The following is a 111,352-nucleotide window of genomic DNA, read 5'->3' as shown; positions in this document are numbered from 1 at the left end:
GGCCGCTCGCACCCGCCCCAGATCCTCGCCTCGGAGGAGTGGACGTTCGGCGAGCAAGTCCTTGCGGAACCTTACATTGCTGGCCGCGAACTCACCTGCGGCGTGATGGGCGACAAGGCCCTCGGGGTGATCGAGGTGAAGGCCGCCACGGGGGATTGGTACGATTACGACGCCAAGTACGCCCCCGGGGGCTCGGTTCACGTGCTCCCGGCCGAACTTAAACCAAATGTTTACCAGCGTGTCCAAGAACTGTCGTTAACGGCGCATCAAGCACTGGGCTGTCGGGGCGTCAGCCGTGCCGACCTTCGCTACGACGACACACCGGGTGGAACCGGTCTGCTCGTGGTGCTGGAGGTCAACACGCAACCCGGCATGACCCAGACGAGCCTTGTGCCGGAGATGGCGGCCCACGCGGGCCTGAGTTTCGGTGAGCTCGTCCGATGGATGGTGGAGGACGCTTCCCTGAATCGCTGAGCGGCGACGCCGCCGGCCGGAGCGGTCCCGCGCGCCTCGTCGGCGCGGTCCTGGGCCGGCTCGCCGGCCGCGCCACGTCCCGGTCGCTCTCGGTTCGTCGGGCCCGCCCGAGTCAGCGCCTGAGCGAGCGCCTGCCCCGCGGCGCCGGAATCGTGGCGGTCTCCGTCTCGGCCGCCGCCGTGGCGCTCGCCGGTTTCGTGGCGAGCGGCCGCTACGACGCCTTCGTGGCCGAGCAGGGCCGCCCCCTCGACATCGCCGCGCGCGTCGCCGGCTTCGGCGTCGAGCGCGTCACGATCTCGGGCATCTCCCGCATGTACGAACGCGAGGTCCTGGCGGCCGCCGGGATCGACTGGCGCTCCTCGGTTCCCTTCCTCGACGTCAACGACGTGCGCGAGCGGCTGCTCCGCGTGCCGCTCATCGCGCAGGCCTCGGTCCGGAAGATCTATCCCAACGAGATCGCCATCACCCAGGTGGAGCGCGAGCCCGCGGCCCTCTGGCAGAAGAACGGCGAGATCAGCGTGATCGCCGCCGACGGCACCGTCATCGACGCGATGCGCGACGACCGTTACGCCAGCCTGCCCCTGGTGGTCGGCGAGGACGCCAACACCAAGCTTCCGGAATACCTCGCGCTCATCGCCGCCGCCGGGCCCCTCGCCGAGCGGATCAAGGCCGGCACCTACGTGTCCGGCCGGCGCTGGACCCTCAAGTTCGACGGCATCGACGTGCGCCTGCCCGAGCTCGATCCGGCCGCGGCGCTCGCCCGCCTCGTGCGGTTCGAGCGCGAGGCCGGCCTGCTCGAGAAGGACATCATCGCGGTGGACCTGCGCATGCCGGACCGCCTGGTGGTGCGCCTGACCGAGGAGGCGGCCGCCGCCCGCGCGGAAGCCCAGAAGGCGAAGAAGAAGGGCGCGGCCAGCTGATGACCTCGACCACGATCTCCGCCCGTCCCGCATCCCGCGCCCGGTAGCGTCAATGCACAGCCAACACGGCCTCACGCCGCGCTTGAAGCCGCTCTCCGCCCGGCGCTCGACCACCCTCTCGGTGCTCGACATCGGCACGAGCAAGGTGGTCTGCCTCATCGCCGAGCTGCAGCCCGCCGAGGCGCTCACGACGCTCCGCGGCCGCACGCACCTCGCGCGCATCATCGGCATCGGCCACCAGCGCTCCCTGGGCCTCAAGGGCGGCGCCATCGTCGATCTCGCCGCGGCCGAGAGCGCGATCCGGCAGGCGGTGCACGCCGCCGAGCGGATGGCCAAGGTCGAGGTCCAGTCGGTCATCGTCAACATGTCGGGCGGTCGGCTCGCCTCGCAGCATTTCCAGGCGCGGGTGAATGTCCGCTCGGGCACCGTCACGGGCAGCGATGTCGAGCGGGTGCTCGAGACCGCCAGCGCCCACGGCGTCAGCCCCGGCCGGGCCGTGCTGCACGCGCTGCCCACCGGCTACGCCCTGGACGGGCAGGGCGCCGTCATCGACCCGTCGGGCATGATCGGCGAGGCGCTCAGCGTCGACCTGCACGTCGTCACCAGCGAGCTCGCGGCCGCCCGCAACGTCATGCTGGCGGTCGAGCACTGCCACCTCGGCGTCGAGGCGGTGATCGCCACGCCCTACGCGGCCGGCCTCTCGGCGCTGGTCGACGACGAGGCCGAGATGGGGGTCTGCGTCGTCGACATGGGCGGCGGCACGACCAGCGTCGGCGTGTTCTCCGGCGGCCACCTCGTCCACGTGGACGCCCTGGCGGTCGGTGGCCACCACGTCACCATGGACATCGCCCGCGGCCTCTCGACCCGCATGGCGGCGGCCGAGCGGCTGAAGACCCTCTACGGCTCGGCCCTCTCCACCCCCTCCGACGACCGCGACATGATCGCCGTCCACGGCGTCGGCGAGGACGAGGGCGAGGCGCCGGCCCACATCCCGCGCTCCCAGCTCGTGCGGATCATCAAGCCGCGCGTCGAGGAGGTGGTCGAGCTGGTCCGCGACCGCCTGCGGGACGCGGGCTTCGCCGCCCAGGCCGGGCGCCGCGTCGTCCTCACCGGCGGCGCCAGCCAGCTCGTCGGTCTGCCCGAGGTCGCCCGCCGCGTCCTCCAGGGTCAGGTGCGGATCGGTCGGCCCCTCGGCATCCGGGGCCTGCCGGAAGCCGCCAAGGGGCCGGCCTTCTCGGCGGCGGTCGGCCTGCTCGTCTATCCGCAGGTGGCCCATGCCGAGCATTTCGAGCCGCGCGGACACGGCGCCTTCGCGGCGACCGGGACCGACAACTACCTGAACCGGGTCGGCCGCTGGCTCCGGGACAGCTTCTAGGTTTCACGCCCGCCCGCTCGGGGGGGATCGAAGGGAATCCGGCGCCCAGGCGTCGCACGGACAGCACAGTTAGCGAGAGGCTCGACACCATGGCCATCACCCTCCAGGCGCCGGACATCCGGGAACTCAAGCCCCGCATCACCGTCTTCGGCGTCGGTGGCGCCGGCGGCAACGCCGTCAACAACATGATCGAGTCGGGCCTGCTGGGCTGCGAGTTCGTCGTCGCCAACACCGACGCGCAGGCGCTCACCTCGTCGAAGGCCGAGCGGGTGATCCAGATGGGCCTGGGCGTCACCCAGGGCCTCGGCGCCGGCTCGCACCCGGAGGTCGGCTCGGCCGCCGCCGACGAGGTGATCGACGAGATCCGCGATCAGCTCTCCGGCGCCCACATGTGCTTCATCACCGCCGGCATGGGCGGCGGCACCGGCACCGGCGCCGCGCCGGTCATCGCCCGCGCGGCCCGCGACATGGGCATCCTGACGGTCGGCGTCGTGACCAAGCCGTTCCAGTTCGAGGGCATGCGCCGCATGCGGACCGCCGAGTCCGGCATCCAGGAGCTGCAGGCCGCGGTCGACACCCTGATCGTGATCCCGAACCAGAACCTGTTCCGGGTCGCCAACGAGAAGACCACCTTCGCGGACGCCTTCGCGATGGCCGACCAGGTGCTCTACTCGGGCGTCGCCTGCATCACCGACCTGATGGTGAAGGAGGGCCTCATCAACCTCGACTTCGCCGACGTCCGGGCGATCATGCGCGGCATGGGCAAAGCCATGATGGGCACCGGCGAGGCGTCCGGCGAGAAGCGCGCCAACCGCGCCGCCGAGGCCGCCATCGCCAACCCGCTCCTCGACGACGTCTCGATGAAGGGCGCCCGCGGCCTGCTGATCTCGATCACGGGCGGCTCCGACCTGACCCTGTACGAGCTCGACGAGGCCGCCACCCGCATCCGCGAGGAGGTCGATCAGGACGCCAACATCATTCTGGGCGCCACCTTCGACGAGAGCCTGGACGGCATCATCCGCGTGTCGGTGGTCGCCACCGGCATCGAGCCGGCCCTGATCTCGGCGAACTCGCCCAACAACCCGGCCATCGCCGAGACCGAGCAGCGCATCGCCGAGGTTGCCGAGCGCCTGCGCGCCGAGGCCCGCTCGCGCGCCGCCTCCCCGGTGCCGAGCATCCGCACCGAGTCGGTCGCCCCGGCGCCGATCCCGGCCCCGACCCCCGCGCCGCTCGCGGCCCCCGAGATGCGCCCCGAGTCGCGGATCGAGAGCCGCATCGAGGCCGCCGCGCCGGTGAACCGCGACGACGTCGTGCTCGCCCCGGTGCAGGCGCGCGCCGCGGCGCCGTTCGTCCCGGCCCCCGCACCGCAGCGCGTCGAGGCGGCGCCCGCCGTCGAGGCCGGTCCGTTCGTGCCGCCGCGTCCGGCCGCCCCGACGGGCACGCCGCTCGCCCGCGCCCCGCGCATGCCGCAGATCCACGAGCTGCCGCCGATCGCCCAGACGCAGATCATGGCGAACCGCGCTGCCGAGGAGGCCGCTCCGGAATCCAAGCGGACCTCGCTGCTGCGCCGGCTCGCGACGGTGGGCTTCGGCGGACGCCGCGAGGACATGGACGGCGCCCCGGCAGCTCGGCCGGCCTCGCCCGCGGCCCCGCAGCCGCACATGGCCCAGCCGCATATGGCCCAGCACCACATGGCGCAGCCCCACGTGCCGCCGGCCCCGCGCGCTCCGGCCGCGCCCGCGGTCCCGCAGTACCGCCCGGCCCAGGGCAACCTCGACGGGCAGGGCCGGGTCGCCCCGCAGTCGCGGATGATGGACGACGATCAGCTCGAGATCCCGGCCTTCCTCCGCCGTCAGGCAAACTGACCGGTTCAGGTCTCCGACACGGCCCGGGGCTGGCGGGAAACCGCCGGCCCCTTCGCGCTGCAGCAAAGCAACTCATGGTTGTTGCGGCCGGGAATAAGGCTCGCCGAGACGGTGCGCCGACGCGCGCGAGCCTGTGCGCATGGTGCATCCGCGCCACAGAACGGCCGCGGGTTAGTCACGTATTAACCAACCTTTAAGCCTTTGGTGGAGCAGCGCTTTGCGGTGACGAAGCGCTAAGCGTGTCTGTAACAGACCGTAAGAATCCGTGATTTGGCTGCCCTGTGCGGCGCAGCTATAGAAACCATGTGATCGAGACGACACGCAGCAGGACACAACCTGATCGCGTGGGCTAGGGCATCAAGCAGCGGACGGATCAGTCAGTTTCTCCTCACTCCCGTCGGGGTGTCGGGATCTGGTCGCGCCCGGGGGCTAAGGAATGCGAACGCATAAACAGACGACCCTCAAAGGGCCGGCGACTCTCTCGGGGATCGGAGTTCACTCCGGCAACCCCGCCGAGATCACGATCCGACCCGCTCCGGCCAATCACGGCATCGCCTTCCTCCGCACCGGTACCACCCACGGCAACGACCGCCTGATCAAGGCGCATCACGCCCTCGTCTCCGCCACCGAACTCTGCACTGTCCTGGGCGACGTCGAGACCGGCGCCGTCGCCACCGTCGAGCACCTGATGTCCGCCCTGTACGGCCTGGGCGTCGACAACGCTCTGGTCGAGATCGACGGCCCGGAGATGCCGATCCTCGACGGGTCCGCGCTCCCCTTCGTCCAGGCGATCGACCAGATCGGGATCGCCGCCTGCGACACGCCGCGCCGCTGGCTCAAGATCCTCCGCCACGTCCGCATCGAGGCCGGGACATCCTTCGCGGAGCTGCGCCCGATCGACCGCGGTTTCCGCCTCGACGTCGAGATCGATTTCGAGAGCCCGGTGATCGGCCGCTCCCGCAGAGCGATGGACCTGTCGCCCGCCACCTACCGCCGCGAGATCGCCGGCGCCCGCACCTTCGGGATGATGCGGGACGTCGAGCGCTACTGGAAGGCCGGCTTCGCCCTGGGCGCTTCCCTGGAGAACACCGTGGCGGTCGGCGAGACCGCGGTGGTCAATCCCGAGGGCCTGCGCTTCCAGGACGAGTTCGTCCGCCACAAGATCCTCGACGCCATCGGCGACCTCGCCCTGGCCGGTCTGCCGATCCAGGGTGCCTACCGCTCCTATTGCGGCGGCCACCGGATGAATGTCGGCGTGCTGTCCGCCCTCTTCGCCGACCGGGCGAACTACGCCATCGTGGAGGCGCAGGGCTCGCGCCGCGAGACCGTGCTGTCCGAACTCGGCGTCGGCCTCGGCATCGCCGCCTTCGCGGGCGACCTCTAGCCCCCCTGTGACTGGCGGGACACAGCCCGCAACCGATCCTGGCCGCCGCAGCCTTGCCGCTTTCGTGCCCGAATCGAACGGCAGGGTTTAACGGTCCGTGAACGGCGGGCACGGCCCGGGGCGGGCCGGATCCACCCACGCGATGGCATGACGGCGCGAGACGGCGCCGGTTCCGGGAAAGAGCGCCAGATGCCTGTCACCATTCGTCATCGCCGGGCAGCGGCCTTCGCGATGCCCTTCGTGGCCGTCCTCGGCCTGGGCCTCGGCGGCTGCGATTTCGACCCGACCAGCATCTTCGCCGAGAAGTACAAGCCCGAGGTCGTGCCGGACGTTCCGGCCGACAAGCTGTACAGCGACGGTCTGGCGAAGCTCGAGGACAGCGACTACGAGGGCGCGGTCAAGAAATTCGACAGTCTGGACAAGCAGTACCAGTATTCCGAATGGTCCCGGAAGGCGCTGCTGATGACGGCCTACGCCAATTACGAGGGCCAGAAGTACGACGACGCGATCAGCGCCTCGAAGCGCTACTTGCAGCGCCACCCGGCCAGCAAGGACGCCGCCTACGCGCAGTACCTGATGGCGATGTCGAACTATAAGCAGATCCCGGACGTCACCCGCGATCAGGAACGCTCCGAGAAGGCGCTCGTCGCCCTGCAGGAACTGGTCCAGAAGTACCCGACGTCGGAATACGCCGCGGACGCGAAGGCCAAGATCCAGATCACCCGCGATCAGCTCGCCGGCAAGGAGATGGAGATCGGCCGCTTCTACCTCGAGAAGCGCAATTTTCCGGCGGCGATCAACCGCTTCCGCGACGTGGTCGCCAAGTATCAGACCACCCGGCACGCCGAGGAGGCCCTCGAGCGCCTGACCGAGGCCTACTGGGCGCTCGGCATCACCCAGGAGGCGCAGAACGCCGCCGCGGTGCTCGGCCACAACTTCCCGGAAAGCCCGTGGTACAAGGACGCCCACGCCCTGCTGGCGCAGGGTGGCCTCGAGCCCCGCGAGGAGAAGACCTCGTTCCTCTCGAAGATCTACCGCACGGTGACAGGCAAGACCGCCTCGGCGGAGTAGACGTCGAGGCCCGCTTCGGGCCGTCCCGAGAATCGTCGAGGCCCGGAGCCGCCGCTTCGGGCCTTTCCCGTTGCGGCGCCCGTTGCGGCACACCGCCTGAGCGGTGCGACGCATTTTTGGGGTGAATCCGCGCCGCAGCGGCCTTATGTCTGCGGTCCCATCCTGAGGAATCCCCGTCGCCGCATGCTGGCGCAGCTCGCGATCCGCGACATCGTCCTGATCGACAGGCTCGAACTGAATTTCCGATCGGGACTCAGCGTCCTGACCGGCGAGACGGGCGCGGGCAAATCGATCCTTCTCGACGCCTTCGCCCTGGCGCTCGGCGGCCGCGGCGACGGCCGTCTGGTCCGCCACGGCGAGGCGCAGGGTGCGGTCACGGCCGTGTTCGATCTGCCCCCCGATCATCCGGCGCGCCGGATCGCGGCCGAGGCCGAGATCGACACCGAGGGCGACCTGATCCTGCGCCGGACCCAGATGGCGGACGGCCGGACGCGGGCCTTCGTCAACGACCAGCCGGTGGGCGTGCAGGTCCTGCGGGCGATCGGCGCGGCCCTCGTGGAGATCCACGGCCAGCACGACGACCGGGCCCTGGCCGATCCCGCCTCGCACCGGGCGATCCTCGACGCCTTCGGGGGGCTCCAGACCCAGCTCGCCAAGGTCGCCGCCGCGTCGCGGACCGTGCGGACGGCCCGCACCGCGCTCGCCGAGCACCGCGCTCGCGTGGAGGCGGCCCGCAAGGAGTCCGACTTCCTCCGCCACGCCGTGGAGGAGCTCGCGGCCCTGGCGCCGCTGCCGGGCGAGGAGGCCCAGCTCGCCGAGCGCCGCACGATCATGCAGCAATCCGAGAAGGTCGCGCGCGAGCTCAACGAGGCGCTCGAGGCCGTCGGCGGTCCCCATTCCGGCGTGCCGCACCTGTCGGCCGCCCTGCGCAAGCTGGAGCGGCGCGCCGCGCAGCTGCCGGCCCTGGTGGACCCGTGCGTGAACGCCCTCGACGCCGCGATGGTCGCCCTCGACGAAGCCCGCGCAGTCCTCGAGGCGGCCGTGGCCGAGACCGAGTTCGACCCCCGCGACCTGGAGCGCGTCGAGGAGCGGCTCTTCGCGCTGCGCGCCGCGTCCCGCAAGTACGACGTTCCGGCCGACGATCTCGCGGCCCTGGCGGAGCGCTACGCGGGCGATGTCGCGGCGATCGATGCCGGCGAGGCGGCTCTGGCCGGGCTGGAGCAGGCGCTCGCGACGGCCGAGGCCGCCTACGCGGAGGCGGCCGAGAAGCTCAGCGCCGGGCGGCGCCGGGCGGCCAAGCAGCTCGACGCCGCCGTCAAGGCCGAGCTGCCGCCGCTCAAGCTGGAGCGGGCGCGCTTCATCACCGAGATCGCCACCGATCCGGAATCCCGCGATCCCGCCGGCACCGACCGGGTCGAGTTCTGGGCCCAGACCAATCCCGGGACGAAGCCCGGCCCGATGATGAAGGTCGCCTCCGGCGGCGAGCTGTCGCGCTTCATGCTGGCGCTGAAGGTGGTGCTGGCCGACAAGGGCTCGGCCCCGACGCTCATCTTCGACGAGATCGACACCGGCGTGGGCGGCGCGGTGGCGGACGCCATCGGGATGCGCCTCGCCCGGCTCGCCGCGACCGTGCAGGTGGTCGCGGTGACGCACGCGCCCCAGGTCGCCGCCCGGGCCGAGACGCATTTCCTGATCGCCAAGGCGCCCGTGAAGGGGGCCGGCCGCGTCGCCACGCGGGTGGCGAGCCTGCCGGTCGCCGAGCGACGGGAGGAGATCGCCCGGATGCTGGCGGGCGCCACCGTCACCGACGAGGCCCGGGCGGCCGCGGCGCGGCTCCTCCAGGGCGCCGACGCGTGAGCGGGCGACAACCTTAACCGTTGGTTGAAGGTAACGATCTGTTAACCATTCCTCGCGAGAGTGCTTCCATCCCGGTACCGCGGCAGGCTTGGGCGGTCGAAGGGCGGGAGGAGCCATGAAGCCGTCAGTCGTCGAGTCCGATGGGTCTCTGCCTGCGGGACAGCCCCTGAAGCGGGCGGTCGACACCCGCCAGCTCGGCCTCACGCTCCGCACGGTCTACGAGGGCAGCGTCGACACGCAGCCGATCACCGACACGCATGTCGAGCTGCTCCTGCGCCTGCGCCAGAAGGAGCGGGAGCTGCGCCGGGCGGTCTGACCCGGCAGCGCCGCCGCTACCAGCGGCGCGCGCCCGGCCGCCGGCGATACTCGGCCGCGCGAATCAGCGTCAGCACGCGGTCGAGGCTCACCAGCAGCTCCGCCTCCTCGACGCGGGCCGCCGCGGCCGCGTCCGGGTCGGGGCTGAATTTCTGCCGGGCCTGCGCCAGCGCGAGCGCCCGCTCCACGGCTTCCCGCTCGGCGTGCAGGGCCAGCCAGGCCGGATCGGATTCCGTCGCCGCATCCACCTCGTCGCCGCCCACGATCCGCGCGTCCTTCTGCTACGCACTGCTGCTCCTGGCGGAGAGGAACGCGCGAGAGCCCGGAACCGTGCCGCGCCCGGGCCGGCCGCGCTGTCGTGCGACGTGTCATCCCGGTGTCATCTACTTGTCGTAACCGCCCGGCCATCGGGCGGCCGGCGCTGGGTCTCTTCGGAAGATCGGCCGCAGAGCTCTGCCGCGGGCACGGGCTCGCCGGCGGAGCAGCGCAGGCTCTAGCCCGACGGCAACGGAGATTCCTTTGAGACCCTTCGCTTACGCGCTCGCCGTCGGCCTCGCGACGGTTCAGCTGGCGTCCGCGGCGCTCGCCGCCGATATCACCGGCGCCGGAGCCACCTTCCCCTTCCCGGTCTACTCCAAGTGGGCCGAGGCCTACCGCAAGGAGACCGGCTCGGGCCTCAACTACCAGTCGATCGGCTCCGGCGGCGGCATCAAGCAGATCCAGGCCAAGACGGTCGATTTCGGTGCCACCGACGCGCCCCTGAAGCCCGAGCAGCTGACGAAGGACGGCCTCGTCCAGTTCCCGACCGTGATGGGCGGCGTCGTGCCGGTGGTGAACATCCCGGGGATCGAGCCGGGCAAGCTCAAGCTCACCGGCGACGTGCTGGCCGACATCTACGCCGGCAAGATCGCGAAGTGGAGCGACCCGCGCATCGCCAAGCTCAATGACGGGCTGAAGCTCCCCGACGCCAACATCACCCCGGTCTACCGCTCCGACGCGTCGGGCACGACCAACATCTTCACCACCTACCTGTCGCAGGTCTCCGAGCCCTGGAAGAAGGAGTACGGCGCGGCCACGACGATCTCCTGGCCGGTCGGTCAGGGCGGCAAGGGCAACGAGGGCGTGACCGCCACCGTGAAGCAGGTTCCGAACGCGATCGGCTACGTCGAGTCGGCCTACGCCAAGCAGAACAAGCTCTCCTACGCCCTGCTGCAGAACAAGGCCGGCAAGTACCCGCAGCCCGACGACAAGGCGTTCCAGGCCGCGGCGGCGAGCGCCGACTGGAAGGCGACCCCGGGCTTCGGCATCTCGCTGACCAACCAGCCGGGCGAGGAGGCGTGGCCGATCACGGCGGCGACCTTCATCCTGGTCCACAAGGACGCCGCCGACCCGGCCAAGTCCGCCGCGGTGCTCAAGTTCTTCGACTGGGCCTACAAGAACGGCGACACGCTCGCCACCGCCCTCGACTACGTCCCCCTGCCGGACAACGTCGTCGAGCTGATCCACCAGGAGTGGAAAGACGTGAAGGGCAAGGACGGCAAGCCTGTCCTCAACATGTGAGCGTGGCCGGGAGGAGGTGAGAACCTCCTCCCTCGCTTCCGGGAACGCACCGCGCTACCACGCCCCCCTTCGCAGAGAACCGCGGATGCCCGCTTTGACCGAATCGATCGCCCTCGGCCGAACCCGTTCCGCGACCGCGCGGAAGGCGCCGAGCCGGAGCCTCGACACGCTGTTCCGGACCTGCTCGTACGCCGCGGCCCTGCTGGTGCTGCTCGTACTCGCCGGCATCCTCGGCTCGATCCTGTACGGCGGCTGGCCCGCCTTCCGCGAGTTCGGCTTCGGCTTCCTGACCTCCAGCGCCTGGAACGTCGGGACCGAGCAGTACGGCGCCCTGGTCGCGGTGATCGGGACCGTCGCCTCCGCCTTCCTGGCCCTGCTGATCGGCGTGCCCGTCTCGCTGGGCATCGCGGTGTACCTCACCCAGCTCTGCCCGGGCTGGGCCCGCAAGCCGGTCGCCATGACGATCGAGCTGCTCGCCGCCGTGCCGAGCATCATCTACGGCATGTGGGGCCTGTTCGTGTTCGCGCCGCTCCTCGCGCGCTACATCCAGATCCCGGTCTCGAACCTCGTGGAGGGCATGCCGATCGTCGGCACGCTGTTCTACGCCCGGGTGCCGTCGGGCGTCGGCGTGTTCACGGCCGGGATCATCCTGGCGATCATGATCGTGCCGTTCATCGCCTCGATCGCCCGGGACATGCTCGACCAGATCCCGACCGTGCTGCGCGAGAGCGCCTACGGCATCGGCTGCACCACCTGGGAGGTCGTGCGCCACGTCCTCGTTCCGCAGGCGGCGGTCTCGATCATCGGCGCGATCATGCTCGGCCTCGGCCGGGCGCTCGGCGAGACGATGGCGGTGACCTTCGTGGTCGGCAACGCCAACCGCCTCTCGGCCTCGATCTTCGACCCGAGCTCGACCATCGCGTCGCGGATCGCCAACGAGTTCAACGAGGCGGACGGCCTCCAGCTGAACGCGCTGATGGCGCTCGGCTGCATCCTGTTCGTGATCACCTTCGTGGTGCTCATCATCGCCCGGCTGCTGACGCGCCGCGTCCAGGCCGCCTGAGGAGCACGCGCGATGGTTTCCTCCAGCACGATCGCCGCGCCCGCCCAGCGCCGCCCCGGCCGCGTCCGACAGGGACGCCGCGTCGCCGACCGGACCCTGCGCGTCGCCTGCACCGCCGCGACGGTGGTGGGCGCCCTGGTCCTCGGTTCGATCCTGGTGATGCTGATCGTCCAGGGCGTGCGCGGCTTCACGCCGACCCTGTTCACCAACCCGACCCCGGGCCCCGGCTCCGAGGGCGGCGGCATCGCCAACGCCATCCTGGGCAGCCTCATTCTGACCGGGATCGGCATCCTGATCGCGACGCCGGTCGGCGTCATGGCCGGGACCTTCCTGGCCGAGTACGGGCGCGGCTCGAAGCTGGCCGCCCTGATCCGCTTCCTCAACGACGTCCTGCTCTCGGCGCCGTCGATCCTCATCGGCCTGTTCGTCTACACGCTGATGGTGCGGCCGATGGGCACCTACTCGGGCTGGGCCGGCGGCGTGGCGCTGGCGATCATCGCCGTGCCGGTGATCGTGCGCACCACCGAGGACATGCTGCGCCTCGTGCCCGGCACCCTGCGGGAGGCCGGCGCGGCGCTCGGCGCGCCCCCCTCGACGGTGATCATGAGCGTGACTTGGCGGGCGGCCTCGGCCGGCATCGTCACCGGCATCATCCTGGCGCTCGCCCGCATCGCCGGCGAGACCGCGCCGCTGCTGTTCACCGCGCTCAACAACAATTCGTGGTTCTCGGCCGACCTGATGGGCGGCGTCGCGAACCTGCCGGTGATGATCTACCAGTTCGCCCTCTCGCCCTACCCGAACTGGCAGGGCCTCGCCTGGGCGGGCGCGCTCCTGATCACCACCACCATCCTGGCGCTGTCGATCATCGCGCGCCTCGTGATCAAGCCGCAGGCCTCGCGCTGAGCCCCCTTTCGAGGACACGACGATGAACGCCGCCTCCGCGATCCCCACGGTCGAGCTGAACCGCAACCGCGCCGAAGAGGGCGGCCCCGTGCGGATCGCCGTCAAGGACCTGAACTTCTACTACGGCAGCTTCCACGGTCTGAAGGACGTCAACCTCAACTTCCACGACCGGCAGGTGACGGCGCTGATCGGGCCGTCCGGCTGCGGCAAGTCCACCCTGCTGCGCTGCTTCAACCGGATCTACAGCCTCTATCCGGAGCAGCGCGCGGAGGGCGAAATCCTGCTCGACGGCGAGAACATCCTCAGCCCGTCCGTCGACCTGAACGAGCTGCGCTCGCGCATCGGCATGGTGTTCCAGAAGCCGACGCCGTTCCCGATGTCGATCTACGACAACGTGGCCTTCGGCCTGCGCCTCTACGAGAAGCTGCCGAAATCCGAGCTCGACGGCCGGATCGAGGAATCCCTGCGCAAGGCCGCCCTCTGGGACGAGGTGAAGGACAAGCTCCGGCAGCCGGGGACCGGCCTGTCGGGCGGCCAGCAGCAGCGCCTGTGCATCGCCCGGACGGTGGCGCAGCGCCCGGAGGTGATCCTGTTCGACGAGCCGACCTCGGCCCTCGACCCGATCTCCACGGGCCGGATCGAGGAGCTGATCGAGCAGCTGCGCGACGAGTTCACCATCGTGATCGTCACCCACAACATGCAGCAGGCGGCGCGCATCTCGCAGTTCACCGCCTTCATGTATCTGGGGCAGCTCGTCGAGTTCGGTCCGACCAACCGGATGTTCATGAACCCGACGGAACGCCGCACGCAGGACTACATCACCGGCCGCTTCGGCTAGTCTGCCGGGCCGCTCCGGTGCCGGGGCCGCCGCGCGCGTCTCCGGCGCGCCGGCGGGTCCCGCAAGCCGCCCGGAGGGCCGTCCCCGGGACCCCATCGAAGGATCCGCCATGCCCGGCCATATCGTCACCTCCTACGACACCGACCTGGAGAACCTGCGTCGCTCGATCTCGGAGATGGGCGGCGTCGCCGAGAAGATGACCGCGGAGGCGACCGACGCCCTCGTCCGCCGGGACGACACGCTCGCCCAGGCGGTGATCCTCGCCGACAAGCGCCTCGACGCGCTGCAGCGGGACATCGAGGAGCGCGCCGTGCTGCTGATCGCCCGGCGCCAGCCCCTGGCGATCGACCTGCGCGAGACCATCTCGGCGATCCGCGTCTCCGGCGACCTCGAGCGGATCGGCGACCTCGCCAAGAACGTCGCCAAGCGCGTGGTGGCGATCTCCGACCAGGCGCCGGCCCAGAAGATCGTGCTCGGCGTGCGCCACATGAGCGACCTCGCCGAGGGCCAGCTCAAGGACGTGCTCGACGCCTACGCGAGCCGCGACGTCCAGGCGGCCCACGACGTCTGGGAGCGCGACGGCGAGATCGACGCCCTGTACAATTCCCTGTTCCGCGAGCTCCTGACCTACATGATGGAGGATCCGCGCAACATCTCGTTCTGCACGCATCTGCTGTTCTGCGCCAAGAACGTCGAGCGCATCGGCGACCACACCACCAACATCGCCGAGACGATCCACTACCTCGCCACGGGCGAGACCCTGGCGGGCGACCGGCCGAAGAACGACGCGTCGAACTACGCGACGGTGGACGGCGTCCAGGCGCCCTGAGTCCCCCGATCCCGGCTCCCGCGCCTCCCTGTGGGCGCGGCCGGGGCCGGTATCCGTGCAGGTTGAGGCCGGGCGGCGCCTCCTGCACCATCCGCGGGACCGCCGGTAGAACGAGTCGTCGAACGTGAGCATGCAAGTCCTGATCGTCGAGGACGAGGAGGCGCTGACCACGCTGCTGCGCTATAACCTGGAGGCCGAGGGCTTCCTGGTGGATTCCGCGGCGCGCGGCGACGACGCCGAGCTGCTCCTGGCGGAGCGGATCCCGGACCTCGTCCTGCTCGACTGGATGCTGCCGGGCCTCTCGGGGATCGAGCTGTGCCGCCGGATCCGGGCGCGCCGGGAGACCGAGCGGCTGCCGGTGATCATGCTCACCGCCCGGGGCGAGGAGGGCGACCGCGTCCGCGGTCTCGGCACGGGGGCCGACGACTACATCGTCAAGCCGTTCTCGGTCCCGGAGCTGCTCGCCCGGATCCGCGCGCTGCTGCGCCGGGCCAAGCCCGCCCACGTCTCGGACCGGCTGGCGGCGGGCGACCTGGAGCTCGACCGCACCGGCCACCGCGTCCGCCGCGGCGGCGAGGAGCTGCATCTCGGCCCCACGGAGTTCCGGCTCCTCGAGTTCCTGATGCTGGCGCCGGGCCGGGTCTTCTCCCGCGAGCAGCTGCTGGACGGGGTCTGGGGCCACGACGTCTACATCGACGAGCGCACCGTCGACGTCCATGTCGGGCGGCTGCGCAAGGCGCTGAACGGCCCGCGCCAAGCCGACCCGATCCGCACGGTCCGGGGCTCGGGCTACGCCTTCGACGAGACCTTCTCGCTCGAGGCCTGAGGCGGCCTCGCGGGCTGTCGGAGCGCCTCACCGCTCCGGCGTGCCGTCATCGCGGGCGGAGCGAAGCGACCCAGGGCGGCGGGACGCCGGCGCGCGTGGCGCTGCCGGATCGCTTCGCTGCGCTCGCGACGACGGTGTGACGGGCGCGCCGCTATTTAGCGTCCCCCCCTCAGGGACTCAGCGCGCCAGCGCCGCGCTCCGGCCCGAGGCCGCCGGCACCGCCTCCAGCACCGCCAGGACCGTCCCCTCGGTCAGGATCTGCGGCAGCACCCGGGGCTCCCCCGTCCCGGTGTAGAGCAGGTAGAGCGGGACGCCGCTGCGGCCGTGCTTCTCCAGGAGGCGGGTGATCTCGGGGTTCTGGTTGGTCCAGTCGCCCTTCATGTAGGTCACGCCGCGCTCGGCCATCGCGGCCCGCACGGCCTTGGTGTTGAGCGAGGTCGCCTCGTTGACCGCGCAGGTGATGCACCACGCGGCGGTCATGTCGACGAAGACGGGGCGGTGCGCGTCGACCAGGGCGTCGAGCCGCGCCTGCGTGAACGGCTCGACGCCGTCAACGGCGGCCTGCGCGGCCGGCGCGGCGCGGTCCCGGGGCAGGGTGACGGCGAGGGCCCCGACGGCGAGCAGCGCCAGCACCGCGGCGGCCCGCGCGACCCGGCCGGCCCGCGGCGCGGCCGCGCGGCCGTGCTCCCAGGCCCAGGCGGCGAAGCCCACGAGGACGAGGCCGATCAGCGCCGCCAGCAGCCCGCGCGGGTCGACCTGCTGCGCCAGCACCCAGATCAGCCACGCCGCGGTGGCGTAGACCGGGAAGGCCAGGACCTGCTTGAGGGTCTCCATCCAGGCGCCCGGACGCGGCAGCGCCCGCAGGGCCGGCGGCCAGAGGGTCAGGAGCAGGAAGGGCAGGGCGAGGCCGAGCCCGAGGCTCGCGAAGACGGCGAGCGCCACGCCGGCGCTCTGGGTCAGCGCGAAGCCCACCGCCGAGCCCATGAACGGCGCCGTGCAGGGCGTCGCCACCAGGGTCGCGAGCACGCCGGTGAAGAACGAGCCGCTCAGGCCGCCGCGCCGGGTGAGGCCGTCGCCGAGGCCGGCGAGCCGGCCGCCGACATGGACCGCGCCCGAGAGGCTCAGGCCCATCGCGAACAGCAGGTAGGCGAGCCCCGCCACGATGGCGGGCGACTGGAGCTGGAACCCCCAGCCGATCGCCGCCCCGCCGCTCTTCAGGCCGATCAGCGCGGCGGCGAGCGCCAGGAAGCTCGCCAGGACGCCGGCCGTGTAGGCGAGGCCGTGCAGCCGCAGCCGGGCCGGCCCCTCGCCCGCGTGCCGCACGAGGCTCAGCACCTTGATCGACAGCACCGGGAAGACGCAGGGCATCAGGTTGAGGATCAGGCCGCCGAGGAACGCGAAGGCCGCGGCGGTCGCCAGCGTCAGCGCGTCGAGATCGGCGGCGGCCGGCGCGGTCGCGGCGGGATTGGGCGCGGTCGCGGCCGGCGCCGCGGCGGCCGGGAGCACCGGCTCGTCGCCGTACGCGAAGGCGAGCCGGCGGGTCCCGGCGGCGTCGACCGCCTCGACCGTCAGGACGCCGGGCAGGGTGGCGGGGACCGGGTCGGTCGGGCTGCTCCGGGCGAGGGTCAGGTGCAGGCCGGTCTCGTCGACCGCCATCACCTGCGCGGCGGCGTTGTCGATCGCCGTCTCGGCGTAGGGGAAATAGGCGGCGTTCCGGACCGCCTCGGGCTTCAGGCCGGTCGCGGCGAAATCGAGGCGCAGGGTGTCGCCCTGGCTCGACAGGCGCAGGGGCCAGAGCGCCGGCACGGGCAGGGCGGCGCGGGCGCGCGCGAACAGCGCGGCGTTGGCCGGGTCCGGCGCGGCCTCGCCGACCGGCAGGGTCAGGGCGAGATCGGCCGAGCCGGGGACGCACTCGGTCTCGCAGACGAGGTAGGTCAGCTTGGCCTGGACCTGCACCGGGTCGGCCGGGTCGAGGCTCGGCGGCGGCGTCACCGGGACGAGGAGCGTCACCTCGCCCTCGTAGCCGTAGTTCATGAGCGTCGCGATCGGGATGCGCTCCGGCGCCGGCCACCGGATCGCGCCGGCGTTGAAGCCGGCCGGCAGGGTCCAGGTCACCTCCGGCGGCAGGCCGGAATCGCCCGGGTTGCGCCAGTAGACGTGCCAGCCGGGCTTGATCTGCATCCGCACCGCCAGCGTGAAGGGCTGCGCGCCGGCGACCGCGGCGGGCTCGGCCACGAGGCTCGCCCGCACGAGGTCCGCGGGCGTGCGGAAACCCTGCGGGAACCCCTGCGCCGCGGCGGCCGACAGGCTCGCGGCGAGGGCCAGGATCAGGATGGCGAGGCGGCGGATCATGCTGTCCCTTCGCGCGCGGGGCTGCCGCGGTTTCACGCGCGGCGTCTCGGGCCCGGCGCGGGCGTTCCCGTGGCGCCGGGTCTTACCACGGACCGCGCACGGGGTCGCGTCCGCGGTCCCGTGCGGGCGGGTCACCCCGGGAGCGGCGCCGTCGCCCGCTCCAGCCAGTCGCGCGTCGCGGGGTCGAGACCGGGCGCCAGGGTCTCGCGCACCCGGGCATGATAGGCGTCGATCCAGGCCCGCTCACCGGGTTCGAGCAGGTCCGGCTCGATCAGCCGCCGGTCGTAGGGGGCGAGCGTCAGCGTCTCGAAGCCGAGGATCGGGCGCTCACCGCCCGCGATCGCGCGGGACTCGACCAGGACGAGGTTCTCGATCCGGATGCCGTAGGCGCCGCGGGCGTAGTAGCCCGGCTCGTTCGACAGGATCATGCCGGGCTCCAGCGCGACCGTGCCGGTCTTGGCGATCCGCTGCGGCCCCTCGTGCACCGACAGGAAGGCGCCGACGCCGTGCCCGGTGCCGTGGTCGAAGTCGAGCCCCGCCTGCCAGAGCGGCGCCCGCGCGAAGGCGTCGATCTGGGCGCCGGTCGTGCCGACCGGGAACACCGCCCGGGCGATGGCGACGTGCCCCTTCAGCACCCGCGTGAAGCGGTCGCGCATCGCCGGGCTCGGCGCACCGACCGCGACCGTGCGGGTGATGTCGGTGGTGCCGTCCGGGTACTGCGCGCCGGAATCGATCAGGAACAGCTCGCCCGACCGGACCGTCCGGTCGGTGGCGCGGCTCACCCGGTAGTGGACGATCGCGCCGTTCGGTCCGGATCCCGAGATCGTGGGGAACGAGACCTCGCGCAGGTCGCCGCCGGCGGCCCGGAAATCCTCCAGGGCCTCGACGGCGGCGATCTCGGTGAGGCCGCCGGCCGCGGCCGCACCGTCGAGCCAGGCGAGGAAGCGCACGACGCTCGCCCCGTCCCGGACATGGGCCGCGCGGGCGCCCGCGATCTCGGCGGCGTTCTTGACCGCCTTCATCCCGGTGATCGGGTCCTTGCCGACATCGGCCGTGCCGCCGGCGGCCTCGATCTTCTCCTTCAGGGCGACGGCGCCGGTCGCCGCGTCGAGGCGGACGCGCGCCCCGGCCAGGGACGCCAATCCGTCGTCCAGGTCCGCCCGCGGCAGGATCTCGGCGACCGGCGCGAGCGCCGCCCGCAGGGCCGGATCGACGTTCGGCGAGACGAGAAACAGCCGGGCCAGCCCCTCGCGCGGCAGGATCGCGTAGCCCAGCGCCAGGGGCGTATGGGCGACGTCGGACCCGCGCAGGTTGAAGGCCCAGGCGAGATTGTGCGGGTCGGAGATCACCAGGGCGTCGCAGCCGCCCTCGGCGAGCGCCGCCCGGATCCGGCCGAGCTTGTCGGCGGGCGCCTCGCCGCACAGCGCGTCCGGGTGGACCACCACCGGCCCGGCCGGCGGCCGCGGCCGCCCGGCCCAGACCGCGTCGACGAGGTTCGGCACCGCCCGCACGGTGCCGCCGGCGCGGGTCACGGCCCGCTCCAGGCGTGCCAGACCGTCCGGCGTGTGCAGCCAGGGATCGTAGCCGAGCACCTGGTCCCGCCGCAGGTTGGCGCCGACCCAGGCCTCCGGCGTCGTTTCGGCGAGCGGCACCACCGTGACGAGGCCGGTATCGACCTGCTCGGGCGCCTGCAGGGTGTAGCGCCCGTCGACGACCAGCGCCGCGGACTCCATCAGGATGACGGCCGTCCCGGCCGAGCCGGTGAAGCCGGTGAGCCAGGCCAGCCGCTCGGCGTCGGCGGGAACGTATTCCGACTGGTGCTCGTCGGCCCGCGGCACGACGAAGCCGTCGAGGCCGGTCTCGCGCAGGGCCGCCCGCAGCGCCTCGATCCGCTCGGTGCCCCTCCGGTGGCTCGGATCGTCGAAGCTCTGGAAGCGCTGACGCGGTCGGGACGGACGGGTCTCGGTCATGCGGCGAGCCTAGCGCCCGCCGCTCCCGCGTCGCAACACCCTGTGCGCCCGACAAAGAGGTTGGTCGGATGATCGTTGCGGTGCTTAAAGATCGTTAGCAATCTTATCACACCGCCGATTTTCGCCTATTACTCAGACATGCCACGCCGCGTTTACTACCGGATCAGCGACAGACCCGACGGCCGCTTCGACGCCGTCGTGACGATCGAGCCCGACACGGTGGTCCGCCGCGACGGTTTCGATTCGCTCGCCGAACTCGAGGACTGGATCGACGGCCTGCGCGTGCTGATGGCGGCGCTCGGCGCGCCGGTGTCGCAGGCGGACGCGCCGGGGTCGCCGGCCGAGACCAAGGGCGAGCCGGACCGGCCGGGCCGCCTGCGCACCGCGCGCTGATCAGCCGTTCGTCGCCGGCAGGTCCGGCGCGCGGTCCGCGGGCGCCCCGTCGTAGCCCTCGATCCAGGCGCGGCGAGCGGGCGAATCGGCCGGATAGGGGCAGGCATCCTTGGGCCGTCCCTGCGCCCGGGCGCGGGCGCCCTCGGCGATGGGGTCCGCCGGCGGATCGTGGAGCGGCGTCTGGCTCATGGCCGGACAACACGCCGGCACGCGGGGAGTTTCGGGGCGGTTCCGCGCGGGTCAGCGCCGCGGACGCGGCGCCGCGCCGCCGCGCATCAGGACCAGGGCGACCCACCCCTCGATCACGCCGCGCCGCACCAGGGAGAAGCCCTGGAGGCGGTAGGCCGAGAGCACGCCCGGCACGTCGCGCTCAATCAGGCCGGACAGGACCAGCACGCCCCCGGTGGCGACGACCCGCGCCAGGGTCGGCGCGAGGAGCCTGAGCGGCCGGGCCAGGATGTTGGCGAAGACGAGATCGAAGTGGCGCGACCGGTCGGCGAGGCGGTGGCGCACGCCGGATCCCTCGTAGAGCTTGAGATAGGGGCCGAGCCCGTTCGCGCGGGCGTTCTCGCGGGCCGTGCGCACGGCCTCCGCGTCGAGGTCGCCGGCCACCACCGGCTGCCGCAGGGCCTTGGCGGCCGCGAAGGCGAGGATCCCGGTTCCGGTGCCGACATCGAGGACGTGGACCGGGCGCCGGCGCTTGAGTTCAGAGACCAGGGCGCGGAGGCAGCCGAGCGTCGTGCCGTGATGCCCGGTGCCGAAGGCGAGGGCGGCCTCGATCTCGATGGCCAGATCGTTGCCCCGCACGGAGTCGCGGTCGTGCGAGCCGTGCACGAGGAAGCGGCCGGCCCGGACCGGCTTCAGGCCTTCCAGCGAGGCGCGCACCCAGTCCTGCTCGGCGATCGTGCGGAATTCCGCCGCGTCGGCCGCGTCGCCGATGACCGGGCGGATGAGTTCGCGGACGTAGTCCTCGTCGGGCGCGTCCGCGAAGTAGGCCTCCAGCCGCCACGTGCGCCCGTCCTCGTCCTCGAAGGCCGCCACCGCGGTCTCCGTGGGATCGAACATCTCGCCCAGGAGGTCGGTCATCGCGCGGGCCGAGCGTTCGTCGGTCAGCAGGCGCAGGACGTGGGACGGGCGATGGGGCGGCAGGCCTTCGAGCATGGTGCCGGGCTGTAACGCCGGGGCGCGCCGCAGCCCAGGGGCTGGCGCGAAAAAATCCGCGCCCGGCGGCGGCGGATGGGCCGCGCGGGGCCGCGCGGGGCCGCTGTCGAACCCTTGTTGCCGGACGGTCACAAGCGCCAATACTTATCTTTCACGCGGACCAAACCAGTGTCCACGACCTTCGCGTGTGCTTAAACAATCTCGGCTTCCCCAAGGCCAGACCCTCAACTCGGGCGCGCCGCTCGTTCCGGAGCGGCGCGCCAGTTTTGACAGACGATCGTGCTGCCATGACCGCGCCTCTCCTCATCAGTGTCGCCTTCGCGGCCGTGACCACGGCCGCGGCCACGCTGTGGGCGCTTCTCGTCGCGGACGGCATGGGCGGCCTGCCGGAGTCGCGCCCCGTCGAGCGGCACGACATCCGGACTTGGTGACGTCGCGGCTCCGATTCGCGCGCGCGGGCGCCCAGGAATGCGGCAGGATGGTCGCGCGTTAACCAAATGGTGGATCGCAGCCGCGGAACCCGCCGCCGACGGCGGCGTTTTTGCCGGCTTTTTACGTGAATCACGATTGAGCAGGGTGCGTACAGCGTGACCAAGTCCCGGCGTTCCGGCCCCCGCGGGCCCGTGGTCGTCAACGGCGCGGCCGTGCCTGTCCGACCGCGCGAGCGGATCTTCGGCGGCCCCGCACCGGACGGGCCGCTCCCCGGCCACCTCCTCGTCCTCCTGAGCCGCCTCCATCGCGCGGAGGCGGAGCCCAAGGACCGGCAGGAGGCCAAACTCGGCTGACAGGACCTCGGCTGACAGGACCTCGGCTGACAGGACGGGGCCGTGCTCTCCCCGGGGCCGGCCCTTGGCCGACCGCCCGCGCGCGCCTATGATCCCCGTCGTTCCCCGCCGTATATAGCGGGTCGCGACCGGAGAGATCTGAGTGATGCCCCTGACGCGACGGATCCTGGTCGCCTGCGCCCTCGCGGTGCTGACCCTCGCGCCGGCGACCCGGGCCGCGCGGGCGGACGAGCCGGTCGTGGTGTTCGCGGCCGCGAGCCTCAAGAACGCCCTCGACGATGCCGCCGCCGCCTGGACGAAGGCGACCGGCAAGACCGCGCGGATCTCCTACGCGGGCTCGAACGCCCTCGCGAAGCAGATCGAGGCGGGCGCGCCGGCGGACCTGTTCATCTCGGCCGACCTCGCCTGGATGGACTACGTCGACCGGACCGGGCTGCTGAAGACCGGCTCGCGGATCGACCTGCTGCGCAACGCCCTGGTGCTGATCGCCCCCGGGCCGAAGGACAGCGCCGCGGACGCGCAGGTCGCCCTGGCGCCGAACCTCGGCACCACGCTGACGCGGATTCTCGGCGGCGGGCGGCTGGCGATGGCGACGATCGACGCCGTTCCCGCCGGCAAGTACGGCAAGGCCGCCCTGGAGACGCTCGGCGCCTGGGACGCCGTGAAGGGGCAGGTCGCCCAGGCCGAGAACGTGCGCGCCGCCCTCCTGCTCGTCGCCCGGGGCGAGGCGCCGCTCGGCATCGTCTACGCCACCGACGCGGCCGCGGACCCGAGCGTCCACGTGGTCGCGACCTTCCCGGCCGACAGCCACCCGCCGATCGTCTACCCGGCGGCCGTGACCCGGGATTCGCGCAACCCGGATGCCGGGGCGCTGCTCGGCTACCTGCGCGGCCCGGCCGCCCGGGGCTCCTTCGAGCGCCAGGGCTTCACGGTGGTCGCGCAGCCCGGCGCTAGCCAGTAGCGGCGCGCCGCTCTCTTGCTCGGGCTCACGCCGGACGAGTGGACCGCCGTCGGCCTGAGCCTGCGGGTAGCCACGGTGGCGACGCTCGCGAGCCTCGTGCCGGGCCTCGCGGTGGCGTGGCTGCTGGCGCGGCGCCGCTTCCCGGGCCGCGCCCTGCTGGACGGGCTGGTCCACCTGCCGCTGATCCTGCCCCCGGTCGTGACCGGCTACCTGCTGCTGCTCGCCTTCGGCCGGCGCGGCCCGCTCGGCGCGCCCCTCGCCGAGATCGGCGTGGTCCTCTCCTTCCGCTGGACCGGGGCGGCGCTCGCCTGCGCGGTGATGGGGTTCCCGCTCATGGTGCGGGCGATGCGGCTGTCGATCGAGGCCGTCGACCGGCGCCTGGAGCAGGCGGCCGGCACGCTGGGCGCGAACCCCTTCGCGGTCTTCCTCACGATCACGCTGCCGCTGAGCCTGCCCGGCTGCCTCGCGGGCGCCGTGCTGGCCTTCGCCAAGGCGATGGGCGAGTTCGGCGCGACCATCACGTTCGTGTCGAACATCCCGGGCGAGACCCAGACCCTGCCGTCGGCGATCTACACGCTGACGCAGGTCCCCGGCGGGGAGGGGCCGGCCCTGCGCCTCACCCTGATCTCGATCGCGCTGTCGGTCGCGGCCCTGCTGGTCTCGGAATTCCTGGCCCGGCGGGCCGGACGGCGGCTGGGGGCGGGCTGAATGGCGACCGATCCGGGGCGGGACGCCCGCTCAGGCATACGCGTAGGGTCCGCCCTGCCGCAGGGCCCGCTGGTAGGCCGGGCGGGCGTGGACGCGCGTGAGCCAGTCCGCGACGCGCGGGCCCGCGCCCGTGCCGCGCGCCGCGAAGGCCTCCAGCGGGAAGCTCATCAGGATGTCGGCCGCGGTGAAGTCGGCGCCGCAGAAATACGGGCGGCCGGCGAGTTCCGTCTCCCAGAAGGCCGCGTGCCGGCGCAGGTCCGGATCGACGAAGCCCCGCAGCACCGTGTCGGCGATCCGGCGGACGAGGGGCCGCAGCGGCCAGGGGCTGCCCGGCGCCAGCCGCCCGAAGACCAGCTTCAGCAGCAGTGGCGGCATCGCCGAGCCCTCGGCGTAGTGCGACCAGTAAACGTAGCGCCGCCGCTCCTCGGTCCCGGGCCCGGGCACAAGCCGCGCGCCGGCGAGATCCGTCAGGTAGGCGGCGATCGCGCCGGTCTCGGCGACCACCGTCCCGCCGTCGGTGATCACCGGCGCCTTGCCGAGGGGGTGGACGGCCACGAGTTCGGCGGGCGCGCGCAGGGTCCGCGGATCGCGGGCGTAGCGGATCACGCGGTAGGGCAGCTCCAGCTCCTCCAGCAGCCAGAGCACGCGCTGCGAGCGGCTGTTCTCGAGGTGGTGGACCGTGATCATCGCGGGCAAGTCCGGGCCGGCGCCGGGGCGCGCCGCGGCTCCTGTTACCCGAGTCCCGCCGCGTGAGCATCCAGGTCGACGTCGAGCTCCGGCGCGGCGCCTTCGCGCTGGCGGCCGCCTTCGAGGCCGGGCCCGGGCTCACCGCCCTGTTCGGCCGCTCGGGCTCGGGAAAGACGACGCTGATCGACCTGATCGCCGGCCTCGCGCGGCCGGACCGGGGCCGGATCGCCGTCGGCGGCACCCCGTGGGTCGACACCGCGTCCGGCCTGATCCTGCCGCCGCACCGGCGCCGGGTCGGCGTGGTGTTCCAGGACGCGCGGCTGTTCCCGCACCTGAGCGTCCGGACCAATCTCGGCTACGGCCGGGTGTTCGCGCGGCACCGTGCCGACCCGGCGGCGTTCGCGGCAGTGACCGGGATGCTCGGCATCGACCACCTGCTCGACCGGCGGCCCGCGGGCCTCTCCGGTGGCGAGCGCCAGCGGGTGGCGATCGGGCGGGCGCTGCTGGCCGGGCCGCGCCTCCTCATGATGGACGAGCCCCTCGCGGCCCTGGACGAGGCCCGCAAGGCCGAGATCCTCCCGTATATCGAGCGCCTGCGCGACGAGGCCGGCGTGCCGATCCTCTACGTCAGCCACGCGGTCTCCGAGGTGGCCCGGCTCGCCAACACGGTGATCGTGCTGGAATCCGGGCGGGTGGCCGCCGCCGGCCCCGCGGAGACGATCCTGCGCCGCGCCGACCTCGTGCCGATCCACGAGGCCGAGCCCGGCGCGCTCCTCGACATGGTCGTCGAGACCCTCGACGACGCCACGGGGCTCACGCGCCTGACCGGCGCCGCCGGGAGCCTGCTGGTGCCGGGGCTGTCGCGCCCGGCCGGGACGCGGGTGCGGGTGCGCATCCCGGCCCGCGACGTGCTCGTCGCCACCGAGCGTCCCCGCGGTCTGAGCGCCCGCAACGTCCTGGCCGGCCGGATCTGCGGGCTGACGACCGCGGGCGCCGAGACGGCGGTGGAGATCGACTGCAACGGCGCCCGTCTCGTGGCGCGCGTGACCGGGGCGGCCGTCCGCGAACTCGGCCTCGCGCCGGGACGCGAGGTCCACGCCATCGTCAAGAGCGCGTCCTTCGACCCCGCCGGGTTCGGCCTGCTGCGGCCGCCCCGGGCGATCTGAGACGGCTCCGGGCGATGCCGACCGCGCGCGCCCGGCGCCGCGGTGGCGGACGCGCGCGGTCATCGGGACGCATCCGGGGCATCGTACTCCCGTTTCGGTTGTAAATATTATATCGAAACAACCATTGGTTAGAACATCGCCGCCACGATGGGCCGTGCAGTGGTCGTGCTGCGCGAGTCGCGGAGGTCGATGCGATGGGCATGCGGCGCTTGCGCCGGCGGAGGGCGCCGAGCGGATGGACCTGCCGGCGCGGCAGCTCCGCAGTGGAGTTCGCCCTCGTGGCGCCCGTGCTGTTCCTGCTCTTCGCCGGGATCGCGGTGTTCGGCATCTGTCTCGGCGCGGCCCACAACCTCCGCCAGATCGCCGCCGAGGCGGCCCGCGCGTCCGTGGCCGGGGTCACCGACGCCGAGCGGGCGAACCTCGCCCAGACCATGGTGAACCGGAGCCTGAGCGCCGGCGCGATGTTCCGGCCGGGCAGCATCGTCGTGCAGGTCGGGCCGGATCCCAACGACGCGACGGTGTACACGGTCACCGTCACCCTCGACGCCACCACGCTCGGCATCAACGTCTTCGCGCGCCTGCTGCCGATGCTCCCGACCGTGCTGCGCAGCAGCGTCAGCGTCCGGAAGGGCGGCCTGTGACCGGCCGCGGCACGCGCCTGCGGCGCTTCGGGGCCGCGCGCGGCGGCAACGTCGCGATCCTGGTGGCGCTCGGCAGCGCCATGCTGATGGGGGCGGGCGCGGTCGGGATCGATCTCGGCCTCGTCTTCCAGGCGCGGCGCAAGGCGCAGGGCGCGGTGGACATCGCCGCCATGCTGGCCGCCGTCGATCCGAGCCAGGCCGACACGGTCGCCCGCCAGTCGCTCAGCGACAACGGCTACGGCGCGGCGACCGCCACGGTCGCGCCCGGCAGCTACGACGCGAGCGCGCGAGGCGTCGCTCCGGGTAGCCGGTTCAGCGCCGGCGGCAGCCCGGCGAACGCGGTGCGGGTCGGCCTCTCGACCTCGGTCCCGGTGACCTTCGGCCGGGCGATCGGCCTGCCCGCCGCGGTGCCGCTGCGGGTGACGGGGACCGCCGCGAGCGCGCAATTCGCTGCCTTCACGATCGGATCCGGCACCCTGCAACTCCAGGGCGGCATCGCCAACGCCCTGCTCGGCGCCCTGCTCGGGGCCAAGCTGTCGCTCAGCGTCAGCGACTACGATGCCCTGGCCAGCGCCCGCGTCGACGGGCTGCGCGTCCTCGACGCCCTCGGGGCGAGCCTCAACATGCAGGCCGCGAACTACACCGACATCGTCCAGGCGAATGCCAGCGTCGGTCAGTTGCTGATGGCGCTGCGGGTCGCCGCGGCGGATAACGGCAGCGCGGTGTCGGCCCTGTCGGAGATCCTCAACGCCCTGCCGAATGCCGGAAACCTCGTCGCGATCGGCCAGCTGGACGGCCTCGGCGACGCCGCCGCGCTGGCGCCGCCGCGGGGATTCGCCGGCCCCTCCCTCAACGTGCTGAACCTGCTCGGCGCGGCCGCCTCCCTGGCGAACGGGCAGAACCAAGTGGCGGTCGATCTCGGGGCCACCGTGCCGGGACTGCTCGCGACGCGCCTGACCCTGGCGATCGGTGAGCGCAAGCGCAGTTCGGGCTGGGTCCGGCCGGGCAGCCAGAACGCCACCGTGCAGACGGCTCAGACCCGGCTGCTGATCGAGGCCACCGTCACGGCGCCGCTCGGGCTCGGAACCCTGTCGCTGCCGGTCTACGCGGAGGTGGCACCGGCGCAGGCCACCCTGCGGTCGCTCAGCTGCACGGGGTCCGGAGGACGCAGAGTCACCCTCGACGCGCAGACGGGGCTGGCGACGCTGGCCATCGCTCAGATCCCGCGCACCGCGATCGCGGGCGGCAGCGCGAGCCCCGACCTGTCGCAGCCGGCGACACTGATCGCCCTGCCGCTGGTCAACGTCTCCGGGCGGGCCCTCGCGACGCTCGGCACCGGATCGCAGACCCTCGTCTTCTCGGAGGCGGACATCGCGGATCACACGGTGCGCTCGGTGGCCTCGAGCGGCCTGACCCAGTCGCTCACCGGCAGCCTGCTGCGCAATCTCGTGCTGAACATCAGCGGCCTCGGCGTGCCCCCGCTGCTCCAGTCGGCCCTGACGACGACCCTGGGCACCGTGGCGCCGGGGATCGACCTCGTGCTCGACACCGTCCTGCGCACCCTCGGCCTGCGCCTCGGCTACGCCGATCTCGACGTGGACGGCACCCTCTGCAACCAGGCCGTGCTGGTGCAGTGAGCCGGGCCGGACGGCCCGGCGGGACGGAGCGCCCCCGCCTCAGTGGCGGCCGCGGCTCGCGCCGGTCGTGGAGGCCTTGGCGATGCGCCGGCCCAGGTGCAGCAGCAGCATGTCGACCAGGAGCTGAAGCTCGGAATCCGCCACGCCCTCAAGGGCGTCGCGGCACTCGAGGGCGCGGTCCACGGCCTGCGTCAGCGCGTCCGCGGGCCCGGCCATCGCCCGCGTCGCCGACGGCTCGTCCGTCACGTCGATGATGACGCCGTGCCCGAGGCGCCGGCTCGACGCGCCCGGCGGGATCCGGCCGCGATCGAGGATCCGGCGGACCTGCCCCGACGGCGACAGCGTGCGGTACTCGGCCACGAACAGGCCGCCGCGCTCGCGCACCGCCTTGAACTGCCGGATTACGGCCGGCCGATCCTCCGGATGGACGCAGGCCTTGGCGACCGAGAGCGGGAGGGGACGCCCGGCGAGTCCGGGATCCCCGGCCAGCACGTCCGCGGCGCCGGCATCGAGCACGCACCGCTCGGCGCGCGGCGACCACGACCACGCGCCGATGATCCCGGAGGCGTCGAGGGCGGCTGAGAGGTCGACCGGCCGAGGGCGGGGACCCTGGATTGCGTCGGCCATCATGGGCGAACTCCGGTTTCAGCGCGCACCGTGCCCGCCTTCGGAGACATACAACCGCTGATGGAATTAATGAGCAGTTAACTCAACTCGATCGCCCGTCACGCATCGACGACAATGCCCTGTGCCGGCGGCGAAATCCCGCTTCGCACGGGACCGCCCCCCCGCGACCCGGCCCGCAGCCAACCCGCTCAGGTTGCAATCGCGGCCGTGCCTCAGCCGAGCTGCGTCAGCAGCGTGAAAGCGCCGAACAGCAGGACCGCCCCCACCGAGGCGGCCAGCAGGATGAGCGCCGCGCGCGATTCCCGCATCTCCGGTGACATGGCGCCCTCCCATCGCGACCCGCGTTGGGTCGCGGGCGGGTTTCGTCAGGATTCGCACCGATCGGCCGCGCTGTCGACGGCCGACCGGACTCGCGCGGCGACATCGCCCGCCATCCGGACAGTCCGGGACGGTGGGGACGGCCCGGCGTCAGGCCGCGGTGCGGCGCTCCACCATCCGCGCCAGGAAGGCGCTGCCGATCGGGATGATCGAGTCGTCGAAGTTGTAGCCGGCATTGTGCAGGCCCGGGCCCGGATTGGCGCCGAGCCAGACATAGGCGCCGGGGACCGCCATGGTCATGTCGGCGAAGTCCTCGCTGCCCATCTTGGGCACGACGTTGGACTCGACCTTGTCGGCGCCCAGGAGCTCGGTGGCGACCTCCGTGGCGGCGGCCGCCTGCGCGGGGGCGTTCTCCAGGACGGAGAACACGTCCTGGAGGTCGACCGTGACCTCGGCGCCGTAGGCCGCGCCGAAGCCGGCCGCCAGCTCGCGCATGCGGGTGCCGGCGAGCGCCCGGATCTCCTTGTCGAAGGTGCGGATCGTGCCGGCGAGGTGGGCCGTCTCGGGGATCACGTTGTAGGCGGAGCCCGCCTCGATCCGGGTGATCGACAGGACGATGGACTTCAGCGGGTCGGCGTTGCGCGACACGATCGACTGGAGGGCCTGGGCGAGGCCGGTGGCGATGATGATCGGGTCGGTGCCCCGGTGCGGCTGTGCGGCGTGGATGCCCTTGCCGCGGATGTGGATGTCGAAGAAGTCCGCCGCCGCCATGATCGGCCCGGGCCGCAGCTTAATCATGCCGTGGCCGCCGCCGGGCTGGTTGTGCAGGCCGTAGATCTCGTCGCAGGGGAAGCGCTCGAACAGGCCGTCCTTCAGCATGGCCCGGGCGCCGCCGCGGCCCTCCTCGGCCGGCTGGAACACGAACACCGCGGTCCCGTCGAAATCGCGGGTCTCGGCGAGGTAGCGCGCCGCGCCGACCAGCATCGTGGTGTGCCCGTCATGGCCGCAGGCGTGCATCTTGCCGGCATAGGTCGAGCGGTAGGGGAGGTTGGTCTCCTCCTCGATGGGCAAGGCGTCCATGTCGGCGCGCAGGCCGATCCGCTTGCCGTTGTCGGTGCGTCCCTTGAGCAGGCCGACCACGCCGGTGCCGCCGACGCCGCGATGGACCTCGCAGCCGAACGTCTCGAGGAGGTCGGCGACGATGCCGGCCGTCCGGACCTCCTCGAAGCCGAGTTCCGGATGGGCGTGCAGGTCGCGGCGCAGGGCCGTCAGCTCGTCGGCGTAGGTCTTGATGCGGTCGATCGGGCTCATGACTCGGAACTCTCGGGGGGTGAGGTGTTGGGGGAGGAGGCGTCGGGGGGCGTCGCGCCCGGGCCGTCCGCGTCCGCGCGCCGGAACGGCGTCAGCGTGTCGAGGACGTCGACCGCCTCGGCGACGTGGGCGCGCTCCCGCTGCAAGTAATCGGCCACCGCGCGGCGCAGCGCCGGGTCGGCGATGTCGTGGGCCGAGTGCATCAGGACCGGCCGGTAGCCGCGGGCGAGCTTGTGCTCGCCCTGGGCCCCCGCCTCGACCCGCTTCAGGCCCCGGGCGATCGCGAAGTCGATCGCCTGGTAGTAGCAGACCTCGAAATGCAGGAACGGATGGTCCTCGATGCAGCCCCAGTTCCGGCCGTAGAGCGCGGTATCGCCGATCAGGTTGATCGCGCCGGCGATGTAGGCGTCCCCGCGCTTGGCCATCACGAGGAGCACCCGGTCGGCCATGCGCTCGGACAGGAGCGAGAAGAACCGGCGGTTGAGGTAGGGCCGTCCCCACTTCCGCGAGCCCGTGTCCATGTAGAAGGCGTAGAACGCGTCCCAGTGGGCCTCGGTGATGGCCGCGCCGGTCAGGTGCTCGACGGTGATGCCGGGCGCCAGGGCGTCGCGGCGCTCCTTGCGGATGGTCTTGCGCTTGCGCGAGGCGAGGGCGGCGAGGAAATCGTCGAAGCTCGCGTAGCCGTCGTTCTGCCAGTGGAACTGCTGGTCGGTGCGCTGCAGGAAGCCGGCCGCGCCGGCCCGCTCCCACTCCGCCTCGCGCATGAAGGTGACGTGGATCGAGGAGGCCTTGGTCTCGCCCCGCAGCGCCCGCAGGCCCGCGACGAGGCCGGCCGTGGCCTCGTCGGGATCGGCCCCAGGCGCGATCAGGAAGCGCGGCCCGGTCACCGGCGTGAACGGCACGCTGACCTGGAGCTTGGGGTAGTAGGCGCCGCCGGCCCGCTCGTAGGCGTCGGCCCAGCCGTGGTCGAAGACGTACTCGCCCTGGCTGTGCGATTTCAGGTAGCAGGGCGCCACGCCGAGGCGGACGCCGTCGCGCTCGACCGAGACGTGGAGCGGCAGCCAGCCGGTCCTGCGCGAGACGCAGCCCGAATCCTCCAGCGCCGACAGGAAGGCGTGCGACACGAAAGGGTTGTGGGTCTCGTCGCCCGCCGCCAGGGTCTCGGACGAGAACGCGCAGGCATCCCATTCCGCCGCGCCGATCTCCTTCAGTCCGGGAAGCGCCCGCACGGTCAGTGCGGCGGTCTCCGGCGTCGGCCCGGGTGCTTGCTTCATGGGCCGGACTCTAGCCCCTGACCGGCCGGGGGCAAGCGGGCGGATGCGCGCGGCGACCATGGCAGCGTTGTCAGACGGCCGCCGACGTCACCCGCCGCGCGCTTTCGCGCGGCCTCCTGGACGGCGCGCGGCGACGCGCGCTCTCCGAACCGGACGGCGCCGTCGCGGCGCGCGCTCACTCGGCGAGCCGGCCGACGCAGGACACGTCGTCCGGCTTGCAGTCGAGGTATCCCTTCAGGACCCTGGTCCGCGCGTCGGTCAGCCCCTTCAGGCAGCCGTTGTACGCCATCGCGTAGGCCGAGCCCCCGTCGAGGCCCATGGTCTCGAGGAAGCAGGTCGCGTCCCGGTACGACAGCCAAGCCTTCTGGGCGCCCCGCAGGGCGTCCTTCGTCTTCGGGCCGATCTTCCTCATCAGCTGCCCGTAGACGGCGTTCAGCGCCGTGTCGGCGGCCCGGTAATCGGCCCCCGCGCAGGCGTTGAGATCCGCCTGGGTCGTGCCCTCGCACGGGTCGGCCGCGGAAGCGGGCGCCGGGGCAAGCAGGGTCGCGGCGAGGGCGAGGCCCCCGCAGAGCCGCGCGAAGCGGGCGCGCGCGTCACGCGAAGCGGTCATGGCGATCCAGTTCGGACGGGATCGGACGGGGCGCAGGAACATTCACGGGACGAACCCCTCGAACACCATCTGGTCCGCGTGCGCGGCCGCGCGGGCGCGCTGCTCCGCATTCCGGACCGTCCAGGTCATGACGGGGACCTGACCGAGCAGCCGGCAGAGGTAGGTCGGCGCGCAGGGCAGGTCGTCCACCCGCCAGGACAGGAAGTCGGGCCGCGTCTCGGCGAGGTGCAGCAGGTCGGAGAGGGACCGGCGGAGCGAGGGCGTCAGGGCCGCGTAGACCGGGTCGTCCTGCGTCGTCTCCGCCACGATGCCCCGCGGAACCGTAGCGGGGCAGAGGTCGCGCAGGGCCGCGACCACCTGCGGGTCGAACGATTTCAGCGCCACCGGCCCGGCGCAGGCCGCGGCGATCTCGGCGGTGCGGGTCGCGAGCCGCAGGTCGCCGTCGTAGCGGGACTTCACCTCGATCACCACCGGCACCGCCCCGGACACCGCCGCCAGGAAGGCCGGCAGCGTCGGGATCGTCTCCGCGGACCCGGCGACGGCGAGGGTCGCGAGCTCGGCGGCGGAGCGGTCGGCCAGGGCCGCGCTCGCCCCCGTCAGACGCCCGAGGGCGGCGTCGTGGAAGACCATCGCCTCGCCGTCGGCGCTGAGCTGGACGTCGCACTCGATGGCGAAGCCGCCCGCGACGGCCGCCCGGGCCGCCGCCAGCGTGTTCTCCGGCCGCCCCGCCGCGCGGTCGTGCAGGCCGCGATGGGCGATCGGCCGCGCGGTGAGCCAGTCGGGGGCGGCCACCGTCAGCGGACCTCGAACATCGCCTCGACCTCGACGGCGGCGTCGAGGGGCAGCTCGGCCACCCCGACGGTGGAGCGCGCGTGCCGCCCGCGGTCGCCGAGGAGCTCGACCATCAGGTCGGAGGCGCCGTTCATCACCCCGGCCACCGCCGAGAAGCCCGGCGCCGCGTTGATGAAGCCGCCGAGCCGCACGCACTGGACCACGGCGCGGTCGAGGTCGCCCACCGCGGCCTCGAGCTGGGCGAGGACATTGAGGGCGCACAGGCGGGCGGCGGCCTTGCCGGCCTCGGCCGAGACGGCGCCGCCGACCTTGCCCTTGTGCTCGGCCGCGATGGCACCGTCCGCGCCGAAGCAGACTTGGCCGGAGATCACCACGAGGTTGCCGGTGCGCACGAACGGCACGTAGTTGGCGACCGGCGCCGCCGCCTTCGGCAGGGTCAGGCCCAGCGCCGCCAGGCGTTCCTTGATCGAGCTCATCGGGGTCTCCAGGTTCCTGCGAATCCGCGGGAGCAGGAGCACGGCCGCCCCCCGCGGCGCAAGGGCCGGCGCCGCGAAGGCCGGGATCGCGGCCCCGCGATTCGCCTGCGGCCCGGGTCGGGACCGCCGCAGATTTACCGTCGCAATCGGCTCTCCCGGTGCCGCGCGCAGAGCTGCCCGGCGGGTCCGCCGGGCACTGAAACGTTGACAGGCGGCGGCACTTTCATAGTAATCGCGCGCGTGCCGCCCAGGACTGAGGCGGCACTTTCATTTGGAGCCGGCTCAACGCTCGCTCCGGGATCCTGCGTGAAACGGAGATGGGACCCGTGACGTCAGCCCTTCTGCCGACCTACGTCCGTGCGCCGCTCGCCTTCGAGCGCGGCGAGGGCGCCTGGCTCGTGACGGAGGGCGGGGAGCGATACCTCGACTTCGGCGCCGGCATCGCGGTGAACGGCCTCGGCCACGCGCACCCGCACCTCGTCGGCGCGCTGACCGAGCAGGCCGGCAAGATCTGGCACACCTCGAACCTGTTCCAGATCCCGGGCGGCGAGCGCCTCGGGCAGCGCCTCGTCGACGCGACCTTCGCGGACGTGGTGTTCTTCTGCAACTCGGGCGCCGAGGCGAACGAGGCGGCGATCAAGATCGCCCGCAAGTACCACGCGGCCGGCGGGCAGCCGGAGCGCTACCGGATCGTCACCTTCGCGGGCGCCTTCCACGGGCGGACGCTGGCGACGCTCGCGGCCGGCGGGCAGCAGAAGTACATCGAGGGCTTCGGTCCGAAGGTCGAGGGCTTCGACCAGGTCCCGGCCGGCGACTGGGCGGCGCTGGACGCGGCGATCGGGCCGGAGACGGCGGCGCTGATGATCGAGCCGATCCAGGGCGAGGGCGGCGTGCGGGAGATCCCCCACGCGGACCTGCGCCGGCTGCGCGAGATCTGCGACGCCAACGGCCTCCTGCTGATCATGGACGAGGTCCAGACCGGCGTCGGCCGCACCGGCCGGCTGTTCGCGCACGAATGGTCCGGCATCACCCCGGACATCATGAGCGTCGCCAAGGGCATCGGCGGCGGATTCCCGCTGGGCGCCTGCCTCGCGACCCGCGAGGCCGCCCGTGGCATGACCGCAGGCACGCACGGCACCACCTTCGGTGGCAACCCGCTCGCCATGGCGGTGGGCAACGCCGTGCTGGACGTGGTGCTGGAGGAGGGCTTCCTCGCGCGCGTCGCCCGCTCCGGCCTGCTGCTCAAGCAGAAGCTCGCGGCCCTGCGCGACCGCCACCCGCACGTGATCCAGGAGATCCGCGGCGAGGGTCTGATGCTCGGCCTCAAGCTCGGCGTGCCGAACACCGACTTCGCCGCCGCCGCCCGCGACGCCCATCTGCTGGTGATCCCGGCGGGCGACAACATCGTCCGCCTGCTGCCGCCGCTGACCATCGGCGAGGCCGAGATCGACGAGGCGGTCCGCCGCCTGGACGCGGCGGCGTCCGGCTTCGAGGCCGTGCGCGGCGCGGCCGAGTAGGAGCGATCCGCGCGATTGAGAACACCGCCCTCCGGACCCCGGAGGGCGGCCCGAAGCATTTCCGGGCGCGGTCGATCCCGCCGCGCGTGACGGAGGTGCCCCTGCCAGGAGGTAGAGTGCGGTTCATGATCAGGTGATCGGTGAGCAGACTCTAGTTATTGTGACGCGATGAAAGCCCAGATTGACGGCCGGGCACAGGCCCCGGCCAGGCACCTGAACGGTGCCGGCCCTCGTCATTTCCTCGACCTCAAGGACTTCTCCGGGGCGGAGCTGCGCCGGGTCCTCGATGCCAGCGCCGCCATCAAGGCGCGCCGCCGCAAGGGCGAGCTGGCCGCCGAGCGCCCGCTCACCGGCAAGACCCTCGCCATGGTGTTCGACCGCCCGTCGACCCGCACCCGCGTCTCCTTCGACGTGGCGATGCGCGAGCTCGGCGGCGAGACCCTGATGCTCACCGGCTCCGAGATGCAGCTCGGCCGCGGCGAGACCATCGGCGACACGGCGCAGGTGCTCTCGCGCTTCGTCGACGCGATCATGATCCGCATCCTCGACCACGGTCAGATGCTGGAGCTGGCCGAGTATGCCACCGTCCCGGTGATCAACGCCCTCACCAAGGTCTCCCACCCCTGCCAGATCATGGCCGACGTGCTGACCTTCGAGGAGCATCGCGGGCCGATCCGGGGCCGCAAGGTCGCGTGGTCGGGCGATTCGAACAACGTGCTGGCGAGCTGGGTCCACGCCGCGGCCCGGTTCGACTTCACCTTGAACGTCGCGAGCCCGCCGGAACTCGCGCCGCCGCCGGCGCTGCTCGCCTGGGCGCGGCAGGAGGGCGCCGACGTCCACGTCACCACCGACGCGTTCGCGGCCGTCGACGGCGTCGATGCCGTGGTCACCGATTGCTGGGTGTCGATGGGCGACGACGACGAGGCGCACCGGCACAACCTGCTGAGCCCCTATCAGGTCAACGACAAGCTGATGGCGGCGGCCAATCCGGGCGCGATCTTCATGCACTGCCTCCCGGCCCATCGCGGCGAGGAGGTGACGGCCGAGGTGATGGACGGCCCGCGCTCCGTGGTGTTCGACGAGGCCGAGAACCGCCTGCACGCGCAGAAGGGTATCCTGGCCTGGTGCCTGGGCGCCGAGGGGCTCTGATCCCGGCCTCGTCCTGTCCGGCCTCGCGCTCGCGGGGTCGGCGCACCATATAGCCGTGAGCGGGCGGCTTGCGCCGTCCGTCTCCCCATCACGGCCGCCGGAAGGCGGCATCCCGGCGACGAACGGAGCGCGCTGCGCCGCCGCTCCCGCTCCGGGCCGGTCGGGGTGAGGGATCCGATCACTCCGCCAAGGTCATCGCCTCACGCCGCCCGGCCTCCGGGAGGACGGATCCACGCTTTGCCGGCACGCGCCGCCGGACGCATCGATCGGAGAAGGCATGACCTCAGGAACGCAGTCGCACCCCCAGTCGCCATCCCAGCCGCAGGCCCAGAATGGCGGCAACGGCCATGCCGGCGCCGACGACGCCGTCCTGCCCTTCGCCGTGGAGGCGCTCGACGTGCGCGGCCGCGTCGTCCGGCTCGGCCCCGCCGTCGACACCATCCTGCGCCGCCACGGCTACCCGGACCCGGTGGCGCGCCTGCTCGGCGAGGCCGCGGCGCTGACCGTGCTGCTCGGCTCCTCCCTCAAGTTCGAGGGCCGGTTCCAGCTTCAGACCAAGACCGACGGTCCGGTCGCGATGATCGTGGTCGATTTCGAGGCTCCGGACCGGCTGCGGGCCACCGCCCGGTTCGAGCCGGAGCGGGTCGCGGCCCTCGGCACCGGCCCGCTCAGGGATGCCGAGCTGATCGGCACCGGCCATCTCGCCATGACCATCGACCAGGGCACCGCCGCGAGCCGCTACCAGGGTGTCGTGGCCCTCGAGGGCCAGAGCCTGGAGGAGGCCGCCCACCAGTATTTCCGCCAGTCGGAGCAGATCCCCACGCAGGTGCGGCTCGCCGTGGCCGAGGCCTTGGAGGAGGGCGCCGGGCGCTGGCGGGCCGGCGGCCTGCTCGTGCAGTTCCTGCCCCAGTCGGTGGACCGGGCGCGCCTCGCCGACCTGCCCCCGGGCGATATCCCGGAGGGCCACGCGCATCTCTCGGGAGACGCGCCGGAGGACGATGCCTGGGTCGAGGCCCGCTCGCTGGTCGCGACCATCGAGGACCACGAGCTGGTCGATCCGAACGTCTCCAGCGAGCGGCTGCTCTACCGGCTGTTCCACGAGCGCGGGGTGCGGGTGTTCGACCGTCAGCCGGTTCAGGAGACCTGCCGCTGCTCGCGGGAGCGCGTGATGGGCATGATCCGCTCGTTCACGCCGCAGGAGCGGCACGACATGGTGGCGGATGACGGCCGCATCGTCATCACCTGCGAGTTCTGCTCCCGGCGCTACGACCTCGATCCCCAGGAGATCGAGGCCGAGATCGCCGGCCAGCCGAGCCAGTAGCGCGCAGGACAGCGGGCGCGCGCACCAGCATACCCGCGTCTACGGCCAAGCTTTTCCGCGCGAAACGCACGAAGATCGGTATTCGTTGCGTAAATTTTTGAGCCCTCCAGGCCGAACCGTTCCGCGACCTTTGACGTTGCGTGGCAGATTCAACATTGGAGGGTTCGCCATGCGGAAATTGTCGATCGGATTGGCCGCGCTGCTGATCAGCACCTCGGCCTATGCCCAGCAGGGTGGCGCCGACCGCGGCGCCGGGATGGGCGGTCGCGGCGGTCAGGGCGGCGCCGAGTCCGGCATGAAGGCCGGCGGCGGCGAGCGCGGCGGCATGCAGGGCGGCGCCCAGGGCGGCGCGCAGGGTGGCATGCAGGGCGACATGAAGGCCGGTCGCCAGGCGACGTCCGATCGGTCCGGCGCCGAGGCGGGCCGGTCCGCGCAGGGCCGCGAGGCCGGCGGCGAGGGCCGCACGGGTCAGGACCGCATGGCCCAGGACAAGGATCGGGCCGGCGCCGAGCGGGGCGACCGCCGCGGTGATCGCGCCGAGCGGAACGAGCGCGGGGATCGCGACGGCGCGCGTGCCGATCGCGGTGACCGTCGCGGCGACCGTCGCGCCGACCGCGCCGATTTCCGCGGCCGGACCGACGTCAGCCGGACCGACGTCCGGTCCGAGCGGGTCGAAGGCGGCTTCCGCCGCGAGGGCCGCTACGTGTTCATCGGCGGCCGCCGGGTCGTGTACGGCTCGCCGGAATATCGCCGCCTGATCGTCACCGAGAACCGCGGCCCGCGCGCGCGCTACGTCGTGATCCGCGGCCAGCGGGTGCTGTACGGCTCGCCCGAGTACCGCCGCCTGGTCAGCGTCCGCGAGACCGGCCCGCGCGAGCGCTACGTCGTGATCCGCGGCCAGCGGGTGCTGTACGGCTCCCCCGAGTACCGCCGCCTCGTCTCCGTCCAGGAGGACCGCTTCGTGACGATCCGCGGCCAGCGGGTGCGCTACGGGTCGGCCGAGTACCGGCGCCTCAGCGGCGGCGGCGCGGTCAGCGCGAGCTTCCGCTCCGAGCAGCGCGCCGGCGCGCGCTTCGACAACCGCGGCGGGCGGGACGGCATACACAACGCGTCGCGGACCGAGGGCCGCAACGACGGCCGGACGGACCGCAACGACCGCGGCCAGGACCGCGGGATGGACAAGGCGTCCCGTCAGGAAGGCAAGAACGACGGCATGCGCAACAGCGACATGCGCGGCGGCCAGCAGGACGGCATCCGCAACGCGTCCGATCGCGGCGGCCAGCAGGGCGGCATGAAGTCCGGCGCCGAGGGCGGCCGGACGGGTGGCGCCGAGCGCGGCGGCATGAGCGGCGGCAACGGCGCCATGGGCGGTGCCCAGGGTGCCGGCCGCGCCGGCGGTCAGGCGGGCGGCGCCGGCCGCAACTGAGCGGTGTGAACGTGGGGGGAGGGGCCGATGGGCTCCTCCCCCGTTTCGTTTCGGGTCTCGTCCGCCGCTCGCGGGCGACGGTCGAGACCCGCTTCAGACCTTCAGGACGGGCTCCGCGATGTCGCCGCCCCCGCCGCGGGCCCTCAGGTACTCGGGCTGGAACAGGCACATCCGCACGGCGTCCCGGTAGCGCCCGTTCACGAAGAACTCGTCCTTGAGAACGCCCTCGGGATGGAAGCCGCAGCGCTCGTAGATCCGCACGGCCCGGGCGTTGTCCCGGTCGACGTGCAGGTAGAGCTTGTGGATGTTGAGCACGCTGAAGGCGTAATCCATGGCGATCCGGGTGGCCTGCCACGCGTAGCCGCGGCCCTGGAAGCTCGGATGGATCGCGATCTGGAACTCGCAGCGCCGGTGCAGGTGGTTGATCTCGACGAGCTCGATCAGCCCGGCCGGCTCCCCGCTCGGATCGGCCACGATGAAGCGCCGCTCGGTCTGATTGTGGATGTTGCGCTCGTAGAGCTGCTGAAGTTCGGCGAAGGACTCGTAGGCCTCCTCGAACCAGTAGCGCATGATGCTGTCGTTGTTGTTGAGCTGGTGGACGAAGCGCAGGTCCTCCCGCTCCAGCGGGCGCAGCTTGATGGTGATACCGGTTACCGCATTCATGACGCACTCACCTCGATCAGCTCGCGCAGGAAGTGCTCACCCTGGCCCAGGGCGTCGAGGGTGATGAACTCGTCGGGCTGGTGCGCCTGGGCGATGTCGCCGGGGCCGCAGACCACCGTCGGGAGACCTGCCGCCTGGAAGCGCCCGGCCTCGGTGGCGTAGGGCACCGCGACGGTGTGGTTGCGTCCGGCGAGGCGCAGGCACAGGCGCTCGGCCGCCGAGCCCGGCTCCGGGGCGAGGCCGGGGATGTCGACCTCCTCCAGGGTGTCGATCCGCCCGAACGCGCCGTAGCGGTTGAGGCGCTCGCGGGTGACCCTTTCGACCTCCGCCGCGAACAGCCGCGGGATCTCGGCCGGGTCGAGATCCGGCAGGCCGCGATACTCCCAGAGGAAGCGGCACTCCTTGGCCAGGATGTTCCGGGCGGTGCCGCCCTGGATCGTCCCGACATGGACCGTGGTCGAGGCCGGGTCGAACCGCCCGGACGGGTCGCCGCGCTCGATCATCAGGTCGGCGATCCGGTTGAGGCCGGCGACGAGGTCGCAGGCGGCCGACACGGCGTTCGCGCCGAGGGCGGGGCGGGCGGAGTGGGCCTCGTGGCCGTGGACCGTGGTGAGACAGGTGACGATGCTCTTGTGGGCGTCGGCCACCTCCATCCCGGTGGGCTCGCCGACGATCACCGCGGCCGGCCGGGGCAGGCCGTCGCCGAAGCGCGCGATCCCGTCCATCGAGCCGAGGCAGGTCGTCTCCTCGTCGTAGGAGAGCAGGATGTGGATCGGCCGCTTCAGCCCGGCGGCGATCATGTCGGGCACAAGGGCCAGGGCCAGCGCGTCGAAGCCCTTCATGTCGACCGCGCCCCGTCCGTAGGCCCGGCCGTCGGCGACGCGCAGGGTGAACGGGTCGCCTGTCCAGGCCTGGCCCGTCACCGGCACCACGTCGGTGTGGCCGGACAGGACGGTGCCTCCGTCGGCCATCGGGCCGACCGTGGCGAGGATGGCGGCCTTGTCGCCCGTCGCGTTCGGGAGGCGCAGGTACGGGACGGCCCAGCCGTCGAGATAGGCGCAGACCGCGTCGATCAGGGCGAGGTTGGACTTGTCGCTCTCCGTGTCGAACGACACGAGGCGGGCGAGCATGTCGAGCGGGCTCAGCCGCTCGCCGGTCGCGGACATGGATTCCTCCGGGGCGAGGCCCCGGGCCGGGACCTCAGTGCAGGCTGCGGCGGACGTGCGGGCTGTCGAGGGAGAAGGCTGGGATCTCGGCCTCGAAGCTCTCGCCGGCCACCGTCGCCATGGTGTAGCTGCCGGCCATCAACCCGTCGGGCGTGTTGAGCGGACAGCCGCTGGTGTAGCAGAAGGACTCGCCCGGCTCCAGCACCGGCTGCTTGCCGACCACGCCGGTGCCGCGCACTTCCTGGCACGCCCCGTGGCCGTCGATGATCCGCCAGTGGCGCGAGCGCAGCTGGACCTGCTCGCTCCCGTTGTTCACGATCTCGACCGTGTAGGCGAAGAAGTACCGGCTCTCGGTCGGCGAGGACTCCTCCTCGACGAAACGAGACTGGACCGTCACACTTATTCCCCGCGTCTCGGCCTTGTACATCGCCCTAAATGGCCCTTCTTCGGACGGTACGACTCGCTGAAGCCGAAAGGAACGCGCTTCCCGGCCGGTGGTAGTGGGCGGCGGAATCGCCGTCAATTGCGGCGGACTACCTCGCGCGGCGGGGCGCCCCGCCGCGCGCGGCGCCGGCACGACGGGGCCTCCGGACGCGGTTAAGCCCGCGTTAGCGGGTCCCGGCGGACAACGCTGCTCGGCGTGACGCGGACCGGCCGGCGCGCGCGATGGAGTCAGGGGCGCGATGAACGCGGGCGCAGCCACGGGAGCCGCCGAGTCGAGCGCGGACGGCCGGTCGGGCATCCTGCCGGCCCAGGCGATCGCCGCCCTCGCGCAGGCGGGCGGCATCCGGACCGCGAGCCCCTTCGCGGCCGATCAGATCCAGCCCGCGAGCCTCGACCTGCGCCTCGGCGCCAGGGCCTACCGGGTGCGGACGAGCTTCCTGCCCGGCTCGGGACGGACGGTCCAGGCCTGCGTCGACCGGCTGTCGCTGCACGCCGTGGACCTGCGCCCGGGCGCCGTCCTGGAGACGGGCTGCGTCTACATCGCGGAGATCCAGGAGAGCCTCGCCCTGCCGGCCGACCTCGCGGCGGCCGCGAACCCGAAGAGTTCGACCGGGCGCATCGACGTCTTCACCCGCGTGATCACCGACCGGGGCGAGGCCTTCGATCAGGTCGAGCCCGGCTACGACGGGCCGCTCTACGCGGAGATCTCGCCGCGCACCTTCCCGGTCCTCGTGCGCAGCGGCTCGCGGCTGTCGCAGATCCGCTTCCGCCGCGGGGCGCCGCGGCTGACCGAGGCCGAGCTCGGCCTGCTGCACGCCCGCTCGGCCCTGGTCGACGCCGGCAGCCCGTCCTTCCAGGGCGGCGTGGCGGTGTCGGTGGACCTCGCCGGCTTCGACGGCCTCGTGGGCTACCGGGCGAAGCGCCACACCGGCCTCGTCGACGTCGACGCCCCCGGGCGCCACCGGGCCGCGGATTTCTGGGAGCCGCTGGCCGCCGACGGGTCGGGCAGCCTGATCCTCGATCCCGGCCAGTTCTACATCCTGGCCTCCAAGGAGGCCGTGCAGGTCCCGCCGGACCACGCCGCCGAGATGGTGCCGTTCGATCCCCTGGTCGGCGAGTTCCGCGTCCACTACGCGGGCTTCTTCGACCCGGGCTTCGGCTATGCCGGGGCCGGCGGCGCGGGCGCGCGGGCCGTGCTGGAGGTCCGCTCCCGCGACGTGCCGTTCCTCCTGGAGGACGGACAGATCGTCGGCCGCCTCGTCTACGAGCGGATGCTCGACCTGCCGGAGACGCTCTACGGGGCGGGGGCCGGCTCGAACTACCAGGCCCAGGGGCTCAAGCTCTCGAAGCACTTCGCCCTGTAGTCCGGCCCGGACGCGCCGACGGGAGCATCGATCGCATGGACGCCGTGGACCGGAAGATCCTCGATCTCCTCCAGCAGGACGCGACGCTCCCGGTGGCCGAACTCGCCGAGCAGGTCGGCATCAGCGCGGCGCCGTGCTGGCGGCGGGTGAAGAAGCTGGAGGCGTCCGGGGTGATCCGCCGCCGGGTCGCCCTGGTGGACCGCCGCAAGGTCAACGTCCCCACCACGGTGTTCGTGGCCGTCAAGGCGCCGCGCCACGCGGCCGACTGGTCGGACGCGTTCCGGCGGGTGGTCGCCGGCTTCCCGGAGATCGTCGAGGCGTGGCGCCTGACCGGCGAGATCGACTACCTGCTGCGGATCGTGGTGCCGGACATCGAGGCCTACGACGCGGTCTACCAGCGCCTCATCGCCAAGCTCGACTTCTCGAACCTGTCCTCCTCGATCGCCATGGAGGAGATGAAGTACACGACCGCCGTCCCGACGATCTACGTGGCGTGAGGCGACCGCGCCGCGGCGGGGCTCAGCCCGCCGCCACCGCGTAGGTCCGGTGGATCGACGAGTCCTGCACCCGGTGGTCGTAGCCGTAGACGTGGATCGAGACGGCCGCTTCCGGCCCGTCATTGGCGATCCGGTGCAGGTTCGGCCCCGTGGGCATCATGCAGGCGACGAAGCCGGGCTCGCGGACGGCGTCCATGGTCGCCACGGCGTGGGTCTCGCTGATCGGGCGGTACCACGTCTCCCGGAGGCTGCCGCGCAGCAGGCCGAAGCAGCACGAGCAGTGGTGGTCGTGGACCGGCGTCACCGTGCCGGGCGCCCAGACCATCGCCCAGACGCTGATCGCCTCGGTGCCGAACAGGAGGTTCCGGCTCAGGCCGGGCCCCTGGCCGACCAGCCGCGACGGGTCGAGCAGGTCCGGCTGCGCCAGGATGCGGACCAGGGTGGCGCGGGCCGAGGCCAGATAGGCCTCCGGCGAGCGGCGCGCGGAGCGGGCGAGGTTCGCCAGCATCGCCTCGACATCGGTCGGGGTCGCGGTCTGCGGCATCGGCAGGTCTCCTTCGGGGCCCTTTCACGAGGTTGCACGAAGGATACCCGGAGGTCGGCGACGACGGGTTGCGTTCTCGCGCGTCATCGCGCGCGCGGCGGCAATGTCATTGCCCGGAGACGCTCCCGCAGGAAATGGTGTTGCGCGCGCCCGATCTTTCCCGCGCGGCTGACGCCGGCGCGGCGGGCTCAGCCGGCCGCGGCCTCGTCCAGCAGCCACGCCACGGCGCCCGCGCTCGTCACGCGGCCAGCGGGTAGCGACTCGCCGGCGGCCAGCCGGGCCAGCGGCGCCCGCTTGCCGGCTCCGGTGACGAGGAACAGCACGTGCCGCGAGGACGCGAGCGCCGGCAGCGTCAGGCTGATCCGCGGGACGAACGGCTCCAGGCCGGCCTCCGGCACGGCGTCGACGAGCCGCCGGGTCTCGTCGACGGCGGGCTTGCCGGGAAACAGCGAGGCGGTGTGGCCGTCCTCGCCCAGGCCGAGCAGCACGAGGTCGAAGAGCGGCCGGGCCGGATCGAGGTGCTCGGCGCCGTAGAAGTCGAGGAGCGTCCGCTCGTAGGCGCGGGCACCGGCTTCCGGGCCGGCGTCGGACGGGATGAAGTGGAGATGCGTCGGCGGGATCCGCGACCCGTGGCCGAACGCCTCCCGGACCATCCGGACATTGCTGCGCGGATCGCCCCACGGCACGGCGCGGTCATCGCCGAAGAACCAGTGGATCCGCTCCCACGGCACCCGGGCCGCGTAATCCGGCCCGGCGAGCAGGCCGTACAGCACCTTGGGCGTCGAGCCGCCCGAGAGGCAGACCGCGATCCGGTCGGACCGGCTCTCACCGCAGGCCACGATGATCCGCTCGGCCGCCTCGCGGGCGACCGCCTCCGGATCCTTCAGGACGTGGGTTCCGACGGGAAGGCTCATGGGTTCGGGCCCTCGCGGCTTCGGGGGTCGGACAGGTCGGCCTGCGGGCGCCCCGCTCAGCCCTTCGGCTCCTGGTGGCCGCCAAAGCCCTTGCGCATCGCCGAGAGCAGCTTGTCGGCGTAACTCGCGTGCTCGCGGGAGCGGAAGCGGCGGTAGAGCGCGGCGGAGAGCACCGTCGCCGGGACGCCCTCCTCGACGGCGGCGTTGATGGTCCAGCGGCCCTCGCCCGAATCCTCGACATAGCCGGAGAAGTCGGTGAGCTGCTCGTCGCCCGCGAGCGCCTGGGCGGTCAGGTCGAGGAGCCAGGACGAGACGACGCTGCCGCGACGCCAGACCTCGGCGATGTCGCCCATGTTGAGGTCGAAGCGGCGCTCGGCCGGCAGGTCGGACGCGTTGGCGTGGCGGAGGATGTCGAAGCCCTCCGCGTAGGCCTGCATCAGGCCGTACTCGATGCCGTTATGGACCATCTTGACGAAGTGGCCGGCGCCGGTCGGGCCCGCGTGGATGTAGCCCTGCTCGGCGCGGGGGTCGCGCCCCTCGCGGTTCGGCGTCTTCGGGATGTCGCCGATGCCGGGCGCCAGGGTCTTGAAGATCGGGTCGAGGCGGTCGACCGCCTCCTTGTCCCCGCCGATCATCATGCAGTAGCCGCGCTCCAGGCCCCAGACGCCGCCCGAGGTGCCGACGTCGACGTAGTGCAGGCCCTTCTCCGTCAGGGCGGCCCCGCGGCGGACATCGTCGCCGTAGAAGGAGTTGCCGCCGTCGATGATGCAGTCGTCCGCCTGCATCAGACCCGAGAGCGCCTGGACGGTCTGCTCGGTGATCGCCCCGGCCGGCAGCATCACCCAGGCCGCGCGCGGCACCTCGAGCTTCGAGACCAGATCCTCCAGGCTCGACGCGCCGACAGCCCCGGCCTCGACCAGGGCGGCGACGGCCGCCGGGTTCTGGTCGAACACCACGGCTGTGTGCCCGTCGCGCAGGAGACGCCGGACGATGTTGCCGCCCATCCGGCCGAGGCCGATCATGCCGAGTTGCATTGCTGCCCTTCCTTACCGTTTGCCCCCGCGCGGCGAGGGTCAGGCCCCTACGGCTTCACCGACGTCACAGGCGATCCGCGAGCCGCACCCGCTCGCGGGACGAGGCCTGCCGCGGCGGGCCGGCGGCGGGACGGGAAGCCCCCCGCCGCCGGTCCGGAACGACTAGACGACCGCCATCTTCAGGGCCGCCGCGACCCGGACGAGGCCGGCCTTCGTGTCGCCGCCCTTGAGGTGGACGCGCAGCGCCCGCCGGCCGCGCTCGGCGAGGACGGCGAAGTCGCCCCGCGCCTGCGCCGCGGCGACGGTGCTGAACCCGAGCTTCCGGCCCGGAATCGGCAGGTCCTCGGCAGCGTCCGCGGTGATCTGCAGGAACACGCCGGTATCCGGGCCACCCTTGTAGGCCTGGCCGGTCGAGTGGAGGAAGCGCGGCCCGAACTCCAGGCAGGTCGCCACCTTGCGGGCGTCGCGCACGGCGATCCGCGGCTCCTGCAGGATGGCGGCGGCCTCGGCGTCGCGCGGGACGTAGGCCAGGAGCCCCAGGTAATCGCCGTCCTTCAGGCGGCCGATCTGCGCCTTCATCGCGGCCTCGAGCCCCTCGGCGGCCGGCGTGAGGGCGTCGGCGTTCCGCGGATCGGCGTAGAGCGCGACCCAGTCGTCCTCGTAGAGCGGCGTCTCGGCGGGGAGGGCGCCCTTCGCCTCGGCCTCGGCGAACAGCTTCTTCGTCTCGACCTTGCTGGCCTCGACGTCGGGCTGGTCGAACGGGTTGATCCCGATCACCGCGCCGGCCACCGCGGTCGCCATCTCCAGACGGTAGAATTCCTGCGGCAGCTGCTCGACCGAGTCGAGGGTGATGCGGGCGATCGGGTGGCCGTCCCGCTCCAGGGCGCGAAGGGCCTCGTCCTGCGCGGCCTCGGCGTTGCCGTCGAGGCGCAGGTAGATGAAGAACCGGTCGTGGCCGTAGACGGCGGGAACGCCGACCGGCTCGCCGTCCACCGGCACGAGGCCCTTGCCCTGCTTGCCGGTCGATTCCGCGATCAGCTGCTCGGCCCAGGCGCCGAAGCTCGCGATCGCCGGGGAGGCGACGATCGTCACCTTGTCGCGGCCGGCGAGCGCCGCGGCGCCGATGGCCGTTCCCAGCAGGACGCCCGGGTTCACGGCCGGCGGCACGGCCGGGCCGCAGGAGCGGACCATGATGCGGGCGGTCTCGAGGAGCGCCTTCACGTCGAGGCCCATGGCGGCGGCCGGCACGAGGCCGAAGGCCGAGAGCACCGAGTAGCGCCCGCCGATCTGCTTCACGCCGTAGAAGATCTTCTTGAACTTATCGCTCTGCGCGGCGCGCTCCATGTCGGAGCCCGGATCGGTCACGGCCACGAAGTGGTCGCCGGCCCGGTCGCCGAGCACGTCCTTGGCGCGGGCCAGGAAGTAGTCGCGGAAGACGTTCGGCTCCAGGGTCGAGCCGGACTTGGACGCGACGATGAACAGCGTCTTGGCGAGGTCGATGCTCGCCTCCAGGGCGCGCACCTGATCCGGGTGGGTCGAGTCGAGGATCTGGAGCTTCGGGAAACCCTCGCGCTGACCGTAGGTCAGGCTCAGGACCTCCGGGCCGAGGCTCGACCCGCCCATGCCCAGCACCACGGCGTCAGTGAAGCCTTCCGCCTTCACCCAGTCGGAGAAGGCGGCGTAGTCGGCGGCCTTCTCCAGCTCCTCCTCGACGATGTGCAGCCAGCCGAGCCAGTTCGCCTCGTCGTGGCCGGACCAGACCGAGGCGTCGCCCGCCCAGAGCCGGCGGATCGAGCCGCTGGCGCGCCAGGTTTCGACGGCCTTCTTGGCCTCGGCGGCCAGGGTGTCGTCCATGGCGAGGCTCTGGCCGTCCAGGCGGTGCCCCAGCAGCGCGACGCGCTTGCCCGCGACGGCGCCCAGCAGGTTGTCGGCGGCGTCGATGAAGAGCTGCACGCCCTCCTTCACCAGCTGCTCGGCGACCGCCTCGATGTCGATCCCGGCCCGGGCGAGGCGGTTCATGACCGCCTCGGCGCCCGGCACGTCCTCCTCGATCGTGGCCCGCACCACGCCGTGGTCGCGGAACGCGTCCATGGTGGCGGGCGGCATCGTGTTGACGGTGTTCGGCCCGATCAGCTCCTCGACGTAGAGGACGTCGGAATAGGCCTTGTTCTTCGTGCCGGTGGAGGCCCAGAGCAGGCGCTGCGCCTTGGCGCCCTTCTCGGCCAGCGCGGTCCACTTGGATTCGGCGAAGATCGTCTTGTAGCGCTGGTAGGCGAGCTTCGCGTTGGCGATCGCCACCTTGCCCTTCAGCTGCTCCAGGGCGAACTTCTCGTCCGGGTCGTTGGCCTGCGCGATCTTCTCGTCGAGCAGCTTGTCGACCAGCACGTCGATCCGGCTGATGAAGAAGCTCGCCACGCTGGCGATCCGCGAGACGTCGTGGCCGGCCTTGGCGCGTTCATCGAGCCCGTCGATGAACGCGCGGGCCACGGCCTCGTAGGCCTCCTGCGAGAACAGCAGGGTGACGTTGATCGAGATGCCCTCGCTCGTCAGCTGCCGGATCGCCGGGATGCCCTCCGGGGTGGCCGGCACCTTCACCATCAGGTTGTCGCGGGAGACCGCCTTGTGCAGGCGGCGCGCCTCGGCCAGCGTCGCCTCGGTGTCGAGGGCGAGGTAGGGCGAGACCTCCAGGCTGACGTAGCCGTCGGCCCCGTCGCTCGCCTCGTAGACCGGGCGGAGCACGTCGGCGGCCGCCTGGATGTCGGCGATCGCGAGCCCCTCGTAGAGGTCGATGACGCGGCTGTCGCCGGTCGCCTGCACGGCCTTCAGGCTGTCGTCGTACTCGTCCGAGTGGCCGATCGCCTTCTCGAAGATCGACGGGTTGGAGGTGACGCCCCGCAGGCCGTCGCGCTCCACGAGCTGCTTCAGCTCGCCCTTCTGGATGAATCCGCGGGCCACGAAGTCGAGCCAGACCGCCTGATCCTGTTCGTCGTGCAGGGCCTTGAGCGCGTTCATGTCGATTCCTCGCCTCGCGTACCGCGTACTCGCGCCCGAACGCGCTCTCCCGCCCGGACCGGCCGGGAGAGCGGGCCCCCGGGCTACTTCCTGTGCTTGGCCACCTGCGCCTTCGCGGCGTCCAGGACCTTATCGGGGGTAAAACCGAACTTGGTCTGGAGATCCTTGATCGGCGCCGAGGCGCCGAAGGTGTGCATGCCGATGATCGCGCCCTCGGAGCCGGCGTAGCGGTCCCAGCCGATCACGCTGCCCTGCTCGACGGCGACCCGCGCCTTGACAGCGGGCGGCAGCACCGAGTCGCGGTAGGCCGCGTCCTGCCGCTCGAACAGGTCCCAGGACGGCATCGACACGACCCGGGCCTTGACGCCCTCGGCCTTCAGGGCCTCGTAGGCCCCGACGCAGAGCTGCACCTCGGAGCCCGAGGCGAGGAGGATCACGTCGGGCGTGCCCTCGCTGTCGGCCAGCACGTAGCCGCCCTTGGCCGTGCCGGAGGCAGCCCCGTACTTCGCGCGGTCGAGGGTCGGCAGCGGCTGGCGCGAGAGGGCGAGAACCGCCGGCTGGTTCTTCAGCGTGAAGATCACCCGGTAGGCCTCGGCGACCTCGTTGGCGTCGGCCGGGCGCAGGGTCACGAGGCCCGGGATGCAGCGCAGCGACAGGAGCTGCTCCACCGGCTGGTGGGTCGGCCCGTCCTCGCCCACGCCGATCGAGTCGTGGGTGAAGATGTGGAAGACCGGCAGCTCCATGAGCGAGGCGAGCCGGATCGGCGGGCGCATGTAGTCGGCGAAGACCAGGAAGGTCGCCCCGTAGGCCCGCAGCCCGGAGAGGCCGAGCCCGTTCACGATCGAGCCCATGGCGTGCTCGCGGACGCCGAAATGCAGGTTCCGGCCGCCCGGCGAGAACGGGCCGAACGAGCCCGCGCCCTCGAAGGTCAGGTTCGACTTGTTGGACGGGGCCAGATCGGCCGAGCCGCCGAGCAGGAACGGCACGTGCTGGGCAATGGCGTTCAGCACCTTGCCGGAGGATTCGCGGGTGGCGAGGCCCTTGGCGTCCGGCTCGAAGACCGGGATGTCCTTGTCCCAGCCCTTCGGCAGGCGGCCTTCCAGGAAGGCGTCCAGGTCCTCGGCGTGGGCGGCGTCCGCCTCCTTCGCCTTGGCGAGCAGGCCCTGCCACGAATCGTAGAGGCCGGCGCCGCGCTTGCCGATGCCGTTCCGGAAGTTCTCCTGCACGCCGTCCGGCACGAGGAACTGCGCGTCCTCCGGCCAGCCGTAGGCGCGCTTGGCGCCCTTCACCTCGTCCTCGCCGAGCGCGTCGGAGTGGGCCTTGGACGTGCCCTGCTTCTTCGGGGCGCCGTAGCCGATCACCGACTTGACGATGATGAGCGTCGGCCGGTCGTTGGTGGCGAGGAACGTCTCGATCGAGCCCGCCAGCGCGTGCACGTCGTTGGCGTCGGCGACGCGCAGCACCTGCCAGCCGTAGGCGAGGAACCGCGTCGCGACCTCCTCGCCGAAGGCGAGTTCCGTGTGCCCCTCGATGGTGATCGTGTTGTCGTCGTAGATCCAGCAGAGGTTGGCGAGCCGCAGGTGGCCGGCAAGCGAGGCGGCCTCCGAGGCGACGCCCTCCATCAGGTCGCCGTCCGAGCAGACGGCGTAGACGTTGTAGTCGAACAGCGGCAGGCTCGGCCGGTTCAGGTGCTGGCCGAGGAAGCGGCTGCCCATGGCCATGCCGACCGAGTTGGCGACACCCTGGCCGAGCGGGCCGGTGGTGGTCTCGACGCCGGTGGTGAAGTGGTATTCCGGGTGGCCCGGGGTGCGGCTGTCGAGCTGGCGGAACTTCTTGATGTCCTCCAGCGACACCGCCGGGGCGTTGCCGCCGTCGCTCTCGGCGACGCCCGCGAGGTGCAGCAGCCCGTAGAGCAGCATCGAGGCGTGGCCGCAGGAGAGCACGAACCGGTCGCGGTTCGGCCAGTGCGGGTGCGCCGGGTCGTAGCGCAGGTAGCGGTTCCACAGCGTGTAGGCGACCGGCGCCAGCGCCATGGGTGCGCCGGCATGGCCGGAATTGGCCTTCTGCACCGCGTCGATCGCGAGCGTCCGGATCGTGTTGATGCTGAGCGTATCGATCTCAGCCAGGGCCGCCTTCGCGGGAGTGTCAGCACCGCTCATGATGTCGCGTCTTCCAGTTCGCCTCGCGCGGTCCGCTTCGCGGCTTCGCGCTGCCGCAGGACGGCGGGAGGAGCTCCGTTGGCCTTACCACCCTGCCGATCCGCCGGCCCTTCGCCGCGCGTATAGCTGAGGAGCGTGTTGACGAGGGCGACGTGGGTGAACGCCTGAGGGAAGTTACCCACAAGACGCTTGGCATGCACGTCGTATTCCTCGCTGACGAGGCCGAGATCGGTGCAGATGCCGATCAGGCGCTCGATCAGCGCCCCGGCCTCGTCGCGCCGCCCCAGGCCGATGAGGTTGTCGGCGTACCAGAAGGTGCAGGGGAGGAAAGCCCCCTCGGTGCCGGTCAGCCCGTCGGTGGTCTGCCCCTCGGTCTCGTAGCGGAGGATGAACCCGTCCCGCATCAGCCCCTTGCCGATCGCCTCCACGGTGCCGATCACCCGGGGATCGTGCTGCGGCAGGAAGCCGGTATGGGCGATGAGCAGGAGGCTCGCGTCGAGCGCCTTCGCGCCGTAGGACTGCACGAAGCTGTTGAGATCGGGGTCGAAGCCCTTCTCGCAGACCTCGGCATGGATCTCGTCCTTGATGGCGCGCCAGCGCTCGGCCTGCTCCTGCGTGGCGCCGTTCTCGTGCATCTCGTGCATGCGCAGGGCCCGGTCGAAGGCCACCCAGGCCATGACCTTGGAGTGCGTGAAGTGGCGCCGCCCGCCGCGCACCTCCCAGATCCCCTCGTCGGGCTCGCGCCACGCCGTCTCCAGGTGGTTCAGGATCGCGAGGCCGACCCGCATACCGTCCTTGCTGACCGGCAGGCCGCGGGCATGGGCTTGGTAGAGCGCGTCGAACAGCTCGCCGTAGACGTCAAGCTGGAACTGGCTGGCGGCGGCGTTGCCGATCCGGACAGGCCGCGAGTTCTCGTAGCCCGGCAGCCAGTCCAGCTCGATCTCGGGCAGCAGCCGCTCGCCGCCGATGCCGTAGAGGATGTGCGCCTGCTCGGGATTGCCCGCCACGGCCCGCAGCAGCCAGCCCAGCCAGTCGCGCGCCTCGTCGATGTAGCCCCCGTCCATCAGGGCGATCAGCGTGAGGGTCGAGTCGCGCAGCCAGCAGAAGCGGTAATCCCAGTTGCGGATCCCGCCGAGCCCCTCCGGCAGGGAGGCCGTGGGTGCCGCCACGATGCCGCCGGTGGGCTCGTAGATCAGCGCCTTGAGGGTCAGCAGGGAGCGCTGGAGCATCCGGTCCCATTCCGTGCCGCCGGTGCAGCGCGACGACCATTCGCGCCAGTGCTGGTCGGTGGTCTCGAGGACCTTGCGCGGCTCGATCGGGGGCGGGTCGCCCTCGTGCGAGGGGCCGTAGCTCAGGACGAAGCGGTGCTTGTCGCCGGCATGGACGGTGAACTCGGACACCGTCGTCTGCGCGTCCGATCCCTTGAGATGGACGTCGGTGCGGAGCACGACCTTGTGGGGCCCCGATACGGCGCGCAGGTCGCCCAGCTCGGAGCGGGAGACCCAGGGGACGGCCGAGCCGTAATCGAAGCGGACCGCCATCTCCATCCGCATGGCGACGCGCCCGTGCACGCCCTCGACGAGCCGCACCAGATGGGATCCGTCGCCGACCGGCATGAAGTCCGTGACCAGGACCTCACCCTGCCGCGTGGTGTGGCGGGTCTCCAGCACGAGGCTGCCCGGCCGGTAGGACCAGCGCGTCTCGACGTTCTCGGCCTCGGGGAAGATCTTCCAGAAACCGTGCGCCTCAGTTCCAAGGAGGCTGGTGAAAAGGGCGGCGGCGTCGAAGCGCGGCCAGCATAGCCAGTCGACGCTGCCCTGACGGCTGATCAGCGCGGCGCTGCGGCAATCCCCGACCAGCGCGTAATCCTCGATGCGTGCAGACATCCGGCCCCGGCCCCGGTCCGCGGCCGGCAGTCCGGACCGTCCGCTGCGACGCACCTAGGACGTCCGCTCACGAGATCCAGAGGCTTGAGCGTCCGCGGGCGGACGCGCTCAGCGCAGGCAGTCGGCCACGGCCAGAGCCACCGTGCCCTGGACCGCCTTCGCACCGCTGCGCACGAGATTCGCCGCATCGCCGACCGCCTGCGCGGCCGGGACCAGGGACTGAATTACAGAGGCCGCGAAGGGGAGGGCCTGGGACGGGAGCAGCGCGTCCTCGGCCTGCTCGGCGGCCTCGACGCGCGCGGGCGCCATGGGATCGGGGTTGCCGCGCGGCGCCTCGGGGCAGCGCCGGCCCGGGCAGGCGCGCCGGCCCGCGGCCGCGACGTGCGACGTCGCGCGGGCGGCCACGGCCGGACGGGCGGGAAGGGACCCCGTCCGCGTGACGGCGGCTTCGAGCGGGTAGAGCTCGGAGAACGCGATCACGGCCGGCGGGCGGCCCACCGCGGAGACGGCGGCGACCGGCGCGAAATCCGTGGGCCCGGGGGCAGCGGTCGCGCCCGCCTCGGCCCGGGCGCCGGGCCGAACCGGCTCTGAAGTCGGGCAGTAGAGCGAGGCCACGCCCAGGACCGTCACGACGGCCAGCGTCGGCAGGAAGGGCATGGACACGCGGCCGTGGGCGGCGTCCGTGAGGGCGGGCTGATCTGGCCTGCGCATCCGAATCACCGATCTCCGTGACCGCCTCGAGACCTGCCATGTGCGGCCAGCATTGCGGCGGAAGCTGGACCGTTTGTTTGCGCGGCGGTTACTGATGACGCGGCATGGGATCCCGCGGACATGTCCGCCGGCCGGCCCGCCACGGGCACGGGCCTTGCTTCGCTCACGACGGTCCGAGCCGGGCCGGCCCCCAGAAGAAGACCCGCCCCGTACCGGGCCGAGATGACCGAAACCAATCTCACCGTCGCCGTGATCGACCCGAGCCGCGCCCGCGCGGCCATCCTGGAGGAGGGCCTGCGCGCCGCCGGGATCGGGCGCGTGGTCGTGATTCCCGACACCGCCGACCTGATGGAGCGCGTCGCCGCGCTCAAGCCCGACGTCGTGGTGATCCACCTGGAGAGCCCGAGCCGGGACATCCTCGAGCAGATGTCGGGTGTCACCCGCCAGGTCGAGCGGCCGGTGGCGATGTTCGTCGACCGCTCGGACTCGACCATGATGCAGGCCGCCGTCGATGCCGGAATCTCCGCCTACGTGGTCGACGGGCTGCGGGCGGAGCGGATCAAGTCGATCCTCGACATCGCGATCCTGCGCTTCAACGCCTTCGCGCGCCTCCAGCGCGAGCTCACGGAGGCGCGGGGCGAACTCGCCGATCGCAAGCTGATCGAGCGGGCGAAGGGCATCCTGATGACCATGAAGGGCCTCTCCGAGGACGAGGCGTACAAGCAGCTGCGCCGCAAGGCCATGAACGAGAAGCGCAAGATCGCCGACATCGCCCGGGCGATCGTCACCACCGCGGACCTGCTCGGATGAGGCTCCAGCTCGGATACGTTCCGCTCTGCGACGCGGCGCCCCTGATCGCGGCCCACGAGCTCGGCTTTGCCCGGGCCGAGGGGCTCGACCTCGACCTCACCGCCGAGCCCTCCTGGGCGACGCTCCGCGACCGGCTGGCGCTCGGCCATCTCGACGGCGCGCACATGCTGGCGCCGCTGGCGCTGGCGAGCCGGCTCGCCCTGTCGGGGCCGCCCTCCGACCTGATCGTGCCGCTCCAGCTCAGCACCGACGGCAACGCCGTCACGTTGTCCCGCACCCTCTGGGCGGCGATGGACACGGACAGCGAGGCGTTGGCGGACGTCGCCCGGGCCTTCGCGGGCGTGGCGGAGGCCCGCCACCGTGCCGGAAGCCCCCTGACCCTCGGAACGGTGCACCCCTTCTCGTGCCACAGCTACCAAGTGCGGCTGTTCGCCGAGGCCGGCGGCCTCGACGCGGCGGCGTTCCGCACGGTCGTGGTCCCGCCGCAGCATTGCGTGGAGGCCCTCGGCCGCGGCCTGGTGGACGGGTTCTGTGCCGGTGCGCCCTGGAACGACGTGGCGGCCGCGACCGGCCACGGGCGGATCGCGGTGCACGGCAGCGCCCTCGCGCCGAACGCGACCGAGAAGGTGCTGGCCGTCTCCGCGCGGCTCGACGACGCGATCCTGCCGCTGGTGCGGGCGGTCGCCCGGGCCGGGCGCTGGTGCGCCGAGCCGGAGAACCGGACCGAACTGATCCATCGCCTCGCCCGCCGGGCCTATCTCGACCTCGATCCCGCCCTGGTCGGGCGGGTCTTCGGCGATCCGGACGCGCCCACCGAGCCGGGCCCGCGCATCCGCTTCGGCGCTCCGGTCGAGGAGCCCCGCGCGGCGCAGGCCCGGTGGCTGCTGGAGCAGATGCGGGCGACGCAGCAGATCCCCGCGCAGTTCGATATCGCGGCGGCGATCGCGACAGTCTACAGGCCGGATCTGTACCGCGCGGCGATCGCCGATTCCTGACGGTGACGACACTGCGGGCCGTTCGTCACCGGCCCGCGGAATCGTCGCGAACGGCGGCGGAACGTCGGGCAGGCTCGCCCGTTGTGCTTCCGCCATGCCTGGATGCCGCAAGCTCGAAACTGGATCGTTGATGCCGCATCCGCGCGGGCGGGTCGAGCTTCGACGCTACGTCACCCGGGGTGGCCGGGTGCCCCGCGCCTGCAACGACAATCGTCGGGCGGGCACGCACCACGCCTGGTACTGGGTCCTGGCCGCGGGCGCGATGCCGACGCTGGGTCTCCTGGCGATGCTGTCGACGCTGCTTTAGCGAATCGCCCCGTCGATATCGGGCGGGGCCTGCGTTCCGGGCGGCCGCGGGTCGTTGGCGCCCACTCGCGCGACCCGAGAGCGTGACCCGGCAGCTCGACATGTCGGGCGCCGCCTCGTGATCGGTGTCCCGGCGGTGCGCCTCACTCTGACATCGCCCGACATGCGAGCCTCGTCTCCCGAGGGACCGACCGGCCCGTGATCGCTTTCGCGACGGGTCGCACAGTTTTTGTGCAGCGCCGAAGCCGTCGCTTCGAGCCTCCGCCGTACCCAGCACCGGCTCTCAGTCCTGAGGATCCGCGCGACTCTCGCGGGCCATGCAGCGTCTGGCACGGAACCTGCAATCCTTCCTGCGTCCGTCAACGGCGACGGACAGCGCCGTCAGCGAGGCCGCTGATCCGGTTCTCCCTGAGGCTGAAGCCTGCCGGGAGATGACCGGCAGCGGCTTTTTCGTGGGCGGTCCGCCAACGATCCTGCAATCGAGGTTCCAGACGCGATCGAGCGATGGCGATATCCCCTCAGGACACACGCGGACACGACGCGCGCGCCGGGAACGGTCCGCCGCGCGAGCGGCTGGTCGTCGTCGGCAACGGCATGGCCTCGCTGCGCTTCCTGGAGCGGCTGACCGAGGCCGCACCCGGCCGCTACGACATCACCTGCATCGGGGCCGAGCCCACGGCCGCCTACAACCGGGTCCTGCTCTCCTCGCTGCTCGGCGGCGAGGTCGACGAGGCGGCCTGCGCCTTCCGCGGCCTCGACTGGTACGCGGATCACGGGATCCGCCTGATCACCGGCGCGCCGGCGACGCGGATCGACCGGGAGAACGGGCTCGTCATCGTGGGCGAGACCCACGTCCTGCCCTTCGACAGGCTGGTCCTCGCGGTCGGCTCCCTGCCGATCCGCCTGCCGAAGCCCGGCATGGACCTCCCGGGCGTCATCACGTTCCGCGACCTCGCCGACGTGGCGGCCATCCGCGCGGCGGCCGTCCGGCACGCCCGGGCCATCGTCATCGGCGGCGGCCTCCTGGGCCTCGAGGCGGCGGTCGGGCTCGCGCGGCTCGGGGTCGAGACCACGCTGCTCCACGTCATGGACCGTCTGATGGAGCGCCAGCTCGATCACCACGCCGCCGGGCTGGTGAAGCGCGCCATGGAGTCCCGCGGCGTGCGGGTGATGCTCCAGGCCGATACCGCGCGAGTCGAGGGCGACGGCCGCGTCGAGCGCCTCGTCCTGGCGGATGGTACCGTCTTACCGGCCGACCTCGTGGTGATGTCGGTGGGCGTGCGCCCCTCGGTGGCGCTGGCGCAGGAAGCCGGGCTGGCGACCGGCCGGGGCATCACGGTCGACGACCGGATGACCACCTCGGACCCGCGCATCTTCGCGCTGGGCGAGTGCGCCGAGCACCGCGGCCAGATCTACGGCCTGGTCGAGCCTGCCTACGAGCACGCCGACACGCTCGCCCGCCACCTCTCGGGCGAGCCGGCCGAGTACCGGGGCACGGCCCTGTCCACGAGCCTGAAGGTGTCGGGCCTGCCGGTCTTCTCGGCCGGGATCGTGGACACGCCCGACGACGCGGAGGCGATCGTGCTCTCCGACCCCGGCGCCGGCCTCTACCGCAAGCTGCTGGTGCGCGGCGGCCGGCTGATCGGCGCGGTGTTCGTCGGCGACATCGCCGAGCAGGGCGCCTGCAAGGGGCTGATCCGCTCCGGCGAACCGATCGAGAACGTGGACGACTTGATGTTCGGGCGCCCCGCGCCCGAGCCCCTGGCTGCTTGAGGAGGCGCGGATGTCCGAGACCACCACCCAGACCGCCGCGGGCGCGTTCGAGGCCGAGCAGAAGCGCTACCTCGAGGGCTTCGCCTCCGGCATCGCCGCCGTCCGCCTGACCGGCGGCCTCGCCGCGGGCGGAGCGGGCGCGGCCGCGCCGCCGGCCGAGCCCACGGGCCCGGACGCGATCCACATCAAGGCGCAGGACCGGACCGTGAAGGACGGCGGCAAGCTCTGCGACCAGGAGAAGTGGAAGCGCGCCGAGAACCCGTTCGACGGCCACAACCGCCTCATCCAGGAGGCCGCCGCCGGCAAGCAGCCGAAGCCCGAGGACAATTTCCGCTGGCGGTACCACGGGATGTTCTGGGTCGCGCCGAACCAGGTCTCGTACATGTGCCGGCTGCGGATCCCGAACGGGATCCTGCACCACTGGCAGTTCGCCGGCGTCGCCGACCTCGCCGACGCGCACGGCGGCGGCTACGTGCACGTGACCACGCGGGCGAACCTGCAGGTGCGGGAGATCGGTCCCGAGCACGCCCAGCCCTTCCTCGACGGGCTGACCGATATCGGCCTCACGGCCCGGGGGGCGGGCGCCGACAACATCCGCAACGTCACCGGATCGTCGACCGCCGGCATCGACGCGCAGGAGCTTCTGGACACGCGCCCGCTCGCCAAGTCCTGGCACAACTGGATCCTGAACGACCGCTCGCTCTACGGCCTGCCGCGCAAGTTCAACGTGGCCTTCGACGGCAGCGGCGTGATGCCGACCCTGGAGGAGACCAACGACATCGGCTTCCAGGCGGTGGAGGTGCTGGAGGGCGCTTCGGTGCCTCCCGGGATCTACATGCGCCTCGTGCTCGGCGGCATCTCGGGCCACCGGGACCTCGCCCGCGACACCGGCATCGTCCTGAAGCCCGCGGATTGCAACGCGGTCGCCGACACGATCATCCGGGTGTTCATCGAGAACGGCGACCGGACGAACCGCAACAAGAGCCGGATGAAGTACGTCCTCGACGCCTGGGGCTTCGACAAGTACCTCGCCGCCGTCGAGGACAAGCTCGGCCGCAAGCTCGACCGGGTCGCGCCCGAGCACGTGGCGCCGCGCAAGGCCACCGACCGCTTCGCCCATGTCGGCGTGCACGCCCAGAAGCAGCCCGGCCTCAACTGGATCGGCGTCGTCCTTCCGGTCGGCAAGATGACCAGCGATCAGGTCCGGGCGCTGGCCAAGATCGCGGCCGAGTGCGGCGACGGCCAGATCCGCCTCACCGTCTGGCAGAACTTCATCGTCTCGGGCGTGCCGGACGCGAAGGTCGCCGAGGTCGAGCAGCGGGTGCTCGATCTCGGACTCACCACCAAGGCGGCCGGCATCCGCTCCGGCCTCGTGGCCTGCACGGGCGCGAAGGGCTGCAAGTTCGCGGCCTCCGACACCAAGGGCCACGCCCTGATCATCGCCGACCACATCGAGCAGGCGCTGCCGAACCTCGACGTGCCGGTGAACGTCCACCTCACCGGCTGCCACCACAGCTGCGCCCAGCACTACATCGGCGATGTCGGGCTGATCGGCGCCAAGGTCGTGGTCTCCGAGGAGGGTGACACCGTCGAGGGCTACGACATCGTGGTCGGCGGCGGCTTCGCCGAGAACCCGAAGATCGGCACCGAGATCTGGAAGGCCGTGAAGGCCGAGGACGCGCCCGCCCGCGTCGAGGCGCTGCTGCGCGCCTACCTCGCCCTTCGGCAAGGCCCGGAGGAGAGCTTCCAGGCCTTCACCAGCCGCACCGGCGCGGAGGCGCTCCGCGACGCCGCCGAGGACCAGCCCGCCCTGAAGGCCGCCGCATGACCCAGCACGTCTCGCCCCCCCTCGTCCTGATCCCCGAGACCGCGCCCTTCAACGAGGACCAGCGCGCCTGGCTCTCGGGTTACTTCGCCGCCCTGCTCGGCCCCGCCATCGCGGGCGCGACGGTGCTCGCGCCCGGCGAGGGCCCGGCGGCGGGTCCGAAGCTCGCCGACAACGACGACGCGCCCTGGCACGACCCGTCCGTACCGATCGCCGACCGGATGGAGATGGCCAAGGATCGGCCCGAGCCGCAGAAGCTGATGGCCGCCATGGCCCAGCAGGATTGCGGCCAGTGCGGCTACAACTGCGCCGACTACGCCAACGCGATCTTCCTGAAGAACGAGGCGCGCCTGAACCTTTGCCAGCCCGGCGGCAAAGAGACCCTGCGCATGCTCAAGAAGCTCGACGAGGAGTTCGGCGCCGCCGGCGGCGCCCCCGCCGCGCCGAAGGCGGACGACGACGCCCCGAAGGGCGCGGCCGATCTCGGCCCGCTCGGCTATTGCCGCGAGAACCCGGTCGAGGCGCTGTTCCTGTCCCGCCGCCGTCTCAACGATCCGGGCGGCGAGAAGGAGACGTGGCACATCGAGATCGGGCTGGACGGCACGCCGATCCAGTACGAGGTCGGCGACTCCCTCGGCCTGTTCCCCGCCAACGCCCCGGCGCTGGTGGACGCGGTGATCGCGGAACTCGGCGCCCGCCCCGAGCGCGTGATCGGGGAGAAGACCCTGCGAGAGCACCTGCTGATCAACTACGCCTTGGGCGCGGCGCCCGACAACCTCTACCAGCTCCTGTCGCTGCTCACCTCCGGAGCGGCGCGCAAGAAGGCGCAGGCGCTCGCCTCCGGCGAGGATCCGGACGGCGACGCCGCCTATCTCGACGTGCTCGGCGCGCTCCACAAGTTCCCGGGCGCGCGGCCCGACGCCGAGGTCTTCCTCGAGGCCCTGGACGAGCTCCAGCCGCGGCTCTACTCGATCTCGTCCTCGCCGAAGATGGATGTCGGTCGCGTGTCGCTGACCGTGGACGCGGTGCGCTACAACCACCGCTCGCGGCTGCGCCTCGGCGTGGCCTCGACCCACCTGGGCGAGCGCCTGCCCGAGCAGACCCGGGTGAAGGTCTACCTCCAGAAGGCGCACGGCTTCGGGCTGCCGGCCGACCTGTCGAAGGACGTGATCATGTGCGGCCCCGGCACCGGCATCGCGCCGTTCCGGGCGTTCCTGCGCGAGCGTGCCGCCACGCAGGCACCGGGCCGCAACTGGCTGTTCTACGGTCACCAGCGGCAGGCCAGCGACTTCTTCTACAAGGACGAGCTGACCAGGCTGAAGGACGACAAGGTGCTCACCCGCCTGTCCCTGGCCTGGTCGCGCGACGGCAGCGAGAAGACCTACGTCCAGGACCGGATGCGCGAGAACGGCGCCGAGCTGTGGAAGTGGCTCGAGGGCGGCGCGCATTTCTACGTCTGCGGCGACGCCAAGCGCATGGCCAAGGACGTCGAGCGGGCGATCATCGACGTGGCGGCGCAGTTCGGCGGCAAGAGCCCGGAGGACGCAGTGGCCTACCTCGCGGCGCTCAAGAAGGCCGGGCGGTATCAGGCCGACGTGTACTGAGCACCGATCACCCTCTCCCGCGCGGGGAGGGGGGACGCGGCGCGGGGCTTGCTCCCCCCAGGACGACCCATCGAGGACGCGAGCCATGACCCAGCCAGCGGCGGCGGAGACGGTGCGGACCACCTGCCCCTATTGCGGGGTCGGGTGCGGCGTGCTCGCGACGCCGGACGGGCAGGGCGGTGCGGCGATCGCGGGCGATACCGAGCACCCGGCCAATTTCGGCCGCCTGTGCTCGAAGGGCTCGGCTCTGGGCGAGACCCTGTCGCTGGAGAGCCGCCTGCTCCACCCGCAGGTCGACGGCGCGCAGGTCTCTTGGGACGCGGCCCTCGACACGGTGACGGAGAAGCTCCGCGCGGTGGCGGACGAGCACGGGCCGGACGCGATCGCCTTCTACCTGTCGGGCCAGCTCCTGACCGAGGATTACTACGTCGCCAACAAGCTCGCGAAGGGCTTCATCGGCACGCCGCACGTGGACACCAACTCGCGGCTGTGCATGTCGAGCGCGGTGGCGGCCCACCGGCGGGCCTTCGGCTCCGACACGGTTCCGGGCTGCTACGAGGATCTCGACGAGGCCGACCTGATCGTGCTGGTCGGCTCCAACACCGCGTGGTGCCACCCGGTCCTGTTCCGCCGCATGGCCGACGCCAAGGAGCGCCGCGGCACCAAGTTCGTGGTCATCGACCCTCGCCGGACCCAGACCGCGCAGGAATGCGACCTGTTCCTCGGCCTCCAGCCGGGCACCGACACCGCCCTGTTCTCGGGCCTTCTGGTCTACCTGTCCTACAACGGGTTCCGCGACCGCGCGTTCATCGATCACCATACGGCAGGCCTCGACGGCGCCCTGGAGCGCGCCCGCCAGATCGCGCCGGATCTCGCGGCGGTCGCCGCCGTCACCGGCGTGCCGGAGGCCGACATCGCGGCCTTCTATGCCCTGTTCGCCGGTACCCGCCGGGTGGTCACGGCCTTCTCGCAGGGTGTGAACCAGTCGGCGCAGGGCACCGACAAGGGCAACAGCATCATCAACTGCCACCTCATCACCGGCCGCATCGGCGAGACCGGGATGGGGCCGTTCTCGTTGACCGGCCAGCCGAACGCCATGGGCGGGCGCGAGGTCGGGGGGCTCGCCAACATGCTGGCCGCCCACATGCACTTCACTCCGGAGGAGGTGGACCGGGTGCGCCGCTACTGGGGCGCCCCGCGGATCATCTCCGGCGAGGGCATGAAGGCGGTGGCGCTGTTCGAGGCGGTCAGCCGGGGCAAGATCAAGGCCCTCTGGGTGATGGGGACCAACCCGCTGGTCTCGATGCCGCGGGCCGACGCGATCCGCGACGCGATCGCCGGCCTCGACCTCTACGTGGTGTCCGAGGCGGTGGCGGATTCCGACACGGCCCGGGGATGCGGCAAGACCACCGTGCTCCTCCCGGCGCAGGCGTGGGGCGAGAAGGACGGCACCGTCACCAATTCCGAGCGGCGGATCTCGCGCCAGCGCCGGTTCCTCGCGAGCCCCGGCGAGGCCCGTCCGGACTGGGCGGCGCTGGCGGAGGTCGGCCGCCGCCTCGGCCACGGCCGGGCCTTCGCGTTCGACTCCGCCGCGGCGATCTTCCGCGAGCACGCCGGACTCTCGGCCTACGAGAACAACGGCACCCGCGACTTCGACCTCGGCGCGCTCGCGGACATCAGCGACGCCGCCTACGACGTGACCCTGCCGGTGCAGTGGCCGATCCCGAAGCGCTCCGGCTTCCGGGGCGCCCCGCAGGGCAAGGCGCGGCTGTTCGGCGACGGCCGGTTCTACACCTTCGACCGCCGCGCCCGCTTCGTGGCCGTGCAGCCCCCGGCCCTCGCGCTCGCGGCCTCGACGGCGTTCCCGCTCATGCTCAACACCGGCCGCGTCCGCGATCACTGGCACACGATGACGCGCACCGGGAAGAGCCAGCGCCTGTCGGCGCACCGGGCCGTCCCATTCGTCGAGGTCCACCCGGAGGACGCCGCGGCTCACGGCCTCGCGGAGGGCGACATCGCCCGGCTGACGACCGCGCACGGCGCGGCCGAGCTGGAGGTGACGATCACCGATACGGTGGTGCCGGGCAGCCTGTTCATGCCGATGCACTGGGGCGGCGCCTTCGCGTCGCAGGCCCGGGTCGGCGCGCTGGTGCGGGGCATGACCGACCCGGTCTCGGGTCAGCCCGAACTCAAGGCGACGCCCGCGGCGATCGCGCCCGTCGGCTACCGCGCCCGCGGCTTCCTGCTGACGCGCCGGCAGGTGCCGATGCCCGAGGGCTGGTGGTGGGCGCGGGCCGCGATCACCGGCGGCTGGGGTGCGCAATTCGCTACCGCCGACAGCTCCCGGGCGGTGGCGCTGATGGTGCGCGGGCTGATCCAGAGCGACGCACTGTCGGGCTGCGAGCTGGCGGAATACGCCGACCATGCCCGAGACCGCTATCGCTGCGCGGTCTACGACGGCGACCGCCTCGTCGCCTGCCTCGCCTACGCGCCCGCCGGGGAACGGCCGGACTGGGAGTCCGCCAAGGCCCTGTTCGCCACCGAGACGCCCGACGCCGCCGAGCGGCGGGCCCTGCTCTCGGGCCGCGCGGCGACCGCCTCGGCGGGGCCGGTCGTCTGCGCCTGCCACGGCGTCGGCGCCGACGTCATCGCCACGACCATCGCGGGGGGCGCCGGCTCCGTGGAGGCGGTGGGCGCCGCCTGCAAGGCCGGGACGAATTGCGGCTCCTGCATACCGGAGATCCGCAAGATGCTGGCCGGGCAGACCGCCCGCGCCGCGTGATTATCTGATACACTCTCGGCGAGGATCGATCGGCGTCTCCCGTCAGATCACCTCATCCCGAGGGACCCGCGCGAGCGGGCCTCGGAGGCGGGCTCCAGGGATCGCGCGGCCGACTGGAGCCCTCCTTCGAGGCCTCCGCTACGCTCCGGCACCTCGGGATGAAGGGGCAGACGGGATCGGCCGGATCAGGACGATTCAGGACAGACCCGTGACCGATACCCCCCTGCGCGCCGCCCGCGCGCCCCGCGAGACCAAGGCGGCCGGCCTGGAGCCGCTGGCGGTGCTGCCCGTCTTCGTGCCCCTGCGCGGCAAGCGGGTGGTGCTGGCCGGCTCCTCCGGAGGCGCCCCCTGGAAGGTGAAGCTCCTCGCGGCGGCCGGGGCCCATGTCGACGTCTACGCCCCCGAGCCCGGCGAGGAATTACGCGCCGTGCCGGGCGAGATCGTCGACGGGCAGGTGGTCCTGCACGAACGCGCCTGGAGCCCGGACGACCTCTGGGGCGCGGCCTTCTGCATCGGCGCGATGGAGGACGAGACCGAGTGCGTCGCCTTCGTGGCGGCGGCCCGCGGCGCCGGCGCCATCGTCAACGCGGTCGACCGGCCGCACCTCTGCGACGTCAAATTCGGCGCCATCGTCAACCGCTCGCCGCTCGTGGTCGGCATCTCCACGGAGGGCGCCGCCCCGGTCTTCGGCCAGACCGTGCGCGCCCGGATCGAGGCGATGCTGCCCCGGGGGTTCGCCCGCTGGATGGCCGCGGCCCGCGACTGGCGGGACGGCGTCACCGCGCGCTTCCACGGGTTCGCCGACCGCCGGGCCTTCTGGGAGCGCTTCACCGACCGGGCCTTCGCGGAGCCCGACCGCGCGCCGTCGGACCGGGACCTCGCCGAGCTGCTCGGCGAGACCGAGAGCGCCCCGAAGGGCGGTGCCGTGACGCTGGTCGGGGCCGGCCCCGGCGACGCGGAGCTCCTCACGCTCAAGGCGCTGCGGGCTTTGCGCAACGCCGACGTCATCCTCTACGACGACCTCGTCGCACCCGAGATCCTCGACTACGCTCGCCGCGAGGCCCGTACCATGCTGGTCGGCAAGACCGGCCACGGCCCGTCCTGCCGGCAGGACGACATCAACGCGCTGATGGTCCAGCTCGCCCGCTCCGGCAAGCAGGTGGTGCGGCTGAAATCCGGCGACCCGCTGGTCTTCGGCCGCGCCGGCGAGGAGATCGAGGCCTGCCGGGCCGCCGGCATCCCGGTGACCGTGGTCCCGGGCGTCTCGGCCGCCCAGGGGGCGGCGGCGTCCCTCGGCCTGTCCCTGACCCATCGCGACGCCGCGCGCCGCCTGCAGTTCGTCACCGGCCACGACCGCCGCGGGGCCCTGCCGGACGACCTGAACTGGGGTGCGCTCGCCGATCCGAGCGTCACCACGGTCGTCTACATGCCCAAGCGCACCCTGCGGGCGCTGCTGGCGCGCGCCGTGGCGGAGGGGCTGGCGCCCACGACGCCGGCGCTGCTGGTGTTCAACGCCACCCGCCCGGGCCAGCAGGCCCTACGCGGCACGGCCGCCGACCTCGCCGACCGGGTCGAGGCGGCCGGCCTCGACGGTCCGGCGCTGCTGATGGTGGGCGAGGCCTTCTCGGAGATGCGGGGCGCGCTTCCGGCCGAGGCCGAGCAGGCCCGCGTGGCAGTCTGAGGTCGCTGCCGCGGGCGCGCCGGGGAACGGCAGGTCAGCGGCCCCGGCGCGTCCGGGCCGACGCCGTTCGCCGGGGCGCCGCCGAGCCCGGCTGGTCCGGGTCAGGTCTCGCCGGCCACGAACGCGCGCATCAGGTAGTGGGCGATCGCCATGGGCGGCGGGGCCAGGATCCCGTCCGCATGCGTGCCCGCCAGCATGGCGGCGACGTCGGCCCGGCTGAACCAGCGAGCGTCCTCCAGCTCGCTGGGATCGGTGACGATGGCCGCGTCGAGCGCCTCGGCGGCGCAGCCCATCATCAGCGACGACGGGAACGGCCAGGGCTGCGAGGTCCGGTACGTGACGGCGCCCACCCGGATCCGCGTCTCCTCGAACACCTCGCGTCGGACCGCGTCCTCGATCGTCTCGCCGGGCTCCAGGAACCCCGCGAGGCAGGAATACATGTGGGGCCGGAAATGCGGACCGCGGCCGAGCAGGCAGGTGTCGCCCCGGCGCACCAGCATGATCACCACGGGGTCGACCCGGGGGAAGTGGTGGGCGCTGCAGCTCGGGCATTCGCGCCGGAAGCCGCCGGCCTTGGCCACGGTGGCGGTCCCGCAATTCGCGCAGAAGCCGTGGCGGGCGTGCCAGTCGAGCATCGACTTGGCCACGGCGAGCAGGCCGAGCTCCTCGGCCTCCACGGCGGAGTCGGTGGCGATCGACCGGAGATCGAGGGTGCGGGTCGGCCCCCCGGCGAAGCGCTCCGCGGCCTCGGCCGGCGCGGCGGCGGCGAAGACGGGCCGCCCGTCCCGATGCCCGAGGAAGACGCGCGTCCCGCCCGCGAGGCCCGCCGCCTCCGCGACGGCGATCAGCGCGGTCTCCCCGCGCAGCACGATCCGGTCGCCGCAGATCAGCACGAGGCGGGCCTCGGGCGTGTCGAAGGGGGGCACCGCCTCATCGGGCTGCTCGGCCGAGTGGCGGTCGAGGCGGTTGCGGACGAAGCCGAGGGTGTCGCGGGGATCGGTCATGCCAGGGTTCAGGCCGCGGAGAAGAGGGCACCGGCGCGCTCGAGGAGCTGGGCGCGGGCGTGGAGCGGGTAGGGCTTGCGCGTCTCGAACCCCCAGACCGGCCCCGGCCAGGCGGGATCGGACCGGAACCGGCCGACGACGTGGACGTGGAGCTGCGCGACCACGTTGCCGAGGGCGCCGATGTTCACCTTGTCGGGCTTGGACAGGGCCTGCATCACCCCCGTGGCGAGGCGGACCTCCTGCCAGAGCGCGGCGGCATCGGCCTCGGAGAGATCAGTGATCTCGGCGACGTCGGCGCGGCGCGGCACCAGGATCAGCCACGGGAACCGGGCATCGTCCATGAGCAGCACGCGGCACAGGGCGAGGTCGCCGACTTCGGCGGTGTCGGCCGAGAGGCGCGGATCGAGGGTGAAGGTGGACTCGGTCATCGCCGACCGGTGTAGCGCAGCTTCCGGGTCCGCGCGCGGGTTTGCTGCGCCTTCGGTGACGCAGCGTCCCGGTCGGTCGGGTCAGAGCCCCGGCACGACCCCCTGGCGGCCGACTGCGACCGTCCCCGCCACCAGCCTGCCGTCGTCGCCGGAGCGCGCGAAGATCGTCACGGCCGCGCCCGGCTGGAGCATCGCCTTCTCGCCCGGCGAGAACTGCGTCACCGGCGTGCCGTCGGGGATGGCGAAGGAGGATTGGCCACCGCTGTAGGCGACGGTCACGCGCGTGGGCGCGCCCCGCTGCAGGTCGGCGACCCACCCGGCGGTGAGGCGCGCGCCCTGCCCGGTGTCCCAGGGCTGGCTGCCCGCCTCGAACCCGCGCTCGGAGGGCGAGTACAGGGTCACGGCGCTCACCTGGCGCGGGTCGGACTCGGTTGCCAAGAGGATGCTGACGTAGCTCTCCGGCTTGATCGCCCGGAGGCTGGCGCCGTTGACCGCGTAGATGCGAGTCCGGGGGCCCAGCTGCACCGCCAGGGTGCTGCCGCTGGCGCGTCGGATCTCCAGGCGCTCCGAGTCGGCCCTGACGATGGTGCCGCGGAACCGGACGGTCGTCGGCTCCGCGCGGGCGGCGGGGATGGCCGCGATCGCCAGGAGACCGGCGAGGAAGAGGCGTCTCACGGGGCTCGTCACGGGGCTCCTTTCCCGGGCTTGTGCCGAGGACACATGCCGTGAGGGCGTGTCACGGGGGGCGTGCCGTACGGGTGCGGGACCCGAACGCCGGGACCCGGCCAAGGTTCCCGGCCCCATATTGACGCGAACGGCTGCCCCGCCTCCCGTCATCCGGGCGGGCGCGACCCCCAGCTCAATGCGCCATCAGGACCGGCATGTCGGCATGGGCGAGGACATGGCTGGTGACACCGCCGAAGATCATCTGGCGCAGGCGACTCTGGGTGTAGGCGCCCTTGATCAGCAGGTCGCAGCCGAAGGCCTTCGCCTCCGCCAGGAAGGTCTCGCCGGGGACCCGCCGGCCGGCCGGCAGGGCCCGGTGCGACGCGTCCACGCCCTCGCAGGCCAGCGCCTGGGCGAGATCCTGCGCGGTCGGACCCGGTACCATGCCGCCCTCGACGCTGAGCACGAGCACCCGCTCGGCCCGCCGCAGGAACGGCATCGCGAAGGCCACCGCCCGGGCGGTCTCGGTCGAGCCGTTCCAGGCGATGATGACCGCCTCGCCGAGGCTGGCCGGTGCCGTGGGCGGCGCCAGCAGGATCGGCCGGCCGCTCTCGAACAGGGCCGTCTCGAACGTGGTCATGCGCGGGGCGTTGTCGGTGGTCCCCGGGCGCCCGACGACCGTGGCCGAGAACAGCCGCGCGTACTGCCCGAGGAACGCGTCGCCGGTGGGAACGTCCTGCCGCCAGCGGTAGCGCGGTCCGGCATCCGGTACGCGGTCCGGAATGCAGAGCCCGTCGCGGGCGTGCCGCGGAATGCCGGCGCCGTCCATGAAGGCGATGAACCGACCGCCCGCCTCCTCGGCCTCGGCCCGGTCGGCCTCCTCGTCGCGCAGCCACGTCATGCCGCCGACCATGTCGACCGGCACGTACTCGGCCAGCGCCGGGCGCAGGGACACGCCCTCGATCAGACTGCCGAAGCGCGTCGCCGCCAGCCGGGTCGTCTCGAAGACAGAGGGCAGGGCGTCGTGCATCGCGACGGGTACGAGCAGGGTCTTCATGCTGGCCTCCTCCTCGGGCACGCGAGGCTAATCCGCCCGGCCGCCCGGTGGAACCGGGGCCGGCACGGCGCGCACACGGTTTTGCGGCGCGCCCGGATCGAGCCGCCGCCGCAGCGCCCGGGTCAGGGGCCGCTCGACGAGGCGGTGGATCACGAGCGCGGCCGCGACGCTGCCGGCGAGCATCAGTGCCATGCTGCCCCACGGATGCAGGGCGGGGGCGAGGCCGAGCCGGAGCAGCACCTCGCGCACGAGGCGCAGCGCGAACGGGTGTACGAGGTAGAGCGCGTAGGACGCGTCGCCGAACTCGACGAGCCCGCGCAAGGGGAACGGCAGCCGCGCGACCGCGGCCGCGTCGCGGGGCCTTCCGAGGGCGGCGGCCACCAGCAGGAGGGCCGGCCCGCCGACGAGGAGCGGCCGCAGGAACCCGTCGGCCTCGCCGAGGCCCGCGAGCGCCCGGGCGGCCACGACCAGCCCGAGCGCGCCCAGCGCCGCGAGCCCGACCCGCAGGGGGAGGGCCGGCCGGAACCCCGCGCCCCAGGCGAGGGCGAGACCGGCGCCGGCGGCGAACTCGAGCACGATCGGATCCGACCAGAAGCGGAGCGGTACCGGCAGGTTCGGCACAAGGGCACCGACCGCCACGAGGCCGGCCAGGCTCCCGCACAGCCACGCGACCGCACCGCGCAGGCCGAAGCCCAGACCCGCGGCGAAGAGTACGTAGAAGGCCGCCTCGTAGTTCAGGGTCCAGCCGAGGCCGTAGAGCGGCTGGACCGTGCCGTCCGGGCGGGCCGCCGGCCAGAACAGGAAACTCGCCACGAGGGCGAGCGGGTCACGCACCAGCGCGGCCGCATCCCCGAGGAGGTCCGGCCGCGCCAGCGCCAGGACGAGGTAGAGCAGGCTCACCAGCCAGTAGAGCGGCACCACCCGGGCGACCCGGTGGGCGAGGAATCGGACGCGCCCGCCCGGTCGGCCGGCGAGCCGGCCGCCGGCGTGGACGATGACGAAGCCGGAGATCACGAAGAACAGATCGACCCCGCCCCACCAGGGCAGCAGCGTCGCGGGGTCGAGCGCCGGGCCGGCGCCGCGGTCGGCGAGAAGCGCCACCTCGTGCCGGGCGTGGTGCCACGCCACCATGAGGGCGGCGGCGGCGCGCAGGATCTGGACGGCGACGACGATCACGGGCTGCCCGCGCGCGTCGCGCCGCGCGCTCCGCCCGAAGGCGAGGCCGGAAGGACCCGCCCATCGAGGTCGCCCTCCCGGGGGAGCGCGATCGACACCCGGCAGTATCCCCCGAACGGGCGCGCGCGCGGGATCAGATCCGGCCGGGAACCGTCCCCTCCGAGGCGAAAACGGCAGGAACCATAAGCCGATAACCTCGTTGACCGACCAATTCGCGACCGCGTCGGCTCGGCGCCTTCCAGGACGTCGTCTGCCAAGACGCCCGTGCCGCGCATGCGGCGTCCCTCCGCGGTTCGCGTGCCCATTTCGAACAGAGGTCCCGATGCTGAAGAACTACGCTGCCGCGTCCGCGCTCGTCCTGGCGCTGTCGACCCCGGCCATGGCTCAGAGCGCCAACGACTTCCGCATGCAGTCGATGCAGGCGAACGCCTTCGAAATCCAGTCCTCGCAGATCGCCCTGTCGAAGTCGCGCAACCCGCGCATCCGCTCCTACGCCCAGGAAGTGCTCCGTGACCACCGCGCCGCCAACGTGGCCCTGGCCGGCGGCCAGATGAACGGCGTCGCCGGCGATCCCGGCCTCGGCGGCCTGGTGACCGCCCCGATCGCGGTGGCGGGCAGCGCCGTGGGCGCCGGCGTCGGCGCGGCGACCGGCGTGGTCGGCGGAACCCTGGCGGGCGGGCCGGTCGGCGGCCTCGAGGGCGCGGGCGCCGGCGCGGCGCGCGGTGCCGCCGCAGGCGGACAGATCGGTCGCGGCGACGTGGGAGCCACCGGTGCCTCGACGATCGTCCCGCCAAACCCTGAGCAGCAGGCGATGCTGGCCCAGCTGTCGTCCGCCCCGGCCGGCGCGCGCTTCGACCGTCTGTACGCCTCGCAGCAGATCCAGGCCCATCAGATGACCATCGCGATGACCCAGGCCTACGCCCAGGGCGGCCCGAACCCGGCACTGCGCAACTACGCCCAGCAGGCCCTGCCGGCTCTCCAGATGCACCTGCAGCAGGCGGAGCGCCTCCCGGGCGCGATGTAAGGCGGCATCGTCATCGGCGGCCCGGCCTCGGCCGGGCCGATCCAGAGGCGGCGGGCGCGAGCCCGCCGCCTCTCTCGCGTGGACGGCTCTGTCGGCCTCGGGTGACCGTGAGGCGTCCGCGCAGATCGCGCGCCGGGGCGGACCGTTTCGAGGCGCGCCGTCCCGTCCGGATCCGGGACCGGACACGGCGGCGCCAGACCTCACGGCCGGCGCCGCGCGCTCACTCGCAGGCGATGGCGGCGACGGAGCGGACCGCCTGGCCGGCGGTGTCGATCGGCGGCTTGAACTCGCCGGATTGCGGATCGCGCACCAGCAGGGAGCCGCTGGCCACGCCGAAATGGGCGCCGTGGATCTCGAGGCGGCCGTCGTCGACCCGCTCCTTCACGAACGGGAAGGTCAGCAGGTTCTCCATGCTCTGCACGACCACGGCGTGTTCCAGCTTGGTCAGGTAGTTCGGCGCTCCGGGATCGCCGGCCTTGTCCTCGGCCTGGCCCACGAGCGAGACCCACTTGCCGATGAAGTCACCCGGCGAGAGCGGCTTGGCCTTGTTGGCCCAGGCCTTGATGCCGCCGCAGGTGGCGTGCCCGAGCACGACGATGTGCTTCACCTCCAGCGCCTGGACGGCGAATTCCAGGGCCGCGGACGTGCCGTGATACTGGCCGTCCGGCTGGTAGACCGGCACGAGGTTGGCGACGTTGCGGATCGTGAACAGCTCGCCCGGGCCGGCGTTGAAGATCGCGCTGGGGGAGACCCGGCTGTCGCAGCAGCTGATGACCAGGATCTCCGGATTCTGCGTGGAGGCGAGCTGCGCGAAGCGCCGACGCTCGGTCGGGAAGCGATCGAGGAGGAAGGACCGGTAGCCTTCGGTCAGGTAGACGGGGAACATAAAGTCGTCTCCAGTTAGACAAATCCGCGACAGCGGGAGTGAAATCCAAGTCCTCGCCAAGCAAGAACGCGCGGCTGGGCCGGAATAGTCCCGCGCGCGAGGTCCGACGCCAGATCCGCGAGGCCGGCCGGCTCGACGTGCTCGCCGCTGGCGCGCAGCTCGTCGAGCGGCCACCAGCGCGTCCCGATCAGCGGGTTGTCCTCGGTCTCGGCGAGGCGGCTCGTGTCGACGCGGTCGTCCGGAAGGCGAACGAGGAAGTAGCGCTCCCGGGCGTCCCGCGCCTGCCGGAACAGGTGGAACGGGCCGTCGCAGGCCGCGACCTGCGGGCCGATCGCGGCGTCGCCCCGGCCGATCTCCTCCTCCAGCTCCCGGCGGCAGGCGGTGACGTGGTCCTCGCCGGGCTCCAGGCCGCCACCGGGCATGAACCAGAACCGGAGCGGCGCCCCGTCGGGCCCCGTCGCGTGGACCGACGTGTAGGCGATGAGCAGGATCCGGTCCCGCGGATCGAGGACGATCGCGCGGGCGATGTGACGGACGGGCAGGGGGTTCGCGGCGCTCATGGAACCAGAGCTAGAGCGCGCGCCGGGGACGGACACCGGCCGCGCGCGCGCCAGCGTGCAAAACAGCACGTTGGGGCCGACGGCGCGCCCGGCAGTCGCGCGGGCGACGGCTCAGCACAGCGGGCGCGGCGCCGGTGCCCAGATCACGACGGGGAGCCCGACGGCGTCGCGCCCGGGCGGATCCGGCAGCGGCTCGGCCCGTCCGAGGCTCAGGTCGCGGGCCACCACCAGGGCCGCCAGGGCGTCGAGATGGTCGTCCTCCGGAACGCCCTTCACCCGGGACCCGATCAGCGCGGCGGGGAGGCCGGCGGCGGCGAGGAGCGCCCGCCGGAGATCCAGCCCCTCCCGGGCGCGCTTGCCCTTCTTGGGCAGGCCGAGCGGCCGGCCGCCGTTGAGGGCGTGGAAGGCCACCTCGGGATGCACCTCGTGGAGCCGCGCGCGCGCCTCCGGGCGCTCCCGCAGGAGCGTGTCGACGGCACGGACGTAGCGGAAGATGTTGTAGCCCTGGATCGAGGGCGCGAAGGGCGGATCGCTCGCCGCCCGCGAGGCGGCCTTCGCGGCGGCGTAGTCGGAGGCGTAGACCGCGCCCCGCGGCGGCATCGGGAACACCGACGCCCGCGCCGGCCCGAGCCGGGCGCGGGCGGCCCGGTCGGCGGCGCGGCCGCCGCCGGTGATCCGGTCGGGCAGCCCGATCGGCACGTCGATCCCGACGATGCCGGGCCGCTCCGGCGCGTCGAGCACAGCGGCGACGTCCGGGAACAGCGCGCAGCGGTACCGGTCGGGATCGTCGAGGTCGAGGAGCGCGCCCGCCCAGGCGCCGCGGCAGCCGTCGAGTCCCGCGATCCAGCGCGCCATGCCGTTCCTCCGCCGCTGTCCGCGCCGCCACCGTTACGGCCGGCGTTCTTGCCGGGATGCGCGCGGAAAGCTATCGGCGTCGCCGAGGCCGACGCCGGCTTGGGAGAAGCGTGATGAGCGAGATCCGTCCCCGTCGCAGCGTGCTGGCGATGCCGGGCTCCAACGCCCGGGCGCTGGAGAAGGCGCGGTCGCTGCCCGCCGACGTGATCCTGATCGACCTCGAGGACGGCACCGCCCCAGCCGCGAAGGCGGCGGCGCGCGCGCAGGTGGCCGCGGCGGTCGCCGCGCGGGGCTTCGGCCCGCGCGAGGTCGTGGTCCGCGTCAACCCGCCGGAGACCGAGGACGGCGAGGCCGACCTGGTGGCGCTCGCGCCGGCCGCCCCGGACGCGATCCTGGTGCCGAAGGTCCGGACCTCCGACACGCTGATCGCCGTGGGCTCCCGCCTGCGCCGGCTCGGCGCGCCGCTCGCCACACGGGTCTGGGCGATGATCGAGACACCGATGGCGGTGGTGAACGCCGCCGAGATCGCCGGTGCCGCGCGGGACGTGGACGGGCGGCTCGCCGCCCTGGTGATCGGCCCGAACGACCTCCTGAAGGCGTCGCGGATCCGGCCGCCGGGCCGGGCCGCCCTGCTGCCCTGGCTGATGAACGTCCTGGCCGCCGCCCGGGCCTACGAGATCGAGGCGATCGACGGCGTGTTCACCGACATCGAGGATGCGGCCGGGTTCGAGGCCGAGTGCGCGCAGGGCCGCGACCTCGGCTTCGACGGCAAGATGCTGATCCACCCGAGCCAGATCGGCCCGGCCAACGCCGCCTTCGGGCCGGATGCCGAGGAGATCGCGCAGGCCCGCCGGCTGATGGACGTCTTCGACGGGCCGGAGAACCGCGAGCGCGGGGTCATCGCGGTCGACGGCAAGATGGTCGAGCGCCTCCACGTCGAGGCCGCCCGGCGGACGCTCGCCATGGCCGAGGCGATCGCGCGGATGACCGCGTGAGCGATCTGGCGGAGGTCGGGCTGCGGCTGCTCGACCCGCGCCTGCCGGGCTGGGGCTTCCCGCGCTGGGGCTCGTCGGCCGCGGCCGGCCTCGACCTGCACGCCTGCCTCGACGCCCCCCTGGAGCTGCAGCCTCAAGGGAAGGCGGTCCTGATCCCGGCGGGGTTCAGCGTGCTGATCCGCGATCCCGCGTGGTGCGGGCTGATCTTCCCGCGCTCGGGCCGCGGCCACCGGGACGGTTTGGTGCTCGGCAACGGCACCGGCGTGATCGACGCGGATTACGAGGGCCCGCTGCTGGTCTCCGCCTGGAATCGCGACGCATCCGAGCCCGTGCGGATCGAGCCGGGCGAGCGGATCGCGCAGCTCGTCTTCACGCGGATCGCGCGGCCGGCGCTGACCGTGCTGGAGGGAGTGCCCGGCCCCGGCTCGGAGCGGGGCGTGGGCGGGTTCGGGTCGAGCGGGCGCTAGCGCGCCCTCCGTCATCACGGGCGGAGCGAAGTGACCCAGGGCTGCGCGACGTTGTCGGGCGTGGCGCTGCCTGGATTGCTTCGCTCCGCTCGCAAAGACGGTGGGGCCGACGCGAGCACCGGGAATCGGGTCACGCCAAAGACTTGAAGCCGCCCCTCAGTCCAGCGTCTTGCCGAGCCGCCCGGCCAGGTCCTGGATGAACTGGAACGCGGTCCGGCCCGAGCGCGAGCCGCGGGTGGTGGCCCATTCCAGGGACTCGGCGCGCAGCTGCTCCGGCGCCACGGCGAGGCCGTAGCGGTCGGCGTAGGCGCGGATCATCGCCAAGTACTCGTCCTGGCTGCACTTGTGGAAGCCGAGCCAGAGGCCGAACCGGTCCGAAAGCGAGACCTTCTCCTCCACCGCCTCGCCGGGGTTGATCGCGGTCGAGCGCTCGTTCTCCACCATGTCGCGGGCGAGCAGGTGGCGGCGGTTCGAGGTGGCGTAGAACAGCACGTTCCCCGGACGCCCCTCGATGCCGCCGTCGAGGGCCGTCTTGAGCGACTTGTACGAGGTGTCGTCGGCATCGAAGGAGAGGTCGTCGCAGTAGACCAGCCAGCGGTGCGGGTCCGGCCGCAGCAGGGCCATCAGGTCCGGGAGCGCCTCGATGTCCTCGCGGTGGATCTCGACGAGCTTCATCGGCAGGCTGCCGGAAGGCCGGCGGGCGTTGATCTCGGCGTGGGCCGCCTTGACCAGCGAGGACTTGCCCATGCCGCGGGCGCCCCACAGCAGGGCGTTGTTGGCCGGCAGGCCGCGGGCGAAGCGCTCGGTGTTCTCCACCAGGGTGTCGCGCGCCCGGTCGATGCCGGTGAGCAGGCCCATCTCCACCCGGGCGACCTGCGGCACCGGGGTCAGCCGGCGCTCGGGCCCCCACAGGAACGCGTCGGCGGCGCTCGGGTCGAAGGCCGGCGGGACGGCGGGCGCGGCCCGCTCCAGCGCGGTGGCGATGCGCTCCAGGAGCGGCATCAGGGTGTCGAGGGTCGCGGGGCTCGTCATCGGATCGGGGGGTTCGCGTGCGGGTCGGTCGGGCGGCCGGTTCTACGGGGAAGAACCGGGGAAAGCATCTGGATCCGGACGCATGGCGCGGTCCTCCCGAACACGAACGGGGATCGGACGTTGGTATACCCGGCAGGTCGCGCCGACAGGTTTGCCGGGGAGCATCGATGGAAGCGGAACCGACGATCCGGATCACCCAGGTCGCGGATTACGTCTTCACGGTCGATTTCAGCGCGGCCCTGCCGACCCTGTGCACCGACGAGGCGCCCCCGATCGGCGGCGGGACCGGGCCGTTCCCCGAGCAACTGCTGATCTCCGGGGTCGCGAACTGCCTCTGCGCCAGCCTCGTCTTCGCCCTGGGCAAGTTCCGCCAGGACGCGCGCGGCGTCGCGGCCGAGGCGTCGTGCCGGTTGGAGCGCAACGCCGAGGGACGGCTGCGCGTCACCGGGATCGGCGTCCACATCCAGCTCGGGGCTGCCGCCGCCGACATGCCGCGGATCGACCGGGTGCTGGAGCAGTTCGAGCGGTTCTGCACCGTCTCGGAGAGCGTCAAAGCCGGGATCCCGGTCGCCATCTCGGTGGCCGACCGCCACGGCACGCGCCTGAAATGACGCGCGTCGGGGAAAGATCGGCCGGCCAGCGCATTGCCGCAGCACCGAGCGGCCGCCAGGGCCGGACTGAGGAAATGCCATGACGGACCAGACGCGAGAGCCCGCCCGCGCCCCCGAGGCGCTCGCCGACCTGTTCAACCGCCGCGCCAATGCCGGCGACGTCGAGGGCCTCGTCGCCCTCTACGAGCCCGACGCGGTGCTGGCGGCGGGCCGCGTCGTCGCCACGGGCCACGCCGAGATCCGGACCTTCTACGCCGACCTGCTGGCGCGCAAATCCGACTTCCCGGCGCCGGAGACGCCGCCGCCGCTGCGCAACGGCGGGCTCGCCATGACCTTCGCGCGGCTGCCCAACGGCGCGTTCTCGGTGGAGGTCGCCCGCGAGCAACCGGACGGGACGTGGCTCTGGGCGATCGACCAGCTCAAGCTCGCGCCGCCGAAGGGCTGACGGCCGGCTCGGGCGCGCCCGCGCGCTTGTCCCACCGGACGCGATGCGGCAAAGCGGGGCCCGCGCGCTCGACGCCGCGCAGAAGACCCGAGCCGACTCGATGCACGACATCCGCGCCATCCGGGAGAACCCGGACGCCTTCGACCGCGACCTCGCCCGCCGGGGCCTCGCGCCGCTCTCGGCCGAGCTGATCGCCCTCGACGAGGCGCGGAAATCGTCCGTCTCGGCCGCGCAGGCCAATCAGGAGCGGCGCAACGCGCTGGCCAAGGAGATCGGCGGCGCCAAGAAGGCGAAGGACGAGGACCGCGCCGCCGCCCTGATGGCCGAGGTCGCGGCCCTGAAGGGCGCCGAGCCGGAGCTGAGGGCGGCGCAGGAGGCGGCCGACAAGACCCTGGCAGACCGCCTCGCCGCGATCCCGAACCGGCCGAAGCCCGACGTCCCCGAGGGCGCGGACGAGCACGGCAACGTGCTCTATCGCAGCCACGCCGCGACCCGCGAGCGGCTGACCGAGGGCAGGGAGCATTTCGAGCTCGGCGAGGCCTCGGGCCTGATGGATTTCGAGGCGGCGGCCAAGCTGTCCGGCTCGCGCTTCGTGGTGCTGAAGGGGCAGCTCGCGCGGCTGGAGCGGGCGCTCGGTCAGTTCATGCTCGACCTGCACACGCAGGAGCACGGCTACCTGGAGGTGGCGCCGCCGGTTCTGGTACGCGACGCCGCCATGTTCGGCACCGCGCAGCTGCCGAAGTTCGAGGACGACCAGTTCTCGGTCTTCAAGGGACTCGATTACGTCAGGTCGCTGCAGGGGCAGGCCGGCGCGGATTCCGCGCCGGTCAGCGACGAGCATTTCTGGCTCGTGCCCACCGCAGAGGTGCCGCTGACGAACCTCGTCCGCGAGGCGATCCTCCGCGAGGAGGAGCTGCCCCTGCGCTTCACCGCGCTGACGCCCTGCTTCCGCGCCGAGGCCGGGGCGGCGGGGCGCGACACCCGCGGCATGCTGCGCCAGCACCAGTTCAGCAAGGTCGAGCTGGTCTCGATCACGACGCCGGAGGAATCCGCCAACGAGCACGAGCGGATGCTGACCAGCGCCGAGGCGGTGCTGAAGAAGCTCGATCTGCCCTACCGGGTGATGACGCTCTGCACCGGCGACATGGGCTTCGCCAGCCAGAAGACCTACGACATCGAGGTCTGGGTGCCCGGCCAGCGCACCCACCGCGAGATCTCGTCCTGCTCGGTCTGCGGCGACTTCCAGGCGCGGCGGATGAACGCCCGCTACCGGGGCAAGGACGGCAAGCCGGCCTATGTCCACACGCTCAACGGCTCGGGCGTTGCGGTCGGCCGCGCGCTCATCGCCGTGATGGAGAACTACCAGAACCCGGACGGGAGCATCACGGTCCCGTCGGTGCTCCACCCCTACATGGGCGGGCTCAACCGGATCGAGGGCACCCGCTGATGCGCATCCTGGTCACCAACGACGACGGCATCCACGCGCCGGGGCTCAGCACCCTGGAGGAGATCGCCCGGGACCTCTCGGACGACGTCTGGGTCGTGGCGCCGGAGAGCGACCAGTCCGGTGTGTCGCACTCGCTCTCGCTCAATGACCCGCTGCGGCTGCGGCAGGTCTCGGAGCAGCGCTTCGCCGTGAAGGGCACGCCGTCGGACTGCGTGATCCTGGGCGTGCGCCACATCCTGGGCGATCACGGGCCGGATCTCGTGCTGTCGGGAGTCAACCGCGGCCAGAACGTCGCCGAGGACGTGACCTATTCGGGCACGATCGCGGCCGCCATGGAGGGGACGATCTTGGGCATCCGCTCCATCGCCCTGAGCCAGGCCTACGGGGCCGGCGGGCGCGGTGCGCTCAAGTGGGACTGCGCCCGGACGCACGGCGCGAAGGTCGTCCGCAAGATTATGGAGACCGGGATCGAGCCCGGCATCCTGGTCAACGTGAACTTCCCGGACTGCGAGCCGGCCGACGTGCAGGGCATCGCGGTGGCGGCGCAGGGCTTCCGCAACCAGGCGCTGCTGTCGATCGACGCGCGGGTCGACGGGCGCGGCAACCCGTATTTCTGGCTGGCCTTCGCCAAGGCCCGGTTCGAGCCGGGCCACGGCTCGGACCTCAAGGCCATCGCCGAGAAGCGGATCTCGGTGACGCCGCTGCGCCTCGACCTCACCGACGAGCCGACGCTGACGCGCTTCGCGCAGGCCTTCGCCGAGTGATCGAAAGGACGTCGATCGATCTGGGCAGCCTGGAGGAGGCTGCCGGCAACGCGGCCTTCGTGATGGCGCTCCGGGGCCGCGGGCTGCGGGACACCGCGGTGCTGCGGGCCATGGAGCAGGTCCCGCGGGACACCTTCGCGCCGCCGCCGCATCGGGAGCACGCGCGGCGCGACATCGCGCTGCCGCTGTCCTGCGGCGCCTCGATGACGGCGCCGTCCACGGTGGCGCTGATGCTGGCGCAGCTGCGGCTCGAGCCCGGCCAGCGCGTCCTGGAGATCGGCACGGGCTCGGGCTACGTGACCGCGCTGCTCGCCCAGCTGGGCGCCGGGGCGGTGCTCAGCCTGGAGCGCTACATCTCGCTGGCCGGGGCGGCGACGCGGCGGCTCGCTGCCCTGTCCGAGGTGCATGTCGTCCGGGCCGACGGGCTGGCCCCCGACCTGCCGGACGGCGGCTTCGACCGGATCCTCGTCAACGGCAGCGTCCCGGCGATCCCGCCGCACTGGCGCGCGGCCCTCGAGCCGGGCGGACGGCTGGTGACGGGCCTCAGAGGCGAGAGCGGCTGCCGGGTGGCGGTGCTGGCGACGCCGGAGGCCGAGCCGGAGCTCGGCGCGCCGGCCCGGCTGGCGGCCCTGGTGCCGGGACTGGCGCAGGTGCTCTGACAGCGCTCCATCAGCGCGCGCGCAGCGACGCGACATAAGGCTGCGCAACGTGTCCGCGCGCGTGGCGCCGCTCGCGAAGAGGTCGAAGCGGCGGCTATCCCACCCGCCGCGCCGCCCACCACAGGCGCCACAGCCGGCGCCAGCGCGGCAACTCGACGGGCGTGTTGAGCGGGTCGTAGGAGGCCCGCTCCATGGCGGCGAGGTAGGGCTCGACCAGGGCCGTGGGCAGGAAGGCGGCGCCCGCCGAGGGCGCGATGGTCGGGCGCGCAGCCTCGAAGGCCTTGAGGTGCTGCCGGGCGAGATCGCGCAGATCGGCGCAGGCCCGGCGCAGGCCCGGACCGCCGCGGCCCGTCACGATGTCCTCGCGGGTGACGCCGTAGCGGCCCAGGATATCGGCCGGCAGGTAGACCTGCCCCGCGCGGGCGTGCCACGGCAGCGCCCGCAGGAGCCCGGTGATCCCGTAGGCGACCCCGGCATGGCCGGCCGCGCCCGCGCCGCCCGGCTCGGTGCCGGTGCCGATCACGAGGCTCGCCAGCCGGAACAGCGCCGAGGCGGTCTCGCCGCAATAGCCCTCCAGGTCGTTCACCCGGGGCATCGGGTCCTCGTAGAGATCGAAGACGCGGGCATCGATCAGGTCGACGAAGGGCTGACGGCCGAGGCGGTTCGCCCGGATCGCCTCCTCCAGGGCCGCCGCCACCGGATTGGCGCGCACGTCGCCGCGCGCCTCGCCCTGCAGGGCGTCGCGCCACCATTGGAGGCGGATCTCGCCGGCCATCGGGTTCGAGACGGCCTCGCGCACCCGCGCGATGGTCAACGAGAAGGCGTAGAGGGCGAAGAGGTGCGGGCGGGCGGCGGCCGGGGCGAACAGGGTCGCGTAGTAGCGGTCCGGGTCGCCGGCGCGCGCGAGGCCCTCGCAGTGGGACTGCGCGAAGGCGAGCCCGGTCTCGGCGGTCTGGCCGTCGACCTCCGGCATCAGGCCACCGCGATCAGCGCGGCGGCGACCTTGCGGTTCTCGGCCACCAGGATGTTGTAGGTCCGGGCCGCGGCGCCGGTCTGCATCACGTCGAGGCCGACGCCGAAATCCTTCAGCCAGCCCCGGAGCGCGGGGTCGATCGCCGCGATGTCGAGGCCGGTCCCGACGAGCAGCAGCTCGATGCCGCCGGCCTCGGCCTGGACCGGGCGCAGGGCCGTGCGGTCGATGGCCCGCGGCTCCGTCACGTCCCAGGCGCGGACCCCGGAGGGCAGCAGCAGGATCGAGCCGCGATGGGACATCCCGGCGAAGCGGAAGCCGCCGTTGCCGTAGGTGTCGATGATGTGGCGCCCCGGCACGAAACCGGACTCGAAGCTCTTCGGACTTGGCTGATCGGCCATCTCGGGAAAGGGACTACTCCGCCGGTTGCGGGACGCCGGACCGCTCCGACGCCGCGCGGGCGCCCGAGAGCATCAGGCCCAGATAGATCAACACCGGCGTCGAGATGAAGATCGCCGAGTAGGTGCAGATCAGGACGCCGCAGAGCATCACCACGGCGAAGCCCTTGATGGCCTCGCCCCCGAACAGCACCAGCGCCAGCAGCGACAGCGCGGACGAGATCGACGTCATCACCGTGCGCGACATGGTCGAGTTGATCGACAGGTTGAGCAGGTCGACGGTGGGGATGGTCTTGTAGCGGCGCATCAGCTCGCGGGTCCGGTCGAACACCACCACGGTCTCGTTCAGCGAGTAGCCGACGATCGTGAGGATCGCGGCGATCGAGGTCATGTTGAACTCGATCCGGCTGATGATGAACACGCCGACGGTCAGCACGATGTCGTGGAGGGTGCCCACGATGGCGCCGAGCGCCAGCTCCCGCTCGAAACGGAACCAGAGATAGAGCAGCACCGCCACGACCGACAGCACGACGCCGAGCGTGCCGGACTGAACGAGCTCGCCGGAGACGCGCGGGCCGACGGTCTCGGTCCGGCGGAAATCGTAATCCTTGTCGAAGGCGGCGTGGGCCTTGTTCATCACCGCGGTCTGGCCCTGCTCGCCGGGCTGGAGCGGCAGGCGGACCAGCACGGTGCCCTGGTTGCCGAGTTCCTGCACCTCCGGCTCGCCGAAGCCGAAGCCCGCGGCCGTGTGCCGGATCGACGCCACGTCGGCGGTGCCGGACTTCGCCTGCAGCTCGACCAGGGTGCCGCCCTTGAAGTCGATGCCGAAGTTCAGGCCGATCGTCAGGAACAGCGCCACGGTCGCGAGCGACAGCGCCGCCGAGAGCGGGAAGGTGAGGCGCCGGAATCGCATGAAGTCGAAATGCGATTCATCGGGCCAGAGGCGGAGCAGGCGCATGGTCGATACTCTATTCGCGGACAGTCGCGACGAAGACGGGCGAGGCGCGCGTCCCCTCTCCCGTGTGGGAGAGGGGGTCTTCGCGCCGCCCGCGCAAACTCCGTCGACCCTCCAAAAATCAGAACGGCAGGGCCTTCGGCCGGAACACGTTGTACCACACCGCGATCATCATCCGGGTCAGCGTCACCGCCGTGATGACCGTGGTGAGGATGCCGAGGATGAAGACCACGGCGAAGCCCTTCACCGGGCCAGAGCCGAGGAAGAACAGGATCAGGGCGGCGATCGCCATGGTCGAGTTCGAGTCGATGATGGTGGCGAAGGCCCGGTCGAAGCCCGCCTGCAGCGCCGAGATCAGCGACCGGCCGGCATGGCTCTCCTCGCGCATGCGCTCGTAGATCAGCACGTTGGAATCCACCGCGGTGCCGATCGTGAGCACGATGCCGGCGATGCCGGGCAGCGTCATGGTCGCCTCCAGAACCGACATCAGGCCCAGGATCAGCCCGACATGGACCATCAGGGCGATGTTGGCGATGAAGCCGAAGGTCCCGTAGGTCGCGAACATGAAGGCGACCACGAGGCCCGCCGCCACCAGGGTCGCGAGCTTGCCGGCCTCGATGGAGTCGCGACCGAGGCCCGGGCCGACGACGCGGCGCTCGACCACGGTGAACTTGGCGGGCAGCGCGCCGGCGCGCAGCAGGACCGCGAGATCGTTGGCCTGCTGCACGGTGAAGTTGCCGGTGATCTGGCCGGAGCCGCCGGTGATCGCCGAGCGGATCACCGGGGCCGACACGACCTCGTTGTCGAGGACGATCGCCATGCGCCGGCCGATATTCTCCGAGGTGGCCTGCCCGAAGCGCTGCGCCCCGCGCAGGTTGAACTTGAAGCTCACCATCGGCTCGTGGGACTGCTGGTCGAAGGCCGGCTGCGCGTCGGTCAGCTCGCCGCCATCGGCCATGACCCGGCGCTCCACCGGGACCTTCGCGCCCTTCTCGTCCTTGGAGGGCAGCATGTCGACGTCGCCCGAAGGGCTGTCGGCGAGCATGCGGAACTCCAGCTTGGCGGTGGAACCGAGGAGCTTCTCGAGGCGCTCCGGGTTCTGCTCGCCGGGCACCTGGATCAGGATCCGGTCAGCGCCCTGCTGCTGGATCGACGGCTCGGTGGTGCCGGTCGAGTCGAGGCGGCGCCGGATGACCTCGATGCCCTGGCTCACGGCCCGGCGGGTCCGGTCGGTGATGCCGGCATCGGTGAGCGTCAGGCGGATGACGCCGCCGGGCTGCTCGGACACATCCAGGGTGCGGGCCGCGGTCTGGCCCAGCGAGGTGGTGATCGGCTGCGACAGTTCCTGGAGCTTCGGCAGGACCTTGGCCCGGGCGGCGGCGTCGTCGATCTTCACCTGGACGCCGCGCTGGAGCAGGCCGATGCCGCCGTCGGCGCGGACATTCTCCTGCTGGAGCACGCGGCGCACGTCGTCGCGCAGGGCCTTGGCCTGCGAGGCGATCAGCTCGTTCTGGTCCACCTCGAGCAGGAGCTGCGAGCCGCCCTGCAGGTCGAGGCCGAGCACGATGGCGCGCGTCGGCACGACCCAGCTGGGGAACCAGGAGGGCAGGCTGGCGACGAAGCTCTTGCGCTGCTCGGGCGAGAAGAAGCTCGGCACGGCGAGCATCAGCCCCACCAGGATCAGGCCCAGCGTCGCGATGATCTTCGCACGGGAGAAGCGCAGCATCGGCTGTCTTTTTCTCTCTTGGGCCGGCGCACGGCGCCGGCCGGTTCAACCGGAAATCAGGCGGCCTTCACCGTGCCCTTGGCGCGGACCTCGGAGATCATCGTCCGGACCACCCGCACGCGGACGTTCGGGGCGATCTCGACCTCGATCTCGGGCTGGTCGTCCGAGGCCTTGGTCACGCGGCCGACGAGGCCGCCGTTGGTGACGACCGTGTCGTCCCGGCGCACGGACTTGAGCAGCGCCTGGTGGTCCTTGACCCGCTTCTGCTGCGGTCGCAGGATCAGGAAGTACATGATCACGAAGATCAGGACGAACGGGACCACCTGAAAGGCGATCTCCGCTCCGCCAGCGGCCGCACCGGCCCCTTGCGCGAAGGCGGGGGTGATCAACGAGCGTCTCCTGCGAATGGCGCGCAGGCCTGCCGCCGGATGTGGCGCCCGCAGACCTGTCGAAAAGCGCGCGGACTATAGCCAGGGGCTTCCCGAAAGCAACGCCGAAGCGTCGGGCATCGGCGGCGCGCTCATAGCAGGGCGCGGATGGCCGCCGCGAAGGCGTCCGGCGCCTCCTGGGGAAAGTTGTGGCCGACCCCCGCGACGATCTCACGCCGGTACGGCCCGGTGAAATGGCGGGCGTCGGTATCCGTGGCGGGCGGCGGCCCGACGCCGTCATCGGCGCCGAGCAGCACGATCGATGGCACCGCGATCGCCGGCTGGGCCGCCAGCCGCCCCTCGATCGCCACCAGCGCCGGATCGCTCGAAACGAGGCCGAAGCGGTGGCGGTAGGAATGCACCACCACGTCGACGAAGTCGGGATTGTCGAAGGCGCGGGCGGTCCGCGCGAAGGTCTCCGCGTCGAACGCCCAGGTCGGCGACCAGAGCTGCCAGAGCAGGCGGCAGAAGGCGTCCCGGTTCGCGGCGAGGCCGGCACGACCGCGCGTGCCGTGGAGGTAGTACTGGTACCAGAGCCGGTGCTCGGTCTCCGGCGCGACCGGCTTCCCGGCGACCGGGATGTTCTGGATGTTGTAGCCGACGCCGCAGCTGACGAGTCCCCGGGCCCGCTCCGGCCAGAGCGCCGCCACCACGCAGGCCGCCCGGCCGCCCCAATCGTAGCCGGCGAGGACGGCGTCGCCGATGTGGAGCGCGTCCAGGAAGGCGAGCAGGTCGGCCCCGAGCGCCGCCTGCTCGCCGGAGCGCGGCGTGGCGGGATCGAGGAACCGGGTCGGCCCGTAGCCGCGCAGGTACGGCACGAGGCAACGCGCGCCGTCCGCGGCGAGCCGCGCGGCCGCGGACGCGCAGGCGTGGACGTCGTAGGGGAAGCCGTGGAGCAGAACGACCGGCGGCCCGTCGGCCGGACCGGACTCGAGATAGGCGACCTCCAGGACGCCGGCTCGCACGCGCTTCATCGATGGCTCCCGGGTTCGCGACGCCGGTATCCTAGACGGTTCGCCGCGCAATTGCCGCACGCGCTTGCCGTCGCCGGTCCGCGCCCGACTTCACCCTGCGACGAAGAAGCGCGACGGTGGAGAACCATGGGCCTGCTCGACGGTGCGAAGTCCCTGATCGGCGATGTGGTGGCGGCGGCAGACCGCGCTCTGGAGCAGACCGGCAGCGGCAAGCTCGCCCTGTCCATGGCGAAATTCTATCCCGGCGGCCTCGCCGCTTTCCTCGATCGCCTTCGGGAGACCGGGCACGGGGATGCGGTGGGATCCTGGCTCGGCTCGGGGACGCGGCAGACGGTGCCGGAGAGCGCCATCGCCGCCTGCCTGCCGGAGGGCGTCACCGAGCGCCTCGCCTACGACCTCGGGATCCCGGAGGGGCGCGTCCCCACGGTGCTGGCGGAGTTCCTGCCGGCCGCGGTCGCCGACCAGAGCGAGAACGGCAGCCTGAAGCCGCAGCCGAATTTCAGCACCCAGGTCCGCTGATCGCCCGGAGCCTCACGGGACGACGCACTTCATCTGCGGCGGCGCGGTCGCGCAGCTCAGGTAGCAGCCCTGCTTGGCGAAGCAGAACCACGACAGTTCGCCGCTCTTCAGGCACGAACCCCCGCAATGGCGGTAAGTGCCGTAGAGCGGCCGAACGAAGACCGCATCCGCCAGGGGGCGCTCCGGCATCGGACGCGCCGTTTCCGCGTCCGAACGCGCCGGGGAGACGCACGCGGCCGCGAGCATGCATGACAGCGCCAGGGATCTCATGAGAGCCGACCGCGGACCGACGTTCCGGCCGGCATTCCTGGCCGGAGGACGGCCGCTGTCGACTAAATTGCGGTTCACGCGGGCGCGCCGCGGTCCCCTGGCCACTCCCGCTCGGCGGACACCGCCCTAGACTCGGGGGATCGACCATTCGACGGGGGTCCACATGAGTCTGCTCAACACTCTCGGCGGCTCGCTGGGGCAGATGGCGCTGAAGGCGCTGCCGGGCGTGATCCAGCAGGTGCTGCCCGGCGGCCTCAACGCGCTGCTCGATCAGCTCCGGCGCTCCGGCTACGAGAGCCAGGTCAATTCCTGGCTCGGGCGCGGGCCGAACGAGCCGATCACGGCCGACGACCTGCGCAAGGTCCTCGACAACGAGCAGGTGCGCCAGATGGCGGAGAAGCTCGGCGTTCCGATGGACCAGCTGTTCCCGACCCTGGCGCAGGCCCTGCCCGAGACCGTCGACCGGCACAGCCCCGACGGGACGCTGCAGGCGCCGAAGGCTTAGGACGGCCGGCGCGGGTCGCGAGCCGGAGCGGCCGGACGGCGGACGACGCGAAACGGCGGCCCCGTCCGGGACCGCCGCCACGTCTTGCCGTCTCGTTCGGCGCCGCGCGGGCCGGCCTCGGCCCCGCGCGGTCCGTCTCAGTTGCTGGCGAGCTGGGACATCGGGTCCACCGGGGCGCCGCCCTTGCGGATCTCGAAGTGCAGCTGCGGCGAGGTCACGTTTCCGGAGGCGCCGGACTTCGCGATGGTCTGGCCGCGCTTGACCTTCTCGCCGGGCTTCACGTCGATCTCGCCGTTATGGGCGTAGGCCGAGACGTAGCCGTTGGCGTGGCGTACGAGGACCAGCTTGCCGTAGCCCTTCACGTCGGAGCCGGCATAGGCGACCGTGCCCTCCTCGGCGGCCTTGACCGGAGTACCCTCCGGCACGGCGATGTTGATGCCCTCGTTGCCGGAGGTGCCGTAGCCGGAGATCACCCGGCCCTTGGCGGGCCAGCGGAAGTTCTCCGTCGCCTCGGCCACGGAGCCGGTGGCGGCGGGCTCGGGCTTGGCCGGCGCGGCGGCGACCGGGGCCGCCTTCGGCGCATCCTTGGCGGCCACCTTCTCGACCTTCTCGGCGGCGGCGGCCTCCTTGGCGGCCTTCTGGGCGGCTTCCTTGGCGGCCTTCGCCTCGGCCAGCTTCTGGGCGGCCTCCGCCTTCGCGGCGGCCTTCGCCTCGGCCTTGGCCTCCTGAGCCTTCGCCTCGGCCTTCGCCTTGGCCTCGGCCTTCGGATCCGCCTTCTTCTCGTCGGCCTTCTTCTCGTCCGCCTTGGCGACCTGTCCGGGACGGACGTGCTTGGGCTTCTCGCCCTCCTTCAGGGCGACGTCCTTGCGGGTCTTGGCGTCGGCGACCTTGCGGGCGGCGGCGTCGCGGGCGAGCGCCTCCTTGCGCTCGGCCTCCTTCTCGGCAGCGGCGGCTTTCTGGGCCGCTTCCTTGTCGGCCTTCGCCTCGGCGAGCTTCTGGGCGGCCTCCTTGGCAGCCTCCTTCGCCTCCTCGCGCTTCGTCGCGATCTTGGTCTCGACCTGCTTGGCGTCCTCGCGCTTCTCCTCGGCGGCCCGGGCCGGCCGGGCGGTCATCGGGGCAGCGGCGGGGTTCAGCCCGGAGGCGTTGTAGACCGGGATCACGATCTGGCGGCCGGGCGTGATCTGGTTCGCGTTGCTCAGGCCGTTGGCGGCCAGGATCGCCGAGGCGGGCACGCCGAAGCGGGTCGACATCTGGTTCAGGCTGTCGTTGCGCGACACCGTGATCTGCGTGCCGCCCTCGGCGCTCCAGCCGACCTTGCCGGTCGAGGCGACGCGGGTCGCGGGCGCGGCGGCGCTGGTCTGGGCCGGAGTCGCGGCGGCTGCCGGCCGCGCGGCGCCCGGCGCGCCCAGCGCCTCCGACTGGATGCGACCCGTCCGAACCGGCGGCACGGATTTGAGGCTCCCGTCCGGCAGGCTGCCGGTAGCGGAGGGTTCCGAGTCGAACGGGTTCGAGAACGGGTTGGTCAGACGCGAGGCGTCCGAGGAACAGGCGGCAGCCGCACCGCCGATGATGCCGATGAGCGCCACGCGCGACAGCGTCCGCAACATCTGACCCGTACCGCGCACCCGCATCGACGCACCCGTTTGCCTGACGCAACTTGATGCGCCAATGAAGACGGATTCAGGTTAAGCAACCGTTCCCGTTCGGGCCGTCTACGACCCAGGAGCGAAGGTGGGCGCAAGGTTTTCGCGCGGTGCCGGGGATGATTCCGGCTCGCCGGATCGTCCCTTTTCGTGACCGGCCGGCACCCCACATCCAGCCCATGTTTACCATCCGCGGTGCGCGCGACACCCTGGCCGACCTGCCGGCGATCGAGACGGCGCGCCTCACGATCGCCGCCCTCCGGCCCGCGGACGCGCCGGCCGTCCGCGCGCTCACCGACGATCCGGCGATCACCGCGGCGGTGGATTTCCTGCCGACGCCGTTCACGCTGCAGGACGCCGAGGACCTGATTCGCAGCTGCACCCGGGGCCGCGACTGCTTCCTCGGCGCCTGGGTTCGGGACGGAGCGCCCGATCCGGCCGGGCGCGCGCTCGTCGGCGTCGTCGGCACGCATCTGCGCGGCGCCGGCACGATCGAGATCGGGTACTGGATCGGCGGCGCGGCCCGCGGGCGCGGCTTCGCCCACGAGGCCGTATCGGCGATCCTCGACCTCCTCGGTGCGCGTTTCCCGGCGCGCGTCGTCGTGGCGGAGTGCCGCCCCGCCAACGTCGCCTCCTGGGGCCTGCTGGAGAAGCTCGGCTTCCGCGACACCGGTGAGGAGGGCCACCGGCCGGGTCGGCGCCTGCTCAGGCGGGCCTGACCCCCCGAGGAGCGCGCCGAGCCGGGACCGACGGCGCGCGGCCGCGAAAAAGCCCCCGGACCGGAGGCCGGGGGCTCGAGGACGATCGGTTTCCTGAACCGGACCGGGCGGTCCGATCAGAAGGTGATGCCGGTCTCGACCATGTAGCGGTCCTGCGAGGTGCGGTTGCCGGTGCGGCCGAAGCCGGTGCCGAGCGTGCCCTCCGCGAGGTTGCCGCGGGTGATCCCGCCGAGCTCGACGTGGGCGTACTCCACCCGGAAGAAGTAGCGGTCGAACGTGAAGGTCGGCGTGACGGTGACCGAGAAGGCGTTGCTGCCCGCGCCGAAGCCCAGCAGGTTGGTGCCGCCCGAGCCGCGGACGCCCGTCTGCTCGGTGTACTCGACGCGGCCGGCCAGGGCGAAATTGTCGGTGAACGAGTAGGCCGCCAGGAGCGCGCCGCCGTAGGTCGAGGCCGAGTTGCCGATGCCGACGCGCAGGTCACGCTCGACGTTGGTGAACTGGAAGTACGGCGAGATGATCCACGGACCGTTCGCGTAGGTGTAGTTGATGTTGAAGATGCCGCTGTTCTGCTGGAGGTTCGGCGTCGCGAACTGGTAGCGCGGGCTGCGGTCGAGGGCGTTGGTCCGGCCGACGTTCAGGCCGCCGTTGACGCCGATCGTGTTGTAGTCGTCGAGCTTGTAGGCGACGTTGCCGGTGAACCACGTGATCTCGTTGGAGAAGAAGCCGTCCGTACCGGCGAGCGACACCGAGAGCGGGCCGCTGCTGTAATTGACCTGCACGCCCTGGTTGATGAAGTTCTCCTGCACGAACAGGAGGCCGCGGTTGATGTTCAGGTTCTGGTAGGTGAACAGCAGCTCGGTGCCGATCAGCGTGAACATCCGGCCGCCCTGGACCGACCATTCATCGTTGATCTGGATCTTGCCGTAGGCGACCGGGACCGGGCCGAACAGCAGGTCGGTCTGGGTGAAGGTGCCGAGCGTGGGGAAGCCGAGCTGCGGGATCGAGTAGCCGCCGGCCTGGATGTAGAACTGGAACGCGCCCTCGGGCTTCTGGATGATGCCCTGAACGTTCGAGAAGTCGAACCGGGCCGAGCGGTCGCGGTCGTTGGGGGCCGCCGGCGTCGAGAACGACGCGAACGGGTTCGACTGGGTGTAGCCGTAGCCGGTGATGGCACCGCCGACGTAGAGGTCGCCCAGCGGGCCGGCCGAGAAGCAGCTCGGGTTCGGGTTGGCCTTGATCACGCCGCTGTAGGCCGGGCCGAGCAGCGTGGCCTTGCAGGGCTCGGCCGGGGGCGCGACCGGAACCGGCGCGGGGGCCGCCAGATCGGCCGCGAGGATGCTGGTCGAGGACAGCAGCACGGTGGCCAGGCCGGCCAGGGTGGATCGCTTCAGCATGGTGTCGCAGCTCGTTCGGGTTCGTTCACGGCCAAGCTGACATCGCGGCGCGATTGACACAAAATCAAACATGAAGCAGTTGCATAATTTTTAGGCAGATCCGTATCGCTGACCGTGTTCGATGCGGAAATGTGACTTTGCCGCCACATTTGTGTCGGAGCCCCCACCTTTTCCTTCCGCGCGCGACCTGAGGACTTCCCCGGGACGCCCCAATTCTGCCGAGTCAGGCCGCCGGGCCGATCGGATCGCAGCGAAACCCTCCGAAATCCTGCCGGGCCAGACGCTCGGCGAGCGCCGGCAGGAACAGCATCGCCTCCTCGGCGAGGCGCCAGGGCGGGTTGACCACGATCAGGCCGCTGCCGGTGAGTCGCGTCGGATCGTCCGGCCGGTCGATCAGCAGGTCGAGCCGCATGGCGGGGCGGGGCAGGGCGGTACCGAGGTCGCGGACCATCCGGTCGAGGGCGGCGGCGTCCTTGATCGGGTACCAGGCCAGGAACAGGCCGGTCGGCCACTTCGTGACCGCGCGGGCGAGATGGGCACCGAGGCGCTCGATCTCGCCGGGCACCTCGTAGGGCGGATCGATCAGCACGAGGCCGCGCCGCTCCGGCGGCGGGATCTGCGCGTTGATCGCGGTCCAGCCGTCGAGGTTCATCACCTTGGTGCGGGGATCGCGGGCGTAGCGCTCCTGCAGGGTCGCGGCGTCCGCCGGGTGCAGCTCGACGAACACGCCCTTGTCGCCGGGCCGCAGCGCCTCGCGGATCACGGCCGGCGAGCCGGGATAGGCGGTGGCGCCGTGGCGCGCTTGCACCGCCGCCACCGCCGCCCGGTAGGGCGCCAGCAGCGCCTCCACCTCCGGCACGAAGGGCGCGTCCATCCGGCCCCAGCCGTCCCGCCACTCGCCGGTGCGGGCCGCCTCGTCGGCCTCGAGATCGTAGACGCCGAGACCCGCGAAGGCGTCGAGCGCCCGGAACGGCTTGTCCTTCAGGCGCAGGTGGTCGAGCACCCGCGCCAGGACGAGGTGCTTCAGGACGTCGGCGTGGTTGCCGGCGTGGAAGGCGTGCCGATAGTTCATGGCAGCGCGCTCAAGCCGATCCCGCGCGCCGGGTCCAGGGTCCGGAGCGCGAAAGAGCGAAAAAACTCAGCGGGCGGCGTCGAGACTCACCTCGGGCGCCCGGCAATTGCCGCGGGCGACCTCGGGGCACGGGGTGAAGCCGCGCAGGTCCTTGCCGAAGCAGATCCGGACCTCCTGCAGCTGCCCGCGGGTGCAGGTGACCGCCATCATGTCGGGGCGCAGGCCGCGATTGGCCGCCACGAACTGCCGGGCGATCTCGATCGGCGCGAGGGTCTGCGGCGGGGAGCCGCCCTTGAGGGCGTCGGGGATCGTCACCGCGAGCCGCGCCGCGCGGGCGGCCGCGAAGTAGGCGGCGGGATCGAGGCCCGAGCAGGTGCCGTGCTTGCGCCACTCGTACCGGGCGAGTCCCTCGCTCGGATAGACCTGCCCGGCGACCTCCATGGCCTGCCGGGTCGGCGCGCGGTTCACCGCCGAGCAGTTCTGCGGGTACCCGCTCGCGTATTGCGGCCACAGGCCGTGGACGACGAAGCCGAGGCCGCGGCCGGGAGCGCACTGGACGTCGTCCCGGCGGGCGCCCGGCCCCGCGCAGTAGGTCGGCGACCAGGACAGGGCGAGGACGTAGAAGTCGAAGTCGCCGGGCGCGCCGCGGCGGGCGAAGCCGCCGAAATCCTGGGCGGCGACCGGCGCGGCGGCCGCCCCGGCGAGGAGCAGGCCCGCGAGGCTGGCGGCACGCCCGCGCACGGTCAGGGACGCGCCATCCGGCAGGCGGTGGCGTAGGCGTAGGAGAGGTCGCGGTCGAGGCCGTGGATGCAGAACTCGACGCCCCAGGTCGCCCCGATGATGCCGAGGCTCTCGCGCACCGAGTAGTCGACCTTGCGGCGGACCCCGTCGGAGGTGGTGACGGTCGCGGTGCAGAACCGGCGCGGATAGGTGTCGAGGCCCCAGGGCCGCCACGCGGTGCGCTCGATCGTGTCGAAGGACAGGATCGTCATCGACGAGTTCCAGAACTTCGCCTCCTTCTCGGCGAAGTTGGTCGAGACCCGCTCCAGCACCGACGGGTCCTGGCAGCCGGGGATCTGCGCGTCGAACGGGAAGATCCGCTCCTCGGCGGGCTCGATGTCCTCCCGGGCCGAGCGGGCGAGCGCCGGCTGGGCCAGGGCGAGAAGGGCCAGCCCGAGGGCGAAGCCGTGAAAGACCGGGCGCATGGCGCGTGCCTCGACGGATGTGCGATCCTGCATCCGCGAACGATGGCTCGGCCGCGCCGCCAGTCAAGCTCCGGCTGCCCCGCGCCGGCGCTTTGGCGGCCTGTGCGGCGCGGCCGCTACAGTCGCCCGTCGGTCGGGGCGCGGGATCAGTGTCCGGCCGGATCGGCCCCGTCCCTCCCGGGCCTCGGCGGCGCGCCCGGGATGGTGGCCGTCGGACCGGCGGGCGGCGCGCGGCCGGCGCGCCCGCCTCTCAGTAGATCGGCTCCGCGCTCGGCGGCGCCCCGAGTTGCAGCGGCTCGTCGTCCTGGGCTGGCTCCTCGTGGGCCGCGGCGACCCGGGGCGCCGGCCGCACCGGCGGCGCCGCGGTGTAGGCCGAGGCCGCGGCCGGGCGGTCGAGGGGCCGGGCCGGCGCCCGGGCCACCTGGGTCGCGCCCCCGGCCTTCGACATCGGCGACGCGCCGTCGGGATCGTCCTCCTCCACGTCCACCGGCGCCTGCGGGCCAGCGGGCTGGCGCTGCGGAGGGACCGGACGGCTCAGCGGCCGCTCGGCCCCGGTGCCGAGCTGCGGCGTGAACTTGATCAGCGGCTTGCAGATCCGCCGCAGACCGCGCGGGTCGTGCCGCGCGAGATCGACGTGGATGTGGTCGTAGTGGAACACGTTCGAGCCGGGCGCCAGCACGGTGGTGAAGCGCTGGCAGGCACCCAGGAAGATCTCGCGCAGGAAGCCCTGCTCGGCCTCCGTGCCGCGCCAGCCGCCCTTGACGGTGATCACGTGGCCGTCCGCGAGCTTGATCGACATGACGTCGATCGCGTTCCCGAAGCCGTGCTCGGAGAGCTTGGCGCCGGGCTGGTTGTTGCGGCCGCGGCAGGAATAGGAGCCGGCGTTGATCTCGGCCACCGGCACGCCGAAGTAGAGGTTGGCGGCCGGCTGGATCGTGTCGGCGAGCCATGCCTCGGCCTCGGCCAGCGCCGGGCATCCCAGCGTCATCCGCTGCTTCAGCAGCACGGAGCCGCCGCCGAGCCGCGTCACCCGGAAGGGCTGCTGCATGCCGCAGGGACCGGGGCCGTCCATCGCGGCGATCGGCGTGATGTACTCCGAGGGTTCGACGAGCTTCTTGGCCAGGCAGACCTGCTCCGCCTGATCGCGCCACGGTTCGCGTCGCTCGAAGTGGTTGATCGAGCACGCGGTGAGGCCCGCGCCGAACAGCGCCAGGGCCGAGAACAGGGATACGCCACGCCACATGACCCGGACGATGCGCACGGTCACGTAAAGCGTTCGTCAACGGCGTTTCGGGAATGCCGCGGGCTGTGGCGTCTCGGTTGACAGCGCCGCGGACCGCGGACTGAATGCATTATGCTCTCGCTCCTCGACCTCCGCGCCCGCATCGAAGCCGGCACCCTGACGCCCGCGGGCGCGATCGACCTGTGCCGCGCCGCGATCGCCGCGCGGGAGCCGGACCTGCACGCGCTGGTCACCCTCGACGCGGCGCCGGCGATTCCCGAGACCGGGCCGCTCGCCGGCATCGCGGTCGGCGTGAAGGACATCATCGACAGCGCGGGCCTGCCGACCCAGATGGGCTCGCCGATCTACGCGGGCTGGAAGCCCCGGGGCGACGCCGCGGTCGTGAGCCGGCTGAAGCAGCTCGGCGCCGTCGCCCTCGCCAAGACCACCACCACGGCCTTCGCGAGCAGCGATCCGACCGAGACGGTCAACCCGCACGATCCCGGCCACACGCCGGGGGGCTCCTCGGCGGGCTCGGCCGCCGCCGTCGGCGCCGGGATGCTGCCGCTCGCTCTGGGCACGCAGACGGCGGGCTCGGTGATCCGGCCCGCGAGCTTCTGCGGCTGCGCGGCGGTGAAGCCGTCGTTCCGGCTGATCCCCACGGTCGGCGTGAAGACCTACTCGTGGGCCCTCGACACGGTCGGGCTGTTCGCCGCCGGGGTCGCGGACGTCGCCCACGCCCTCGCGCTCGTCACCGGGCGGCCGGAGATCGAGCGGGCGGAGACGGGCTCGGCGCCGCGCATCGCCGTGGTGCGGCAGGATTTCGCCGGCGCTCCCGAGCCGGAGGCCGAGGCCGCGCTCACCCGCGCCCGGCAGGCGGCCGAGCGGTCCGGGGCGCGGGTGAGCGACCTCGCCCTGCCGCCGGAGCTGGCGCAGGCCTGGGAGCGCCACCGTCTCATCCAGAACTACGAGGGTCGACTGGCACTGGCCTGGGAATACGACACGCAGGCCGACGCGCTCCCGCCCCGCACCCGCGCGCATCTCGATGACGGGGCGACGATCAGCCCGGCCCAGTACGACGACGGGCGCCGCCACGGCCACCACGCCCGGCGGGTGCTGAAGGGCCTCTTCGCCGATTACGACGCGATCCTGACCTTCTCGGCGCCGGGCCCGGCGCCCGCGACGCTGGTCTCGACCGGCGACCCGCGCTTCAACCAGCTTTGGACGCTGATGGGCGTGCCGTGCGTGAACGTGCCGGTGCCCGGCCACCGCCTGCCGGTGGGCGTCCAGGTGATCGGGCGCTTCGGCGACGACGGCCGGGCCCTGGCGGTGGCACGGATGATCGAGGCCGCGCTGCGCGGCTGACCGGGCGCCCGCGCCGCTCGACGGCGCGGGCATTCGCAAGGCTCAGCTGCTCGGCTGCTCGTGGAGCGTGTCCTCCACGTAGAGCTGCTCCAGCAGGACCTTGATCACCGCCATCAGCGGCAGCGCGAGGGCGATGCCCCACAGCCCGAAGATCACGCCGAGGATCAGCTGGCCGGCGAAGATCGTGGCCGGCGGGATGTCGAGCGCCCGCTTCTGGATGAACGGCGTCAGGCCGTAGCTCTCCAGGCACTGGACCGCGAGATAGACGCCGATCGCGCCGATCACCGCCTTCGTGCCCGAGGCCAGCGCGGCCAGGATGATGACGAGGCCCGCCACGAGCGGCCCGACCGTGGGCACGAAGGCGAGCAGGCCGGCCTGCAGGCCGAGGATCAGCGCCCCGCCGAGGCCCAGGAACGCGAGGCCGGCCCAGGTGCACAGGAAGATCACCGCCATGATGATCAGCTGGCCGAACAGCCAGTGGCGGAGGGTCTCGCCGGCCCCGTCGAGGACCTGGCTGGCCCGCCAGCGCTTCGCCGGCGGCACGAACCGGACCACCCCGTCCCGGTAGGCCTTCGGGTCGGCCGCGAAGGCAAGCCCCAGGAAGGCGATCACCAGCACGTTGCCGAGGGCGTCGAACAGGCCCAGGATCACGGCCGCGGCCGGCCCGAGGACGCTGCCGGCATCCGACACGACGGAGCTCCCGCCCTTGAGCAGGCCCGAGGCGAGGCCCGCGAGACCGCCCTCCCGCTGGCCCGAATCCGTCGACCCGTCCTTCGACCCGCCCTGCGGCGCGAGGCTCGGCACGTCGATGCCGCGCTCGGACAGCCAGGCCGACACCGTGGTCGCCTGGTCCTTGATCGTGGTGCCGAGGTCGCGCCCCTGCTGCACGATGGTGGCGCCGCCGTAGCTGCCGAATCCGACCACCGCGATCGCGACCGCGAGGCTGACGACGGACAAGCGCAGGGCCCGCGGCAGGGGCAGGATCCGGCCGAGCCCGCGGGTCAGGCCGTCGAGGAACACGCCGAGGAGCACCCCCGCGAAGATCAGGAGGAGCGTGCCCGCCGACATCCAGGCGAGGGCCATCGCCGCCACGAAGCACACCACGGCGATGCCGGAGGCGGCCAGCGGCGCCGCTCCGCGCCAGGGTCCAACGGGACCGTCCAGTTCCTGAAGGCTGCTGTCCGACATCGTCGCTCCTAAACCGCGGGTTCACGAACGCCGCGGGCCCGCGGGGGTCAAGTGCGGGCGCGCGGGTTCCCGGTGTGAAGCGCCCGTCGGCGGCGGCTCGGGTCCGGCCCTCGGCCGCGGTGGCCTCAGTCCCAGCGGCCGGCCGCGGCCTCGTCCTGGGCCGTCGCGTCGACCCAACCACCGGTCGTACCGTCGGCGAGGTGCTCCCGCTTCCAGAAGGGGGCGCGGGTCTTGAGATAGTCCATCAGGAAGTCCGCGGCCTCGAAGGCCGCGACCCGGTGGCTGGCGGCGGTGACCACCAGCACGATGCCGTCGCCCGGGCGGACCAGGCCGTGCCGGTGGATCACCCGCAGGGCCTGGAGCGGCCAGCGGGCCATCGCCTGGTCGGCGACCCGCCGGATCTCGGCATCGGCCATGCCGGGATAGTGCTCCAGCTCCAGGGCTGTCAGCCGGCCGCCCTCGTCGCGGCACAGGCCGGTGAAGGTCACGATCGCGCCGGCCCGCCCCCCCAGCGCGGCGCTCAGGCCGGCGATCTCGGCCGCGGTGTCGAAGGGCTCGGCCTGGATGCCGACGCTCGGGACGGGGGCGCTCATGGCCCGATCCATAGGAGCCCGCGGCGTCGCGGGCCAGCCCCGTCCCTGTCACACCGGGCCCCGCCTCTATATGAGACGGTCCGTCGCGCCCTGCCGGCCCGGCGCGCGGCCCGCCATCGTCCGGATGTCCCCGCGTGCTCCGGACGGCGCCGGAGAAGGATGCCCGCGTGACCCCCGACCTGATCCTGCCCTACGACGGCGTGCAGCCGGACTTCGCCAGCCGCCCCGTCTGGTGCGGCCGCGGCAGCACGGTGATCGGCGCCGCCCGGATCGGCGCGCAGGCCTGGATCGGCGACGAGGCGGTGATTCGCGCGGACGGGCAGGCGGTCACACTCGGCGACCGCTTCTGGCTCGGTCCCCGCTCGACGGTGCACATCGCCACCGCGACGCACGGCACCCGGTGCGGCGACCGGGTCACCGTCGGGCGCAACAGCGTGGTCCACGCCTGCACGCTCGGCTCCGACGTCGTCGTCGAGGACGACGTGGTGATCCTCGACGGCGCCGACATCGGCGACGGCGCGGTGATCGAGGCCGGCGCGACCGTCTTTCCGCGCTCCACGCTGCCCGGCGGCTTCGCCTACGCGGGCAGCCCGGCCAGGCCCAGCCGCGCGATCGGATCCGACGAGGTCGCCGAGCGCGCCGAGCGGTTGCGCGAGCGGATGGGCGACGGGCCGGCGCTTCCGCCGGGGGACGCGCCGGACGTCGAGGACAGCGTCTTCGTGGCGCGCACCGCCCGCCTGCGCGGGCGGGTGAGCCTCGGCGCCGGCGCGAGCGTGCTGTTCTGCTGCGACCTCAACGCGGAAGTCGGACCGATCGTGGTCGGCGCGGACACCAACATCCAAGACAACACGGTCGTCCGCACCCGGGCAGACGGGGTGGTGATCGGGCGCGATACCACCATCGCCCACAATGTCCGGATCGCCGATTGCCGGATCGGCGCGCGGGCGCTGATCGGCATCGGCGCCGCGATCGCCTCTGGGACCCTCATCGCCGACGATGTCATGCTGGCGGCCGGGGCCACCACCGATCCCGGGCAGATCCTGGAGGCCGGCTACCTCTGGGGCGGCCGTCCCGCCCGCATCCTGGCGCCCCTCGACGCCGAGAAGCGCGCCATGATGATCCGCATCGTCGAGGGCTACTGCCGGCACGGCCGGGAATACCGGGCCGCGCAGGAGTCGCTGGCCTGACGGTCCGCCGTCAGTGCTGCAGGATCTTCGACAGGAAGGTCTGCGCCCGCTCGGAGCGGGGGCTGCCGAAGAACTCGTCCTTCCGGGCGTCCTCGACGATCTCGCCGCGATCCATGAAGATCACCCGGTCGGCGACCTTGCGGGCGAAGCCCATCTCGTGGGTCACGACCATCATGGTCATGCCCTCCTTGGCGAGTTCCACCATCACGTCGAGCACCTCGCCGACCATCTCGGGGTCCAGCGCCGAGGTCGGCTCGTCGAACAGCATCACCACGGGGTTCATGGCGAGCGCCCGCGCGATGGCGACGCGCTGCTGCTGACCGCCCGAGAGCTGGCCCGGGAACTTGTTCGCGTGGGCGCCGAGACCGACGCGGGCGAGCAGGTCGAGGCCGCGCTTCTTCGCGTCCTCACCGCTGCGGCCGAGCACCTTGCGCTGGGCGATGGTGAGGTTGTCGGTGATCGACAGGTGCGGGAACAGCTCGAAATGCTGGAACACCATGCCGACCCGCGAGCGGAGCTTCGGCAGGTTGGTCCCCTTATCGGCGACCTTGGTGCCGGCCACCGTGATCTGGCCCTTCTGGAAGGGCTCCAGGGCATTCACGCACTTGATCAGGGTCGACTTGCCCGAGCCCGAGGGACCGCAGACGACCACGACCTCGCCCTTGGCGACCTGGGTGCTGCAGTTCGTCAGCACCTGGAAGTCGCCGTACCATTTGCTGATGTTGTCGATGGCGATCATCGTCTCGCCGGGCGCCACGACGGGCGCGCCGGAGATCAGGTTGCCGGACTGCAGGCCGGCATCCTTCGGCGCGTGGCTGGCATCGGCGACGGGTTCGGCGGCGGTGGGGGCCGGCATCGGGGACGAGGTCATGACACGGTCTCCAGTGTCGGTCAGCGGATGATGGCCACGCGGCGCTGCAGGCGGCGCACGAGGTACGAGGCCGAGAAGCAGATCGCAAAATAGACCACCGCGGCGAAGACATACATCTCGACCAGACGGCCGTCGCGCTGGGCGATCTTCGAGGCGGCGCCCATGAAGTCGGTGAGCGAGAGCACGTAGACCAGCGACGTGTCCTGGAAGAGGATGATGGTCTGCGTCAGCAGCAGCGGCAGCATGTTGCGGAAGGCCTGGGGCAGGATCACGTTGCCCATGGTCTGCCAGTAGTTCATCCCGAGAGCCTGGGCGGCGGCCGTCTGACCCTTCGGGATCGACTGGATGCCGGCGCGCATGATCTCCGAGAAGTAGGCCGCCTCGAAGGCCATGAAGGTGATCAGGGCAGACGGGAATGCGCCGACCTGGATCGGCGTCGACGAACCGGTCAGGTAGGCGCCGATATACGGCACCAGGAAGTAGAACCAGAAGATCACCAGAACCAGCGGCAGCGAGCGGCAGAGCTCGACGTAGCCCTTGGCCACGTGCCACAGGCCGGGAATGCCCGAGAGCCGCGCCATCGCCAGGAGCGTGCCGATGATCACGCCGCCGACGGCCGCCATGGCGGTGAGCGTCACGGTGAAGACCATGCCCTGACCGAACAGGTAGGGCAGGGACGAGACGATGACGGAGAAGTCGAAATTCGAGAGCATCGGGGCCTGTTACCGGTGGCCGTCGGGCGGGGTGGCGGAGCGGAAGCGGGCGGCCCTCAGCGCTGGCCGGGGATGGCGACCGCCTTCTCCAGGAAGGTCGCCGCCGTGACGACCACGAGGTTGATGATCACGTAGAGGATCGTCGCGGCCGTGAACGCCTCGAACACCTGGAACGAGAATTCCTGCATCGAGCGGGCCCGGGCGGTCAGCTCCAGCAGGCCGATGGTCAGCGCCACCGACGTGTTCTTGAGATTGTTGAGGAATTCCGAGGTCATCGGCGGCAGGATGATCCGGTAGGCGTTGGGCAGCAGCACGTAGCGGTAGGTCTGATAGGTGGTGAAGCCCATGGCGGTGCCGGCCATGCGCTGGCCCCGCGGCAGCGACTGGATGCCGGCGCGGACCTGCTCGGCCACGCGGGACGCGGTGAAGAAGCCCAGGCAGACCACCGCCGTGTAGAACGGCGCGTCCGGCAACTGCTTGATCGCGTCGCCGATCCGGGTCGGCACCACTTCGGGCAGCACGAAGTACCAGAGGAACATCTGGACCAGCAGCGGGACGTTGCGGAACAGCTCGACATAGGCCGTGCCGATCGCGTTCGCGGGCTTCGACGGCAGGGTACGCAGCACGCCGACCAGGGAGCCCAGGAAGAAGGCGATCACCCAGGAGCAGAGCGCGGTCGTGATCGTCCACATGAGCCCCGAGAGCAGCATGTCGAGATACGTGCCGTTGCCCTCCGGCGAGGCGTCGAAGAAGATCCGCCAGTTCCAGTTGTAGTTCATCGCGCCGCTTCTACTGTGAACTTATAGAGACGCACCGCGGGCCGGAGCCCGCGGTGCGCATCTTGGCATGAAACCGTACCGAACGGATCTCAGTAGGCCGCCGGATCGGGGCTCGAGATCGGGGTCGTGAACTGCTTCTTCATTTCCGCGCTCATCGGCAGGTTGAGGTTGATGTTGCGCGGCGGGATCGGCTGGGTGAACCACTTGTCGTAGAGGGCCTTGCCCTCGGGGCTCGTGTAGAGCTTGGCGGTGGCGTCGTCCGCGACCTTCTTGAACTCCGTGTCGTCCTTGCGGAGCATGATGCCGTAGGGCTCGGGCTTCGACAGGGCTTCGGTGGAGATCTCGTAGGCGGACGGATCCTTCGACGAGGCGGCGAGCGAGGCGAGCAGCACGTCGTCCATGACGAAGGCGGCGGCGCGGCCGGTCTCGACCATCAGGAACGCCTCGGCGTGGTCCTTGGCCGGCAGGATCGTCAGGCCGAGCTTGCGCTCCGTGTTGGCCTCGTTGATCTGCTTGATGTTCGTGGTGCCCGAGGTCGACACGACGGTCTTGCCCTTCAGGTCCTCGATCGTGTGCAGGTTGGCCGACTTCTTCGCGACGTAGCGGGTCGCGGTCAGGAAGTGCGAGTTGGTGAACCACACCTGCTTCTCGCGCTCGGCGTTGTTGGTGGTCGAGCCGCACTCGAGGTCGATCGTGCCGTTCGCCATCAGCGGGATGCGGGTGGCGGAGGTGACCGGGTTCAGCTTCACCTCGAGATTCGGGAGGTTGAGCTTGGCCTTCACGGCGTCGGCGATCTTGTAGCAGATGTCCATCGCGTAACCGATCGGCTTCTGATCGGCGCCGAGATACGAGAACGGCACGGAGGCGTCGCGGTAGCCGATGACGATGGCGTTGGCGTCCTTCACCTTCTTGAGGGTGCCGGTCAGCTCCTGCGCCCTGAGGCTCATCGGAGCGAGGGCGAGGGTCAGGCCCAGCGCCGCGGCGACGCCGCGGCGAGCGATATCAGACTGCATCGGTACGGAACTCCTGGATCGGGCCGAATGACATCGGCCGGCGGCGGGGTACGCGGGCCCGCCCGCTCGGGCGACGCCTTTGCAATGATGGTGCCGGGAGAAGGGTCGAAGCGCCGCGCGAGCCTGCGGCTGAGTACGGACAAGTTGCAGCCAAGCTCGTGCGCACGTCCTCAGACGCGGTCCCTGCCGTCCTCATGGCCTCCTCCCGGGCGCTGAGCCGGCCTCACGCTCGCGCCGGCGGCATCATGCACACTTCTTAGGCGTACGCACGCGGTGTGGAGGACGGATCCGCCCGGAAGGCTGACGAATCCACGGCATAGAAAACGACGGCGCCGCCCCCCGCGGTATCGGGAGGCGGCGCCGGACTGGAAACCCGGTCTGTGACCGCGGCTTACTTCGTCAGCTCATTGCCGCTGTAGTCGATCTTGCCGTCCGGCCCCTTCTTCCACTCGTACATGACGTAGTCGGGCCGGGTGATGTCGCCCTTCTTGTCGTAGGCGATCGGGCCGACCACGGTGTCCACCGCCTTGCCCTGGTGCAGCCAGTCCGCGAGCTTCTTGCCGTCGCTGGAGCCGGTCTCCGCCATCGCCTTGGCCAGGACCTGCACGGCCGCGTACGAGTAGAGCGTGTAGCCCTCGGGATCGATGTTCTTGGCCTTGAACGCGGCGAGCGCCGCCTTGGCGTTCGGGTTCTTGCGGGCGTCCGGCGGGAAGGTGGTCAGCGTGCCCTCGGCCGCGGGACCGGCGATCGCCACGAGTTCGCGGTCGACCATGCCGTCACCGCCCATCATCGGCGCCTTCAGGCCCTGATCGCGCATCTGGCGCAGGATCAGCCCGGCCTCGGTGTAGTAGCCACCGAAATAGACGACGTCGACGTTGGCGGACTTCAGCTTGGAGACGAGCGCCGAGTAGTCCTTCTCGCCCGGGTTGATGCCCTCGAACATGACCTCCTTGCCGCCCTTGGCCTTGAAGGCCTTCAGCGTCTCGTCGGCCAGGCCCTTGCCGTAGGGGGTCTTGTCGTGGACGAAGGCGACCTTCTTGCCCTTGAAGTGATCGGCCAGGTAGTTGCCGGCCACCGCGCCCTGCTGGTCGTCGCGACCGCAGGTGCGGAACGTGTTCCACATGCCGCGCTCGGTGAACTTCACGTTCGTGGAGGCCGGCGTGACCTGGATGATGCCGGCGTCGAGGTAGACGTCGGAGGCCGGGATCGACACGCCGGAATTGTAGTCGCCGACAACCATCTTCACGCCGTCGCTGGCGAACTTGTTGGCCACCGAGACGCCCTGCTTCGGGTCGGAGGCGTCGTCGCCGACCGTCACGGTCAGCGTCGTGCCCTTCAGGGTGCCGGCCTTGTTGAGGTCCTCGACCGCCTGGCTCGCGCCGTTCTTGAGCTGCGCGCCGATGGCGGCGCTGTTGCCGGTGATCGGCGCGGCGACGCCGAGCTTGACCTCGGCGGCCTGCGCGGCCGCCACCATGGCGCCGAGGGCGAGCCCGGCCAGCAGAATCGATCTCATCGCGTACTTCCCCTAACTGTCAGGACCGCACGTGCGGATCCGGCCGCACTCATCGGACCTCGCCGGCCGCGGGCGCCCGTGCGCGCCATGTCAGCGGTGAGGTCTTCTCGTAGAGCCAGCGGTACTGGCTCGTCATCTGGCGCGTCCGCGTGTAGCGGAAGCCCGCCGCGCCGATGATCATGACGACGACCGCGTCGACCGCATAGTAGTGCAGCGACAGCAGAGTGCCCGAAAACAGGGCGTAGTGGATGAAGCGCACGGCGGCCGCCACCAGGAGCAGCGCCAGGGCGCAGTGCCAGAACGGCCGCCAGCCCCGGGCGATGCCGCGGGCCGCCATCCAGCCGGCCCAGCCGCCCATCACCACGGTCACGAGCAGGAACAGCCAGGCCGACGGCTCCTCGTACAGGATCCCCTGCAGCATGCTCACGCCCCCACCGGGCCGCTATGGCCCCCTTCCAGATAGGCGGCCTGGACGTTCGGATCGTCGAGCAGCGCCCGACCCGTCCCGCTCATCGTGACCCGACCGTTGACCAGCACGTAGCCGCGATGGGCGAGCTTCAGGGCGTGGTAGGCGTTCTGCTCGACGAGGAAGATCGTCATGCCGTCGGTCCGGTTCAGCTCCCGGATCGCGTCGAAGATGCCCTTCACGACGAGCGGCGCGAGGCCGAGGGACGGCTCGTCGAGGAGCAGCAGGCGCGGGCGGCTCATCAGCGCCCGGGCGATGGCCAGCATCTGCTGCTCGCCCCCCGACATGGTGCCGGCGCGCTGGTTCAGACGCTCCTTCACCCGCGGGAACAGGGTGCAGACCTTCTCCAGATCCTCGGCGAAGAAGCGCCCGTCATGGAGCGCGGCGCCCATCTGGAGGTTCTCGTAGACGGTCATGCGCGGGAAAACCCGGCGGCCCTCCGGCGACTGCGCGATGCCGAGCCGGGCGATGGCGTGGGTCGGCATCCGGGTTATGTCGCGGCCGTCGTAGGTGATCGTCCCCGAGCGCGCCTGGGGGCTGCCGAAGATCGTCATCATCAGGGTCGACTTGCCGGCACCGTTGGCGCCGATCAGCGTGACGATCTCGCCCTCGGCCACGTCGAGATCGACGCCCCGCAGGGCGGCGACGCTGCCGTAATAGGTCGAGACGTCGCGCACCGCGAGGAGCGGCGGCTTCTTCCCCGCCTGGATCGCCCGGGTCTCCTCGACCAGGACATTGATGCCGGCGACGCTCATGCCGGTGCTCCCGTGTGCGCCGCGTCCCCGTGCGGCACGCTGATCCCGACCTCGGCCTCCACGGCCTCCACCTCCTCGTCCTCGACGCCGAGATAGGCGGCGATCACCTTCGGATCGGCCCGCACCTCGGCCGGGGAGCCGTCGGCGATCTTCACGCCGTAATCGAGGACGACCACGTGGTCGGAGATCTCCATCACCACCGACATGTCGTGCTCGATCAGCAGCACCGAGGTGTCGTGCGCGTCGCGAATGTGGCGCAGGAGCCCGTTCAGCTCCGCCGATTCCCGGGGATTGAGGCCGGCCGCCGGCTCGTCGAGGCAGAGCAGGACCGGGTCGGTGCACATCGCCCTGGCGATCTCCAGGCGCCGCTGCGCGCCGTAGGGCAGGGCGCCCGCCGGGTCATCCGCGCGCGCCATGAGGTCGATGCGCTCGAGCCAGGCCTTGGCCCGCTCGATCGCGGCGGCCTGCGCGTCCCGGTAGGTCTTGAGACCGAGAAGCCCGAGGATCGTGTAGCCCGAGGCCCGCATGAGCGGCGCGTGCTGCGCGACCAGCAGGTTCTCCAGGACGGTCATGCCCTGGAACAGGCGGATGTTCTGGAAGGTGCGGGCCACTCGCGCGGTTCGGTTCACCTTGTGGTTCGGAAGCCGCTCCAGCAGGTGCGTCGTGCCGTCGGCGTGCGCCAGCGTCAGCATGCCCTCGGTGGGCTTGTAGAAGCCGGTGATGCAGTTGAACACCGTGGTCTTGCCGGCCCCGTTCGGGCCGATCAAAGCGGTGATGTCGCCGCGGCGCGCCTCGAAGGACAGGTCGGAGACGGCGGTGAGGCCGCCGAACCGCATGGTCAGGTGCTCGACGGCCAGCACCGGCGGGGGGAGGGGTGACGTCGCCATCAGCCGTGCCCCTCGCTGACATGGGCGCCCGAGACCGCGCGCCGCTGGCCCAGCGAGACCGACGGCATGCGCTCCGAGATCAGGCCGCGCGGGCGCCAGACCATCATGGCGACCATGGCCAGCCCGAACAGGAGCAGGCGGTACTCGCTGGGGTCGAAGCCCTCGCCGAACACGGCCTTCAGGAAGCCGAGGTTGCGCAGCATCTCGGGGCCGCCGACCATCGCCACCGCGGCGATGGCGACGCCGACCTGGCTGCCCATGCCGCCGAGGACGACGATCGCCAGGATGATGGCGCTCTCCAGGAAGTTGAAGCTCTCCGGGCTGATGAAGCCCTGGCGCACCGCGAAGAACGAGCCCGCGAAGCCCCCGAAGGCCGCGCCCAACGCGAAGGCCGTGAGCTTCGTGGCGGTCGTGTCGATGCCCAGCGACCGGCAGGCGATCTCGTCCTCGCGCAGGGCCTCCCAGGCCCGCCCGATCGGCAGGCGGCGCAGGCGCAGGGTGACGAAGTTGGTGATCAGGGCGAGCGCCAGGATCAGGTAGTACAGGAACACGAGGCGGTGCATCGAATCGTACGGGATGCCGAAGGTCGCGGCGAACCCGCCCTCGCCCGCCGTGAACGGGATGCCGAAGAAGGTCGCCCGCGGGATCGACGAGATGCCGGCGCCGCCGCCGGTGACGTCGGTCCAGTTGATCAGGACGAGGCGGATGATCTCGCCGAAGGCCAGGGTGACGATGGCGAGGTAGTCGCCGCGCAGGCGCAGCACCGGGAAGCCGAGGATCATCCCCCACAGGCCGGCGAACAGGCCGGCCAGCGGCAGGCAGACCCAGAACGACAGGCCGAAGGTGGTCGAGAGCAGCGCGTAGGAATAGGCCCCGACCGCGTAGAACGCGACGTAGCCGAGGTCGAGCAGGCCGGCGAGGCCGACCACGATGTTCAGGCCCCAGCCGAGCATCACGTAGGTGAGGATCAGGATGCCGAGGTCGATCCAGTAGCGGGCCGAGGACAGGCCACCCGTCGCCAGGGCGGAGATCATCGGCAGGGTCAGCGCGACGAAGATGAACAGCCAGAGACCGACCTTCGAGGTCTTCTGACCGGCGTCGGGCTCGCCGTGCACGGCCTCGGTGGCCTGGGCCGGGGCGGGCGTCAGCGCCCGGCGCGCGTCGCGGCGCAGCAGCACGAGGCGCTGGACGAGGCGGAGCACGAAGATCGCCGCGCAGAGCGCCGCCACCAGCCCCCAGCGCGGCACGAGAACCAGCTCGGTCCCGGGCCCGGGATCGGTCCGGTAGGCGATGATCGGGACGCAGAGGCCGAAGGTGACGAGGGCGTAGAGGGCTGCATCGCGCAGGATGCCGGCCATCGCGGAGCCGGGGAGGGCAGTCTGCGAGGCGGCCATCAGACTTTCTCGACCTCGGGCCGGCCCAGGATGCCCGAGGGCATGAAGATCAGCACGATCGCCAGGATCGAGAAGGCGGCGACGTCCTTGTACTCGATGGAGAAGTAGGCCGACCAGAAGGTCTCGATCAGGCCGATGATCAGGCCGCCGAGCACCGCCCCGGGCAGGGAGCCGATACCGCCGAGGACCGCCGCCGTGAACGCCTTCACGCCGGGCACGAAGCCGTCCGAGAAGGACACCACGCCGTAGTACATGAGGTAGAGGACGCCCGCGACGGCCGCGAGGGCCGCGCCGAGCACGAAGGTCAGCGAGATCGTGCGGTCGACGTCGATCCCGAGCAGCGCCGCCATCTTGCGGTCCTGCTCGCAGGCGCGCTGCGCCCGGCCGAAGGGCGTGCGCTGCACGAGGTACCAGAAGCCGGTGAGCAGCACGGCGGTGACCGCCATGATCAGCACCTGCTTCCAGGCCAGGAACACCGCGTAGCCGTCCCGCTCGAACAGGGTGATGCCGCCCGACAGCATGGGCGGGGTCGGCTTGTTGCGCGCGCCCTGCACGACCTGCACGAAATTCGACAGGAAGATCGAGACGCCGATCGCCGAGATCAGCGGGGCGAGGCGGAACGAGCCGCGCAGCGGCCGGTAGGCCACCCGCTCGATCGCCCAGCCCCACAGGGCGGTCAGCACCATGGCGACCACCAGCACCACCAGGAAGGCCAGCGCGATGGAGCTGACCCCGAGCCAGACCGTCAGCAGCAGGAAGGTGATGAGCGCGATGAAGCAGGAGACCATGAAGACGTCGCCGTGGGCGAAGTTCACCATGCCGATGATGCCGAACACCATCGTGTAGCCGATCGCGATCAGGCCGTAGATCGAGCCGAGCGTCAGCCCGTTGATGAGCTGCTGTACGAAGACGTCCATGAACTCTCGCGCGCAGGTTGCTTGGGCCGCCTACGGAGAGCGCAGGCAGCTTGGCGGGGCAAGTCTCGTACCGCAGCCGTAGCACACCAGCCACAGGTTTCATCGCCGCCCGAGCGTCGCGTGAAAACAGTCGACCACGCCAGTAACGCCCCCTGCCCGGGCTTGCGTGTGGCGCAGTTCCTGCGACACGTTAACGAATTGAAATGCTCGATCATCCCGGGCGAGGCGAGGAGCAGTACCGATGGCAGGGTCGCGACTCACGACGATGATCTTCGTCGGCATGCTCCTCGGCATCGCCGTGGGCTACGCCTGCAGCATCACCTGGCCCGACCCGCAGACCGCCAAGGAGATCGCCGGCTACATCGCGCTGGTCTCCGACGTGTTCCTGCGTCTGATCAAGATGATCATCGCCCCGCTGGTGTTCTCGACGCTGGTGGTCGGGATCGCGCATCTCGGAGACACCGCCGCGGTCGGCCGGGTCGGCGGCAAGGCGCTGCTCTGGTTCGTCGGCGCCTCGTTCTGCTCGCTGATGCTGGGCTTGATCCTGGTCAACATCATGCAGCCCGGCGTGAACCTGAACCTGCCCCTGCCCGATGCCGGCGCCGGCACGGGCCTCAAGGCGGCCTCGCTCTCGCTCAAGGAATTCGTCACCCACCTCGTGCCGAAGAGCGCCGTCGAGGCGATGGCCAACAACGAGATCCTGCAGATCGTGGTCTTCTCGATCTTCTTCGGCGTCGGCCTCGCGGCGCTCGGCGAGAAGGGCCGGCTCCTCGCGCAGGGCATCGAGGGCGTCGCCGACGTGATGCTGAAGGTGACGGGTTACGTGATGATGTTCGCCCCCGTGGCGGTGTTCGCCGCCATCGCGGCGACGATCACCACGCAGGGCATCGGCGTGCTCGTGACCTACGGCAAGTTCCTGGTGGAATTCTACATCGGCCTCGCCGTGCTCTGGGCGCTGCTGATGGGCGTGGGCTTCCTGCTGCTCGGCGGCGGCGGCATCGTGCGGCTGTTCAACCTGATCAAGGAGCCCTTCGTGCTCGCCTTCTCGACGGCGTCGAGCGAGGCCGCCTACCCGAAGATGCTGACGAACCTGGAGAAGTTCGGGGTGCCGAACCGCATCACGTCGTTCGTGCTGCCGATGGGCTACTCGTTCAACCTCGACGGCTCGATGATGTACTGCACCTTCGCGGTGATGTTCATCGCGCAGGCCTACAACATCCCGCTGAGCTGGGGTCAGCAGCTCACGATGCTGCTCCTGTTGATGGTGACGTCGAAGGGCATGGCCGGCGTGCCGCGCGCCTCGCTGGTGGTGATCTCGGCGACGCTGTCGCACTTCAACATCCCGGAAGCGGGGCTGCTGCTGATCATCGGCATCGACCAGTTCCTCGACATGGGGCGCTCGGCCACCAACGTGCTGGGCAACAGCGTCGCCACCGTGGCGGTCGCCAAGTGGGAGGGCCAGCTCTCCACCACCGACCAGCGCCTCGACCATGTCGGCACGGTGGCCTCGCCGGCGGAGTAGGCGCGGGCGGCGGCTGCGCCGCCCGGCAGACTGAGGCGCGGATCGGTCCCGGCAGGAGAGCGCCAGGGATCTCGGTGCCGGCTGGAGGGCTCCTTCGAGGCCTCCGCCGCGCCCCGGCGCCTCGATAGGAGGGTGGGGGTGGGAGCGCCCGGGCGCTCTCGAACGCGGTGTGGCACATGCGGTGCGCCCTGGAGGGCGGGTGATGGCGCGGCTTTCCCTTGCGTTTCTGGTCCTGGCGCTGGCGGCGACGCCCGCCGCGGCCGTCGAGGTGCTCACCGGGACGCTCAGGAGCGTCGCCGAGCGCGGGGAGATCGTGCTCGGCTACCGGGAGAGCTCGGTGCCGTTCTCCTTCGTCGAGGGCAGACGGCCGGACGGCAGCCCCCGGGCGATCGGCTACGCCATCGACCTCTGCAACGAGATCGCCGACGATGTTCAGGCAGCGATCGGCCGGCCGGTGCGGGTCCGCTACGCGCCGGTCACCGCCGAGACGCGCATCGAGGCGGTGACCTCCGGCAAGATCGACCTCGAGTGCGGCTCGACCACCGCCAATGCCGAGCGCCGAAGGCAGGTCGCCTTCTCGCCGGTGGACTACATCAGCGCGACGCAGCTGCTGGTGAAGCGCGGCGCGGGCATTGCCTCCTACCGGGATCTCGGCGGGAAGACCGTGGTGGTGACAGCCGGCACCACCAACGAGAGGGCCGTGCGCGACCTGCTCGCCCGCCTGAAGATCGACGCGCAGGTGGTGACGGCCCCCGACCACGCCGCCTCCTACGCGATAGTCAAGGCCGGCAAGGCCGACGCCTTCGCCACCGACGACGTGCTGCTCTACGGCCTGATCGCCACGGACGCGCAGGACGGGGTGAACTACACGGTGCTGCCCGACAAGCTCTCCTACGAGCCCTACGGCATCATGTTCCGCAAGGACGACCCGGAGCTCGCCGGCATCGTGCAGCAGACCTTCACGCGGCTCGCCGAGTCCCGGGCGCTGCGCTGGACCTACGAGCGCTGGTTCCTCAAGCGCCTGCCCAACGGCGAGCGCCTCGACATCCCGATGTCGAACGACCTGCGGGTGAGCTTCCAGCTGATGGGCCTCGACGGCGGCGAGTGAGCGGCGCGGAGACGGGACGGCGCCTCGCTTTCGCCCAACCGGCACGCGAGGAAGACCCGGCCTGACCGCCTCCCTCCCGTCGCGAGCGTGCCACCGTCCATGCTGATCGCCGCGCCCTGCCCGAAACCGCTCGCCCTGGTACTGGCCGCCGCCCTCGGCTGCGCCGCCTCCGCGGCCTCCGCCCACCCGCACGTCTGGGTGACCGCCAAGGCGCAGCTCGTCTACGCCGACGGCAAGCTCGTCGGCGTCCGCGACACGTGGAGCTTCGATCCCGAGTACACGGCCTTCGTCACGCAGGGCCTCGACACCAACAAGGACGGCAAGCTCAGCCCGGAGGAACTCGCCGGGCTCGCCGCCGAGAACACCGCCAACCTCGCCGAGTTCGGCTACTTCACGAAGCTGAAGGTCGGCGGCAAGGAGCAGGCCTTCGCGGAGCCGAAGGAGCCGGCCGCGCACATGGACGACCGGGCGCTGGTCATGACCTTCCTGCTGCCCCTGAAGACTCCGGTCCAGCAGGGGCGGGGGGTCGCCGCGCTGGAGGTCTACGACCCGACCTACTTCGTCGCCTTCTCGTTCGCCGAGGGCGCCGACGCCGCGACCCTAGCCGGGGCGCCACAGGGCTGCGCCGCCACGGTCACCCGGCCGAAGACCGAGCAGCCGAAGACGGCCGATGCCGGGTCGCCGGGCATGACCGAGGCCTTCTTCGAGGCGCTCACCGCCGCCTCGACCTATGGGGTGCAGTTCGCCAGCCGGGTTCTCGTGGCATGTCCGTAGGCATCGGGATCGTCGCCCCCGCGGGGGCGGGGCGGCTGGGCCTGCGGCTCGGCCTCATGGCCCTGGCCATCGGGCTCGCCGCATTGCTGGCGGCCGCGATCGCGTGGCTCGTCGCGCCCGGCCTCGCGGCGCCGCCCCCGCGCTCGCCCTTCGGTATCGGCTTCCGCGAGGCCGCGCCGGCCGCCACGGGTCTCGGCGGCGTCATCCTGGCGCTGCAGGCGAGCTTCTCCCGCAGCCTCAACGCCGCGGTGAGCGCGCTGCGGGGCGGCGGCAGCTGGACCCCGCTGGTCGGCCTCGCCTTCGCGTACGGCGTGTTCCACGCCGCCGGTCCCGGCCACGGCAAGGCGGTGATCGCCGGCTACATCCTGGCGGGGGAGCGGGCGCTCCGGCGCGGTGCCGCGCTGAGCGTCTGCGCCGCTCTGCTCCAGGCCTGCGTGGCCGGGGCGATCGTCGGCCTCGGCACGCTGGTCCTCAACGCCACCGCGGCGAGCATCACCTGGGCCGGCACCCTGATCGAGACCGTGAGCTTCGCCCTCGTCGCCCTGATCGGGCTGGTCCTGACGTGGCGCAAGGCCGGTCGCCTCGCCAATCTCGGCGCGGGCTGCGGCCCGGGCTGCAACCACCTCCCGGGACCGCAGGCCCTCGACACCCTCGACACGTGGCGCGAGCGGGCCGGGGTGGTGCTGGCGGCGGGCACGCGCCCCTGCGCGGGGGCGGTGCTGGTCCTGGTCTTCGCGGTGTCGCAGGGCGTGCCCGGGGCGGGCGTGCTGGCGGTCCTGGCGATGGCCCTCGGCACCGCGCTGACCACGACCGCGCTGGCCTGCCTCGCGGTCTTCGCCAAGCGGATGGCGCTGCGCCTCGCGGGCGGTCGGGGGCAGGCCGGGCTGCTGGCGCTCGGCGGCCTCGAACTCGTCGCCGCCGCCTTCGTGCTGGTCCTGGGCGCCGCGATGCTCTCCGGCCTCGCGCCGGGCCTCGGCGGCTGAAGGGTCTCGCCTTCCGGGGCGCGGCGTGCCACGCTGCGCCACCGAGACGGAGAGCGCGCCGATGCATCCCGACTTCGCGACGATCCTGAACTGGCGCCTGCTCGCCGGATCGCATCCCTTCCCCGGGCCAGACGGCGGGACCTGCATCAACGAGGCCGCGATCGTCGCCGCGGGCCTGCCCTACCGGGCGATCCGCTCCAGCGCCGACTGCCCGCCCTGCTTCTCGCGGCCGGCCGCCGCCTACGCCCTCGGACTCAACGACGCCATGCCGGACGAGGCGCGGCCCCAGCTGATGGCCTTCGTCCTGCGCCTGTCGGGCAGCGCCGACACGGCGGAGATCGAGGCCGCCCGCACCCGGCAGCTCGCCCTGGAGAGCGTCCGCCGCATCCTGGCGCCGCTCTGCGCCGTCGCCGGCCTGGCGGCGGAAGCGGAGGCCTGCGCGGCCGCGCCGGACTGGCCCGCGGCCCTGGCCGCCGCGAACGCGGCCGCGTGGCGGGCCGGCGCCCGCGCAAGTCG

Annotated in this window: 109 protein-coding genes and 1 pseudogene (1 of these 110 cut by a window edge); 54 read left to right on the top strand and 56 right to left on the bottom strand. The window is 72.1% G+C overall.

Annotation, left to right across the window (positions count from 1 at the left end):
- The 8 genes from ACLBXO_RS12655 to ACLBXO_RS12620 form a co-directional block, all read left to right on the top strand.
- A protein-coding gene (locus ACLBXO_RS12655; protein ID WP_020094130.1) for a D-alanine--D-alanine ligase crosses the window boundary here: on the top strand, positions 1–474 show its 3' portion. Its footprint begins 450 nt before the window's first position; the window shows 474 of its 924 coding nt (coding positions 451–924); its start codon lies off the left edge, out of view; it ends in the stop codon at positions 472–474.
- Complete coding sequence (locus tag ACLBXO_RS12650) at positions 441–1,394, top strand: cell division protein FtsQ/DivIB (RefSeq protein WP_447685580.1); 954 nt, start codon at positions 441–443, stop codon at positions 1,392–1,394. Before ACLBXO_RS12655 ends, ACLBXO_RS12650 begins: the two co-directional genes overlap by 34 nt.
- A 52-nt stretch (positions 1,395–1,446) precedes the next feature.
- Positions 1,447–2,769 (top strand): cell division protein FtsA, encoded by a 1,323-nt coding sequence (gene ftsA / locus ACLBXO_RS12645; RefSeq protein WP_012319319.1) that lies wholly within the window; start codon positions 1,447–1,449, stop codon positions 2,767–2,769.
- Between the two features lie 89 nt (positions 2,770–2,858).
- Positions 2,859–4,634 (top strand): cell division protein FtsZ, encoded by a 1,776-nt coding sequence (ftsZ, locus tag ACLBXO_RS12640; RefSeq protein WP_447685579.1) that lies wholly within the window; start codon positions 2,859–2,861, stop codon positions 4,632–4,634.
- Between the two features lie 436 nt (positions 4,635–5,070).
- Positions 5,071–6,018 (top strand): UDP-3-O-acyl-N-acetylglucosamine deacetylase, encoded by a 948-nt coding sequence (gene lpxC, locus ACLBXO_RS12635; RefSeq protein WP_331318343.1) that lies wholly within the window; start codon positions 5,071–5,073, stop codon positions 6,016–6,018.
- Positions 6,019–6,207: 189 nt separating this feature from the next.
- Positions 6,208–7,089 carry an outer membrane protein assembly factor BamD gene (locus ACLBXO_RS12630; protein WP_331318345.1) on the top strand — a complete coding sequence of 294 codons (882 nt, stop codon included), beginning with the start codon at positions 6,208–6,210 and terminating at the stop codon, positions 7,087–7,089.
- A gap of 183 nt (positions 7,090–7,272) precedes the next feature.
- Complete coding sequence (gene recN, locus ACLBXO_RS12625; RefSeq protein WP_447685578.1) at positions 7,273–8,946, top strand: DNA repair protein RecN; 1,674 nt, start codon at positions 7,273–7,275, stop codon at positions 8,944–8,946.
- Positions 8,947–9,061: 115 nt separating this feature from the next.
- Positions 9,062–9,262 (top strand): hypothetical protein, encoded by a 201-nt coding sequence (locus ACLBXO_RS12620; protein ID WP_024830024.1) that lies wholly within the window; start codon positions 9,062–9,064, stop codon positions 9,260–9,262.
- Positions 9,263–9,278: 16 nt separating this feature from the next.
- Here the strand turns inward: ACLBXO_RS12620 and ACLBXO_RS12615 are convergent, their stop codons facing one another.
- Complete coding sequence (locus ACLBXO_RS12615) at positions 9,279–9,524, bottom strand: hypothetical protein (protein WP_331318349.1); 246 nt, start codon at positions 9,522–9,524, stop codon at positions 9,279–9,281.
- A 256-nt stretch (positions 9,525–9,780) separates the two neighbouring features.
- Here ACLBXO_RS12615 and pstS point away from each other — a divergent pair, with 256 nt between their 5' ends.
- The 6 genes from pstS (at position 9,781) to phoB (ending at position 15,280) form a co-directional block, all read left to right on the top strand.
- Positions 9,781–10,821, top strand: a complete 1,041-nt coding sequence (gene pstS, locus ACLBXO_RS12610) for a phosphate ABC transporter substrate-binding protein PstS (protein WP_331318351.1) — start codon at positions 9,781–9,783, stop codon at positions 10,819–10,821.
- 85 nt (positions 10,822–10,906) lie between these two features.
- Entirely contained in the window at positions 10,907–11,884 is a 978-nt protein-coding gene (gene pstC / locus ACLBXO_RS12605; RefSeq protein ID WP_331318353.1) for a phosphate ABC transporter permease subunit PstC, read from the top strand.
- Positions 11,885–11,896: 12 nt separating this feature from the next.
- Positions 11,897–12,787 (top strand): phosphate ABC transporter permease PstA, encoded by an 891-nt coding sequence (pstA, locus tag ACLBXO_RS12600; RefSeq protein ID WP_447685577.1) that lies wholly within the window; start codon positions 11,897–11,899, stop codon positions 12,785–12,787.
- Between the two features lie 22 nt (positions 12,788–12,809).
- A complete protein-coding gene (pstB, locus tag ACLBXO_RS12595) occupies positions 12,810–13,625 on the top strand; it encodes a phosphate ABC transporter ATP-binding protein PstB (RefSeq protein ID WP_012319309.1) in 816 nt (271 codons plus the stop codon).
- Positions 13,626–13,734: 109 nt separating this feature from the next.
- Positions 13,735–14,454 carry a phosphate signaling complex protein PhoU gene (gene phoU / locus ACLBXO_RS12590; protein WP_192708539.1) on the top strand — a complete coding sequence of 240 codons (720 nt, stop codon included), beginning with the start codon at positions 13,735–13,737 and terminating at the stop codon, positions 14,452–14,454.
- A 130-nt stretch (positions 14,455–14,584) separates the two neighbouring features.
- A complete protein-coding gene (gene phoB / locus ACLBXO_RS12585; protein WP_012319307.1) occupies positions 14,585–15,280 on the top strand; it encodes a phosphate regulon transcriptional regulator PhoB in 696 nt (231 codons plus the stop codon).
- 177 nt (positions 15,281–15,457) lie between these two features.
- Here the strand turns inward: phoB and ACLBXO_RS12580 are convergent, their stop codons facing one another.
- Together ACLBXO_RS12580 and ACLBXO_RS12575 are read right to left on the bottom strand one after the other, a co-directional pair.
- Positions 15,458–17,632, bottom strand: coding sequence for a protein-disulfide reductase DsbD family protein (locus ACLBXO_RS12580; protein ID WP_447685576.1), 2,175 nt, complete (start codon positions 17,630–17,632; stop codon positions 15,458–15,460).
- Positions 17,633–17,763: 131 nt separating this feature from the next.
- On the bottom strand, positions 17,764–19,602 hold the full coding sequence (locus ACLBXO_RS12575; RefSeq protein WP_447685575.1) for an aminopeptidase P family protein: 1,839 nt from the start codon (positions 19,600–19,602) through the stop codon (positions 17,764–17,766).
- Between the two features lie 138 nt (positions 19,603–19,740).
- On the opposite strand from ACLBXO_RS12575, the gene ACLBXO_RS12570 reads away from it, so the two are divergent.
- Positions 19,741–19,995, top strand: a complete 255-nt coding sequence (locus tag ACLBXO_RS12570; RefSeq protein ID WP_447685574.1) for a hypothetical protein — start codon at positions 19,741–19,743, stop codon at positions 19,993–19,995.
- Here ACLBXO_RS12570 and rmf read toward each other — a convergent pair whose 3' ends face one another.
- Positions 19,996–20,184 carry a ribosome modulation factor gene (gene rmf / locus ACLBXO_RS12565; RefSeq protein WP_447685573.1) on the bottom strand — a complete coding sequence of 63 codons (189 nt, stop codon included), beginning with the start codon at positions 20,182–20,184 and terminating at the stop codon, positions 19,996–19,998. It abuts the gene before it with no gap.
- A gap of 51 nt (positions 20,185–20,235) precedes the next feature.
- Positions 20,236–21,156, bottom strand: a complete 921-nt coding sequence (locus tag ACLBXO_RS12560; RefSeq protein ID WP_447685572.1) for a 50S ribosomal protein L11 methyltransferase — start codon at positions 21,154–21,156, stop codon at positions 20,236–20,238.
- 287 nt (positions 21,157–21,443) lie between these two features.
- Between ACLBXO_RS12560 and ACLBXO_RS12555 the strand changes: the two genes are divergently transcribed.
- The 4 genes from ACLBXO_RS12555 (at position 21,444) to modB (ending at position 23,610) form a co-directional block, all read left to right on the top strand.
- The gene (locus ACLBXO_RS12555) at positions 21,444–21,587 is read left to right on the top strand and encodes a hypothetical protein (RefSeq protein ID WP_331318366.1); all 144 of its coding nucleotides are present in this window, start codon (positions 21,444–21,446) and stop codon (positions 21,585–21,587) included.
- Between the two features lie 156 nt (positions 21,588–21,743).
- Positions 21,744–21,941 carry a hypothetical protein gene (locus ACLBXO_RS12550; protein ID WP_331318367.1) on the top strand — a complete coding sequence of 66 codons (198 nt, stop codon included), beginning with the start codon at positions 21,744–21,746 and terminating at the stop codon, positions 21,939–21,941.
- Between the two features lie 145 nt (positions 21,942–22,086).
- Positions 22,087–22,902, top strand: a complete 816-nt coding sequence (gene modA, locus ACLBXO_RS12545) for a molybdate ABC transporter substrate-binding protein (RefSeq protein ID WP_447685571.1) — start codon at positions 22,087–22,089, stop codon at positions 22,900–22,902.
- Positions 22,903–22,917: 15 nt separating this feature from the next.
- Complete coding sequence (gene modB / locus ACLBXO_RS12540; RefSeq protein WP_331318371.1) at positions 22,918–23,610, top strand: molybdate ABC transporter permease subunit; 693 nt, start codon at positions 22,918–22,920, stop codon at positions 23,608–23,610.
- A gap of 30 nt (positions 23,611–23,640) precedes the next feature.
- Here the strand turns inward: modB and ACLBXO_RS12535 are convergent, their stop codons facing one another.
- Positions 23,641–24,297 (bottom strand): glutathione S-transferase, encoded by a 657-nt coding sequence (locus ACLBXO_RS12535; RefSeq protein ID WP_331318373.1) that lies wholly within the window; start codon positions 24,295–24,297, stop codon positions 23,641–23,643.
- A gap of 62 nt (positions 24,298–24,359) precedes the next feature.
- On the opposite strand from ACLBXO_RS12535, the gene modC reads away from it, so the two are divergent.
- The 3 genes from modC (at position 24,360) to ACLBXO_RS12520 (ending at position 27,741) form a co-directional block, all read left to right on the top strand.
- Positions 24,360–25,463 carry a molybdenum ABC transporter ATP-binding protein gene (gene modC / locus ACLBXO_RS12530; protein WP_447685570.1) on the top strand — a complete coding sequence of 368 codons (1,104 nt, stop codon included), beginning with the start codon at positions 24,360–24,362 and terminating at the stop codon, positions 25,461–25,463.
- Between the two features lie 263 nt (positions 25,464–25,726).
- Positions 25,727–26,104, top strand: a complete 378-nt coding sequence (locus tag ACLBXO_RS12525) for a TadE/TadG family type IV pilus assembly protein (protein WP_331318375.1) — start codon at positions 25,727–25,729, stop codon at positions 26,102–26,104.
- A complete protein-coding gene (locus ACLBXO_RS12520; protein WP_447685569.1) occupies positions 26,101–27,741 on the top strand; it encodes a TadG family pilus assembly protein in 1,641 nt (546 codons plus the stop codon). The genes ACLBXO_RS12525 and ACLBXO_RS12520 overlap by 4 nt, the downstream gene beginning before the upstream one ends.
- Positions 27,742–27,780: 39 nt before the next feature.
- On the opposite strand, the gene ACLBXO_RS12515 is transcribed toward ACLBXO_RS12520, so the two are convergent.
- The 6 genes from ACLBXO_RS12515 to ACLBXO_RS12490 all read right to left on the bottom strand — a co-directional run bounded on the left by ACLBXO_RS12515 (position 27,781) and on the right by ACLBXO_RS12490 (position 33,149).
- Complete coding sequence (locus ACLBXO_RS12515; protein WP_447685568.1) at positions 27,781–28,371, bottom strand: PAS domain-containing protein; 591 nt, start codon at positions 28,369–28,371, stop codon at positions 27,781–27,783.
- A gap of 465 nt (positions 28,372–28,836) precedes the next feature.
- A complete protein-coding gene (locus ACLBXO_RS12510) occupies positions 28,837–29,997 on the bottom strand; it encodes a M20 aminoacylase family protein (protein ID WP_447685567.1) in 1,161 nt (386 codons plus the stop codon).
- Positions 29,994–31,271, bottom strand: a complete 1,278-nt coding sequence (locus ACLBXO_RS12505; RefSeq protein ID WP_447685566.1) for a GNAT family N-acetyltransferase — start codon at positions 31,269–31,271, stop codon at positions 29,994–29,996. Before ACLBXO_RS12505 ends, ACLBXO_RS12510 begins: the two co-directional genes overlap by 4 nt.
- A gap of 175 nt (positions 31,272–31,446) precedes the next feature.
- Complete coding sequence (locus ACLBXO_RS12500) at positions 31,447–31,881, bottom strand: lysozyme inhibitor LprI family protein (protein WP_447685565.1); 435 nt, start codon at positions 31,879–31,881, stop codon at positions 31,447–31,449.
- A 42-nt stretch (positions 31,882–31,923) separates the two neighbouring features.
- Complete coding sequence (locus ACLBXO_RS12495; protein WP_447685564.1) at positions 31,924–32,673, bottom strand: glycerophosphodiester phosphodiesterase family protein; 750 nt, start codon at positions 32,671–32,673, stop codon at positions 31,924–31,926.
- A 2-nt stretch (positions 32,674–32,675) separates the two neighbouring features.
- Positions 32,676–33,149, bottom strand: coding sequence for a RidA family protein (locus tag ACLBXO_RS12490; protein WP_331318359.1), 474 nt, complete (start codon positions 33,147–33,149; stop codon positions 32,676–32,678).
- 326 nt (positions 33,150–33,475) lie between these two features.
- On the opposite strand from ACLBXO_RS12490, the gene ACLBXO_RS12485 reads away from it, so the two are divergent.
- The 4 genes from ACLBXO_RS12485 (at position 33,476) to ACLBXO_RS12470 (ending at position 38,562) form a co-directional block, all read left to right on the top strand.
- Positions 33,476–34,666 (top strand): aspartate aminotransferase family protein, encoded by a 1,191-nt coding sequence (locus ACLBXO_RS12485; RefSeq protein WP_331318360.1) that lies wholly within the window; start codon positions 33,476–33,478, stop codon positions 34,664–34,666.
- A gap of 168 nt (positions 34,667–34,834) precedes the next feature.
- A complete protein-coding gene (gene argF, locus ACLBXO_RS12480; RefSeq protein ID WP_447685563.1) occupies positions 34,835–35,815 on the top strand; it encodes an ornithine carbamoyltransferase in 981 nt (326 codons plus the stop codon).
- A 277-nt stretch (positions 35,816–36,092) separates the two neighbouring features.
- Entirely contained in the window at positions 36,093–37,136 is a 1,044-nt protein-coding gene (locus ACLBXO_RS12475) for an Hsp33 family molecular chaperone (RefSeq protein WP_447685562.1), read from the top strand.
- A gap of 169 nt (positions 37,137–37,305) precedes the next feature.
- Positions 37,306–38,562 (top strand): hypothetical protein, encoded by a 1,257-nt coding sequence (locus ACLBXO_RS12470; protein WP_447685561.1) that lies wholly within the window; start codon positions 37,306–37,308, stop codon positions 38,560–38,562.
- Between the two features lie 93 nt (positions 38,563–38,655).
- On the opposite strand, the gene speG is transcribed toward ACLBXO_RS12470, so the two are convergent.
- The 3 genes from speG to apaG are packed head-to-tail and all read right to left on the bottom strand — an operon-like array spanning position 38,656 to position 40,818.
- A complete protein-coding gene (speG, locus tag ACLBXO_RS12465; RefSeq protein ID WP_447685560.1) occupies positions 38,656–39,225 on the bottom strand; it encodes a spermidine N1-acetyltransferase in 570 nt (189 codons plus the stop codon).
- A complete protein-coding gene (gene argE, locus ACLBXO_RS12460) occupies positions 39,222–40,391 on the bottom strand; it encodes an acetylornithine deacetylase (protein WP_447685559.1) in 1,170 nt (389 codons plus the stop codon). The genes speG and argE overlap by 4 nt, the downstream gene beginning before the upstream one ends.
- A gap of 34 nt (positions 40,392–40,425) precedes the next feature.
- Entirely contained in the window at positions 40,426–40,818 is a 393-nt protein-coding gene (gene apaG / locus ACLBXO_RS12455; RefSeq protein WP_012319280.1) for a Co2+/Mg2+ efflux protein ApaG, read from the bottom strand.
- 256 nt (positions 40,819–41,074) lie between these two features.
- On the opposite strand from apaG, the gene ACLBXO_RS12450 reads away from it, so the two are divergent.
- Together ACLBXO_RS12450 and ACLBXO_RS12445 are read left to right on the top strand one after the other, a co-directional pair.
- On the top strand, positions 41,075–42,199 hold the full coding sequence (locus tag ACLBXO_RS12450) for a 2'-deoxycytidine 5'-triphosphate deaminase (protein ID WP_447685558.1): 1,125 nt from the start codon (positions 41,075–41,077) through the stop codon (positions 42,197–42,199).
- Positions 42,200–42,234: 35 nt separating this feature from the next.
- Entirely contained in the window at positions 42,235–42,696 is a 462-nt protein-coding gene (locus ACLBXO_RS12445; RefSeq protein WP_012319278.1) for an Lrp/AsnC family transcriptional regulator, read from the top strand.
- Between the two features lie 22 nt (positions 42,697–42,718).
- On the opposite strand, the gene ACLBXO_RS12440 is transcribed toward ACLBXO_RS12445, so the two are convergent.
- From ACLBXO_RS12440 to ACLBXO_RS12410, 7 genes are all read right to left on the bottom strand, one after another.
- Positions 42,719–43,240 (bottom strand): cysteine dioxygenase, encoded by a 522-nt coding sequence (locus ACLBXO_RS12440; RefSeq protein WP_447685557.1) that lies wholly within the window; start codon positions 43,238–43,240, stop codon positions 42,719–42,721.
- Positions 43,241–43,428: 188 nt separating this feature from the next.
- Positions 43,429–44,154 carry a 6-phosphogluconolactonase gene (gene pgl / locus ACLBXO_RS12435; RefSeq protein ID WP_447685556.1) on the bottom strand — a complete coding sequence of 242 codons (726 nt, stop codon included), beginning with the start codon at positions 44,152–44,154 and terminating at the stop codon, positions 43,429–43,431.
- 56 nt (positions 44,155–44,210) lie between these two features.
- The gene (gnd, locus tag ACLBXO_RS12430; protein ID WP_447685555.1) at positions 44,211–45,188 is read right to left on the bottom strand and encodes a phosphogluconate dehydrogenase (NAD(+)-dependent, decarboxylating); all 978 of its coding nucleotides are present in this window, start codon (positions 45,186–45,188) and stop codon (positions 44,211–44,213) included.
- 162 nt (positions 45,189–45,350) lie between these two features.
- Positions 45,351–48,200, bottom strand: a complete 2,850-nt coding sequence (locus ACLBXO_RS12425; protein WP_447685554.1) for a bifunctional transaldolase/phosoglucose isomerase — start codon at positions 48,198–48,200, stop codon at positions 45,351–45,353.
- A gap of 83 nt (positions 48,201–48,283) precedes the next feature.
- Positions 48,284–50,359, bottom strand: a complete 2,076-nt coding sequence (gene tkt, locus ACLBXO_RS12420; RefSeq protein ID WP_447685553.1) for a transketolase — start codon at positions 50,357–50,359, stop codon at positions 48,284–48,286.
- Positions 50,356–52,245, bottom strand: a complete 1,890-nt coding sequence (locus ACLBXO_RS12415) for a glycoside hydrolase family 15 protein (protein WP_447685552.1) — start codon at positions 52,243–52,245, stop codon at positions 50,356–50,358. The genes tkt and ACLBXO_RS12415 overlap by 4 nt, the downstream gene beginning before the upstream one ends.
- 108 nt (positions 52,246–52,353) lie before the next feature.
- Positions 52,354–52,956: a hypothetical protein gene (locus ACLBXO_RS12410; RefSeq protein ID WP_447685551.1), complete on the bottom strand. Its 603-nt coding sequence runs from the start codon at positions 52,954–52,956 to the stop codon at positions 52,354–52,356.
- Positions 52,957–53,178: 222 nt separating this feature from the next.
- Here ACLBXO_RS12410 and ACLBXO_RS12405 point away from each other — a divergent pair, with 222 nt between their 5' ends.
- From ACLBXO_RS12405 to cysG, 8 genes are all read left to right on the top strand, one after another.
- A complete protein-coding gene (locus ACLBXO_RS12405) occupies positions 53,179–53,766 on the top strand; it encodes an ANTAR domain-containing response regulator (protein ID WP_331318405.1) in 588 nt (195 codons plus the stop codon).
- The gene (locus ACLBXO_RS12400) at positions 53,763–54,761 is read left to right on the top strand and encodes a CmpA/NrtA family ABC transporter substrate-binding protein (protein ID WP_331318408.1); all 999 of its coding nucleotides are present in this window, start codon (positions 53,763–53,765) and stop codon (positions 54,759–54,761) included. The genes ACLBXO_RS12405 and ACLBXO_RS12400 overlap by 4 nt, the downstream gene beginning before the upstream one ends.
- A 130-nt stretch (positions 54,762–54,891) precedes the next feature.
- The gene (locus ACLBXO_RS12395; RefSeq protein WP_331318409.1) at positions 54,892–55,068 is read left to right on the top strand and encodes a hypothetical protein; all 177 of its coding nucleotides are present in this window, start codon (positions 54,892–54,894) and stop codon (positions 55,066–55,068) included.
- Between the two features lie 503 nt (positions 55,069–55,571).
- Positions 55,572–56,840, top strand: a complete 1,269-nt coding sequence (locus tag ACLBXO_RS12390; RefSeq protein WP_447685550.1) for an NAD(P)/FAD-dependent oxidoreductase — start codon at positions 55,572–55,574, stop codon at positions 56,838–56,840.
- A 10-nt stretch (positions 56,841–56,850) separates the two neighbouring features.
- Positions 56,851–58,668 (top strand): NirA family protein, encoded by a 1,818-nt coding sequence (locus tag ACLBXO_RS12385; RefSeq protein WP_447685549.1) that lies wholly within the window; start codon positions 56,851–56,853, stop codon positions 58,666–58,668.
- The gene (locus tag ACLBXO_RS12380) at positions 58,665–60,269 is read left to right on the top strand and encodes a sulfite reductase subunit alpha (RefSeq protein ID WP_447685548.1); all 1,605 of its coding nucleotides are present in this window, start codon (positions 58,665–58,667) and stop codon (positions 60,267–60,269) included. The genes ACLBXO_RS12385 and ACLBXO_RS12380 overlap by 4 nt, the downstream gene beginning before the upstream one ends.
- Positions 60,270–60,354: 85 nt before the next feature.
- Positions 60,355–63,051 carry a nitrate reductase gene (locus ACLBXO_RS12375; RefSeq protein WP_447685547.1) on the top strand — a complete coding sequence of 899 codons (2,697 nt, stop codon included), beginning with the start codon at positions 60,355–60,357 and terminating at the stop codon, positions 63,049–63,051.
- A gap of 208 nt (positions 63,052–63,259) precedes the next feature.
- Positions 63,260–64,732: a siroheme synthase CysG gene (gene cysG, locus ACLBXO_RS12370; RefSeq protein ID WP_447685546.1), complete on the top strand. Its 1,473-nt coding sequence runs from the start codon at positions 63,260–63,262 to the stop codon at positions 64,730–64,732.
- 101 nt (positions 64,733–64,833) lie between these two features.
- On the opposite strand, the gene nudC is transcribed toward cysG, so the two are convergent.
- The 5 genes from nudC to ACLBXO_RS12345 all read right to left on the bottom strand — a co-directional run bounded on the left by nudC (position 64,834) and on the right by ACLBXO_RS12345 (position 69,063).
- Entirely contained in the window at positions 64,834–65,736 is a 903-nt protein-coding gene (gene nudC / locus ACLBXO_RS12365) for an NAD(+) diphosphatase (protein WP_447685545.1), read from the bottom strand.
- A gap of 8 nt (positions 65,737–65,744) precedes the next feature.
- The gene (locus ACLBXO_RS12360; RefSeq protein WP_331318422.1) at positions 65,745–66,164 is read right to left on the bottom strand and encodes an HIT family protein; all 420 of its coding nucleotides are present in this window, start codon (positions 66,162–66,164) and stop codon (positions 65,745–65,747) included.
- Positions 66,165–66,245: 81 nt separating this feature from the next.
- On the bottom strand, positions 66,246–66,839 hold the full coding sequence (locus ACLBXO_RS12355) for a hypothetical protein (protein WP_447685544.1): 594 nt from the start codon (positions 66,837–66,839) through the stop codon (positions 66,246–66,248).
- Positions 66,840–67,023: 184 nt separating this feature from the next.
- Entirely contained in the window at positions 67,024–67,887 is an 864-nt protein-coding gene (locus ACLBXO_RS12350) for a universal stress protein (RefSeq protein ID WP_331318427.1), read from the bottom strand.
- Positions 67,888–67,914: 27 nt separating this feature from the next.
- A complete protein-coding gene (locus tag ACLBXO_RS12345; RefSeq protein WP_447685543.1) occupies positions 67,915–69,063 on the bottom strand; it encodes an acyltransferase family protein in 1,149 nt (382 codons plus the stop codon).
- Between the two features lie 322 nt (positions 69,064–69,385).
- Here ACLBXO_RS12345 and ACLBXO_RS12340 point away from each other — a divergent pair, with 322 nt between their 5' ends.
- Positions 69,386–70,087, top strand: a complete 702-nt coding sequence (locus ACLBXO_RS12340; RefSeq protein ID WP_447685542.1) for a DUF4142 domain-containing protein — start codon at positions 69,386–69,388, stop codon at positions 70,085–70,087.
- A 220-nt stretch (positions 70,088–70,307) separates the two neighbouring features.
- Here the strand turns inward: ACLBXO_RS12340 and ACLBXO_RS12335 are convergent, their stop codons facing one another.
- The 3 genes from ACLBXO_RS12335 to ACLBXO_RS12325 all read right to left on the bottom strand — a co-directional run bounded on the left by ACLBXO_RS12335 (position 70,308) and on the right by ACLBXO_RS12325 (position 72,388).
- Positions 70,308–70,973: a carbonic anhydrase gene (locus ACLBXO_RS12335; RefSeq protein ID WP_331318431.1), complete on the bottom strand. Its 666-nt coding sequence runs from the start codon at positions 70,971–70,973 to the stop codon at positions 70,308–70,310.
- A 14-nt stretch (positions 70,974–70,987) separates the two neighbouring features.
- Positions 70,988–71,533, bottom strand: coding sequence for an NUDIX hydrolase (locus ACLBXO_RS12330; protein WP_447685541.1), 546 nt, complete (start codon positions 71,531–71,533; stop codon positions 70,988–70,990).
- 111 nt (positions 71,534–71,644) lie between these two features.
- Positions 71,645–72,388 (bottom strand): DUF429 domain-containing protein, encoded by a 744-nt coding sequence (locus ACLBXO_RS12325; protein ID WP_447685540.1) that lies wholly within the window; start codon positions 72,386–72,388, stop codon positions 71,645–71,647.
- Between the two features lie 113 nt (positions 72,389–72,501).
- Here ACLBXO_RS12325 and ACLBXO_RS12320 point away from each other — a divergent pair, with 113 nt between their 5' ends.
- A complete protein-coding gene (locus ACLBXO_RS12320) occupies positions 72,502–73,383 on the top strand; it encodes an HpcH/HpaI aldolase/citrate lyase family protein (RefSeq protein WP_447685539.1) in 882 nt (293 codons plus the stop codon).
- Complete coding sequence (gene dut, locus ACLBXO_RS12315) at positions 73,380–73,850, top strand: dUTP diphosphatase (RefSeq protein WP_447685538.1); 471 nt, start codon at positions 73,380–73,382, stop codon at positions 73,848–73,850. Before ACLBXO_RS12320 ends, dut begins: the two co-directional genes overlap by 4 nt.
- A gap of 156 nt (positions 73,851–74,006) precedes the next feature.
- On the opposite strand, the gene ACLBXO_RS12310 is transcribed toward dut, so the two are convergent.
- Entirely contained in the window at positions 74,007–74,882 is an 876-nt protein-coding gene (locus ACLBXO_RS12310) for an ATP-binding protein (protein WP_447685537.1), read from the bottom strand.
- Between the two features lie 167 nt (positions 74,883–75,049).
- Here ACLBXO_RS12310 and ACLBXO_RS12305 point away from each other — a divergent pair, with 167 nt between their 5' ends.
- The 5 genes from ACLBXO_RS12305 to ACLBXO_RS12285 all read left to right on the top strand — a co-directional run bounded on the left by ACLBXO_RS12305 (position 75,050) and on the right by ACLBXO_RS12285 (position 78,808).
- Positions 75,050–75,493, top strand: a complete 444-nt coding sequence (locus ACLBXO_RS12305; RefSeq protein ID WP_447685536.1) for an OsmC family protein — start codon at positions 75,050–75,052, stop codon at positions 75,491–75,493.
- Positions 75,494–75,572: 79 nt separating this feature from the next.
- Positions 75,573–75,938, top strand: coding sequence for a YybH family protein (locus ACLBXO_RS12300; RefSeq protein WP_447685535.1), 366 nt, complete (start codon positions 75,573–75,575; stop codon positions 75,936–75,938).
- Positions 75,939–76,038: 100 nt separating this feature from the next.
- Positions 76,039–77,385, top strand: a complete 1,347-nt coding sequence (gene serS, locus ACLBXO_RS12295) for a serine--tRNA ligase (protein ID WP_447685534.1) — start codon at positions 76,039–76,041, stop codon at positions 77,383–77,385.
- The gene (gene surE, locus ACLBXO_RS12290) at positions 77,385–78,149 is read left to right on the top strand and encodes a 5'/3'-nucleotidase SurE (RefSeq protein WP_447685533.1); all 765 of its coding nucleotides are present in this window, start codon (positions 77,385–77,387) and stop codon (positions 78,147–78,149) included. Before serS ends, surE begins: the two co-directional genes overlap by 1 nt.
- 62 nt (positions 78,150–78,211) lie before the next feature.
- A complete protein-coding gene (locus ACLBXO_RS12285; RefSeq protein WP_447685603.1) occupies positions 78,212–78,808 on the top strand; it encodes a protein-L-isoaspartate O-methyltransferase family protein in 597 nt (198 codons plus the stop codon).
- A gap of 94 nt (positions 78,809–78,902) precedes the next feature.
- Here ACLBXO_RS12285 and ACLBXO_RS12280 read toward each other — a convergent pair whose 3' ends face one another.
- The 6 genes from ACLBXO_RS12280 to ACLBXO_RS12255 all read right to left on the bottom strand — a co-directional run bounded on the left by ACLBXO_RS12280 (position 78,903) and on the right by ACLBXO_RS12255 (position 84,259).
- Positions 78,903–79,781: a phytoene/squalene synthase family protein gene (locus tag ACLBXO_RS12280; protein WP_447685532.1), complete on the bottom strand. Its 879-nt coding sequence runs from the start codon at positions 79,779–79,781 to the stop codon at positions 78,903–78,905.
- Positions 79,781–80,179, bottom strand: a complete 399-nt coding sequence (locus tag ACLBXO_RS12275) for an Mth938-like domain-containing protein (RefSeq protein WP_331318449.1) — start codon at positions 80,177–80,179, stop codon at positions 79,781–79,783. Before ACLBXO_RS12275 ends, ACLBXO_RS12280 begins: the two co-directional genes overlap by 1 nt.
- 13 nt (positions 80,180–80,192) lie before the next feature.
- Positions 80,193–81,134 (bottom strand): protein translocase subunit SecF, encoded by a 942-nt coding sequence (gene secF, locus ACLBXO_RS12270; protein ID WP_331318451.1) that lies wholly within the window; start codon positions 81,132–81,134, stop codon positions 80,193–80,195.
- A 118-nt stretch (positions 81,135–81,252) separates the two neighbouring features.
- Entirely contained in the window at positions 81,253–82,857 is a 1,605-nt protein-coding gene (secD, locus tag ACLBXO_RS12265; RefSeq protein ID WP_331318452.1) for a protein translocase subunit SecD, read from the bottom strand.
- Positions 82,858–82,913: 56 nt separating this feature from the next.
- A complete protein-coding gene (gene yajC, locus ACLBXO_RS12260; RefSeq protein WP_273564009.1) occupies positions 82,914–83,246 on the bottom strand; it encodes a preprotein translocase subunit YajC in 333 nt (110 codons plus the stop codon).
- Positions 83,247–83,377: 131 nt separating this feature from the next.
- On the bottom strand, positions 83,378–84,259 hold the full coding sequence (locus ACLBXO_RS12255; RefSeq protein ID WP_447685531.1) for an alpha/beta fold hydrolase: 882 nt from the start codon (positions 84,257–84,259) through the stop codon (positions 83,378–83,380).
- A 126-nt stretch (positions 84,260–84,385) separates the two neighbouring features.
- Between ACLBXO_RS12255 and ACLBXO_RS12250 the strand changes: the two genes are divergently transcribed.
- Positions 84,386–84,778 (top strand): YidB family protein, encoded by a 393-nt coding sequence (locus ACLBXO_RS12250; RefSeq protein WP_447685530.1) that lies wholly within the window; start codon positions 84,386–84,388, stop codon positions 84,776–84,778.
- Between the two features lie 12 nt (positions 84,779–84,790).
- Here ACLBXO_RS12250 and ACLBXO_RS12245 read toward each other — a convergent pair whose 3' ends face one another.
- A complete protein-coding gene (locus ACLBXO_RS12245) occupies positions 84,791–84,967 on the bottom strand; it encodes a hypothetical protein (RefSeq protein WP_447685529.1) in 177 nt (58 codons plus the stop codon).
- A gap of 244 nt (positions 84,968–85,211) precedes the next feature.
- Here ACLBXO_RS12245 and ACLBXO_RS12240 point away from each other — a divergent pair, with 244 nt between their 5' ends.
- Positions 85,212–85,553 carry a YidB family protein gene (locus ACLBXO_RS12240; protein ID WP_331318458.1) on the top strand — a complete coding sequence of 114 codons (342 nt, stop codon included), beginning with the start codon at positions 85,212–85,214 and terminating at the stop codon, positions 85,551–85,553.
- Between the two features lie 137 nt (positions 85,554–85,690).
- On the opposite strand, the gene ACLBXO_RS12235 is transcribed toward ACLBXO_RS12240, so the two are convergent.
- Positions 85,691–87,184, bottom strand: coding sequence for a peptidoglycan DD-metalloendopeptidase family protein (locus ACLBXO_RS12235; protein ID WP_447685528.1), 1,494 nt, complete (start codon positions 87,182–87,184; stop codon positions 85,691–85,693).
- A 191-nt stretch (positions 87,185–87,375) separates the two neighbouring features.
- On the opposite strand from ACLBXO_RS12235, the gene ACLBXO_RS12230 reads away from it, so the two are divergent.
- Positions 87,376–87,915 carry a GNAT family N-acetyltransferase gene (locus ACLBXO_RS12230; RefSeq protein ID WP_331318462.1) on the top strand — a complete coding sequence of 180 codons (540 nt, stop codon included), beginning with the start codon at positions 87,376–87,378 and terminating at the stop codon, positions 87,913–87,915.
- Positions 87,916–88,031: 116 nt separating this feature from the next.
- Here ACLBXO_RS12230 and ACLBXO_RS12225 read toward each other — a convergent pair whose 3' ends face one another.
- The 5 genes from ACLBXO_RS12225 to ACLBXO_RS12205 form a co-directional block, all read right to left on the bottom strand.
- Entirely contained in the window at positions 88,032–89,309 is a 1,278-nt protein-coding gene (locus tag ACLBXO_RS12225) for a porin (RefSeq protein WP_331318464.1), read from the bottom strand.
- Between the two features lie 223 nt (positions 89,310–89,532).
- Entirely contained in the window at positions 89,533–90,381 is an 849-nt protein-coding gene (locus ACLBXO_RS12220) for a 23S rRNA (adenine(2030)-N(6))-methyltransferase RlmJ (protein ID WP_447685527.1), read from the bottom strand.
- A 66-nt stretch (positions 90,382–90,447) separates the two neighbouring features.
- Complete coding sequence (locus ACLBXO_RS12215; protein WP_331318467.1) at positions 90,448–91,122, bottom strand: ribonuclease T2; 675 nt, start codon at positions 91,120–91,122, stop codon at positions 90,448–90,450.
- 2 nt (positions 91,123–91,124) lie between these two features.
- Positions 91,125–91,586 (bottom strand): hypothetical protein, encoded by a 462-nt coding sequence (locus tag ACLBXO_RS12210; protein WP_012319233.1) that lies wholly within the window; start codon positions 91,584–91,586, stop codon positions 91,125–91,127.
- A gap of 250 nt (positions 91,587–91,836) precedes the next feature.
- The gene (locus ACLBXO_RS12205; protein WP_447685602.1) at positions 91,837–92,829 is read right to left on the bottom strand and encodes an extensin-like domain-containing protein; all 993 of its coding nucleotides are present in this window, start codon (positions 92,827–92,829) and stop codon (positions 91,837–91,839) included.
- Between the two features lie 111 nt (positions 92,830–92,940).
- On the opposite strand from ACLBXO_RS12205, the gene ACLBXO_RS12200 reads away from it, so the two are divergent.
- Positions 92,941–94,173: an amidase gene (locus ACLBXO_RS12200; RefSeq protein ID WP_331318470.1), complete on the top strand. Its 1,233-nt coding sequence runs from the start codon at positions 92,941–92,943 to the stop codon at positions 94,171–94,173.
- A 42-nt stretch (positions 94,174–94,215) separates the two neighbouring features.
- Here the strand turns inward: ACLBXO_RS12200 and ACLBXO_RS12195 are convergent, their stop codons facing one another.
- Together ACLBXO_RS12195 and ACLBXO_RS12190 are read right to left on the bottom strand one after the other, a co-directional pair.
- Complete coding sequence (locus ACLBXO_RS12195) at positions 94,216–95,361, bottom strand: AI-2E family transporter (protein WP_331318472.1); 1,146 nt, start codon at positions 95,359–95,361, stop codon at positions 94,216–94,218.
- A 125-nt stretch (positions 95,362–95,486) separates the two neighbouring features.
- On the bottom strand, positions 95,487–95,954 hold the full coding sequence (locus ACLBXO_RS12190) for a molybdenum cofactor biosynthesis protein MoaE (protein WP_331318473.1): 468 nt from the start codon (positions 95,952–95,954) through the stop codon (positions 95,487–95,489).
- A gap of 167 nt (positions 95,955–96,121) precedes the next feature.
- Between ACLBXO_RS12190 and ACLBXO_RS12185 the strand changes: the two genes are divergently transcribed.
- Entirely contained in the window at positions 96,122–97,141 is a 1,020-nt protein-coding gene (locus tag ACLBXO_RS12185) for a gamma carbonic anhydrase family protein (RefSeq protein WP_447685526.1), read from the top strand.
- A gap of 10 nt (positions 97,142–97,151) precedes the next feature.
- Here the strand turns inward: ACLBXO_RS12185 and ACLBXO_RS12180 are convergent, their stop codons facing one another.
- The 10 genes from ACLBXO_RS12180 to ACLBXO_RS12135 all read right to left on the bottom strand — a co-directional run bounded on the left by ACLBXO_RS12180 (position 97,152) and on the right by ACLBXO_RS12135 (position 106,449).
- Positions 97,152–97,880 carry an amino acid ABC transporter ATP-binding protein gene (locus ACLBXO_RS12180; RefSeq protein ID WP_331318672.1) on the bottom strand — a complete coding sequence of 243 codons (729 nt, stop codon included), beginning with the start codon at positions 97,878–97,880 and terminating at the stop codon, positions 97,152–97,154.
- A 152-nt stretch (positions 97,881–98,032) separates the two neighbouring features.
- Entirely contained in the window at positions 98,033–98,725 is a 693-nt protein-coding gene (locus ACLBXO_RS12175) for an amino acid ABC transporter permease (protein ID WP_331318474.1), read from the bottom strand.
- Between the two features lie 56 nt (positions 98,726–98,781).
- Positions 98,782–99,504 (bottom strand): amino acid ABC transporter permease, encoded by a 723-nt coding sequence (locus ACLBXO_RS12170; RefSeq protein WP_059409257.1) that lies wholly within the window; start codon positions 99,502–99,504, stop codon positions 98,782–98,784.
- Positions 99,505–99,593: 89 nt separating this feature from the next.
- A complete protein-coding gene (locus ACLBXO_RS12165; RefSeq protein ID WP_447685525.1) occupies positions 99,594–100,517 on the bottom strand; it encodes an amino acid ABC transporter substrate-binding protein in 924 nt (307 codons plus the stop codon).
- A 391-nt stretch (positions 100,518–100,908) separates the two neighbouring features.
- A complete protein-coding gene (locus tag ACLBXO_RS12160; RefSeq protein WP_331318478.1) occupies positions 100,909–102,030 on the bottom strand; it encodes a branched-chain amino acid ABC transporter substrate-binding protein in 1,122 nt (373 codons plus the stop codon).
- Between the two features lie 49 nt (positions 102,031–102,079).
- Positions 102,080–102,448 (bottom strand): DUF6867 family protein, encoded by a 369-nt coding sequence (locus ACLBXO_RS12155; protein ID WP_029360016.1) that lies wholly within the window; start codon positions 102,446–102,448, stop codon positions 102,080–102,082.
- 5 nt (positions 102,449–102,453) lie between these two features.
- Positions 102,454–103,251: an ABC transporter ATP-binding protein gene (locus tag ACLBXO_RS12150; RefSeq protein ID WP_447685524.1), complete on the bottom strand. Its 798-nt coding sequence runs from the start codon at positions 103,249–103,251 to the stop codon at positions 102,454–102,456.
- The gene (locus tag ACLBXO_RS12145; protein ID WP_331318482.1) at positions 103,248–104,138 is read right to left on the bottom strand and encodes an ABC transporter ATP-binding protein; all 891 of its coding nucleotides are present in this window, start codon (positions 104,136–104,138) and stop codon (positions 103,248–103,250) included. The genes ACLBXO_RS12150 and ACLBXO_RS12145 overlap by 4 nt, the downstream gene beginning before the upstream one ends.
- On the bottom strand, positions 104,138–105,532 hold the full coding sequence (gene livM, locus ACLBXO_RS12140) for a high-affinity branched-chain amino acid ABC transporter permease LivM (RefSeq protein ID WP_447685523.1): 1,395 nt from the start codon (positions 105,530–105,532) through the stop codon (positions 104,138–104,140). Before livM ends, ACLBXO_RS12145 begins: the two co-directional genes overlap by 1 nt.
- A complete protein-coding gene (locus ACLBXO_RS12135; RefSeq protein ID WP_020094234.1) occupies positions 105,532–106,449 on the bottom strand; it encodes a branched-chain amino acid ABC transporter permease in 918 nt (305 codons plus the stop codon). The genes livM and ACLBXO_RS12135 overlap by 1 nt, the downstream gene beginning before the upstream one ends.
- 241 nt (positions 106,450–106,690) lie before the next feature.
- Between ACLBXO_RS12135 and ACLBXO_RS12130 the strand changes: the two genes are divergently transcribed.
- The 5 genes and pseudogenes from ACLBXO_RS12130 to ACLBXO_RS12110 form a co-directional block, all read left to right on the top strand.
- On the top strand, positions 106,691–107,971 hold the full coding sequence (locus tag ACLBXO_RS12130; RefSeq protein WP_331318485.1) for a dicarboxylate/amino acid:cation symporter: 1,281 nt from the start codon (positions 106,691–106,693) through the stop codon (positions 107,969–107,971).
- 202 nt (positions 107,972–108,173) lie between these two features.
- Entirely contained in the window at positions 108,174–109,079 is a 906-nt protein-coding gene (locus ACLBXO_RS12125; RefSeq protein ID WP_447685522.1) for an amino acid ABC transporter substrate-binding protein, read from the top strand.
- Between the two features lie 99 nt (positions 109,080–109,178).
- Positions 109,179–109,853 (top strand): DUF1007 family protein, encoded by a 675-nt coding sequence (locus tag ACLBXO_RS12120; protein ID WP_331318488.1) that lies wholly within the window; start codon positions 109,179–109,181, stop codon positions 109,851–109,853.
- Positions 109,844–110,836 carry a nickel/cobalt transporter gene (locus ACLBXO_RS12115; protein ID WP_447685521.1) on the top strand — a complete coding sequence of 331 codons (993 nt, stop codon included), beginning with the start codon at positions 109,844–109,846 and terminating at the stop codon, positions 110,834–110,836. Before ACLBXO_RS12120 ends, ACLBXO_RS12115 begins: the two co-directional genes overlap by 10 nt.
- A 61-nt stretch (positions 110,837–110,897) precedes the next feature.
- Positions 110,898–111,352 (top strand): annotated as a pseudogene (locus ACLBXO_RS12110) (hypothetical protein); the annotation flags it as partial.

The organism is Methylobacterium sp. C33D (assembly GCF_053345825.1).
Note: the sequence above shows the minus strand (reverse complement) of the source record. Positions and strands in the feature narration are given on the sequence as shown.

Coding starts and splice junctions, on each gene's coding strand:
- secD (WP_331318452.1), bottom strand. CDS start 82,857: ATGCTGCGCTTCTCCCGTGCGAAGATCATCGCGACGCTGGGCCTGATC.
- livM (WP_447685523.1), bottom strand. CDS start 105,532: ATGGCCGCCTCGCAGACTGCCCTCCCCGGCTCCGCGATGGCCGGCATC.
- modA (WP_447685571.1), top strand. CDS start 22,087: ATGCCCCTGACGCGACGGATCCTGGTCGCCTGCGCCCTCGCGGTGCTG.
- ACLBXO_RS12145 (WP_331318482.1), bottom strand. CDS start 104,138: ATGGCGACGTCACCCCTCCCCCCGCCGGTGCTGGCCGTCGAGCACCTG.
- ftsA (WP_012319319.1), top strand. CDS start 1,447: ATGCACAGCCAACACGGCCTCACGCCGCGCTTGAAGCCGCTCTCCGCC.
- ACLBXO_RS12475 (WP_447685562.1), top strand. CDS start 36,093: ATGACCTCAGGAACGCAGTCGCACCCCCAGTCGCCATCCCAGCCGCAG.
- ACLBXO_RS12515 (WP_447685568.1), bottom strand. CDS start 28,371: ATGATGGCCGACGCAATCCAGGGTCCCCGCCCTCGGCCGGTCGACCTC.
- ACLBXO_RS12560 (WP_447685572.1), bottom strand. CDS start 21,156: ATGCTCGAAGGCCTGCCGCCCCATCGCCCGTCCCACGTCCTGCGCCTG.
- argF (WP_447685563.1), top strand. CDS start 34,835: ATGAAAGCCCAGATTGACGGCCGGGCACAGGCCCCGGCCAGGCACCTG.
- argE (WP_447685559.1), bottom strand. CDS start 40,391: ATGTCCGCGACCGGCGAGCGGCTGAGCCCGCTCGACATGCTCGCCCGC.
- ACLBXO_RS12180 (WP_331318672.1), bottom strand. CDS start 97,880: ATGATCGCCATCGACAACATCAGCAAATGGTACGGCGACTTCCAGGTG.
- ACLBXO_RS12160 (WP_331318478.1), bottom strand. CDS start 102,030: ATGAGATCGATTCTGCTGGCCGGGCTCGCCCTCGGCGCCATGGTGGCG.
- ACLBXO_RS12330 (WP_447685541.1), bottom strand. CDS start 71,533: ATGAGCGCCGCGAACCCCCTGCCCGTCCGTCACATCGCCCGCGCGATC.
- ACLBXO_RS12390 (WP_447685550.1), top strand. CDS start 55,572: ATGGCGATATCCCCTCAGGACACACGCGGACACGACGCGCGCGCCGGG.
- ACLBXO_RS12255 (WP_447685531.1), bottom strand. CDS start 84,259: ATGAAGCGCGTGCGAGCCGGCGTCCTGGAGGTCGCCTATCTCGAGTCC.
- ACLBXO_RS12395 (WP_331318409.1), top strand. CDS start 54,892: ATGCCGCATCCGCGCGGGCGGGTCGAGCTTCGACGCTACGTCACCCGG.
- ACLBXO_RS12275 (WP_331318449.1), bottom strand. CDS start 80,179: ATGGCCGATCAGCCAAGTCCGAAGAGCTTCGAGTCCGGTTTCGTGCCG.
- ACLBXO_RS12210 (WP_012319233.1), bottom strand. CDS start 91,586: ATGCGCCCGGTCTTTCACGGCTTCGCCCTCGGGCTGGCCCTTCTCGCC.
- ACLBXO_RS12120 (WP_331318488.1), top strand. CDS start 109,179: ATGCTGATCGCCGCGCCCTGCCCGAAACCGCTCGCCCTGGTACTGGCC.
- ACLBXO_RS12570 (WP_447685574.1), top strand. CDS start 19,741: ATGCCACGCCGCGTTTACTACCGGATCAGCGACAGACCCGACGGCCGC.
- ACLBXO_RS12135 (WP_020094234.1), bottom strand. CDS start 106,449: ATGGACGTCTTCGTACAGCAGCTCATCAACGGGCTGACGCTCGGCTCG.
- ACLBXO_RS12165 (WP_447685525.1), bottom strand. CDS start 100,517: ATGCAGTCTGATATCGCTCGCCGCGGCGTCGCCGCGGCGCTGGGCCTG.
- ACLBXO_RS12250 (WP_447685530.1), top strand. CDS start 84,386: ATGGGCCTGCTCGACGGTGCGAAGTCCCTGATCGGCGATGTGGTGGCG.
- ACLBXO_RS12320 (WP_447685539.1), top strand. CDS start 72,502: ATGAGCGAGATCCGTCCCCGTCGCAGCGTGCTGGCGATGCCGGGCTCC.
- ACLBXO_RS12410 (WP_447685551.1), bottom strand. CDS start 52,956: ATGCGCAGGCCAGATCAGCCCGCCCTCACGGACGCCGCCCACGGCCGC.
- ACLBXO_RS12385 (WP_447685549.1), top strand. CDS start 56,851: ATGTCCGAGACCACCACCCAGACCGCCGCGGGCGCGTTCGAGGCCGAG.
- ACLBXO_RS12195 (WP_331318472.1), bottom strand. CDS start 95,361: ATGTCGGACAGCAGCCTTCAGGAACTGGACGGTCCCGTTGGACCCTGG.
- ACLBXO_RS12285 (WP_447685603.1), top strand. CDS start 78,212: ATGGCGCTCCGGGGCCGCGGGCTGCGGGACACCGCGGTGCTGCGGGCC.
- nudC (WP_447685545.1), bottom strand. CDS start 65,736: ATGACCGATCCCCGCGACACCCTCGGCTTCGTCCGCAACCGCCTCGAC.
- lpxC (WP_331318343.1), top strand. CDS start 5,071: ATGCGAACGCATAAACAGACGACCCTCAAAGGGCCGGCGACTCTCTCG.
- ACLBXO_RS12175 (WP_331318474.1), bottom strand. CDS start 98,725: ATGCTCTCGAATTTCGACTTCTCCGTCATCGTCTCGTCCCTGCCCTAC.
- ACLBXO_RS12340 (WP_447685542.1), top strand. CDS start 69,386: ATGCTGAAGAACTACGCTGCCGCGTCCGCGCTCGTCCTGGCGCTGTCG.
- ACLBXO_RS12220 (WP_447685527.1), bottom strand. CDS start 90,381: ATGAACTATCGGCACGCCTTCCACGCCGGCAACCACGCCGACGTCCTG.
- ACLBXO_RS12360 (WP_331318422.1), bottom strand. CDS start 66,164: ATGACCGAGTCCACCTTCACCCTCGATCCGCGCCTCTCGGCCGACACC.
- ACLBXO_RS12580 (WP_447685576.1), bottom strand. CDS start 17,632: ATGATCCGCCGCCTCGCCATCCTGATCCTGGCCCTCGCCGCGAGCCTG.
- ACLBXO_RS12125 (WP_447685522.1), top strand. CDS start 108,174: ATGGCGCGGCTTTCCCTTGCGTTTCTGGTCCTGGCGCTGGCGGCGACG.
- ACLBXO_RS12450 (WP_447685558.1), top strand. CDS start 41,075: ATGAACGCGGGCGCAGCCACGGGAGCCGCCGAGTCGAGCGCGGACGGC.
- phoB (WP_012319307.1), top strand. CDS start 14,585: ATGCAAGTCCTGATCGTCGAGGACGAGGAGGCGCTGACCACGCTGCTG.
- ftsZ (WP_447685579.1), top strand. CDS start 2,859: ATGGCCATCACCCTCCAGGCGCCGGACATCCGGGAACTCAAGCCCCGC.
- ACLBXO_RS12445 (WP_012319278.1), top strand. CDS start 42,235: ATGGACGCCGTGGACCGGAAGATCCTCGATCTCCTCCAGCAGGACGCG.
- ACLBXO_RS12225 (WP_331318464.1), bottom strand. CDS start 89,309: ATGCTGAAGCGATCCACCCTGGCCGGCCTGGCCACCGTGCTGCTGTCC.
- ACLBXO_RS12505 (WP_447685566.1), bottom strand. CDS start 31,271: ATGAAGCAAGCACCCGGGCCGACGCCGGAGACCGCCGCACTGACCGTG.
- ACLBXO_RS12230 (WP_331318462.1), top strand. CDS start 87,376: ATGTTTACCATCCGCGGTGCGCGCGACACCCTGGCCGACCTGCCGGCG.
- ACLBXO_RS12575 (WP_447685575.1), bottom strand. CDS start 19,602: ATGACCGAGACCCGTCCGTCCCGACCGCGTCAGCGCTTCCAGAGCTTC.
- ACLBXO_RS12280 (WP_447685532.1), bottom strand. CDS start 79,781: ATGCCGGAGGTCGACGGCCAGACCGCCGAGACCGGGCTCGCCTTCGCG.
- surE (WP_447685533.1), top strand. CDS start 77,385: ATGCGCATCCTGGTCACCAACGACGACGGCATCCACGCGCCGGGGCTC.
- ACLBXO_RS12405 (WP_331318405.1), top strand. CDS start 53,179: ATGACCGAAACCAATCTCACCGTCGCCGTGATCGACCCGAGCCGCGCC.
- ACLBXO_RS12190 (WP_331318473.1), bottom strand. CDS start 95,954: ATGAGCGCCCCCGTCCCGAGCGTCGGCATCCAGGCCGAGCCCTTCGAC.
- rmf (WP_447685573.1), bottom strand. CDS start 20,184: ATGAGCCAGACGCCGCTCCACGATCCGCCGGCGGACCCCATCGCCGAG.
- ACLBXO_RS12325 (WP_447685540.1), bottom strand. CDS start 72,388: ATGGCGCGCTGGATCGCGGGACTCGACGGCTGCCGCGGCGCCTGGGCG.
- ACLBXO_RS12245 (WP_447685529.1), bottom strand. CDS start 84,967: ATGCCGGAGCGCCCCCTGGCGGATGCGGTCTTCGTTCGGCCGCTCTAC.
- ACLBXO_RS12630 (WP_331318345.1), top strand. CDS start 6,208: ATGCCTGTCACCATTCGTCATCGCCGGGCAGCGGCCTTCGCGATGCCC.
- ACLBXO_RS12350 (WP_331318427.1), bottom strand. CDS start 67,887: ATGAAGACCCTGCTCGTACCCGTCGCGATGCACGACGCCCTGCCCTCT.
- phoU (WP_192708539.1), top strand. CDS start 13,735: ATGCCCGGCCATATCGTCACCTCCTACGACACCGACCTGGAGAACCTG.
- ACLBXO_RS12650 (WP_447685580.1), top strand. CDS start 441: ATGGATGGTGGAGGACGCTTCCCTGAATCGCTGAGCGGCGACGCCGCC.
- apaG (WP_012319280.1), bottom strand. CDS start 40,818: ATGTACAAGGCCGAGACGCGGGGAATAAGTGTGACGGTCCAGTCTCGT.
- ACLBXO_RS12470 (WP_447685561.1), top strand. CDS start 37,306: ATGCGGAAATTGTCGATCGGATTGGCCGCGCTGCTGATCAGCACCTCG.
- ACLBXO_RS12240 (WP_331318458.1), top strand. CDS start 85,212: ATGAGTCTGCTCAACACTCTCGGCGGCTCGCTGGGGCAGATGGCGCTG.
- speG (WP_447685560.1), bottom strand. CDS start 39,225: ATGAATGCGGTAACCGGTATCACCATCAAGCTGCGCCCGCTGGAGCGG.
- ACLBXO_RS12305 (WP_447685536.1), top strand. CDS start 75,050: ATGGAAGCGGAACCGACGATCCGGATCACCCAGGTCGCGGATTACGTC.
- ACLBXO_RS12115 (WP_447685521.1), top strand. CDS start 109,844: ATGTCCGTAGGCATCGGGATCGTCGCCCCCGCGGGGGCGGGGCGGCTG.
- ACLBXO_RS12200 (WP_331318470.1), top strand. CDS start 92,941: ATGCTCTCGCTCCTCGACCTCCGCGCCCGCATCGAAGCCGGCACCCTG.
- ACLBXO_RS12130 (WP_331318485.1), top strand. CDS start 106,691: ATGGCAGGGTCGCGACTCACGACGATGATCTTCGTCGGCATGCTCCTC.
- recN (WP_447685578.1), top strand. CDS start 7,273: ATGCTGGCGCAGCTCGCGATCCGCGACATCGTCCTGATCGACAGGCTC.
- ACLBXO_RS12620 (WP_024830024.1), top strand. CDS start 9,062: ATGAAGCCGTCAGTCGTCGAGTCCGATGGGTCTCTGCCTGCGGGACAG.
- ACLBXO_RS12150 (WP_447685524.1), bottom strand. CDS start 103,251: ATGAGCGTCGCCGGCATCAATGTCCTGGTCGAGGAGACCCGGGCGATC.
- ACLBXO_RS12555 (WP_331318366.1), top strand. CDS start 21,444: ATGACCGCGCCTCTCCTCATCAGTGTCGCCTTCGCGGCCGTGACCACG.
- pstC (WP_331318353.1), top strand. CDS start 10,907: ATGCCCGCTTTGACCGAATCGATCGCCCTCGGCCGAACCCGTTCCGCG.
- pstA (WP_447685577.1), top strand. CDS start 11,897: ATGGTTTCCTCCAGCACGATCGCCGCGCCCGCCCAGCGCCGCCCCGGC.
- pgl (WP_447685556.1), bottom strand. CDS start 44,154: ATGAGCCTTCCCGTCGGAACCCACGTCCTGAAGGATCCGGAGGCGGTC.
- ACLBXO_RS12335 (WP_331318431.1), bottom strand. CDS start 70,973: ATGTTCCCCGTCTACCTGACCGAAGGCTACCGGTCCTTCCTCCTCGAT.
- tkt (WP_447685553.1), bottom strand. CDS start 50,359: ATGAGCGGTGCTGACACTCCCGCGAAGGCGGCCCTGGCTGAGATCGAT.
- ACLBXO_RS12440 (WP_447685557.1), bottom strand. CDS start 43,240: ATGCCGCAGACCGCGACCCCGACCGATGTCGAGGCGATGCTGGCGAAC.
- secF (WP_331318451.1), bottom strand. CDS start 81,134: ATGCGCCTGCTCCGCCTCTGGCCCGATGAATCGCATTTCGACTTCATG.
- ACLBXO_RS12235 (WP_447685528.1), bottom strand. CDS start 87,184: ATGCGGGTGCGCGGTACGGGTCAGATGTTGCGGACGCTGTCGCGCGTG.
- ACLBXO_RS12500 (WP_447685565.1), bottom strand. CDS start 31,881: ATGACCGCTTCGCGTGACGCGCGCGCCCGCTTCGCGCGGCTCTGCGGG.
- ACLBXO_RS12375 (WP_447685547.1), top strand. CDS start 60,355: ATGACCCAGCCAGCGGCGGCGGAGACGGTGCGGACCACCTGCCCCTAT.
- serS (WP_447685534.1), top strand. CDS start 76,039: ATGCACGACATCCGCGCCATCCGGGAGAACCCGGACGCCTTCGACCGC.
- ACLBXO_RS12205 (WP_447685602.1), bottom strand. CDS start 92,829: ATGTGGCGTGGCGTATCCCTGTTCTCGGCCCTGGCGCTGTTCGGCGCG.
- ACLBXO_RS12490 (WP_331318359.1), bottom strand. CDS start 33,149: ATGAGCTCGATCAAGGAACGCCTGGCGGCGCTGGGCCTGACCCTGCCG.
- ACLBXO_RS12425 (WP_447685554.1), bottom strand. CDS start 48,200: ATGAACGCGCTCAAGGCCCTGCACGACGAACAGGATCAGGCGGTCTGG.
- ACLBXO_RS12310 (WP_447685537.1), bottom strand. CDS start 74,882: ATGACGAGCCCCGCGACCCTCGACACCCTGATGCCGCTCCTGGAGCGC.
- ACLBXO_RS12415 (WP_447685552.1), bottom strand. CDS start 52,245: ATGTCTGCACGCATCGAGGATTACGCGCTGGTCGGGGATTGCCGCAGC.
- gnd (WP_447685555.1), bottom strand. CDS start 45,188: ATGCAACTCGGCATGATCGGCCTCGGCCGGATGGGCGGCAACATCGTC.
- ACLBXO_RS12170 (WP_059409257.1), bottom strand. CDS start 99,504: ATGAACTACAACTGGAACTGGCGGATCTTCTTCGACGCCTCGCCGGAG.
- ACLBXO_RS12300 (WP_447685535.1), top strand. CDS start 75,573: ATGACGGACCAGACGCGAGAGCCCGCCCGCGCCCCCGAGGCGCTCGCC.
- pstB (WP_012319309.1), top strand. CDS start 12,810: ATGAACGCCGCCTCCGCGATCCCCACGGTCGAGCTGAACCGCAACCGC.
- ACLBXO_RS12510 (WP_447685567.1), bottom strand. CDS start 29,997: ATGAGCCCGATCGACCGCATCAAGACCTACGCCGACGAGCTGACGGCC.
- ACLBXO_RS12400 (WP_331318408.1), top strand. CDS start 53,763: ATGAGGCTCCAGCTCGGATACGTTCCGCTCTGCGACGCGGCGCCCCTG.
- ACLBXO_RS12380 (WP_447685548.1), top strand. CDS start 58,665: ATGACCCAGCACGTCTCGCCCCCCCTCGTCCTGATCCCCGAGACCGCG.
- ACLBXO_RS12535 (WP_331318373.1), bottom strand. CDS start 24,297: ATGATCACGGTCCACCACCTCGAGAACAGCCGCTCGCAGCGCGTGCTC.